97 protein-coding genes and 1 pseudogene (2 of these 98 cut by a window edge) are annotated in these 115,343 nt (G+C 45.9%); 16 read left to right on the top strand and 82 right to left on the bottom strand.

Annotated features, from left to right (window positions below; translation table 11 throughout):
- Both DXA36_RS12405 and DXA36_RS12400 read left to right on the top strand, forming a co-directional pair.
- A protein-coding gene (locus DXA36_RS12405; protein WP_118679594.1) for a cache domain-containing sensor histidine kinase crosses the window boundary here: on the top strand, positions 1-1,044 show its 3' portion. The gene continues 723 nt to the left of window position 1, outside the view; 1,044 of the gene's 1,767 nt are visible here — the last part of the coding sequence; its start codon lies off the left edge, out of view; its stop codon occupies positions 1,042-1,044.
- A gap of 12 nt (positions 1,045-1,056) precedes the next feature.
- Positions 1,057-2,568, top strand: coding sequence for a response regulator transcription factor (locus DXA36_RS12400; protein WP_118679592.1), 1,512 nt, complete (start codon positions 1,057-1,059; stop codon positions 2,566-2,568).
- A gap of 6 nt (positions 2,569-2,574) precedes the next feature.
- Here DXA36_RS12400 and DXA36_RS12395 read toward each other — a convergent pair whose 3' ends face one another.
- The 3 genes from DXA36_RS12395 to DXA36_RS12385 form a co-directional block, all read right to left on the bottom strand.
- Positions 2,575-3,426 carry a hypothetical protein gene (locus DXA36_RS12395; RefSeq protein WP_118679590.1) on the bottom strand — a complete coding sequence of 284 codons (852 nt, stop codon included), beginning with the start codon at positions 3,424-3,426 and terminating at the stop codon, positions 2,575-2,577.
- A 102-nt stretch (positions 3,427-3,528) separates the two neighbouring features.
- Positions 3,529-4,653, bottom strand: coding sequence for a uroporphyrinogen decarboxylase family protein (locus DXA36_RS12390; RefSeq protein ID WP_118679588.1), 1,125 nt, complete (start codon positions 4,651-4,653; stop codon positions 3,529-3,531).
- Between the two features lie 46 nt (positions 4,654-4,699).
- Positions 4,700-5,869, bottom strand: coding sequence for a uroporphyrinogen decarboxylase family protein (locus DXA36_RS12385; protein WP_118679650.1), 1,170 nt, complete (start codon positions 5,867-5,869; stop codon positions 4,700-4,702).
- Between the two features lie 76 nt (positions 5,870-5,945).
- On the opposite strand from DXA36_RS12385, the gene DXA36_RS12380 reads away from it, so the two are divergent.
- On the top strand, positions 5,946-6,929 hold the full coding sequence (locus DXA36_RS12380; RefSeq protein ID WP_118679586.1) for an AraC family transcriptional regulator: 984 nt from the start codon (positions 5,946-5,948) through the stop codon (positions 6,927-6,929).
- On the opposite strand, the gene DXA36_RS12375 is transcribed toward DXA36_RS12380, so the two are convergent.
- Positions 6,902-7,999, bottom strand: a complete 1,098-nt coding sequence (locus DXA36_RS12375; RefSeq protein ID WP_118679584.1) for a glycerol dehydrogenase — start codon at positions 7,997-7,999, stop codon at positions 6,902-6,904. The two genes, DXA36_RS12380 and DXA36_RS12375, sit on opposite strands and share 28 nt — an antisense overlap.
- A 206-nt stretch (positions 8,000-8,205) precedes the next feature.
- Here DXA36_RS12375 and DXA36_RS12370 point away from each other — a divergent pair, with 206 nt between their 5' ends.
- The 5 genes from DXA36_RS12370 to DXA36_RS12350 all read left to right on the top strand — a co-directional run bounded on the left by DXA36_RS12370 (position 8,206) and on the right by DXA36_RS12350 (position 14,639).
- Positions 8,206-9,180, top strand: coding sequence for a LacI family DNA-binding transcriptional regulator (locus DXA36_RS12370; protein ID WP_118679582.1), 975 nt, complete (start codon positions 8,206-8,208; stop codon positions 9,178-9,180).
- Positions 9,181-9,429: 249 nt separating this feature from the next.
- Positions 9,430-10,365 (top strand): ABC transporter permease, encoded by a 936-nt coding sequence (locus tag DXA36_RS12365; protein WP_118679580.1) that lies wholly within the window; start codon positions 9,430-9,432, stop codon positions 10,363-10,365.
- Positions 10,366-10,383: 18 nt separating this feature from the next.
- Positions 10,384-11,316 carry a carbohydrate ABC transporter permease gene (locus tag DXA36_RS12360; protein WP_118679578.1) on the top strand — a complete coding sequence of 311 codons (933 nt, stop codon included), beginning with the start codon at positions 10,384-10,386 and terminating at the stop codon, positions 11,314-11,316.
- 62 nt (positions 11,317-11,378) lie between these two features.
- A complete protein-coding gene (locus tag DXA36_RS12355; RefSeq protein ID WP_118679576.1) occupies positions 11,379-13,193 on the top strand; it encodes an extracellular solute-binding protein in 1,815 nt (604 codons plus the stop codon).
- Positions 13,194-13,235: 42 nt separating this feature from the next.
- Entirely contained in the window at positions 13,236-14,639 is a 1,404-nt protein-coding gene (locus DXA36_RS12350) for a glycoside hydrolase family 32 protein (protein ID WP_118679574.1), read from the top strand.
- 87 nt (positions 14,640-14,726) lie between these two features.
- On the opposite strand, the pseudogene DXA36_RS12345 reads toward DXA36_RS12350, so the two are convergent.
- From DXA36_RS12345 to DXA36_RS12320, 6 genes and pseudogenes are all read right to left on the bottom strand, one after another.
- Positions 14,727-14,909 (bottom strand): annotated as a pseudogene (locus DXA36_RS12345) (UPF0175 family protein); the annotation flags it as partial.
- Between the two features lie 19 nt (positions 14,910-14,928).
- On the bottom strand, positions 14,929-16,176 hold the full coding sequence (locus DXA36_RS12340) for an adenosylhomocysteinase (protein WP_118679648.1): 1,248 nt from the start codon (positions 16,174-16,176) through the stop codon (positions 14,929-14,931).
- A gap of 179 nt (positions 16,177-16,355) precedes the next feature.
- On the bottom strand, positions 16,356-16,988 hold the full coding sequence (locus DXA36_RS12335) for a GNAT family N-acetyltransferase (RefSeq protein ID WP_118679570.1): 633 nt from the start codon (positions 16,986-16,988) through the stop codon (positions 16,356-16,358).
- 3 nt (positions 16,989-16,991) lie between these two features.
- Positions 16,992-17,828 carry a methyltransferase domain-containing protein gene (locus DXA36_RS12330; RefSeq protein WP_118679568.1) on the bottom strand — a complete coding sequence of 279 codons (837 nt, stop codon included), beginning with the start codon at positions 17,826-17,828 and terminating at the stop codon, positions 16,992-16,994.
- Between the two features lie 171 nt (positions 17,829-17,999).
- Positions 18,000-18,974, bottom strand: a complete 975-nt coding sequence (locus DXA36_RS12325; RefSeq protein WP_182479040.1) for an aldo/keto reductase — start codon at positions 18,972-18,974, stop codon at positions 18,000-18,002.
- Positions 18,975-19,246: 272 nt separating this feature from the next.
- Entirely contained in the window at positions 19,247-20,002 is a 756-nt protein-coding gene (locus DXA36_RS12320) for a hypothetical protein (protein WP_118679564.1), read from the bottom strand.
- 384 nt (positions 20,003-20,386) lie between these two features.
- Here DXA36_RS12320 and DXA36_RS12315 point away from each other — a divergent pair, with 384 nt between their 5' ends.
- A complete protein-coding gene (locus DXA36_RS12315) occupies positions 20,387-21,724 on the top strand; it encodes a hypothetical protein (protein WP_118679562.1) in 1,338 nt (445 codons plus the stop codon).
- On the opposite strand, the gene DXA36_RS12310 is transcribed toward DXA36_RS12315, so the two are convergent.
- The 7 genes from DXA36_RS12310 to DXA36_RS12280 all read right to left on the bottom strand — a co-directional run bounded on the left by DXA36_RS12310 (position 21,721) and on the right by DXA36_RS12280 (position 33,214).
- A complete protein-coding gene (locus tag DXA36_RS12310; protein ID WP_118679560.1) occupies positions 21,721-23,985 on the bottom strand; it encodes an alpha-L-rhamnosidase in 2,265 nt (754 codons plus the stop codon). The two genes, DXA36_RS12315 and DXA36_RS12310, sit on opposite strands and share 4 nt — an antisense overlap.
- A gap of 4 nt (positions 23,986-23,989) precedes the next feature.
- Positions 23,990-26,002, bottom strand: coding sequence for a beta-galactosidase (locus DXA36_RS12305; RefSeq protein ID WP_118679558.1), 2,013 nt, complete (start codon positions 26,000-26,002; stop codon positions 23,990-23,992).
- 4 nt (positions 26,003-26,006) lie between these two features.
- Positions 26,007-27,560, bottom strand: coding sequence for a response regulator transcription factor (locus tag DXA36_RS12300; protein ID WP_118679556.1), 1,554 nt, complete (start codon positions 27,558-27,560; stop codon positions 26,007-26,009).
- Positions 27,553-29,409: a sensor histidine kinase gene (locus tag DXA36_RS12295; protein WP_182479039.1), complete on the bottom strand. Its 1,857-nt coding sequence runs from the start codon at positions 29,407-29,409 to the stop codon at positions 27,553-27,555. The genes DXA36_RS12300 and DXA36_RS12295 overlap by 8 nt, the downstream gene beginning before the upstream one ends.
- A 125-nt stretch (positions 29,410-29,534) precedes the next feature.
- On the bottom strand, positions 29,535-31,277 hold the full coding sequence (locus tag DXA36_RS12290) for an extracellular solute-binding protein (RefSeq protein ID WP_118679552.1): 1,743 nt from the start codon (positions 31,275-31,277) through the stop codon (positions 29,535-29,537).
- 85 nt (positions 31,278-31,362) lie between these two features.
- The gene (locus DXA36_RS12285) at positions 31,363-32,247 is read right to left on the bottom strand and encodes a carbohydrate ABC transporter permease (RefSeq protein ID WP_118679550.1); all 885 of its coding nucleotides are present in this window, start codon (positions 32,245-32,247) and stop codon (positions 31,363-31,365) included.
- 34 nt (positions 32,248-32,281) lie between these two features.
- Positions 32,282-33,214, bottom strand: a complete 933-nt coding sequence (locus DXA36_RS12280) for an ABC transporter permease subunit (RefSeq protein ID WP_243114637.1) — start codon at positions 33,212-33,214, stop codon at positions 32,282-32,284.
- Between the two features lie 597 nt (positions 33,215-33,811).
- Here DXA36_RS12280 and rsgA point away from each other — a divergent pair.
- A complete protein-coding gene (gene rsgA / locus DXA36_RS12275; RefSeq protein ID WP_243114641.1) occupies positions 33,812-34,855 on the top strand; it encodes a ribosome small subunit-dependent GTPase A in 1,044 nt (347 codons plus the stop codon).
- Between the two features lie 4 nt (positions 34,856-34,859).
- Here rsgA and DXA36_RS12270 read toward each other — a convergent pair whose 3' ends face one another.
- The 5 genes from DXA36_RS12270 to DXA36_RS12250 form a co-directional block, all read right to left on the bottom strand.
- Positions 34,860-35,819 carry a D-2-hydroxyacid dehydrogenase gene (locus tag DXA36_RS12270; RefSeq protein WP_182479044.1) on the bottom strand — a complete coding sequence of 320 codons (960 nt, stop codon included), beginning with the start codon at positions 35,817-35,819 and terminating at the stop codon, positions 34,860-34,862.
- A 60-nt stretch (positions 35,820-35,879) separates the two neighbouring features.
- Positions 35,880-38,267 carry a glycoside hydrolase family 31 protein gene (locus DXA36_RS12265; RefSeq protein WP_118679542.1) on the bottom strand — a complete coding sequence of 796 codons (2,388 nt, stop codon included), beginning with the start codon at positions 38,265-38,267 and terminating at the stop codon, positions 35,880-35,882.
- 141 nt (positions 38,268-38,408) lie between these two features.
- On the bottom strand, positions 38,409-40,373 hold the full coding sequence (locus DXA36_RS12260) for an ATP-binding response regulator (protein WP_182479038.1): 1,965 nt from the start codon (positions 40,371-40,373) through the stop codon (positions 38,409-38,411).
- 401 nt (positions 40,374-40,774) lie between these two features.
- A complete protein-coding gene (locus DXA36_RS12255) occupies positions 40,775-42,121 on the bottom strand; it encodes a glucose-6-phosphate isomerase (protein ID WP_118679538.1) in 1,347 nt (448 codons plus the stop codon).
- Between the two features lie 137 nt (positions 42,122-42,258).
- The gene (locus tag DXA36_RS12250) at positions 42,259-43,002 is read right to left on the bottom strand and encodes a hypothetical protein (RefSeq protein ID WP_182479037.1); all 744 of its coding nucleotides are present in this window, start codon (positions 43,000-43,002) and stop codon (positions 42,259-42,261) included.
- A 330-nt stretch (positions 43,003-43,332) separates the two neighbouring features.
- Between DXA36_RS12250 and DXA36_RS12245 the strand changes: the two genes are divergently transcribed.
- Together DXA36_RS12245 and DXA36_RS12240 are read left to right on the top strand one after the other, a co-directional pair.
- Positions 43,333-43,581, top strand: coding sequence for a TIGR03905 family TSCPD domain-containing protein (locus DXA36_RS12245; RefSeq protein WP_118679534.1), 249 nt, complete (start codon positions 43,333-43,335; stop codon positions 43,579-43,581).
- Positions 43,582-43,604: 23 nt separating this feature from the next.
- On the top strand, positions 43,605-44,693 hold the full coding sequence (locus DXA36_RS12240; RefSeq protein WP_118679532.1) for an undecaprenyldiphospho-muramoylpentapeptide beta-N-acetylglucosaminyltransferase: 1,089 nt from the start codon (positions 43,605-43,607) through the stop codon (positions 44,691-44,693).
- Between the two features lie 159 nt (positions 44,694-44,852).
- Here the strand turns inward: DXA36_RS12240 and DXA36_RS12235 are convergent, their stop codons facing one another.
- The 20 genes from DXA36_RS12235 to DXA36_RS12140 all read right to left on the bottom strand — a co-directional run bounded on the left by DXA36_RS12235 (position 44,853) and on the right by DXA36_RS12140 (position 66,748).
- Entirely contained in the window at positions 44,853-45,269 is a 417-nt protein-coding gene (locus DXA36_RS12235) for an HIT family protein (protein ID WP_118679646.1), read from the bottom strand.
- A 35-nt stretch (positions 45,270-45,304) separates the two neighbouring features.
- Complete coding sequence (locus DXA36_RS12230) at positions 45,305-45,934, bottom strand: rhomboid family intramembrane serine protease (protein ID WP_182479036.1); 630 nt, start codon at positions 45,932-45,934, stop codon at positions 45,305-45,307.
- A gap of 182 nt (positions 45,935-46,116) precedes the next feature.
- Positions 46,117-47,682, bottom strand: a complete 1,566-nt coding sequence (locus tag DXA36_RS12225) for a DUF6382 domain-containing protein (protein WP_118679528.1) — start codon at positions 47,680-47,682, stop codon at positions 46,117-46,119.
- 35 nt (positions 47,683-47,717) lie between these two features.
- Positions 47,718-48,152, bottom strand: a complete 435-nt coding sequence (locus DXA36_RS12220; RefSeq protein ID WP_147366588.1) for a pilus assembly protein — start codon at positions 48,150-48,152, stop codon at positions 47,718-47,720.
- An 18-nt stretch (positions 48,153-48,170) separates the two neighbouring features.
- Complete coding sequence (locus DXA36_RS12215; RefSeq protein WP_118679524.1) at positions 48,171-48,626, bottom strand: prepilin peptidase; 456 nt, start codon at positions 48,624-48,626, stop codon at positions 48,171-48,173.
- 12 nt (positions 48,627-48,638) lie between these two features.
- A complete protein-coding gene (locus DXA36_RS12210) occupies positions 48,639-49,244 on the bottom strand; it encodes a hypothetical protein (protein WP_147366587.1) in 606 nt (201 codons plus the stop codon).
- A gap of 224 nt (positions 49,245-49,468) precedes the next feature.
- Positions 49,469-50,908 carry a DUF5702 domain-containing protein gene (locus DXA36_RS12205; protein WP_118679520.1) on the bottom strand — a complete coding sequence of 480 codons (1,440 nt, stop codon included), beginning with the start codon at positions 50,906-50,908 and terminating at the stop codon, positions 49,469-49,471.
- A 16-nt stretch (positions 50,909-50,924) separates the two neighbouring features.
- On the bottom strand, positions 50,925-51,137 hold the full coding sequence (locus DXA36_RS33850; protein ID WP_118679644.1) for a Flp1 family type IVb pilin: 213 nt from the start codon (positions 51,135-51,137) through the stop codon (positions 50,925-50,927).
- 46 nt (positions 51,138-51,183) lie between these two features.
- The gene (locus tag DXA36_RS12195) at positions 51,184-52,659 is read right to left on the bottom strand and encodes a type II secretion system F family protein (RefSeq protein ID WP_118679518.1); all 1,476 of its coding nucleotides are present in this window, start codon (positions 52,657-52,659) and stop codon (positions 51,184-51,186) included.
- A gap of 3 nt (positions 52,660-52,662) precedes the next feature.
- Positions 52,663-53,475, bottom strand: coding sequence for a type II secretion system F family protein (locus DXA36_RS12190; RefSeq protein WP_118679516.1), 813 nt, complete (start codon positions 53,473-53,475; stop codon positions 52,663-52,665).
- A complete protein-coding gene (locus tag DXA36_RS12185) occupies positions 53,435-54,670 on the bottom strand; it encodes a CpaF family protein (RefSeq protein ID WP_118679642.1) in 1,236 nt (411 codons plus the stop codon). Before DXA36_RS12185 ends, DXA36_RS12190 begins: the two co-directional genes overlap by 41 nt.
- Before the next feature lie 20 nt (positions 54,671-54,690).
- On the bottom strand, positions 54,691-55,716 hold the full coding sequence (locus tag DXA36_RS12180; RefSeq protein ID WP_118679514.1) for a hypothetical protein: 1,026 nt from the start codon (positions 55,714-55,716) through the stop codon (positions 54,691-54,693).
- A gap of 378 nt (positions 55,717-56,094) precedes the next feature.
- Complete coding sequence (locus DXA36_RS12175; RefSeq protein ID WP_118679512.1) at positions 56,095-57,384, bottom strand: glycoside hydrolase family 125 protein; 1,290 nt, start codon at positions 57,382-57,384, stop codon at positions 56,095-56,097.
- A 90-nt stretch (positions 57,385-57,474) separates the two neighbouring features.
- Complete coding sequence (locus DXA36_RS12170; protein WP_118679510.1) at positions 57,475-58,590, bottom strand: GntR family transcriptional regulator; 1,116 nt, start codon at positions 58,588-58,590, stop codon at positions 57,475-57,477.
- 88 nt (positions 58,591-58,678) lie between these two features.
- Positions 58,679-59,878, bottom strand: coding sequence for a glycoside hydrolase family 76 protein (locus tag DXA36_RS12165; protein ID WP_118679508.1), 1,200 nt, complete (start codon positions 59,876-59,878; stop codon positions 58,679-58,681).
- Between the two features lie 40 nt (positions 59,879-59,918).
- Entirely contained in the window at positions 59,919-62,387 is a 2,469-nt protein-coding gene (locus DXA36_RS12160; protein WP_118679506.1) for a glycoside hydrolase family 38 C-terminal domain-containing protein, read from the bottom strand.
- Between the two features lie 21 nt (positions 62,388-62,408).
- Positions 62,409-63,431, bottom strand: coding sequence for a glycoside hydrolase family 76 protein (locus tag DXA36_RS12155; protein ID WP_243114636.1), 1,023 nt, complete (start codon positions 63,429-63,431; stop codon positions 62,409-62,411).
- Positions 63,432-63,529: 98 nt separating this feature from the next.
- Positions 63,530-64,867: an ABC transporter substrate-binding protein gene (locus DXA36_RS12150; protein ID WP_118679638.1), complete on the bottom strand. Its 1,338-nt coding sequence runs from the start codon at positions 64,865-64,867 to the stop codon at positions 63,530-63,532.
- A 94-nt stretch (positions 64,868-64,961) separates the two neighbouring features.
- A complete protein-coding gene (locus tag DXA36_RS12145; protein WP_118679504.1) occupies positions 64,962-65,837 on the bottom strand; it encodes a carbohydrate ABC transporter permease in 876 nt (291 codons plus the stop codon).
- 14 nt (positions 65,838-65,851) lie between these two features.
- Positions 65,852-66,748 carry a carbohydrate ABC transporter permease gene (locus tag DXA36_RS12140; protein ID WP_118679502.1) on the bottom strand — a complete coding sequence of 299 codons (897 nt, stop codon included), beginning with the start codon at positions 66,746-66,748 and terminating at the stop codon, positions 65,852-65,854.
- A gap of 737 nt (positions 66,749-67,485) precedes the next feature.
- On the opposite strand from DXA36_RS12140, the gene DXA36_RS12135 reads away from it, so the two are divergent.
- The gene (locus DXA36_RS12135) at positions 67,486-68,022 is read left to right on the top strand and encodes a 2'-5' RNA ligase family protein (protein ID WP_118679500.1); all 537 of its coding nucleotides are present in this window, start codon (positions 67,486-67,488) and stop codon (positions 68,020-68,022) included.
- 198 nt (positions 68,023-68,220) lie between these two features.
- On the opposite strand, the gene DXA36_RS32910 is transcribed toward DXA36_RS12135, so the two are convergent.
- From DXA36_RS32910 to DXA36_RS12115, 5 genes are all read right to left on the bottom strand, one after another.
- Positions 68,221-68,373 carry a hypothetical protein gene (locus DXA36_RS32910; protein WP_182479035.1) on the bottom strand — a complete coding sequence of 51 codons (153 nt, stop codon included), beginning with the start codon at positions 68,371-68,373 and terminating at the stop codon, positions 68,221-68,223.
- Positions 68,374-68,498: 125 nt separating this feature from the next.
- The gene (locus tag DXA36_RS12130) at positions 68,499-69,641 is read right to left on the bottom strand and encodes a toxic anion resistance protein (protein WP_118679498.1); all 1,143 of its coding nucleotides are present in this window, start codon (positions 69,639-69,641) and stop codon (positions 68,499-68,501) included.
- 16 nt (positions 69,642-69,657) lie between these two features.
- Positions 69,658-71,343, bottom strand: coding sequence for a vWA domain-containing protein (locus DXA36_RS12125; protein ID WP_118679496.1), 1,686 nt, complete (start codon positions 71,341-71,343; stop codon positions 69,658-69,660).
- Between the two features lie 24 nt (positions 71,344-71,367).
- The gene (locus tag DXA36_RS12120; protein WP_118679494.1) at positions 71,368-72,102 is read right to left on the bottom strand and encodes a hypothetical protein; all 735 of its coding nucleotides are present in this window, start codon (positions 72,100-72,102) and stop codon (positions 71,368-71,370) included.
- Positions 72,103-72,359: 257 nt separating this feature from the next.
- Positions 72,360-72,632: a pro-sigmaK processing inhibitor BofA family protein gene (locus DXA36_RS12115; RefSeq protein ID WP_243114635.1), complete on the bottom strand. Its 273-nt coding sequence runs from the start codon at positions 72,630-72,632 to the stop codon at positions 72,360-72,362.
- Positions 72,633-72,819: 187 nt separating this feature from the next.
- Between DXA36_RS12115 and DXA36_RS12110 the strand changes: the two genes are divergently transcribed.
- Positions 72,820-73,071: a DUF2508 family protein gene (locus DXA36_RS12110; RefSeq protein ID WP_118679492.1), complete on the top strand. Its 252-nt coding sequence runs from the start codon at positions 72,820-72,822 to the stop codon at positions 73,069-73,071.
- A gap of 109 nt (positions 73,072-73,180) precedes the next feature.
- Here the strand turns inward: DXA36_RS12110 and glgB are convergent, their stop codons facing one another.
- The 23 genes from glgB to DXA36_RS11990 form a co-directional block, all read right to left on the bottom strand.
- Positions 73,181-75,103 (bottom strand): 1,4-alpha-glucan branching protein GlgB, encoded by a 1,923-nt coding sequence (gene glgB, locus DXA36_RS12105; protein WP_118679490.1) that lies wholly within the window; start codon positions 75,101-75,103, stop codon positions 73,181-73,183.
- A gap of 41 nt (positions 75,104-75,144) precedes the next feature.
- Positions 75,145-77,883 carry a hypothetical protein gene (locus tag DXA36_RS12100; protein WP_118679488.1) on the bottom strand — a complete coding sequence of 913 codons (2,739 nt, stop codon included), beginning with the start codon at positions 77,881-77,883 and terminating at the stop codon, positions 75,145-75,147.
- A gap of 171 nt (positions 77,884-78,054) precedes the next feature.
- Positions 78,055-79,311 carry an NUDIX hydrolase gene (locus DXA36_RS12095; RefSeq protein WP_118679486.1) on the bottom strand — a complete coding sequence of 419 codons (1,257 nt, stop codon included), beginning with the start codon at positions 79,309-79,311 and terminating at the stop codon, positions 78,055-78,057.
- A 17-nt stretch (positions 79,312-79,328) separates the two neighbouring features.
- Positions 79,329-80,312, bottom strand: a complete 984-nt coding sequence (locus DXA36_RS12090; protein WP_118679484.1) for an ROK family transcriptional regulator — start codon at positions 80,310-80,312, stop codon at positions 79,329-79,331.
- 165 nt (positions 80,313-80,477) lie between these two features.
- Entirely contained in the window at positions 80,478-81,044 is a 567-nt protein-coding gene (locus DXA36_RS12085; RefSeq protein ID WP_243114634.1) for a glycerophosphodiester phosphodiesterase, read from the bottom strand.
- The gene (locus DXA36_RS12080; RefSeq protein WP_330425023.1) at positions 81,041-81,652 is read right to left on the bottom strand and encodes a site-specific DNA-methyltransferase; all 612 of its coding nucleotides are present in this window, start codon (positions 81,650-81,652) and stop codon (positions 81,041-81,043) included. The genes DXA36_RS12085 and DXA36_RS12080 overlap by 4 nt, the downstream gene beginning before the upstream one ends.
- 11 nt (positions 81,653-81,663) lie before the next feature.
- Entirely contained in the window at positions 81,664-84,282 is a 2,619-nt protein-coding gene (gene drmD, locus DXA36_RS12075) for a DISARM system SNF2-like helicase DrmD (RefSeq protein ID WP_118679480.1), read from the bottom strand.
- The gene (locus DXA36_RS12070) at positions 84,272-85,558 is read right to left on the bottom strand and encodes a DNA cytosine methyltransferase (RefSeq protein ID WP_118679478.1); all 1,287 of its coding nucleotides are present in this window, start codon (positions 85,556-85,558) and stop codon (positions 84,272-84,274) included. The genes drmD and DXA36_RS12070 overlap by 11 nt, the downstream gene beginning before the upstream one ends.
- Positions 85,546-85,791 carry a helix-turn-helix domain-containing protein gene (locus DXA36_RS12065; RefSeq protein ID WP_118679476.1) on the bottom strand — a complete coding sequence of 82 codons (246 nt, stop codon included), beginning with the start codon at positions 85,789-85,791 and terminating at the stop codon, positions 85,546-85,548. The genes DXA36_RS12070 and DXA36_RS12065 overlap by 13 nt, the downstream gene beginning before the upstream one ends.
- Positions 85,792-86,416: 625 nt before the next feature.
- The gene (locus DXA36_RS12055; protein WP_147366586.1) at positions 86,417-86,830 is read right to left on the bottom strand and encodes a hypothetical protein; all 414 of its coding nucleotides are present in this window, start codon (positions 86,828-86,830) and stop codon (positions 86,417-86,419) included.
- A 1,655-nt stretch (positions 86,831-88,485) separates the two neighbouring features.
- A complete protein-coding gene (locus DXA36_RS12045) occupies positions 88,486-88,899 on the bottom strand; it encodes a hypothetical protein (RefSeq protein WP_118679468.1) in 414 nt (137 codons plus the stop codon).
- 578 nt (positions 88,900-89,477) lie between these two features.
- On the bottom strand, positions 89,478-89,639 hold the full coding sequence (locus tag DXA36_RS34390) for a hypothetical protein (protein WP_442876272.1): 162 nt from the start codon (positions 89,637-89,639) through the stop codon (positions 89,478-89,480).
- 413 nt (positions 89,640-90,052) lie between these two features.
- Positions 90,053-91,015 carry an HNH endonuclease signature motif containing protein gene (locus DXA36_RS12040; RefSeq protein WP_118679466.1) on the bottom strand — a complete coding sequence of 321 codons (963 nt, stop codon included), beginning with the start codon at positions 91,013-91,015 and terminating at the stop codon, positions 90,053-90,055.
- 251 nt (positions 91,016-91,266) lie between these two features.
- Positions 91,267-92,643 carry a 23S rRNA (uracil(1939)-C(5))-methyltransferase RlmD gene (rlmD, locus tag DXA36_RS12035; RefSeq protein ID WP_118679464.1) on the bottom strand — a complete coding sequence of 459 codons (1,377 nt, stop codon included), beginning with the start codon at positions 92,641-92,643 and terminating at the stop codon, positions 91,267-91,269.
- A gap of 6 nt (positions 92,644-92,649) precedes the next feature.
- Positions 92,650-93,594: a 3'-5' exoribonuclease YhaM family protein gene (locus DXA36_RS12030; protein ID WP_118679462.1), complete on the bottom strand. Its 945-nt coding sequence runs from the start codon at positions 93,592-93,594 to the stop codon at positions 92,650-92,652.
- 29 nt (positions 93,595-93,623) lie between these two features.
- Positions 93,624-95,018 (bottom strand): S1C family serine protease, encoded by a 1,395-nt coding sequence (locus DXA36_RS12025; protein WP_118679460.1) that lies wholly within the window; start codon positions 95,016-95,018, stop codon positions 93,624-93,626.
- Between the two features lie 199 nt (positions 95,019-95,217).
- Positions 95,218-95,784 (bottom strand): GNAT family N-acetyltransferase, encoded by a 567-nt coding sequence (locus DXA36_RS12020; protein WP_118679458.1) that lies wholly within the window; start codon positions 95,782-95,784, stop codon positions 95,218-95,220.
- Between the two features lie 419 nt (positions 95,785-96,203).
- On the bottom strand, positions 96,204-96,656 hold the full coding sequence (locus DXA36_RS12015) for a hypothetical protein (protein WP_147366585.1): 453 nt from the start codon (positions 96,654-96,656) through the stop codon (positions 96,204-96,206).
- 502 nt (positions 96,657-97,158) lie between these two features.
- A complete protein-coding gene (locus DXA36_RS12010; RefSeq protein WP_118679454.1) occupies positions 97,159-97,563 on the bottom strand; it encodes a NifB/NifX family molybdenum-iron cluster-binding protein in 405 nt (134 codons plus the stop codon).
- 482 nt (positions 97,564-98,045) lie between these two features.
- Positions 98,046-99,017, bottom strand: coding sequence for a hypothetical protein (locus DXA36_RS12005; RefSeq protein ID WP_118679452.1), 972 nt, complete (start codon positions 99,015-99,017; stop codon positions 98,046-98,048).
- Positions 99,018-99,305: 288 nt separating this feature from the next.
- Positions 99,306-100,022 carry a LytR/AlgR family response regulator transcription factor gene (locus DXA36_RS12000; RefSeq protein ID WP_118679634.1) on the bottom strand — a complete coding sequence of 239 codons (717 nt, stop codon included), beginning with the start codon at positions 100,020-100,022 and terminating at the stop codon, positions 99,306-99,308.
- Positions 100,023-100,433: 411 nt separating this feature from the next.
- On the bottom strand, positions 100,434-100,892 hold the full coding sequence (locus DXA36_RS11995; RefSeq protein ID WP_118679450.1) for an NUDIX hydrolase: 459 nt from the start codon (positions 100,890-100,892) through the stop codon (positions 100,434-100,436).
- Between the two features lie 46 nt (positions 100,893-100,938).
- Positions 100,939-101,601 carry a class I SAM-dependent methyltransferase gene (locus tag DXA36_RS11990; RefSeq protein ID WP_182479034.1) on the bottom strand — a complete coding sequence of 221 codons (663 nt, stop codon included), beginning with the start codon at positions 101,599-101,601 and terminating at the stop codon, positions 100,939-100,941.
- Between the two features lie 211 nt (positions 101,602-101,812).
- Here DXA36_RS11990 and DXA36_RS11985 point away from each other — a divergent pair, with 211 nt between their 5' ends.
- Together DXA36_RS11985 and DXA36_RS11980 are read left to right on the top strand one after the other, a co-directional pair.
- Positions 101,813-102,601 (top strand): sugar phosphate isomerase/epimerase family protein, encoded by a 789-nt coding sequence (locus DXA36_RS11985; protein WP_118679446.1) that lies wholly within the window; start codon positions 101,813-101,815, stop codon positions 102,599-102,601.
- A 74-nt stretch (positions 102,602-102,675) separates the two neighbouring features.
- Complete coding sequence (locus DXA36_RS11980) at positions 102,676-103,524, top strand: thymidylate kinase (protein WP_118679444.1); 849 nt, start codon at positions 102,676-102,678, stop codon at positions 103,522-103,524.
- Here DXA36_RS11980 and DXA36_RS11975 read toward each other — a convergent pair.
- From DXA36_RS11975 to DXA36_RS11935, 12 genes are all read right to left on the bottom strand, one after another.
- Entirely contained in the window at positions 103,512-104,468 is a 957-nt protein-coding gene (locus tag DXA36_RS11975) for a hypothetical protein (RefSeq protein WP_118679442.1), read from the bottom strand. The genes DXA36_RS11980 and DXA36_RS11975 overlap by 13 nt on opposite strands.
- A 143-nt stretch (positions 104,469-104,611) precedes the next feature.
- A complete protein-coding gene (locus DXA36_RS32705) occupies positions 104,612-105,118 on the bottom strand; it encodes a hypothetical protein (RefSeq protein WP_147366584.1) in 507 nt (168 codons plus the stop codon).
- Positions 105,119-105,627: 509 nt separating this feature from the next.
- Complete coding sequence (locus tag DXA36_RS32905) at positions 105,628-105,789, bottom strand: hypothetical protein (protein WP_182479033.1); 162 nt, start codon at positions 105,787-105,789, stop codon at positions 105,628-105,630.
- A gap of 29 nt (positions 105,790-105,818) precedes the next feature.
- On the bottom strand, positions 105,819-105,950 hold the full coding sequence (locus DXA36_RS33845) for a hypothetical protein (RefSeq protein ID WP_279221546.1): 132 nt from the start codon (positions 105,948-105,950) through the stop codon (positions 105,819-105,821).
- Positions 105,951-106,021: 71 nt separating this feature from the next.
- Positions 106,022-107,665, bottom strand: coding sequence for an ABC transporter ATP-binding protein (locus tag DXA36_RS11970; RefSeq protein WP_118679440.1), 1,644 nt, complete (start codon positions 107,663-107,665; stop codon positions 106,022-106,024).
- Between the two features lie 20 nt (positions 107,666-107,685).
- Entirely contained in the window at positions 107,686-108,819 is a 1,134-nt protein-coding gene (locus DXA36_RS11965; RefSeq protein ID WP_243114633.1) for a DUF3048 domain-containing protein, read from the bottom strand.
- Between the two features lie 15 nt (positions 108,820-108,834).
- Positions 108,835-109,098, bottom strand: a complete 264-nt coding sequence (locus DXA36_RS11960; protein ID WP_182479032.1) for a CXXX repeat peptide modification system protein — start codon at positions 109,096-109,098, stop codon at positions 108,835-108,837.
- A 22-nt stretch (positions 109,099-109,120) separates the two neighbouring features.
- Entirely contained in the window at positions 109,121-111,265 is a 2,145-nt protein-coding gene (locus DXA36_RS11955) for a radical SAM peptide maturase, CXXX-repeat target family (RefSeq protein ID WP_118679436.1), read from the bottom strand.
- Positions 111,266-111,295: 30 nt separating this feature from the next.
- A complete protein-coding gene (locus tag DXA36_RS11950) occupies positions 111,296-112,954 on the bottom strand; it encodes a DUF6311 domain-containing protein (protein ID WP_118679434.1) in 1,659 nt (552 codons plus the stop codon).
- A gap of 564 nt (positions 112,955-113,518) precedes the next feature.
- Positions 113,519-113,662 carry a hypothetical protein gene (locus DXA36_RS32900; protein WP_182479031.1) on the bottom strand — a complete coding sequence of 48 codons (144 nt, stop codon included), beginning with the start codon at positions 113,660-113,662 and terminating at the stop codon, positions 113,519-113,521.
- Between the two features lie 15 nt (positions 113,663-113,677).
- Positions 113,678-114,988 (bottom strand): sensor histidine kinase, encoded by a 1,311-nt coding sequence (locus DXA36_RS11940; protein ID WP_118679430.1) that lies wholly within the window; start codon positions 114,986-114,988, stop codon positions 113,678-113,680.
- Positions 114,985-115,343: the 3' portion of a LytR/AlgR family response regulator transcription factor gene (locus DXA36_RS11935; protein ID WP_243114632.1), read on the bottom strand. It continues 358 nt past the right edge of the window; only the last 359 of its 717 coding nucleotides appear in the window; its start codon lies beyond the right edge, outside the window; the stop codon is at positions 114,985-114,987. The genes DXA36_RS11940 and DXA36_RS11935 overlap by 4 nt, the downstream gene beginning before the upstream one ends.

Here is a 115,343-nt window from a genome sequence, read left to right as displayed (position 1 = left end):
CAGGAAAAATACGGCATTATTTATAACGGCTATCCGGTGGAAGATTATGCGGGCAAAGAAGGGATGTACCTCACCAGCTCCAATTCCGCCTCCGGCTTCCGGGCGGTTTACTATTTTGCCTATGCCAGCTCCCTGGAAAGCATTGATAATCTGAACCGTACCCTCACCATAGGCATACTCATACTATTATTTATAACACTTTCGGCGGGCTTCTCCCTTTCCATAAGCGTAAACAAACGCTTTTCCATTGTACTGGACAAGATCCGGGAGGTCAGCCAGGGAAACCTGAAAATCACCTCCTCCCGCCTTGGGAACGATGAAATCGGCATTTTCGACACCTCTTTCACCAGGATGGTGGGACAGGTAAACCAGCTTATTGACAAAAATTACGTCATGGAAATGAAAAAAAAGGACGCAGAATTCATGGCTCTCCAGGCTCAGATCAATCCCCATTTCCTCTTTAATTCCCTGGAGATCATCAACTCCCTCATCGAAGTGGAGAAATACGATACTGCCTGTGAGGTAAACGCCCGTCTCTCCGCTCTGCTGCGCTACAGTATCAACCATAATTCCTCCGGCATCGTCACCCTTTCCGAGGAAATCAACTACATGAACAACTACGTTTATATCCAGAATATACGGTTCGGCAGCAAATTCACCTTCCATACCGAAATTGATGAAAGCTGCCTGGACAGCCACATTATCAAGCTGGTTTTCCAGCCCTTTATAGAAAACAGCATCAAACACGGATTTAACGGAATTCCTTCCGGCGGCAGGATCCTTTTCTGTGTGAATGCAAGAGAAGAAAATATCCTTATTTCCATTACCGATAACGGAAAGGGCATGGAAGCCTCCGAATTTGCCAAACTTTCCGCCCGGCTGGAAAAAGACGATTTCGATGATTTCCAGGATCAGAATGAAAGCATCGGTATCCTCAACATCCATTACCGGCTGAAATTAAAATTCGGTACCGCCTACCGCCTGACCATCACCACAAAGGAGGGGGAGGGCATGCGTACCGAACTCATCATTCCCAAGATATAAGAGGTGGCATTTATGAGATTATTGATTGCAGACGACGAATCCCTGATACGGGAAGCCATAATGGCCCGCCTGAAAAAAGGGAATTACCAATTCGAAGAAATCTATCAGGCCGGAGACGGCCTGGAAGCATGGGCTATCGCCAAAAGCGAACGCCCCGAAATCATCATAACCGATGTCCGCATGGACGGCATGTCCGGCCTGAGCCTGATCCAAAGCTGCCAGACCGCGGGAATTACCGCCTCCATCATTGTGATCAGCGGCTACGCGGAATTTGAATATGTACAGAATGCCATGTACCATGGAGCCTGCTGCTATCTCCTGAAACCCATCACCCAGGAGACTCTTTTTGACGCCCTGAATAAAGCCATTGAAAAACACGCGGCCCTCACTAAGTTAAATCGGGTACAGGAACAAAATACGCTGCTTCTCTTAAACCAGCTCCTGCAGAAGGTGCGGGACAATTCCCTGAATTCTTCCGAATACTCCCAGCTTCTTTCTCTTCTGGGCGCGGACGAAAACTGGGAATACATCGTGGGATCCGCCCATGTGAGCCGCTACGATCAGAACCGCTATTTCAGCATCGAAAACGTATACAGCACGCTGGACGACAGCCTTTCTCCCAGACTTCCCTCCGCGTTCCGGCTTGTCCCCGGTGCCAATACCTCCGACCGCATCCTCCTTTTTTCCGGCCCCGCCCTGACCGCACAGGAAAAACAGCTTTATGATATCCTGGACTCCCAGATCATGAAGCTGAATGTCCTCGGCGCCGTGGTGACCCTAGGCCTCAGCCCCATATCCCCTTCCATAGCCCCCGAGCTGTTCGGCCAAAGCGAGCAGGCCCTGAAACGCCGCTTTCTCACCGGCAACGGCAAGGTATACCATGGGGACAGCGGCCCTGCGGACACCGGCCAGCTCCCAAGCAACCTGGACTGGAAAAACCTGGAGAACGAACTGCGCTGCAAAAGCCCCGAAGATACTGCGGAAAAGCTCTGTTCCCTGACAGACAGCTTCTACCCCCTGGTACACAATTTTGAATACCTGATCCAGTATATCTACGAATTACTGATCCGCCTTAACTACACTCCCGCCAAAAAGAACTGGGATCATTTTACCGACAACAAATTCTGGGCCTCCCACGAAAACAGGGACGAAATTCTCTCCCTCATAAAAGAAGAAATCACCCTGACCTGCCGCACCAGGCCCGCGGAAGGGAACCAGTCCGTCACCGAGCAGGCAAAAGATTTCCTCCGGGAGCACTACCGCGAGCCCATATCCATGGAAATGCTGGCCGAATACTTCCATCTGAATCCCAGGTACTTTTCCACCGTCTTTAAGAAAAGAGAAGGGATTTCCCCCATCGATTACCTCACCCAGGTACGCATGGAAGCCGCCAAAAGCACCCTGAAAAACACCGATATCCCGGCCTCTGAAATCGCCTCCCTCGTGGGATATGAAGACCCCAGGTATTTTTACAAGGTTTTTAAAAAGTATACCGGCCTGACTCCCACGGAATACCGCACCTGACCTCTGTCATCCTCCAAAAGCATCCTGCTTTGCATTCGGGCTGCTCCTCTTCTCCAGGTTCACCCTCCTGCGTCCCAGGGCCGCCAGGGAAATCTCGATATCTTCCCTGGCTTCCAGTTCGTTAAAGCACCCTACCGTCACCATATCGCAGTCCCGGATGGTGGCCCAGGAAAAATTCAGCCCCACGAAGGGAGTACAGCGGCCTGCCGCCATGGATTTGATCGTCATGACCGGCTTTTTCGCATCATGTATGATCTGGTTTACCGTTTCGATCTCCACCTGCATCATGAATCCCATACAATTGTAAATCTGGATATAGGTCTGCACATCATATTCATTCCAATCGCTGTAAACCACCAGCTCCGGCATATGCGCCGACAGGCCGGGAATCATGCCGGCCTCCCGGATCATGGAGGTATAGTCCCCCAGCCGTTCAATGGTACGTTTTCCCTTATTCACCAGCTGTTCCGCACTGGAGTGATGGATCAGACAGATTTCGGCGCCCAGCTCTTTCCCTTTCCGGATGACCTCCTGCGCTTCTTTTCTGGCCTGAGGGCTGTCGTCCACATTGATAATGGGGGTATCGATCCGGATAAATTTTTTTCCCGTTTTTTCCGACGCTTCTTCCACTGCCCTGCAGATGACCGGAAGCTGGGAAAAGGGTGCCATTATGGTATCCACACCCGCCTCCTGAAAGGTTTCCAGTATGGGGATTACGGATTCCGGACGGGCATGGGCCTTCTTGATCATGTTATCCGCAGACGGGCTTGTGTGGCTCCACCCCGCCAGCCAGTTGGTTCCTATAATCATCCTGGATAACGACAATCCTTCCACCTGTGTTCTCGGCATTTGTTCCATCGCTTACTCCCTTCTGTGCGCCTCGGCGCGCACACAAATCAGGATGCCCGGTACCGTCCGGCGTAAATACGCCGGACGGCATTCCTGTACCAGGGTCCTGTATCAGCGGACTATTTTCTGCATCTGTTCACAATAATACTGAACCAGTTCGAATTTGGCATCCGGCGCTATCCGGTGATCCGGACAGGGGATGTAGCCTCCCAGATCCATGAGAGGCTTCAGACGTTCAATCTCCTTATCCACCGCCTCCCGATCCCTGGCAAATATGGTCTTGTTCATACCTCCCACACCGCGCAGCTGCTTTCCGTATTTCTCCCTCCAGGGGGCGATAGAAGCATTCCAGGTTCCCACCTCGATGGGAAACATGGTATTTACCCCGTTCTCAAGCCAGATAGGGATGAGGGAATCTATCATGCCGTCACAGTCCACCGACACAATTTCTATTCCATAGGAGCTGGTGAGATCCGTTATCTTCTTATACCAGGGGCCTACGAATTCCCGGAATACAGCGGGCGAAATCAAGGGGCCGTTTTTAAAACAGATATCTTCCCAGAAATGGGCATAATCAAACTTCACCCCGCTTTCCAGCACGAGTTTTGCACATTCATATCCCAAACCGCACAACGTATCCACAATTTCCCCATATAAATCCTCGTCATCCACATACAGATAAGAAAGCTGTTCCACACCCAGCATATTCCTCATATTTCCCATAAAGGATCCCAGATGCAGGCCCAGCGGTATTTCCCTGTCCGTTTCCTGCTTCAGCGCTTCCAGCTTCCTGTGGTCGATCCGGTCCGGGCTCATCGTAAGCTTGGGCAGATAAAGCTCCTCCCAGGCCTTTCTGTCCGTCAGGGATGTCCCTATTTCCGCCGGTATGGACACCGTCCCCGGTTTCACCTTGCATATCAGGCCCTGCCCGTCACGGATAATCCGGCTGCCGTCCGGGAATTCCTCCAGTATTTTCTCCTCAAAGGAAGGAAACAGAAGGACTTCCGAAGAAAAGCAGGAATTCCAGTTATAATCAAAGCCCAGCTTTTTCATAATGGACTTATCCCCCCCGGAATTATCACCGGAATCAATATAGTCCCGGGCCTCCTCCCTGCTGATATACCCCTCCTGTGCCCATTTCAATACGGTTTCCGCCCAATATCCAAAGGACACCACGGGTATCCGCGTATAGTCCTGATAGGTCAATACCGCCATGGTATTTTCACGGTTATTCATTGTCACACCCTCCTGTCCGCTGTTACGGACATTTCTCGTATATTTTTCAGATATCCTTACCGGCCTCCTCCATAACCTCTCTCAGCCGTTTACTATAATACCGGTAATTTTCAAAGGAGGAATCCGGCGTAGCCTGATGATCACAGCCCGGCACATAGCCGCCGCTGCGGATCACGGGAAGGATCCGTTCAAATTCCCGGTCAATGGCCTCTTTTCCCGCCTCTATGGTGAGCTTGTTAAAGCCGCCGATAAATTTAAGCCGGGGATACTGCTGCCTGACCTTGACAATATCCATTCCCGCATTTACATCCATGGGAAGAAAACCATCCACGCCTGCTTCCAGGAAATTGGGGATCAGCCGGTTAAAGTCACCGTCCGTATCCACAAAAATGTTCTTAACCCCTTTTTTCTTCAGAAAGGGGAAAAGCTGTTTATAATAATCTCCGACAAATTCGTCAAAAATCTCCGGGGAAATCATAGGTCCGTTACAGCCGCTGAGATCCTCCTCCAGAAGCAATACCTCCGGCTGTATTATATCGAAAACCTTATCCAGGTACCTTTTATAGGTATCCACCGCAAACTGGTTCATATCATGCAGAACCTCGGGCATATCATAAAAAGCATACATCTGCTCTTCTATGCCCATCAGCATCCTGGAAAGCCAGAAAAATCCTGTCAGCCGGAACCGTATGGAATAGTCCCCTGCTTTATGGCCCGGTACGTATTTGCTGTAAACCCCGCGGATATTCTCATCGGTACAGTACAGGGCAAGATGCTCCTTAATCCGTTCCTTCAGTGCATTCCAGTCCTCCTCCCCCGTCACAGGCGCCTTTATTTCTTCCACCAGGCTGCTGTTCCTGTGGTACTTCCGTACCCAGCCGTCCGTATCCAGCCGGACCACATATGTATCCGTCTCCTCCATCACCGTTTCGTCAAAACAAGAAAAAGGAATCCGGAACGCCATCCGTTTTACGCCGTCAAAACCCAGGTACTGCTCATATTCGTATACCGGATCGGTCATCTGGTCACTCAGGTATCTTTGCGTATAGCCATCCGCCGGAGGATACAGCCGGGAGGGAAGGTATTCCTCCGGCAATCCCTCTTTACACCACCTGTTCACGGTTTTGTCCCATGGGAAAAAGGTCTCCAGCACCGATCCCCCTTCCTCTCTTTTTTCAAAGCCTAAAGTCATTATTATCCGTTCTGAATGATTCATATTCACCCCGCCTTTTGCAGTCTTTTTGCCATTGTAGCACAGCTGCTGCCGCATAGCTTGTAAAGGCCGGTGTTATATGTGTAAAATACGGACTTTTTTACTTGTGCTCCCCTCTCCGTCCGCTTATAATAAAGATATGAAAACACAGGAATATTTAATACACAGCAATTTCATCACCACACAGACAAACCTCCCGCTTTTCACGGAAGAATACCGTTATCCGTGCCATCCCAGGGAAGCCGCCCACTCCCATGAGTTTCTGGAAATCGGAATTATCTTATCCGGCCAGGTCATTCATCATACGGCGCAGGAAAGCAGAACGCTCACCGAGGGGTGTGTATATTGTATACCCATAGGGCAGACCCATTCCCTGGAATCAGACAGGGAATTCACCATCCGCAACCTCTATCTTCTCCCAAAGATCCTGCTCACCGAAGCCTCCGGGGAAAATGCCCCTGTGCAGCTCCAGGATTTTCTTTTGTACTATACGGAATACCGGAAAAAACAGATGACCCATAATATCCTTTCCCCGGATCTGCTTTCTTCCGTAAAGATGCTCTTGAAATCCTATGACGATACGCCCCTTGCCCCCGCGCTGCTGGAACCGTTCCGGTATCACTGCCTTTTTAATATCCTTCTGCTTCTTTGCGACAGCTTTTACAGCACCCACGGGATCCATTTCGCCAGGAAAGATGCCCGTATTTATCAGATACTGGGGCTGATAAGGGATAATCTGTCCCTTCCCACCGGCAGCCTGCTTGCGCTGATAGCCGGAGAGCTTTCCCTGAACCCCCAGTATATAAACCGTCTTACAAAAAAGGAGCTGCACACGAACCTTTCCACCTTAATATTGGATACCAAGATCGAGAAAAGCTGTGAGCTGCTCCTGAAAGAATATACCATAACAGAAGTCGCCAATGCCCTGTCCTTCTATGATCACGCCCATTTTTACAAGGCTTTCCAGAAGAAGCTGGGGATAACGCCGTCCCAGTACCAGCAGAAACGCAGCTGTTCGGCGCCCCTTCCTGTTACTTATATTCCCTTAAAATACTTTCCGTAAGCGTCCGCCGCCAAAATCGCAGCGCATACCTTTTCCGGCGTCACCTCAAAAGGCATATTGTGAAGGGTATCGTTTTCTGCGCAGGCCGCCACCGCCACCGCCATGATCTTTTCCTTCGTCACTTCTTCCACTCCCAGTTCCTTCAAGGTTACGGGAAGCCCCACATCGATACAGAAACCGATGATATCCTCCAGCTCGTCCGCCGGCATATTCTCCAGCACCAGCTGCGCGATGGTTCCGAACGCCACCTTTTCCCCGTGATACATAGAATGGCATTCTTCCAGTACGGTAAACCCGTTATGGATCGCATGTGCTCCGGCCAGTCCGCCGCTTTCAAACCCGATTCCGGAAAGCAGGGTATTGGCTTCTATGATCTTTTCCACCGCCGGCGTACATGCTCCCGCTTCCAGTGCCAGCTTCGCTTTCACTCCTTCTTCCATCAGTGTGTCAAAGCACAGTTCAGCCAGGGCGTGGGCCGCCAGGGTCCCGTGTCCGCCCGCACAGGTCAGGCCGTCCTTCGCCAGTACGGCGCGGGCTTCAAAGTAGGTGGCCAGAGCGTCGCCCATACCTGACACAGTAAGTCTTACCGGGGATTTGGAAATCACTTCCGTATCCATAAGAACCATATCCGGATTGGAAGGAAGGAACAGATATTCTTCAAATACGCCGTTTTCCGTGTAAATAACGGACAGGGCGCTGCAGGGGGCATCCGTTGATGCAATGGTGGGACAGATCACCACCGGCGTATGCCTGTAGTATGCCGCCGCTTTAGCCGTATCCAGGATTTTGCCGCCGCCGATACCGATGACCAGATCGCAGCCTTCCTTTTCCATCACCGCAGTCAGGCGGTTAATTTCGCTCTTACAGCATTCCCCGTTAAAATAATCAAATACGGTGCTGCACCCGGTCTTTGCAAAGCCAGCCTCCACGCTGCCGCCTATTCTCTTATAGCCCGACCGGCTGATCAGAACCAGCGCTTTTTTTCCGTAGCCTTCCGCATATTTGCCCAGCTTGGACAGTTCTCCCGCCCCCTGTACATACCTGCCGGGGCTGTTCAGAATATTTGCCATTACTATGTGCCTCCTGTCTATCTTTTGATAAGCCGATTATCTTCGTGTTACAAGGCCATTGTATAATTGCGGTATGACGATGTCAAGCCGGATTCTCCACGGGGATAGCTTTGACAATCGGGAATTATATGCTATCATAAAAAGATGGAACAATATGAAACAGCTATCCTTATACTTGCACAAGTTTAACGGGGGAATTGCAGCATATGTCTAGCATTAGAGATGTGGCCAAAAAGGCGGGGGTCGGCATAGGGACCGTATCCAGGACTTTGAATGGGAGCGGTTATGTGTCCGAAGAGACGAAAAAAAGGATTTATTCAATTATGGAGGAGATGGATTATAATCCGGGAAGTACCACCCGGGTTTCCTCCGGCAGGAAAACAGGGCTGGTTGGGGTAATCGTACCCAGCCTGGAGCATCCGTTCTTTGCCAGGATGATGCGGTGTATTGAATTCGAGCTGTCCAGACATGATTATAAATGCATTGTCTGCAATACGATAGATATCATGAACCGGCAGATTGAATTCATGGAAATGCTGGAAAAAAAGGCAGTGGACGGGCTGATCGCCTGTGTGGATCCCATTCCGGGCTTCGCCGGACGGAATGGGAAAGCGATTGTGAGCATGGATCGGTACTGGTCGGCTGATGTTCCGCTGATCCGCTCCGATCACGAACAGGGAGGCCGCACGGCGGCGGAAGTGTTCCTCCGAGGCGGATGCCGGAAAATCATACAGTTCTACGGCGGTTTCGACAAACACAAAAGCGCCAATATCCGCCATGAGGTTATGGAACAGGTCCTGCGGGAACACGGCTGCGAGGTGATATCCGTAAATATGGAATGGGATGCCATGAGCTATGCCTATAACAAAAATATCATTCTCAAATACTGGGATGTGATCAAAGATATGGACGGATGTATGACAAATGATATAGGTGCCTTGAGCTGCCTGGCTGTGGCGCACAAAATGGGGCTGAAGATCCCGGAGGAATTCCGGATCATCGGCTATGACGGAACGGAAATCACGAATCTGACATATCCGGAGCTGTCCGTTGTGGAACAGGATTGTCCCGCACTGGCGAGGGAATGTGTGGAAGCCGTTCTCCGGCTGATTGATAAAAAAGAACCCGGCAGCCTGCTCCGGATTGTTCCTGTTCATTTGCGTGAACGTGGAACAACTTGACCGTTCCATATGAGCAAGCATAAAAACAAGCCGCTTTGACAAAATAGCAAAGCGGCTATTTTTATGCTTATTTTTATGTTTTCATGAGTTTTGTTCGTTGTTTTAACTAGTTTAATCGATTCATTTTTGTTACTATTAGACGAATCGACGGAAGTATATCAAATTTCAATTGACATTATCGGCAATAGTGATATTATTTATAAATGGAACAGTTCCATACGAATTGGTTAGGTTATAGGAGGATAAGCGATGAACGTGGTAAACAACCGTGAACGATTGAAAACCAATGCCAAGAGAACATTGAAAGCCTGGCAGCTGTATGTACTTCTCATACCCGCGCTGCTCTGGGCAGTTATTTTTGCCTATTATCCCATGTACGGTGTAGTCATTGCCTTTAAGGACTACAAAATCAGGGCCGGCATCCTGGGCAGCCCCTGGGCGGACCCTCTGCTTACATACTTCCAGCAGTTTTTCAGCACAAGCATTGCGCTGAACGCCATCAAAAACACCATTGTAATCAGCCTGGAAAGCCTTGTAATCGCATTCCCCATCCCTATTATTTTTGCACTGCTTCTGAACCAGATCCGGGGCGACAGGGTCAAAAAAACCATCCAGACTATCAGCTATGCCCCCTACTTCATGTCAAATGTTGTTGTTGTCAGCATTATATCCGTCTTTTTCGCAGCAAACGGCGTGGTAAACAATCTGGTAACAAGCGCAGGCGGAAAGGAAACCCTGTTCACCTCCCTGCCCGAATGGTTCCGGACTCTTTTCATCGGGTCCAACATCTGGCAGACAATGGGGTTCAATGCCGTTATTTTCATCGCGGCTTTGACCGCCATCAGCCCGGATTACTATGAAGCAGCCACCATAGACGGCGCTTCCCGGTTCCAGAGAATCCTGTATATTGATATTCCCATGATCCTTCCCACCATCATCCTGATGCTCATCCTGCAAATCGGGAATATCATGAACGTGGGATATGAAAAGGCGTATCTGATGCAAAACGGATCTAACACCATCGTGAGCGAGCTGATTTCCACCTATGTGTACAAGGTCGGGCTGCAGACGGCGCAGTACAGCTTCGCAACGGCAGTGGGACTGTTTAATTCCGTGGTTAACTTCATCATACTAGTCACCGCAAATTTCGTAGCTAAAAAAGTGAGCGATATCAGTATTTTCTAACGAATGGGAGGAATCAGGATGATTGGGCAGAAAACAAAGAACGCGGCAAAGGCCGCAGACCATAAAACAAAAATGAAACTATCCGTTGGCGACAGGATTTTTAACATGGTAAATGCGGTTATCATGATCATTATCTGTCTTGTTATTGTATATCCCATTTACTACGTGGTCATCGCCTCCATAACGGATCCGGTCATAGTCAATTCCGGCAGGCCGTTGTTCTATCCCGTAAAGCTTTACCTGAACGGGTATAAAACCACCTTGAGCTATACCCCTCTCTGGACGGCATACGGAAACACCATTTCCTATACCGTTGTGGGGACGGTTGTCTCCCTGTTTGCCACAATTCCGGCAGGATATGCTCTTTCCAGGAAGGATCTTCCCGGCCGGCGGGGGCTGATATTCCTCTTTACCTTCACCATGTTTTTCAGCGGCGGAATCATCCCCTTGTACCTCACCATCCGGAATCTGGGCATTTACAATTCCATATGGGCTATGGTACTGCCTGTAGCCGTTTCCGCGTATAACCTCATCGTCTGCCGCTCCTTCTTCGAAGCCGGCGTCCCTGATGAACTGCTGGAAGCGTCAAAGGTTGACGGCTGCTCGGATTTCACCTTCTTCTTTAAAATTGCCATCCCGCTCTCTTCCACCATCATCGCCGTCATGTGCCTTTTCTACGCCACCGCGATGTGGAACCAGTTTTTCAATGCGCTGATGTATCTGCAGGATGACAATAAGATGCCTCTGCAGGTGGTGCTGCGTAATCTGGTCCTGATGAACCAGGCCAATCAGATGGGTTCTTCGGGGGACGCCATGGTCACCAAACAGAAACTGGCCGAACAGCTGAAATATTGTATCGTCGTAGTATCCGCAGCGCCTTTGCTTGTGGTATACCCTTTTATCCAGAAGTACTTTGCAAAGGGTGTCACAATCGGGGCGGTTAAAGGATAAATAGTTACGGTTCACTCGGTGAGCAGCAACTATAAATATTCCAAAATCAAGGAGGAACATACATGAAAAAGAAAATCGTCACATTAATGCTTTCCCTGACAATGGCTGCCGGCCTGCTCTCGGGCTGCACAAGCAGTTCCACATCCGGTAATGCCTCAGACACCGGCGCCGCCGTCCAGACCGCTGAAAACATGGAAGAAGCGGTGGCAGCGGCATCCTCGGCAGAGGACAGCGGCCTGACGGCAGAGGAGCAGGAAGCCGTAGATGCCGGCTTAATCAATCTGGACGGCACGCTCCCCATCATCACCGATCCGGAAGCCTTCGAAGCAAAGTACGGTAAAATTTCCGCCCTGATCGTTAACTCCGCCGACCGGGTTGTACCGGTAGAGGATCTGGAAATGTGCAAGGTATGGTTTGAGGATACCGGCATCGAATTTGAATGGCAGGCCATCCCTTCCGAAGGCGCGCAGGAAAAAATCAATCTGATGCTCGCTTCCGGGGAAGAGCTGCCTGATGTATTCTGGAGTTTCGGCGACGGCAAATCCGGAAATATCGTCGTACAGTACGCGGATCAGGATATTTTTATGCCTACTGAAGGGCTTATCAACGAATACATGCCCAACCTGAAAAAAATCCTGGATGACAGCGAAAACTACTGGTCGGAAATCACCGCACCCGACGGCCATACCTACGGCTTCCCTTATATCGAAGAAATGTACGGCCTTGTCCTGACGGGCGGCCCTCTCCTGATCAATAAGACCTGGCTGGATGAGGTTGGCAGGGAAGTTCCCACAACGGTTGATGAATGGGTTGACTGCCTGAAGGCCTTCCGCGACGGCGGCGATTTAAACGGCAACGGCGCGGATGATGAGATTCCCATGGCTACCTGGTTCGGCGCTACCGATACCTTTGGTTCCTATAACATGTTCTACCGGTTTACCGGCGCCTTCGGCTGTGCCGACTCCTACTGCGGCGGCAACGCCTATGCCGATCACCTCAGACTGGTTGACGGAAAGGTTACCTTTACCGCACAGGACGAAGCCTTCCGCAAAACCGCTGCATTCTTTAACATGCTTTATGACGAAGGCTTAATCTGGAACGGATCCTTTGAAGCGGATGAAAGCGCATCCTATAAATCCAGCTTAATCAAAGAGGATGTAGCCAGAATCGGCTGCTTCGGCACCTGGACCGATCAGGAAATCACAAACCTGGATGTACATGATGAATATGTTGCCATTCCCCGTCTGCAGGGGGAAGCGGGAATGACCGGGTTCGAAAATAACTATTCCGAGCTTCAGGATTCCTCCAATACGGCAATAACCACCACCTGCAAATTCCCTCATGTCGTTGCCAAATTCGTGGATTATATGGTAGGCGATCCCGCCATCTCCATCCAGTCCAACTGGGGCGCCGAAGGCTACAATTACGTAAAGGACGAAAACGGCATTTTAAGAACCCCTCTGGACGAGCAGGGCAGATATCAGCCCCAGACCGAATATACCACCTTTGGGGAAGCCCGTGTGAACTCCACGACCACCCGCGGTTCCATGATCGTGCTGAATGAATATTATGAAACCGTTGCAGGCTATGCTTATGACGCCGTACAGCTTCTGGAAAACCAGAAAACAAACGGAAAAGATGAAATCATGGAGGAATACGATACCATCCCCCGCGTTATGATGACCACCACCGAACTGTCAAGGCTCGCCCAGATACAGCCCACCATTTCCGATATCGTTGACAGATATATCAACCAGTGGGTGACCGGCGGCGTCACCGACGACAACTGGAACGCTTACCTGGGTGAACTGCAGTCCGCAGGTGTGGAAGAGCTGGTATCCATCTACCAGTCCGCAGTTGACAGAAGCCGCAAATAAGCGGCATGACTATGATCGGAGAAAAGGAGAGAATCGGAACTCATGCAAACAAAAAATACCTACAGGCCTGCCGTTCATTTTACCCCTCCGGCAAACTGGATGAACGACCCTAACGGCATGGTATATATAAACGGCGAATATCATCTCTTTTACCAGTATTATCCGTCGGCCCCCCACTGGGGGCCGATGCACTGGGGCCACGCGGCCACCCGGGATCTGCTCCATTGGGAGCATCTTCCCACCGCGCTGTATCCCGATGAGCTGGGCTGCATCTTTTCCGGCTCCTGCGTACTGGATAAAGATAACGTATCAGGCTTTGGCAGTACGGATAAGCCGCCGCTGATAGCCGTTTATACCAGCCATCATACAGAAACGCACCAGGAACAGCAAAGCATTGCATATAGTCTGGACTATATCCATTTTGAGAAATACTATGGAAATCCGGTGATCACCGGGGAAGGAAAAACGGATTTCCGCGACCCGAAGGTATTCTGGAACCCGGTTAAAAAATGCTACAGCCTGGTTCTGGCCGCAGGAGAAAACGTGGAATTTTACAGCTCCCCAAATCTGAAGGATTGGGAAAAAACAGGGGAATTCCAGGCCGGAATCCACGGGCTGGGCGGGATCTGTGAATGCCCCGACTGTTTTCCCCTTAAGACGGAGGAAGGGGAAAAATGGGTCCTTATTATCAGCATGATACTGCCCCCGGAAGAAATAGGAAAACACAATAACGCATACGACCGGATGTCCCATATCACACAGTACTATATCGGTACCTTTGACGGAAATACCTTTACGGACACGGAGGAATCCGGCTTCCCTCTCCTGCCAGACTTCGGAACCGATAACTATGCGGCGGTAACGTTTCAGAACCTGGAAGAAAAGGTGATGATCGGCTGGGCCGACAATTGGGATTATGCCGCCAAGGCGCCCACGCAGAATGACGGTTTCCGCGGCAAGATGACCCTCGCCAGGGAAATGAAGCTCGTTAAAACGGACCGGGGATACCGGATCGCCTTTTCCTTTGCCGGCACAAAAGCCCTGGAAGCGGGTGCCTTTCCTTTGACAGAGGGGGATAACCGTCTGCATACGGATTCCTTCGGGCTGAAAGCGGCAGTCAACGGCACCGGCAGCATCACCCTGGCAAACGACGCCGGCGAATCTGTGGAAATCGCAGTTACGGAAGACGAAATCATAGTAGACAGGCGCCGCGCCGGGCAGACTTCCTTCCAGGAGGATTACGGCAAAGAATCCTACGGCCTGAACCGTGCCCCCAGGCTCCTGCATCATACCTCGCAGATGGAACTTATTTTTGACAGATGTGTCCTGGAGGTTCTTGCTGATGACGGGATGACTCCCTTTACCATCAGCCTTTTCCCCACACAGCCTTATGATAACATAAGCGTGGCCGGGGATATCCGGGCAATGCTGTATCACCTTCGCTAATTATCCTTTTTTTGTATCGCTTATCCGGAAGCCCCGGCTTAATATTAAGCCGGGGCTTCCCATGATCTGCCGGGATTATTTTATCTTTAATTCCTCCAGAAATTCTTCCTCTGTCATTCCTGCTATCTGTGCGCAATATCCTATGGAGACGCCGCTCTGGGTATAATATCCAAGAGCCACTGCCCGTCTTGCGAACTGATTGGCTTCCTCTCTGCTCATCTTAGTATCAAAAAGAACTTCGTCCGGTATACTTATAGCGATCTGGCACATAGCCATTCCTCCTGCTTTTCTACACCAGCGATTGATTCAGATATGCCTCCTGATCCGCCGTCAGGGTATCTATTTCCTTGCCCATGAAACGAAGCTTTCTGGCCGCCACATCCTCATCAATTTCCACAGGGACATCAATAAGCATTTGGGTCATCTCTTTTCCATGCTCCACCAGATATTTGGCGGAAAGCGCCTGAATGGCAAAGCTCATATCCATGATTTCCGCCGGATGGCCGTCGCCTGCCGCCAGGTTCACAAGACGTCCCTCCGCCAGGACGAAGATCCACTGTCCCGTGGGCAGCTTATAACCCATAATATTTTTACGCATTTCTCTGGATTCCACAGCCATTTCACGAAGGCCGGCCATATCGATCTCGCAGTCGAAATGTCCTGCGTTGCACAGGATGGCACCTTCCTTCATCACGGCGAAATCCTCCGCATCGATCACCTTGTCGCAGCCTGTAACTGTTACAAAGAAATCGCCGACACCGGCGGCTTCCTTCATGGGCATTACCTCGAATCCGTCCATAACCGCCTCAATAGCCCTGACCGGATTGATTTCGGTTACGATTACTTTGGCACCCAATCCCTTTGCCCTCATGGCAACACCTTTGCCGCACCAGCCGTAACCGGCTACCACAACGTTCTTTCCGGCCACTATCAGGTTGGTGGTACGCATCACGCCGTCCCAAACGGACTGGCCTGTGCCGTATCTGTTATCAAAAAAGTGCTTACACTGTGCATTGTTAACGCGAATCATGGGGAATTTCAAATCCCCCGCCTTATTCATAGCCTCCAAACGGATAATTCCTGTGGTTGTCTCTTCACAGCCGCCCAGGATATTGGGGATCAGCTCCTTCATTTCCGTATGGACCATATGCACCAGATCGCCGCCGTCATCAATAATGATATTGGGACCTGCCGCCAGCACAGCACGGATATGTGAATTGTACTCCTCTTCCGTTGCCCCGTACCAGGCGTGTACCTCCAGCCCGGCCTTTACCAGAGCCGCCGCCACATCATCCTGTGTGGAAAGCGGATTAGAGCCGGTAACATACATTTCAGCACCGCCTGCTGCCAATACCTTACACAAATATGCGGTTTTTGCTTCCAGATGGACGGAAAGAGTGACCTTTTTCCCGGCAAACGGTTTACTCTGGCTGAATTCCTCTTCCAGCATGCGGAGCAGGTCGCAATTCCTTTTGACCCATTCGATCTTCTGCTCGCCGGATTCGGCCAGGTTCATGTCTCTGATTTCGCTACTCATATTAGTTCCTCCTAAAATTTGCAGTTTCCGCCCCGTTAAAGGGACGGCATACATTACATTCACCAGCCGAATTTTTATTATAGTGATGGTCGTCTGTCCTGTCATCACTGGAGTATCCGTTCTTATGGTAGCAAAGATAACGCAAAAATGCAAGACTGTCCTAAGTAATGTGTGTAGAGTTACAATTCACGGCTGCGCTCTGTCCGCTGGCTTCTCCCTGGCCCAGACTCCCATTCCTCCTTTAAAAGCCGGTATTCCACCCGATCCCGCAGCTGTCCGTGCATCCACACTTTCTTTTTCATATCCGCTTCTTTGATCATACCGCTTTTCATCATTACCATCTCGGATCCTTTATTTTCCCGGTCGCATCCCGTCGTTACCCGGCAGACCCCGTCCTCCTCGAATGCAAACCGCAGTACCTCACGGAAGGCTTCCGTCATATATCCTTTTCCCCAGAATTTTTTTCTGCTGAAATAGCCCGCATGAACCAGCTTTCCCACAGGGGTTTCTTCCAGAACCGTATAGCCGGTTTCCCCTATTAACTCTCCCGTCTCCCGCTCTTCCATACGCAGGAAATATTCCTTCCTGGGCCGTGTGCCAACCGCCCCCACGGAGGTCATCAGATCCTGACGGGATTCCTCCAGGCTGTGTGTCATAATATCGGGAAGGTAATACATTACTTCCGGATCGGAAAGCAGGGCATGGTGACTTTCCAAATCCTCAGGACAGTGTTCCCGCAGGATCATCCTTGCCGTCTCAAGACGTATGGGAGCATTCTCCCTTTTCTTTTCCTCTGTTATGATTTCTTTCATTTTTTATTCTCCCTTTCCATCCGGCATTTTCCTGGCAAATACGGTATCCATACAGTGCCTGTGGGGAATGCCGCTGCTGCTGCAGTCAAATATCACTTCCCTGCAGTCCTCGATCCTCCAATCCCTGTAGTAGGTGAACAATTCACCCGACACCCAGTTTTCGGAATTCAGATCCGAATCCGGCGGTTCCGGGATAAACGGCTTATCCACAAATACATTCACCGCATGCATTCCCCCGGGTGCCGTATGAGAGAGGTAATTTCCCATTATTTCCTCCCGCAGGCCGGGCAGGATATGATGGAATACCCCGGAGCTGTAAATAATATCATACTCCTCATCCAGACGGAAATCCCGCAGATCCGCCCGGAAAAAATGAATATCCGCCTGATGGATGTCCGCCAGCCTCCTTGCTTTTTCTATCCCGGACTCCGTCACATCAAATGCCGTAACCTGATAACCGTTCCTGGCAAAAAATACCGCATCCTTGCCTTCTCCGCAGCCCACCTCCAGAAGCCGCAGAGGCCTGGTGGGATAACACCTGTTAAGGACCTCCATGCACATCTTATTGGGCATGGTTCCCCAATAATAGTCCTCGGTATTATACCGCTCCTCATAAGGCGTCACTTTTTTCTTTTTAGGGATATATCCCATCAGTGTGTCAATATCTGTTTCCAGTAATCCGGCCAGAGCCGGAAGCAGAGTAATATCGGGAAGTGACTGGGCATTTTCCCATTTGGATACCGCCTGGGACGAAATACTCAGCTTTTTCGCAAGCTCCTCCTGGGTATAGCCCTTTGATTTACGGAATCTGGCAATGTTATCGGATAATCTTATTTCCATTGTTTGCTCCTATCTTTACGCTTTGCCGGCATTTATTACATTGACACATCCTGTAATCACATGGGACATGCCTGTTTCCCTTACCGCTTCATTGTATCACTTCCCGGCTCCGGCGAAAATAACGGGACAATAGAAAAACCGGCAGAATCCAACTGCCGGTTGTAATAATTCCTACCAATGATAGGACTGCATTCTTTTTAATGCCACCAGGTTGTGCATCATTTCTTCCGGAATATCCTGCTCAATACTCACAAGCGCCTGCTTCAGCTGTTCCTCACTGCTAAAACCGGCTATGGGTATGGAAGGGAATGCCGCCCGTTTCACATAGCTGTACAGAAAATCCGTCACCTGATAGCCTTCACTCACATACAGCTTCAGCTGCCGCAATATGGCCTCATTCGCCTCTGCGTGATACCGCGCCTTCTGTTGGGGAGAAACCGGCTTTCCGGCCATCCTTTTGGAAAAATAACCGCCTGCCATACACATATAAGCCATAAAACTCAGGCCGGTATCCTTCTCATACTGATAATACGCATCATCCAGGATGGTCAGCTGCGGTTCCACCAGCGTCTCCGGAACCACATCAGCCAGGACAAACATCATCTGGTTACAGGCAAATCCCCGCAGCCCGTGCTCTCTGGCATAAGCATCCGCCTCCTTCAGACGATCCAGGCTCCAATTGGAACAGCCGTAATAACGCAGACTGCCCTTTTTCACCTCTTCCTCCAGTGCCTCCAGCAGCTCTCCCACCGGCACCTGGGGGTTATCCCTGTGCAGAAAATATAAATCAATATAATCCGTCTGCAGCTGTGCCAGGCTCTGCTCCACATCCTGATGAAGGTTCTTCACATCCACCCGTGAGCAAAGCATATTATCAATGGGAGGATGACAACCCTTGCTGGATACAACCACCTTATCCCGCTTTCCTTTCAGCCATCCCCCAATGACCTTTTCACTGCGGCCTCTTTCATCACAGGCCCAATCGCCATAAACGTGCGCGGTATCAATAAAATTTCCCCCGCCTTCCATAAAAATGTCCATCTGCCGGAACGCTTCCTCCCGGCTCCTTTTTGTGCCGAAATCTGCGGTACCCAGGCATAGCTGAGAAACCTGCAGATCCGTGTTGGTCAGATTGACTCTGTCCATTGCTAACCCCGCCTTTCCCTTTTCTGTCGGTAAATTATAATATAAGAACATATAGTAACTGTTCAGCAGATCTGCGCACTTGCCGTACAGGCCGCTGGAAAACGTATAGCAAAAACAGGTGAATCTGTCACCGAAGGCGATTTTGCATGGATATTTTCCTGTCCTTGTGAAAATACTGAACAGCTATGATATAACATTCTATCATTGTATGAAGAAAAGAGGAAGGGGCAGAACACTTTTCTCAAGGATGAACAGCGTATATCCGTAACTTATCAGATACCTGTATGATCCATGAATTGGCGGACAGACTCTGCTTTGGCTGCTTCCTTTATCCATTTCTTCAGTACCGGTAAATCGGACTCGGAAAGGATTCTCTGGCGCAGTTCAGGGGGGATCTGCCCCAGTTCCTCCAGAAGTTCCAGTACGGCTTCGGCTTTACCTTCGGCTTTTCCCGCTTCTCTTCCCACCTGAAATTCATCAGCACGGATTTTTTTCATTTCCTCTTCTTCGTTATATTCAAAGATTGACATCGCAATCACCTCCGCCCTCTGCGCGGACAAAAAGTCTGCCAGTATATCATTCCGGACGCATTCCGTCACCGCCCGGTCCACGGCCTCCGCAATTTCCATATCCTCCGCGTATTTTCGGATGCATTCCACAAACCGGGGCACGGGAATTTTCTGCAATTTGCTTGAATACAGGGTTATTCCCCTCGCATACTTCTCCAGCTGTCTGGCAATGTACAAGAGATCCCGCAGCGGCATATTCGGATTGAAGGTAGACTGATGCTCATATAGGTTCATTTCTGAATCAAACAGGAATGAAACATCATTTTTTACGCCCATATAGATTGCGTTTTCCAGTGTACAGATTTCCATCGCACTGGTGTCCTCATAAGCGGTTCCGTTCAGTGCATTATATAATTCCAGCAGTTTTTCCCTGTCTTTATACAACATACGGAACACCGTATCCTTATGGTTTCTCACCACGTGTAGTTCTTTTGCTTCCCTGGAATGCTTTTCTTCCATAGACTGCTCCTTTCTGCAATTGTGAGCAGGAAGCTGTCTGAAAGAATATGCCGTAATCCTCTTCTGTCCAGCAACCCCTGCCTGTATAAATGGATGGTAAGCATAGAGTTTCTGAATAGAAATAGAAATTAAGATGGCCCAGGCCCTGATTCATAGAAAAATATGCTTGTTTTTATCTTAGCATGCCATTCCCATTATTGCAATGATATATTTGCCTCTTGACGTGAATTCCTTCCGCAACCACAATTTGCTTGTAATTTCATTCTAACCCCTTCATAATATGGATGATACCCCAAAACAGACGATTATGCTTTGATAAAGACATCTGCCGACAAATGTATATGCATTGCTTGTACCGCTGTCCGCAGTTAACAGGAGAATCCCATGATATTTCAGAAAGAATACATAACCGCCGTCCTCATGCCCCAAATCAGGGAACTATGGCAGTCTTCCGAAAGCACCTTTCCCGCTTTCCTCCCGGAAGTGTGCCCGGCTGAAAAAAAGGCGAATGAGGATTGGATTACGGAACAGACGGAACACATACAGCTGCACCTGAAATCATTTCCTTCCCGCCGTCCTCTTCCTTTTTCCCATAAAAAAGAAAAGGGACAGCTCACCCTCCGCCAGCAGGCCTGGATGCAGGATATGGAAGGCCTTTTCCACACGCTTCTTCTCACCGAACCGGTGCTGGGTATCCGGAATGCCCTTCCCCCTCATACCCTGGATGCCTTTCAGGATAAAATGAAGCTTTTTCTCCGCAAGGTACGCAGCTTCGCACCGGAAATGAAGCCGGAGGATATGGGGCAGGCCATCCGCAATTACATGGTTTATGCCATATTCCGGGAACAGAACAGCCTTTCCCAGGAATGCCCTTCCTCCATTTTCGGTTACAGTATGCTATATCCCTTTACCGATAATTTTCTGGACGATCCGGCCCATACCGCGGAGGAGAAAAAGCACTATAATCTGCTCATCCACCATAAAATCAGCGGCCAGCCTGTGACGCCCCTTTCTTTGCATGAAGAAAAAACAGCCATGCTCCTGGATGCCATAGCGGAAAGTTATCCCGGGCCGGAAGCCGAAGCCGCTTATGGAGCCGATTCTGATGCGGATATCCGGCAGGGCCTTCTGCTGATGCTGGAGGCACAGGAAATCAGTCAGAAACAGACAGACCCCTCCCTTTTGCTATCAGAAAGAAATATTCTGGATATTTCCATATACAAAGGGGGATTGTCGGTACTCATCGATCGCTATTTCATTAATCACAGGATAACAGAAGAAGATATCCTTTTTTATTTCGGCTTTGGTTTTCTGCTGCAGCTTAGCGATGATCTCCAGGATATCGCCCAGGATCAGGAAAGCGGCAGCCGCACGCTTCTTTCCTGCTGTAAAAACCGGGAGGAGACGGAGGCTGCGGTAAACAGGCTGTTTCACTATACGGACCGGCTGTTCGGCTTCTCTCCTTCTCCCAGGCCGGCTTTCCGGGACTTTCTTCTTTTAAACTGCTATCAGCTGATCCTTTCCTCCGCCGCAGGCAGCGGGAATTTTTTTAATACCGGCTATCTGGAAAAACTGGAACGGGCTTTCCCTGTCTCTTTTTCCTACCTGAACCGGATGAAGGATAAAATCCCCGCATCCTTTACTGCGGGAAAACCGGCGGAAGAGGAACGTATGATGGATATGCTGGATGCATTTTTGTGTAGGGAAGAAGTTATTTTTTAATTCCGATTTGATATAAGCACCCGGCATTCAAAAGTATCTTCTTTTACTTCGTATTCCCTCCGGCCATTTAAAAAGGTATATCCCGCATCCAATTCTAACATCAACATTATATTGTGCGGCTTTCGGATAAAGAAAAAAATCTCATCATTCCGGCGTACCCAATACACATTAAGCTTTCCATGAGGCGTTTCATGACTTGCCTGTGCAAACGTAAGCGCATCAATAAAATGGGGGTGGATGACAGCCTTCGCACCGTCACTTCCTGAAGGATTGTAGCGAATACCCGCAATCTGTTTTATCATCCAATGACTCACGTCTCCAAAAAAGTGATGATTTCTCGATGTGACCACCGCATTCTCCGGCTGAAACTCCTCCCACAATGAGGTGGCCCCCCGGACAATCCAATTACCGTATGATGGGAAGTCTGTACGCGTAATCATGCGGTATGCCAGATTACTGTATCCAAATTCAGACAACACATGAAACAGTACGCGCGCACCCAAAATGCCGGTATCCATATGCTCATCTTCCGCATGAATAAACTTCAGCAGCTGCTGGAAGCCATTTACCGCTTCTGTCTTTGTAAAAACTCCATAGAAAATGGCCATGGCCTGTGATGTCTGACAATTTCCTTTGACACAGAACGCGGAAAAATCAACAAGATGCTTCCGTATACTTTCCCGCAGAGACTTAGCAAGCGCTTCTGCAAAATCACGCTCAAGAGGCATATGTATTACCTCGAGCAAAAAGGCCGCTTTATAAGCCATATCCATACTTAAAATGCTGTCCGTCACCACCTGCGGTGCCTTTGGTGTATTAGCAGGACGCGCCGGTTGGCACCAGTCCCCAAGACCGAAACCAATCAGACCGTTTTGATCCCTTTTTGCGGACAAAAAATGCAGATAACGCAGAATTGCCCCATAATTCTCTTCGATAATCTGTGTATTGCCACGATATATGTAGGTATAATACGGCAGGTTGACAATCACATTATCCCATGCAGGCCCTGCCCAGCCATCGACACCCCAACCGCCTGTAGGCACAATTCCGGGGAAAGCGCCATCCTCTGTCTGGGCTTTACGAATATTTCTCAGCCACTCCTGAAAACTTGTTTCCGGATTTAAGTTGAGCAGCATATGTTCCGCCGATACCGATGCATCACCCGTCCAGCCGTTTTTCTCCCGGTGGGGACAATCTGTAGGAAAATAATAAAAATTGGAAAGTGTGGAAATGCGTGTCATTTCCTGCAATTTATTTAATATTTCACAGGAACAGGAAAAGCTTCCCCGCTCCTGTAAATCAGAGTGCAAAACCAAATATTTCAGTAAGTTCCGCGTTGCCTGCTGTTTTGTAATTCCTTTTACAAATACATATCTGAAACCATGGTAGGTAAAGCTTGGCACATAGTTTTGTTCCCCTTTTCCATTACATATAAAAATATCCTTTTGCACATAACCTTCCGGTACAAACGCAATATTTTTAAGATCCAACCGTCCATTCTCCAGCAGCCGCTCCCCATGTTCCAATGAGATTTCCTGCCCCCGTCTTCCCGTCACCTGCAAAGAGCACAAACCTGCACGGTTGACGCCAAAATCGTATAAGTACCCATCATCTATAGGGGTGATGGACACAGGTTCAAGTATCTGGCTGCATACTATCGGTTCGCACTCACAAATCCGGGCCTCCCCGCGGGGTACTTCCAAAAAGACGGCGGGTTTCCAGGCAGAATCGTCAAATCCTTTTTGCGTCCATCCCCCCTGCTCCTTTGTGGAATCATAATGCTCCCCGCATCGTAATTCATCAAATACTATAGGTGAAGCAGCACAAAGCACACTTTCATCACTTTGCACCCGTATTTCTTCTTTTGTTTCCGTCACCGCTGTCAGGCAAAAGCTCACTCTCGGGGAGCCGCGGAAGGGAGCCTTGTCAAATTCCCAAACCGCCCCGCCGAACGCATTCTGCATACCATTTCCAAGCAAAATACCGATGATATTTTCACCTTCCGTCAGGTACTCTGACACATCATACCGATCAAAATACAGCAAATCATCAGGTGCACTAATATATGGAGCCAGATATCCTTTTGTAATTTCTCTTCCGTTTACAAACAATCTGTAAAATCCTAATCCACAGATTAGCATTTCCGCACTTTTTACAGGCAAAGACAGGGAAAAGCTCTTCCGTAAACAGGGTGCCGGGATATGCCGGGAAAAATCACTGTATTCTGCCGATGACCCAATAAAACGAGCCGGTAATTTCATTTTCTTACCCTTCTTTCCAATCGTATCCCCATCCGCAATCCATAAAAACCGTCTCTCCCTGAACGGCTTTTACAGAAAGCTTGCAGGTATTTCTTTCCATAGGCACTTCCAGATAAATATTGTCTTCCTCTGTCAGCGGCTGCACTTTAATCGTAATACTGCGCGGAAAAAGATCCCGTACGTCGATTACCCATGTGTCCCCATAACAGAACCAATCTGCAATCAATTTACCCTCATGATAAGCCTGGGCCACATTACCAATCGGATCTACGAGCAGGTAGGTTTCGTTCTCATCCCATGTCACCAGAAATTCCCGGGTCTTATCCGTAAGCCCCAGATACCGGAACTGTGTAAACGGAATGCTTTCATGCACGCACTGCAAAGCAAGCTTCCTACCTCTTTCGGGCACAAAACTCCGGGGATGTTCCAGCTTGAGAATGGTATTTCCAGCCAAAACACCCGATTCCGTCAATGCAATTGTTTCCTCTTCAAAATAACACAAAGGCTCATTTCCCTGAATGGGTAAAAAACGCCATATTTCATTCCCGTCCGCCCCCCGCTCCACCGACAACGGCTGTGCCGTTGCATACTTCAGCCGTTTGCCGCCAATGGTCAATCCCACCGGTATAATGCAGCAGCTATCCGACGCCAGATAAAGCTTCTCCAATAAAATTTCTCTGTTCTGCAGCAAAATAGAAAGCGTTATATTTTCATGAGCCGGCATCTTAAAATTCCGCTGTAAATTATTCAGAAAGAGGAAGCCTTCCACACCATCTGTACGCAGGGCGGCACGTAAAGTCTTCGTATCCATACGTTCCCGGGGCACCATATCCGGCAAAAGGCTCTCCATATGGCACAGCCTTTCTCCAAAGCTTTTCACGAACTGATGCAGTAAATTAAGCGCCGTATAGGAAGGACGGATCTGGCCGCACTCTCCAATGGGAGCCTGGAAATCATAGGAACAAACAGGATAATCATTCAAGTAACCGGTTTCCCTGCTCTCCTGTGTAGTAACACCATGCAGAACAGGGTTGCTTCCTCCGTGATACATATAGTAACCCAGAAGATTGCAGCCGCTTCCTAACATGGTAAACGGTATCGTAAAAACATCTTTGGCCGATATCAGAGGCCTGCGGTGATAGGTCACCTGATTCCCGCCGCCGATTTCACAGGTTAAAAACGGTACAGTTCCCTGGCAGTCTCCGCTTTTGCTGCCGTTTTCCTGGTTTTGCCGTGTTACTGATAAGACATCCGTACCAATCATGGCATCATTCCGTTCTTTTGTAAAAAAATTATGCAGGTGGGGAGGCAGTTTCTTTGTATGCTGTTCCCAGGGGGCTTCTGGGTAACCGCCGAACACAGGCAACAATTCCTGAACAGGAAACGGCGCCCCATCCCCCCACGCTGTTGCGGTAAATAAAGGTGCACATAGCCCGCTCTCCAGCAGCAGTTTCTTTATTTCAAGCAAATATGTATGATTCTGCATCATCTCATTTTCTGCCTGGACACCGATAATATTTCTGCAGCCTTTTGTCTGATCTGCAATTTCCCGGAAGAATCGCTTCACATATCCCAAATAAACTTTATCCATGCAGCGCAGCTTACCGTGACAAGCCAAATCCAGCCAATCCGGGAAACCGCCATTTCGGCATTCGCCATGTGCCCAAGGCCCCGGCCGGAGAAAAAAGTACAGGGAGTGTTTCTCACAAAGCTGAATAAACGCACGGAGGCTGTAATTACCCTCCCAGTTAAATTTACCCGGCTCTGTTTCATGATGCAGCCAGAATACATAGGAAGATATGATTTCCACTCCGCCGTCCTTCATTTTCAACAGTTCTTTCTCCCAATCCTTTTGCAGGATGCGCGAATAATGTAGTTCACCCATAACAGGCAGCCAGGCTCTGCCGTCCTTTGTAAGATAATGTGTGGTAACACCGATATCACTTCCCCCGCACCGCATAGTCTGGCGTATTTCTTCACCCACAAGCGGCGTAACTCCTCTCGCATCAAACTGCATTGTATTAACCTCTCTCTTTTATCCTGTAATCTTTAGGATATGCACCAGTCACCTTTTTAAAAACACTGCAGAAATATCCATAAGATGCATAACCGGAAAGCTCTGCTATCTCTGCAACCGTCTTATCTGTAGTTCGCAGCAGTTCTATGGATTTTTTTACCCGCACATTATTCATGTAATCGGTAAATAACATTCCTGTCTCATTCTTAAATAATTGTCCAAGATATACCGGATTGATTTTATATTGCTCCGCAAGACTTTTCAGCGTTACGTTTTCCCCCTGCTCCATTGCGTTTATTGCTCTTACCACATGCAGGCTCATTTCCGTTTCCGCTTTACATATTCTATCTATTTTTTTCATAGCCGATGTAGCCAGAATCTCCAAAAGGCTGTCAATCGTCTGCGCCTGTGTAATTTCATCAAATACTCTTACAAGATCATACTCCTCCTGCGCCGTACCTCCCACCTTTAATTTTGAGATACTATACATCAGTTCCATAACCGGTATTTTAATTGCGTTTGGTGTCTGCGCGCCGCTTTGTGTCAGGATCCTTTTTAAGCTCTCCACAAAAGTTTTCACACCTGCTTCATCCTTCTGCGAAATAGCTTTCAGCAATTCCTGTGAATCCACCTCCATAGGTTTGCTTTTTTCGTTCATAAGGCATGAAACCGCATATTCATCCGCCACGGTCCCGGGGGGCAGTATCAATCCAAATTCTGCCAAGAACATGGCGTCCGAATAGCTTACGCTTAGCTGCATGAAATCTTCCTGCAGCTTTCCCAGAGAAGATATTGCATTGAGACGCATACGGGACAGCGCCTGTCCGGCCCGTATAAGCGCCTGCTTAATCTCCTCCCGGCATAAATCAAGGCTGCCCCACAGAGCTGCCAGAAAATCCCCCCGCTCTCCACGGCACACCGCAAAACGGGCCTGTTTGACACACCCCAGTTCTGTACAGATAACGCGTAATACATTTTTTTCACAGGCAATGGTATCCCTTTGAGTCAGCAACTCATAGTTCCGCACGCGCAGAACACTTACCTGGAAAAATTTTTCCGTCAAATCAATATCCAGCACCCCGGCCCTATGCTGAAATGCATTTATATCAATCTTCCCCGTAATCCAACGATAACAAATAGCATCCCGGAATTCATAAATACTATTCCTGGCCTTGCTTGCATCCTCTTCCAGCTTTGCAATCAAATTTGTAAGGGTAAGAATCAGCTCATTTTCATCCACCGGCTTTAATATATAGTTTTCAATTCCAAGCTGGATTGCCTTTTTGGTATAGCTAAAATCACTGTATCCGGTCAATATGATGCACCTTGTTTCAGGAGAAACCTCATGCAGTGCGGAAATCAGTGCAAGACCGTCCATTTCTTTCATACGGATGTCCGTCACTAGAATATCCACCGGATTTTCACGAATATACTGCAGGGCACTCTCCCCGTCCGTAACCGCAGCCACAAGATTAAGGCCCAGCTCATTCCAGCATATAATTGTTTTTAGCCCCTCTAAAATAGCAGCTTCGTCATCCGCAAGCAATACATTATACATAATCTTCCCCTGTCCCCTTCCCCTTTGCACCGATTGTCAGCTGTACCGTAAGCCCTTCCCCCGGCCTGCTCTTTATATGGATACCATATTGCATACCATAAATCAGCTTCAGCCGTTTATTCACATTCGCAAGCCCTATATGCTTTTCCCTGGAGGTATAATTTTCTATCTGCATATTCAGATCCTCCAGCTGCTTATCCGTAAGCCCTGGTCCGTTATCCTGTATAGTAAATAAAATATCATTGTCCTGTCTATGTGCAGAAATGGAAATAACGGCATTTTCTTCCGCCAATCCATGCACAAGGGCGTTTTCTACTATAGGAAGCAAAATATGGGTGGAAATCCTGCTCTTACGGATTTCAGGACAAATATCCAGCTTTACACGGATGCTGCTTTCTCGGCGTATCTCAAATAAGCGGACATAAAGCATACAGCATTCTATTTCTTCGCTGATGGTTGCAAGGGCCCCGCGCCCTACACTTTCCCTGAAAATATCAGACAATATTTTTACCATAAGCGCAGTATCCATACAACCATCCACCACAGCCTTCATACGGGCCACCTCCAGCATATTATAAAGAAAATGGGGATTTATCTGGGCCTGCAGGGCATAAATTTCCGCGTCCTTCTGACACAAAACGGCTTCATTGCGCTGTCGTTCGGCCTGCTGCTGCAAAGCGGCTTTCTCCCGCAGACTGTTACACATATCGGTCAGGCTATGGGCAATTAAATCCAACTCATCCTCCTTGGGCGTTGTGGGAATACGGGTGTACATATTCCCCTGCTTTATACTGCCGATACCGTCCGTTATAATGGATATACGCCTGGAAATACGTCTGGAAAATAACAGGACAAGAAAACTCACCGCCACAAGCGCTGCTCCCATCATGGAAAATGTAAATACATTCAATGCCCTGATTCTCGAATATAACTGCTTCTTGTCCGTCAGGCATACTACCCGGAACCCAAAGCGTTCATTCTCAGCAATTCCCATTAAATATTGTGCGGACTCGTATATTTTAGCCCCCATACTGTGGTACCGTTCCATTTCCCGGAAATCACTTCTATCACCAACAGGATCCAATCCATAATTCATATCCAGGCTGTACAAAACCTCATCGTTATCTGACAGCACCAATATTCTCCTGCTCTTTTCTCCCGGAACCCCCTTAAGCTCTCCGGATATTTTATTCAGGTCATAATGAAATGCCAGAATAGCGATAATATGGGTCAGATTTCCCGGTTCACGGATAAAATCATACATGGAAATCGTGCCGTTAAGCAAACCGCCATCCTCTCCCCTGTCCAAATAGACAGAATAAAATATCCGGTTCTCTGAAATATTTGTATCTGACTTATTCTTTGCATCGGCAAGCAATTTCTTCATGGCGGCTTCTCTATGATGAAAACCACCTGTCTGCAGCAATTCCGCCTGCTTGCCATACTCCAAACCATACAAACTCACCCCGGACAATGCATGATCTGCATAACCATAGCGGGAATTAAGCATTTCACTGCATTGCTGTATGATAGTAATATCCTCTCCCGGTGTATTGCTGCCGGCAAAAAAGGTCTGCACAGCGTAACGGATATCCGCATCCTGATACATTCCATAATGAAAACGTTTTACCGCATTCATTTTTTCTTCAAAAAAATCATTCATAGTAATCAATGACTGACGGCTGTCCCCGATGGCATCGTCCCTCATCATAATACTCACATAAGCGCTTAGAACTGTTGATAAAAGTATAACCACCGAAAAACTTGTTATCATGCAAAAAAGAATAAGCCGGATAATAAAACTGGATTTTATCCCCAGCCTTTTCTTTCCCTTTCCTTCCTTTTTCATAGTATCTCTCATTTTTCCGCCGGTCTCATCACACATTTGTCCATTCCTTCTTCTTATGTGCCGCTTTTCAGATGGTTCTAAAATCCGCAATGGGCAAATTCACCCATTGCGGTAAAACACACCTCTTATTTTATGTAATCATCTACGGCTTCCTTTGCCTCAGCAAAAGCCGCTTTATACCAGTCAAAGATTTCCTCTACTTTGTATTCCGCTGCCCCATCCATAATTTTCTGCTTTGCCGCTTCAAATTCCGCATCATTTTTTGCATACACACAATTTAAATACTCACGGTAGACAAAGTTACCTAAATCTGTCCTGTTTTTCTTGATATCTTCCGGTGGAGTGGGAAGCATCGTAGAATACTCAGGCCATCTGAACACATAATTCTTCACATCGGGATTGCGGTAAATTTCTCCCATGGAATCCACGCCGTAATAGGCCAATGCATCCTTTTCCGCCTCAGAAAGGTTTTTTTCCTCATATTTTGCCGACATAGTCAGGTCAAAGAAGTTATTGTCCGCAGGGCTTACGACATTGAGCGCATATCCGGTAAACATACCATACTTATATACCGCATACTTTTCATTCAACTCGGCCGCCTGTAGGGCTGCCTTATCCTCCAAATACTTCTGGGTAAATTCCGCCTTGCCATCCACCATTTCCCAAGATTCCCCTTCAATACCAGAATGAGTCAGACGGGATCCTTCGGGCGACCATAAATAATCCAACAACTGAAGTGCTTTTTCAGGATGCTTGCAGGTACTGGAAATAGCATAAGTATAACCTGTCAATTCACCTGACCAGTCCATGACTATATTGCTGTTTTCAAAGGGCTTCAGCGCAACATAAGACAAACCGGATTTTTCTTTAATCGGAGCCGCCTCCCAGCCGGGCCCAACAAGTAAATATCTGCCGGAATACGCTTTTTCCTGCCACTGATCATATTTCTGTGTAACAGAGTCAGGGTCGATCAGTCCTTTCTGGTTCATTTTGTACATGAACTCCACGGATTCCCACCAAGGACCTTCTGCATCTAAAATAGCCGGTTTTTCCCGCAGATCGTTTGTTTCCATATCAAATGTGAACACAAAACAGTCATCAGTTTGATAACCAAATGCATTTTGTAATAAAGAAACCATCCAGTCACCCCAACCAAGCCCTTCGGCAAACCAGCCTCCTACGCCGTATGTTTTCTGTCCGCTTTCTGTTTCGGGATACCGGGCAGCCATCATTTCCACAGCCTCCACCAAATCGTCCAGATTATTTACTTCTGGATAACCGGCCTGCTTATAAATGTCCCATGGCACATACATCCCCACTGTGGGAAAAGATGCCCCGCCGGTACCGCCCCACATCTGCACGCCATACCTGTCGCCTTCAAAATACTGATTGGCAAAGAAATCCTGTCTGTTTTGGGCATCCGGGTTATCCCCCAGCATATTGGGGCAGTTTTCTTTTGTCCATAAATCATTCAGCTTAATTACCTGATTTGCCTCAATAGCTGTTTTTAAAACATTTATATCCGGTACAAAGAATATATCCGGCATATCATTTGATGCCATATAAGCAGCAATTTTATTGGTTTCATCGGCCACGTTTGTATTGCTGTCAATTATATTTAAACGGATCCCCAGATCCTCTTCTATTTTTTTAGCCACAGGATCTGTTTGAATCCCAATTTTGTCAACGGACAGCATATGACCGAAAACCGTAAGTTCTACCAGTTCCTCCTGATCTGTCTGATCGGCCGCCTCACTTTGTGCCGCATCCTGGCCGGAAGATGCATCTTTTGCTCCTCCGCATGCTGTCAGGCCAAATATCATAGTGCATACAATACCCATAGCCAATAATTTTTTCATTTTTTTCATGAATTATTCCCCCTGTTTTTTATTATACGAAACATTAATATTCTTGTCTAACATAACGATTCCGTCCCCGTCGTTTCCGATTCACCTAACCCTTCACTGCTCCCAACATAATACCCTTTACAAAAAAACGCATCATAAACGGATATACTGCAAAAATGGGAATGACTGTTACCACCGCAATACTCATTCTTATAGAAGAAAGCGTCACTGTCCGCTTACTCATACTCGCCGCCGCATCACGCATATTTTCCACGCTGGGGGCTGTGGATTGGAAATATTCATACAAAGTCAGCTGCAATGTTTTTAATTCCGGCGCCTTTACAAGAAAAAAATTATCTGACCAGGAATTCCACTGCCCTACTGCCGCAAATACTGCCACAGCGGCAATAACAGGCAGGCACAGCGGAAGAATCACCTGGAAGAATAATGCAAATATCCCTGCCCCGTCCAGTTCTGCCGATTCTGATAAGGCTGCGGGTAGGCTCTCCATATATGTCTTTATCAAAATCATAAAAAATGCATTCACCGCCGACGGCACAATGTATAAAAGGAACTTATTTTTCAGCCCATAGGCAGACATGGTAACATACCAGGGAATCAGGCCTGAACTAAGGTACATTGTGATAATCACAAATTTATACAGACCTTTACGCATAGGCAAAAGCGGATTGGTAAACAAATACGCCAGAAATGCACTGCACAGCACCGTAATACCTGCACCCAGCACCGTACGGGCCGCAGAAATGAAGAAGGAGTTTATAATATTGCTGTCCTGAAAAATCATAGTGTAATTTGCCAGGGTAGGGTTTTTTGGTAAAAATGCAATGCCTTTTGCTGCTTCCAGGGGATCGCTGATTGAATAAATAAAAATATAATAAAATGGATAGAGGCAGGCTATGCCGATAAGGACCATTAACAAGGTATTTAATGTATCAAATACGATTTGCGAGGGCTTTCTTTTATATTCCATATCTTAATTTCTCCTTTCCCAGGGCCAAAGCATATTAGAAAATACTCTCTCCCCTGATTATTTTTGATAACTTATTTGCACCCAGCAAAAGCCCAATACTAAGCAGTGATTTTAACATACCGGTAGAGGTGGCAAAACCAAAATTATTTTGCTGCAAACCTATTTTGTAAATATAAGTATCCAACACCTCAATTCTGCTCATCACCATAGGATTTTGGAATACATAATACTGTTCAAACCCCGCGCCCGAAAGCATATTTGCTATCGCCAGCAGAAATAAGACAAAAAAGGTTGCTGAGATACACGGCAATGTTATATGTATCACCTTAGCGAAGCGCCCCGCCCCGTCCACCTCAGCCGCATCGTACAGTTCCGGATCAATGCCAGACATTGCAGCAATATACATAATCGCCGAATATCCCATTGTTTTAAATAATCCGATAAACAGCTGCATAGCCCACGCTATTTCTTTGTCTGCCAACAGGTTTGATGTGAAATCCGGTCCGAAAAACTGTCGTAAAATTACGTTTACCGCACCGTCGCTGGGGGCCAGGAGGCAAAAGAAAACCGTATAGAGCAGCACATACGAAATGTAATTGGGTAAAGATGATATAATCTGCACCATTTTAGACAATCTCTTAGAACGCATTTGTGAGAGCAAAATGGCAAATATCAGCGGAACCGGCATAGCCAGCAGATTAATCCCGCTGAGCGCAAGGGTATTTAACAATATTGTCTTAAAATCTCTCCAGGAAGAAAATATTAGTTTAAAATTTTCCAATCCTACAAATTTCTGCGAGAATATGGAAAGTCCGGGCTTATAGTCCAAAAATGCTATAATCCATCCCAAAAGAGGAACATATGAAAATGCAAAAATAAAACCTATAAAGACCATCGTAATAGCTAATATTTTTAATTTCTTTTTTTTGAATGTATTTGTTCCTGCCTGTCTTCCAGATTGCTTCACACAATCCCCCCTATTCTTCTAAAGATTTAAACAGCTTAATTGCGGTCCTTAACTTTGTGTGCACATTTTAGTATAAATCGAGTTTAGCACACAGCCAAACAGTGCAACAATACAACAAACTATAAGTATAGGCACAAACTTTATATAAAATTAACCAAAAATAATATCCACCGCTGTTCTATCGTAACAGTTCAAACGACCCTTTGTGCCCTGCAGCTTCCCCCTGCCCCTCCCATACATTTGTGTAGTTAAAAACAGGTTGCATTTTCCCCGCCCATCCCTTATACTATTACCAAATCCATTCTCTCTTCAGAGAGAAAATGAAAGGAGCGTTGTGTAATGAAAACAAATAATGAGGTGGCATTCCCTTAACTTCATAGGCAGACCGGCAACAACCCTTTTAAATAGCTGATACGGAATCTTATACCCGCAGAAACAGCATGAAAAGGCTTGTTTCTGCGGGATTTTTGCGCCTATTTTTGGCATGCCGCCCATCGCGGAAGGAGGAATTGATTATGATCATGACAAGAAAAGAAAAAGAGGTAACTATGAAAACGTCAATCAAAGCAAACAATTTTGGAGGAATTAATTTTGAACATGATAGAATATGGATATATTCCTGATGGGGAACCATCCCGCGACGGGGAAATCCCTGCCAGGGTAACCGCCGTTTATAAAGACAGATATGAAATTGTCTGCAGCTTCGGCACAGGTCAGGCAACACTGAAAAAAAGCGCATATTTTACAGGGGAAGAACCCTTCCCCACCACCGGTGATTTTGTCATGATAAACTGGGAAGCTGACGGAGACAGCCGGATTGTAAGGACACAGGAAAGAAGAACCTTTTTTGCACGTCTGGATCCTTCCTCATCGGGCCATTGGGAGCAGCTTGTTGCCGCTAACTTCGACTATGTATTTATTATGCAGTCCCTCAACCATGATTTTAATCCAAGACGTCTGGAACGGTATCTCACCCTGGCATGGCAGAGCGGCGCCCAGCCTGTAATTGTACTCACGAAAGCGGATTTATCGGAGGATACACAACGGCTGCTCGCAGAAGCCTCCGCTGTGGCGCTGGGGACGGATGTGATTGCCGTAAGCGCCAAAACCGGATATGGGATGGAGCAGCTGCAAGGTTATCTGAAACCAGGTAAAACCATTGTGTTTCTGGGTTCCTCCGGCGTGGGCAAATCCAGTCTGGTAAACGCCCTTGCCGGCGGGGAACTGATGCCAGTGAACGGGATCCGGGAGGAGGATTCCAAGGGCCGCCATACCACCACCCACCGCCAGCTGCTTCTGCTGCCCTGCGGTGCCATGATAATCGATACTCCCGGCATGCGCGAACTCGGTATGTGGGATGTAACCGAAGGCCTGGGAGAGACTTTCACCGATGTGGAGCAGTTTTTCACCCAATGCCGTTTCTCCGACTGCCGGCATCAAAATGAACCCGGCTGCCGGGTAAAGGCCGCTCTGGAAAACGGGGAGTTGTCACCGGAACGATGGAGCAGTTATTTGAAACTGAAAAAGGAAGCCAGATACTCGGCCTCCCGAATGGTTTACCTGAAGGATCAGCAAAAGAAAGCGAAAAGCCGGGCAAGGACAGAAAAACAAAAAAGAAAAAACAGCGGCTCTTACCGCTGATTTTCTAAGGGTTCAGCACATTCCGCGCTTTTCCCTGCAGAAAGGCTTCGATATTTTTACAGGTTTCCGTCACCACGCGGGTGCGCGCCTCCACACTGGCCCAGGCCATATGGGGCGTGATCAGGAGACGGCTGCTGTCCTGTATTTTCAGAAGAGGATTTTCCGGATTTATGGGCTCCTGGCTTAATACATCAATCCCGGCGCCCATAATCCGATCCTCCTGCAGTGCCCGGCATAAATCGGCCTCGTTCACCACAGCCCCTCTGGCTACATTTACCAGGACTGCCGTTCTTTTCATTTTCACCAGAGCATTGTAATTGATTAGATTCTTCGTTTTCTCATGTAATGGACAATGCAGGGTAAGCACATCGGATTCCTTAAGCAGAGTGTCAAAATCCACCTGCTCATAGTCCCGGCAGCTGTTTTTTCCCGATGTGGAATAATAAATGACACGGCAGCCGAAAGCAGCCGCTATTGCGGCCACCTTCCTGCCGATGTTCCCCAACCCTGCGATGCCCCAGGTTTTTCCCTCCAGTTCATAGTAGGGGAGTCCGAAATGGGAAAAACGGGGCTGGGCGGCATAAGCGCCTTTTTTTACGTAATCATCGTAATAACGCAGCTTTTCCAGGATGTAAAGGACACAGGCAACCGTATGCTGGGCCACGGCGGCTGTGGAATAATTCACCACATTCACCACTGGGATCCCCCGTTTCCGGCAATATTCCAGATCCACATTGTCATAGCCCGTGGCGAACTCGCAGATCAGCTGTAAATGCGCGGCGCCGTCCAGCGTCCGGGCATTCATGGGTGTCTTGTTCACTATGATAATATCCGCATCCTTTACCCGCTCCGCCGCCTCTTCATCCCTTGTAGTCATATGAAAGATAACATTGCCGTATTGCCGCAAAGGCTCCACGGATACATCCTCTCCCACACTGCTTCTGTCCAGCACTACGATATTCAGCAATCGCCTCTCAGCCTCTCTTTCCTTTCAGCAAAAATACCATTCCCAAACGGAACCTTTTTATTTTGCTGTCAAAAATTCAGTTACACATTTCACCAGATCCTCGGACAGCCCCCTACACTGCAGCTCGCCGATGATAATATTTGCAGGCCGTCCGCTGCATACAAGCTGATAAATTCCGGTCTTACTATCAAATTCCATTTCCGCCTGATCCAGGAAATCATAGACCAGCTTTTCCACATGATTTGCAGCAGGTACAAGCCTCCCGCGGAAGCTTACCACGATCTCTTCCGTTACGGCGGCAGAAGGAAGCGTCATGCGCAGGCAGTTACAGCTGCTGTCGTAGCTGGTTTCCACTTCCGTGCAGCTGCCTGCCACACGGCAGTCCGCCCCGCTTTCGTTACAGCCGTACAGCTCTATGGTATAAGTCCTTTCAGCAGGAATCAGGGATAATTCTCCCTGGGCCGGATGGATGGTAAAGGTCTGCCCGTTCTCCCACCTCAGCTCAAACTGTGTGGTCACACAGATATTCTTTTCGTAATCACAGGTCTCATTATCATCCTCATACATCGTAAAGCTGCCGTCCGCACCGGCATAAACCCGCAGCGTAAAGGAGGAGGGATTACTGCTTGTGCTGACCGCATCGATTTCTTCCGTCATCGGGATAATGGCGCCGGCCTTTGCAAATGCAGGAAGCGTATTGATATCCCTGTACATATCCATCATGCGGCCGCCTTCATATATGGTTCCCGTGAAAAAGTCAATATAAGTCCCCTCCGGAAGCCATACCTTCTCCTTTGCCATATTCAGCGAAGGAATACGGGGAGAGGTAACAGGAGCCACAATCAATTCCGATCCGAAATAAAATTCATTGGGTACCTGATACGCCTGTGCCTCTCTGGCATGATGATAATACATGGGCAGAATCAATGGCGTATCCTGGGCATGGGCCCGGTAATTCATGGTGTACAGATAAGGAACCAGCTTATGGCGCAGCCGCAGGAACTCATCCATCATACTGCGGATCTCCTGCTTATAACGCCAGGGCTCTTTTCCGTTAAATTCGTTCTTGGTGCTATGCAGTCTGTTAATAGGTGAAAAAACTCCCAGCTGGAACCAGCGTCCCGCCATTTCATCATCCTTATAGCCCTGCATATGCCCGCCGATATCGTGGCTCCACCAGCCATAACCGATATTGGAGGCCGTGCTGGTAAAGTAAGGCTGGAACTTAAGAGATTCCCAGGTTACCACAGTATCTCCGGAAAAACCTACCGGATACCGGTGGGATCCGGGTCCTGCATAACGGGAGAAGGTCATGGGACGTTTTCCGTTCCTGGCGCTGTCCAGGAAATGGAAATGATTCAGCATCCACAGCGGATCCAGTCCTTCCATTTTGGTGATGCCGCCCTGCTGCCAGTCAATCCACCAGAAATCCACGCCCTTTTCTTCATTAGGATGATGGGCATATTTAAGATAGGCGGACAAAAATGCCGGATTGGTAATCTCAAAAGCAACCGGCTCTTCTCTGGAGATATCCTTTCCCAGTTCTTTTGCCATAGCCTCATACATTTCCTCATGCGCCCGGATGCCATCAGCAGGATGCACATTCAGGGTAATTCGCATTCCTCTCTCATGAAGGCGATCCATAAATCGTTTCGGATCCGGGAAAAACTCGTTATTCCATGTGTAGCCAGTCCAGCCGCTGCCGTATTTGGGATTGATATCCACCAGGTGCCAGTCCATATCAATAACCGCAACGGTAAAAGGGATGCCTTCTGCGTCAAAGCGGTTCATCAGCTCCAGATAGCTTTCTTCCGTATATTCATAATAGCGGCTCCACCAGTTTCCTAACGCATATCTGGGAAGCATGGGAGTTTTTCCGCAAAGATGATAAAAATCCTTCAGGCATTCCAAAAAGTCCAGGCCATATCCCCAGAAATAAATATCCTTTATCCCCTTTTTCCTGGGACTCACCCATCCTTCCTCCGTCAGGAGCAGGGAAGCGGAATCATCCAGAACCGTATAACCTTCTCTGGATACCAGGCCGGATCCCAGCTCGCAGGCGCCGTCTATGGTATCCAGGGTTCTTGCCGTCCCTTTCAGGTCGCGGATAGGATCCCCATAGTGCCACACATCATTCCAGGAATTGGTGTTTGCCGTCACCTGAATCCGAAGGCCTCTGGGATTGAATTCCGTCTTATCATAGGTGAGCCTGAGCCTCCAGGTTACAATTTCCAGTTCTTCCGGCGTTTCCTTTACATGGAAATCCACCGCAGGGAAGTCCCTGTTTATGACGGTCTGTGTGGCCCGATCCTCGAAAATGCCGTCCTCACTGTACTCCAGACGCACCAGGCCTGCCGTAAGCATGGTGATACGGTACTTTTCCCCCTGTACCACATTCCGGCTGTCGGCCTCCGGCCTTACGGCCAGCTTGTACAATTCTTCCATGTTGTAACCCTCCGTTATTCCTATTATAAATTACAATGTTCTTTCGTAACTGCCCCGTACCAACACAGTCACGCTTTTTCTTCATTATATCCAAGGGAAATCGGGAAATCTAGCTCTATCCTATCTCAAACTAACACAATCCTATGATTTATGAAGGATCCATTTCTGCAGGATCTCCGCAAGCTGGCTGGACTTGATCGGTTTTGCAAGATGCTCATTCATTCCTGCCTGGGCGGACATAATCACATCCTCCGCAAACGCATTTGCCGTCATGGCAATAATTGGTATGCTCCCCGCATCCGCCCGTTCCAGATTCCGGATCGCTTTCACGCAGTCATAACCGTTCATAACGGGCATCTGGATATCCATAAAGATCAGCTGGTAATAACCTTCTCCGGCTTCCCGGAACTTATCCAGGGCTTCCTGACCGTTCCGGGCACTGTCCACTGCCGCCCCTGTCATCTGCAGAAGCTCTGCGGCAATTTCCCGGTTAATTTCATTATCCTCCGCCAGCAAAATACGGGCACCGCTGCAGTCCACTTCCCGGATATCAGGCAGGATCTCTTCCTCTGTCTCGTCCATCTGAAGCTTCAGCCCGATTATTACCGTAAAACAGCTCCCCTCTCCCGGACGGCTTTTTACCGTAATTTCTCCGCCCATCATCTGTACCAGGTTCTGTGTGATTACCATACCCAGGCCCGTTCCGCTGATTTTACTGATCCGGGAATCGTTTGCCCTGCTGAAGGGTTCAAAAATATGACAGAGGAAATCCTCACTCATTCCGATCCCCGTATCCCGGAATACAAACCGATATCGTCCCACTTCCTTATTCCCTGAAGGAAGTTCGGATACGGATATATAAATATCACCGCCTTCCGGGGTATACTTACAGGCATTACTCATAATATTCATAAAAATCTGGTTGATCCGTGAATTATCCCCAATTACCTTTACGTGGGTGATCCCTTCTTTATCCAGATGAATCCGCTGTCTGCGCGACTCCGCCTGGGGCATAATAAGCCCGATCAGTTCTTCGATCAGGCAATCCAAATCAAACCTGCCGTCCTGCAGTTCATAATTACCGCTTTCGATCCGGCTCATATCCAGAACCTCATTCACCAGACCCAGGAGCAGCTGACTGGATGATGTGATTTTATCCAGTGCATTGACCAGCTTTTCCCGATCATCCATATGAAGACGTGCCAGCTCCGTCATTCCCAGCACCGCATTCAGCGGAGTCCTGATATCGTGGGACATTTTGGAAAGGAAATCGCTTTTTGCTTCGTTCGCTTTTTGAGCCATCTCATAAGCCTCCTTCAGCGCCCTTTTGCTTTCCTCATCCTTTTTCTTCTGTTCATGCAAATCCTGGAGGGCCAGAAGTGCCCAGTCTTTCTTTCCTCCCAGGTAAACGTTGCAGGATATGATATGATATTCCCCGTCTACCCTGCGGAAACTCTCTACCGAATACCTTTCATTCCCTTCCGCCATCAGCTCCCGGAAATGAGCAATGGACAGCTCTTTCTTTATTTCTTCCAGATAATCGGGATGAAAGGTCTGGCTGGCATAATCCTCCCAGAAGCTCTCATAAGAAAATTCCTTCCGGGGCAGCTTATGTACATCCCCGGGAATCCGGATAGCACAAATGGTGCCCTTTTCCATATCAATCCGGTATACGGCAAAGAAAAGATTATACAGGGAACCGATTATTTCCTGGTTCAGCTCCTCCAGTTTTTCTTTTTCCCTCCGCATGACCGTGGTGTCCGTCACATTTTGATGGTAACCTCGCAGGCGTATCATATGGGCAAAAGACTGATCGGCAACACCGCCGCACCGCACATATATCTTTCCAAGCTCCGGATGATACCAGGGATACTGCACTTCTGCCCGTCCCTTCCTGGTCATTTCCTCCACACAGGCGTTCACTACCGGATAATATTCCTTCTCTATCCTGTTATACCAGTGCTCATAGCATTGCTCCGGCGTTGTTTCCTCCTTCAGTCCGAGGAGTTCCATCATGGTCTGATCGGCAAACATACGCGGCGGTCTGCCGTCCTCCAGCTCGATAATCCATAATCCTGTCATTGACTCATGCAAAACATCATGCATTGTTGATATGTCCTGTATGCTTCCTTTCATATCTTCCGCTACCTCATTTTCGTCTCTCACAGCCGCTTGCGGCTATTCTTCCGCCGATGTCATCTACCCAGATTGTAACTTATTTATGGCTTTCCGGCAACATGATCCTATTGAACCTAATCCGGTTGTCCTATTGCGCCTAATCCGGTTGATGCAACATCAGATATTTCATATGCACTTATTTCTCTTCAGGATATCTTCTGCCCGCGGAAAGAAAGAAAACGGAAGGATCCTGCCATCCTTCCGGCGAAATCCTTCCGTAACTTATTTAGATTCTCTTCTATGGAGGACTGTCAGTAACTATTACCTGACGGTCTCTGTCTGCAGCTGCCTGACTGCCGGTTCTCATTCACCGCCAAATTTGCCGCTGCTTACAGTCTCTTCAATAATTCTTCCCTCTGTGCCTCATAACCCGGTTTTCCAAGCAGCGCGAACATGTTCTTCTTATAGCTTTCCACACCAGGCTGGTTAAACGGATTCACACCCAGCAGATAGCCGCTGACACCGCATGCAAATTCAAAGAAATAGAATAACTGTCCTAAGTAGAATTCATTGACTTCAGGCACGTTGATCACCAGATTGGGTACCTGTCCGTCTGTATGTGCAAGTATGGTTCCGTTCATAGCGCTTTTATTTACGAAATCCACGCTCTTTCCTGCCAGATAATTCAGTCCGTCCAGATCAACGGGTTCTTCATTGATGATGATTTCTTCTCTGGAAGTCTCCACATTAATAACGGTCTCGAACATAATACGGGCGCCGTCCTGGATGAACTGTCCCATGGAGTGAAGATCCGTAGTTAAATCCACGCTTGCCGGGAAAATTCCCTTCTGATCCTTTCCCTCACTCTCACCATACAGCTGCTTCCACCACTCGGAGACATAATGTACACCCGGTTCATAATTAGCCAGGATTTCCACTTCCTTCCCTTTTCTGAGAAGGATATTGCGTACTGCCGCATACTGCAGCGCATCATTTTCCTCAAAGGCTGTATCCAGGGCTTTTTTACGTCCGTCTGCCGCCCCTTCCATAAGCTTGTCGATGTCCGCGCCGCTTACAGCAATAGGAAGCAGCCCAACAGCTGTCAATACGGAGAAACGTCCTCCCACATCATCCGGAACCACAAAGCTTTCATAGCCTTCTTCCGCAGCAAGCCCCTTCAGGGATCCCTTCGCCCGATCGGTAGTAGCATAAATTCTTCCTGCCGCTTCTTTCTTACCGTATTTCTTTTCCAGCATTTCCTTAAATACGCGGAAAGCTATGGCCGGCTCTGTTGTAGTGCCGGATTTGGAAATCATATTAATGGAAAAGTCCCTGTCGCCAATCACATCGATCAGATGTCTGATATAAGTGGAGCTGATGGAATTCCCCACAAAATAAATTTCAGGGGTTTTTCTGATTTCCTTGCTGACACAGTTATAGAAGCTGTGTCTTAAAAATTCAATCGCTGCTCTGGCTCCCAGATAGGAACCGCCGATTCCGATTACCAGAAGCACTTCGGAATCGCTCTGGATTTTAGCCGCCGCTTTTTTAATCCGGCCAAACTCTTCCTTATCATAATCCACAGGCAAATCAATCCACCCCAGAAAATCATTACCCGCTCCGGTTTTGGAAACAAGAAGATCCCTGGCATCCATTGCCTGTTTTTTCATAAAATCTACTTCATGCGCACCCATAAAAGGCGCTGCTTTTGAATAATCAAAAGTTACTTTGCTCATCTGCTTTTCCTCCAATTCTGCTGCCCATGTGCAGCAAACCAATAGATATGACGGGCTTTCATCGCAAAATTCTGCAATTTGGCACATTATCCGTTCTTAGTGTAGCAAAGTTGTTTTTTATTTTCAAGAGTTTTTATCTATGCAAAGAACTCTTTGAGCAGCTCCTCCAGCTCTTTCTCCTGGTTTTTTGTAAAAACCTGCTCCTCCAGGCGTTCCTCGGCCAGGCTTTTCTCCTGTAAAGGCATTCCCTTGACCCGTTCTTTTTTAACAGGCGCAGAAGCCTCCACAACCGCGGCCGTTTTCAGGACAGGCTGTTTCTTCCCCTTTTCTGCCTTCGGTAACGGCGTATCCCCATTTATCAGACTTTCCGTCTCATCCAAAACCGAAAGCCTTACCGCCATATGATTTTCCAGATAGTCCGTCAGGCTGGTTTTCAAAGCCGCCCGTTTACCGTTTAAATCCACCATGCCGGACACGCTGAAATATAAATACAGACCCAGAAAGCTCATCAGGTAAAACGGCAGAATTTCCCCCAGCGTTTTCCCGTCTATAATTCCTTTGCAGGCCCCCGCCCCTGCGAAAAATACCGACAGCATCATAAGCTGCCCCGCAAAATGGGACAGGCCGTCCATGGAAAATTTCCCTATCTGGATACGGTTGATGAACTTGTCCACAAAAACAGGGATATTGGGAACCCCATCATTAAGCTTATAACAGTTTCTGAATTTAATTTTACACTGCTTCAGTACCTTGTTTTCCGTGGCAGACATATTTTCCGCTTCCTTTATCAGGGAATTCAGAAAAATTCCTGTAATAAACTTGCATAATATGCTCAATAATAGCAATATAATTGTCATAGCCACCAGTTCTTTATTTTCCATAAACGAAGTCATATTCTCCTCCAATCTGCTGTTCCCCGTAGTATGCGTTCCCCCGGACCGGGCTTTTCCGGACGGCATTCCCCTGGACAGCGGTTCCTTAACGGTTCCTTTGTGAATAGTATTATAGGAGATCATACCGCCCGCCACAATACGGACAGGCCGGAAATCGGTCGGAGAATTACGCGCCTTTCTCCCATAATCATGGAATTATTGTGAAAATACTGGTAACAAAGGCTGTTTTTTGATATAATTCGTGTATTGCATTTATCAGTAACTCATACTTGGCACATGCGGCGTTTGAGTTAATAAATAATCATTGGAGGCTTTCTTATGAAATACAGAACAAAAGGTACCTGTTCCAGTGCCATCGATATCGAAATGGATGGCAATATTATTAAATCGGTGGTTTTTACCGGAGGCTGCAACGGCAATCTCCAGGGAATCTCCAGACTGGTGGAGGGCATGTCTGCAGAAGACGCCATTACCCGGCTGAAAGGAATCAAATGCGGTTTCAAGCCTACCTCCTGCCCGGATCAGCTGGCAATCGCCCTGGAATCCATCGTAGGAAACGCTAATTAAACAATCCGCTAGGGGGCTCATTCATGTCAAAAAAAATCGTTCTTACCGGCGGCGGCACCGCCGGTCATATTACGCCAAATATCGCCCTGCTGCCCAGGCTGTCTCAGCTGGGCTATGAGATTTCCTACATCGGTTCCTATAACGGAATGGAGAAAAAACTGATAGAGGATTATGATATCCCCTATTATGGAATATCCACCGGTAAATTCCGGCGCTATTTTGATTTAAAGAATTTTACCGATCCTTTCCGTGTTCTGAAGGGTTATGGAGAAGCCCGCAGAATACTGAAGGAGGTACGTCCCGACATTGTTTTTTCCAAAGGAGGATTTGTATCCGTTCCGGTAGTCAGAGCGGCATCCTCTTTGAAAATTCCCTGTGTCATCCATGAATCCGATATGACCCCCGGTCTTGCCAATAAGCTCTGTATCCCGGTTTCCACAAAGGTCTGCTGTAATTTCCCAGAAACCCTGCATTCTCTTCCCACAGAGAAAGCGGTTCTTACCGGCTCACCTATCCGGGATGAGCTTTCCCGGGGAAATAAGCTTGCCGCATTGGAATTATGTCATTTTACCGCAAATAAACCGGTGCTTATGATCATCGGCGGATCCCTGGGCGCCGCCTCCATTAATCAGGCAGTAAGGGAGGCTCTGCCCAGGCTCCTTGCAGATTTCCAGGTCGTACATATCTGCGGCCATGAGAAAATTGATAACCTGCTTTTAAACCAGTCCGGCTATACCCAGTTTGAATATCTCAAAACTGAACTGAAAGATGTATTTGCCATGGCGGACGTAGTGGTATCCAGAGCCGGGGCAAACGCCATCTGTGAGCTTCTCGCATTAAAGAAACCCAATCTGCTCATACCGCTTTCCGCAGGAAGCAGCCGGGGAGATCAGATACTAAATGCCCGCTCCTTTGAAGCCCAGGGCTTCAGCATGGTGATTGATGAAGACTATTTAAGCCCGGATCTCCTGGTGGAGAAGGTACAGGAGCTTTATTTTAACCGCCAGACCTATATTGATGCAATGGGTAAAAGCCAGCAGATGAATGCAACCAAGACGATTGCGGAACTGCTGGATGGAATTGTCCGGGAAAATACGGTTAAAAAGAAGTAACTATTCCGTCAGGCCAGCGCCCGGCGTAAGAAAATGATTCCGGATTGCAAAAAACATATGCCCGGAACGGCTGACAGTGCTGCCGGTATATAACTGTCTGCTGTTCCGGGCATTTTTCCGTACCTATTGGAACTATACTGCCTGCAGGCCGTGCGTTTCTTACGGCTGCCCGCAGATAGTTTTCCGGATTTCCTCCAGTTCTTCCTGCCCGGGTTTTCCCGGAACCCAGTTAATATTCTGGTGGTCATCCTCATAGCGGGGAATCAGATGCAGATGGAAATGCATAACCGTCTGTCCCGCGCATTCCCCATTATTCTGAACCAGATTAAAACCGCTGCAACCCAGCTTACCGGTCATCCGGACAGCCATCTTTTTAGCAAGATGCATTACTTCCCCGCAGGCATCCTCCGGGAGTTCATACAGATTCTTATAATGGTCCTTGGGAAGTATCAGGGCATGCCCTCTTGTTGCCGGTCCCAAATCCAGGATCACACGGTACTTTTCATCTTCATAAAGTGTTTTTGAAGGGATTTCCCCATTTGCTATTCTACAGAAAATACAAGCTTCTTCTTTCACCCTGTCTCCTTCCGCCCGAATAGGGCATGTTTTTATCAATTCCGGTAACGCAGCCTTCCCTCATTCCTTCCGATATGACACAGCAGGAAGGTTATCAGGAATCCGCTGAGCAGCCCGCCCAGATGAGCGGCATTGTTCACCATAACGCTTCGGAATCCGGAATAAAGGGAAAAGGCTATCATCAAAGCCATACGCTGGATAGAGATCCGTGCCGCATAGCCTTTCTTGGTAATCACAAGATAAAGCAGACCTCCCACCAATCCGAATACCGCACCGCTTGCCCCAATGGAGCTGTAATACAGCCCGGTAGAAAGCTCATATATAGCAGACAGCAGGTTGCCGCAAATACCGGAAACAAAAAAGAGCACAAGATATCTGGCGCCGCCGATTGTCTTTTCCACAATTTCTCCGCCAAAATACAGCAATATCATATTATTAACCAGGTGACTGATATCTGCATGAAGAAACATCGCCGTCACCAGCCTATAGTATTCCTGACTCCGGATCAAATAAAAAACTCCGAATTCACCTTTATCATACAGCCAGTCACCTGTAAAATAACTCACCAGAAAAATAATGACATTTGCAGCCGTAAGCACTGCGCTGCACCAGGGAACCTCTTTCATGTTCTGGTTTTGGTACCGATATGTCTGCGGTTTTACCATAGTAACCCCCATTACTGCCCTTTATATGTTATTGTACAACGCTTTACCGGCTGATACAAGTATATTTATTCAATCTTCAATTACTTGCGTAAATTCGACGGAAGTGCCTTATATCCCCGTGGCTAAAGCAAGAGGTTTTACGAAACTATGGATAAACTGCACAAAGGAGAAGCTTTTGCAAACTATGAGAATTCCTCATAATGAAAGACCATGTCCCCAAGCCGGATTTCATCTCCGTGCTCCAGCACCATACTCTCGTTCTGCTCCAGGCGTATGCCATTTATAAAAGTACCGTTCGTGGAATTCAGATCCATCAGTGCCACCCGTCCCTCCTTTTCCACAAATCGGGCATGGATACGGCTGACGGATGCGTCAGACAGCAGCAGCTGGACACGGTTCTTTAATTTACCCGCTATCATAGGCAAGGGCTCCAACCGGTATCGGATTTGCCTGCCGTCCGCATTTCCCGTCAATGCAGGGGCTTTTGTTTGATACCCGCCCTGCTTTACGGGACTTATTCCCTGTGTCCCCATATAAACGGTATTGTCCCCATCCCCGTATTCCGGCAGCCAGTCAAAGGACTCCCAGGCCTCCCCGTATTCCTTAGCCGTGCTTTCTTCCTCCTTTTCAGCCCCCTTCTTAACCAGCAGCCTCCATAAAAATACCAGCAAAATCAGGCCGTCCAAAGCCAGAAGCCCGAACAGGACTGCCTTAACGGTATCTTCCGGCTGAAGATACCAGATAAACATACACAGAATCGCAAAAGCCAGGCATGTGGCCCCAAGCCCTGCAAAATTCATCCTGCGCAGTCTTTCTTCCTGTGTTTCTTCGTCAGCTTTATCTTCCCTTTTTCTATCTTTTTCATATGTTTCTTTTTTATTTCCATCTTTTTTATCCGTCTCTTTTTTTTCCGCTTCTCTTCTTCCCGTACTTTTTTTATCCGGCATACTTTTTCTTTCTGCTGTTTTTTTCCCTGTGATATCCTTTACCGTATAATCTTTTATATACTTTTCTTCAATTGTAGCGATTCCCTGCTTCTCATATCCGGTTCCGCAAGTGTATAAACCTGGCTCCTCATAAAACTGCTCCTGCCAGTCCCCTTCTTCAGCCACCCATTCCGGATAGCCGCCTTCTCCGCTTCCGGAGAGCGTTTTACCGGCATAACATACTGGTTTCGGATCCTCCCGGCCGGTACCCTGGCCCTTTTCCCACATCCCCCGGAAACTATCCAGAGCAAAGCTTTCGGCCTTTGACATCTTATAAAACTGATAGGCGGCGCTCACCGCCATCTCCTCCTTATGATCCACATGCTCCAGAAAAAACTCCGCTACCGGCATATAAATGCTGCCGATCGGATTTTCCATCTCCGCAAAGGGATAATAAAGAAGGCATAGCTGTTCCGTATCCAAATCCAGATACATATACCGGGGATCCAGCAGGAGGTTTTGTTCTTCCAGCAGGAAACCGGACATGCCCTCCAATACGCGGGCAAGCTCCTCCACTATCCCCAGTATTTCCGTGAAAGACATTTTGCCTGCTTCATAAAGCTGATCCAGGGATTGGCGGGAGCTGATATCATAATACAGGCATACCTTCCCATTTATATATCTTTCGCTGCTGCACAGAAGGCCGGGAATTCTGTTTTTCAGGATCATCCGGTATTGGTAATTATCCATTTTTTCCTTAGGAATATCATCCAGAATCAGATAGCTGTGACTTAGCTCACGTTTATATTCAGGCTTTATCATTACATTCTCCCATCGGTAAACTCCGGCGTCAGTCGTTAGTTGCCGGTTTTTCTTGCCAGGCGGATATAGGAAACCGCATTCCTGCCCAGCGCCTTTTTTTCCGCTTTTATTTCCCAGCCCGTCCCTGCAAAAATCCCCATGCCCGGAAAAGGAAGGGACAGCTTTGCTTCAAGGGACACACTCACTGCCAGGGGAGAGGCCCTCACCTGCTTTTCCAGGTTCCGTACCGGCAATATTCTTTCCTCCAGCAGTTTGTCCAGCTCCTCCTCCGCCTTTGCCCGCATGCTGCCGCTGTCAGGTTCATACAGGCTTCCCCGGAATGCAGATATATAAGCAGCCTGGTTGAGGAAAATTACCGTGTAGAGATAAAAAGACAGATACATTAAGGCCGCGATCAAAATGACTGCCAGCGGCATGACAAAACTGGCTTCCAGGGTCATATAGGCATCCTTCCTATTTTTCTTATCCACAATTCTGCTCCTTATCTGTCACTTATCCACAGAGACGCCGAAAACGGCTTCTATTATCCACACCAATACAACCGCTGCCAGGAAAAACGGGGCAAAAGGGATCCGGGTATCCCGGTTTCCTTTTCGGCTGATCAGCAGTCCTGCTGCCAAAAGGAATGTGAGCAGACAGGCTGCCATAATTTCAGCGGTACATCTCTGCCATTGCTGCAGAAGTCCTGCCGGCAGTACCATAAGCCCATCGGCTGTCCCAAGCTTCCCTTCCGTAATATAGCTGTAAAACAGCATCATACAACCGGGCAGAAGCCCTGCCGGCAGGGCGAGCCAGCCGGCCTGTCCGGATACTTTCAGAATTCCCCAGTAGAGGGCACCTAAAAGGATACCTGTATATAAAAGCCAGCCGGGTATTTTTTTCAGTTTCAAGTCATAACAGCTGCAGATTCCAAGGAAACTGCATAGAATGATATTTTCCGCCATAAATCTCCTTTCTTATCCGCATCTGGAGCAGGGCGGCCTGCCGCCTGCTTCCGATAAGGGGATGCTGATAACGGTTCTTTTCAGACCGCTGCATGTGATGGTATTGTGGTATCTGGATCCTTCTCCTGTAACGTATACGAAGCTGCTGCCGTCACCTCCGCATTTTTCACAGGGATAGTATTTTCCTCCCGACTCATTGCGCAGCTGCCCCACCTCATCCCGCCCTGCAAGTTCCACAGAAAGTGTCAGATGGGTACAGTTTCTTTCCCTGTGGTAGACCGTACCGTTTTCCGTAATATATACGATCTCCTCCTGTTCTTCCGTCTCTGTTTTTCTCTCCACATCATAGCCTGTCCATGCCCTCATATAGCAGCAGCTTACAATCGTGGTTCCGGGATAAGCCAAAATAGGAACCACAGGCTTTACCCGGGCCGGACGTACCAGCTGTATCATCTCATCCGGCGCTCCGGTTGTATAAGCCAGCATGGACAGCTGGCGTCCCTGCTGGTGCAGCGTCTCGAGATTCTGTGCAAAGGTATGGAAAAACAGGTTCATGGATAGAATGTTTACCATAAAAAACAGAAAGAGAGGGACGGCCAGGGATGCTTCCACGGTCATGGAACCCGGATAATTCCTGCATAAGCTGCCGTCCTGACAGGGGGCGGGCAGGGACACCCCCTTTGCCGGATGCTTGAGGGGATATGTAAATGTGTGAAGTTTTTTATATGTGTGAGGAAAATGCGTTCGGAAGTACATGACCTTTCTGTTGTATTGTTTATTGTTTCTTTTTACATGGCATCCGTACAAAAGGGGCATCCCTGCTCACCTCCTCTCCCTTCTTATTATTCATAGCCATAGCTTCTTGCAATGCTGTACCGGTAACCATAACCGCTGGATACCTCCGCCTCAGCACGCATCCCGTCTATGCATCCGTCTATGCGGAAACAGATATTTCCTTTTGTCTGTCTGATATCCGCTTCCATAACATCCATTAATCTGCCTGTTATCTTTTCCTGCGTTTCCAAAAACAAAAACGCCTGCAGGTAATCTTCGTAGCCAAGCCCGGACTGCCCTCCCGGATATTCGGACAAATGTCCGCGGAAGGTCAGAAGCTGGCTGAACGGCGTATGCCAGGTGGACCCATCCTTTATGACCGGCACCTTTTCACCGTCAAAGAGCATCCGCATATCCTTCACGCTTTCCGCATACCCCCAGGCGAACAGAATCAGCTGCGTAACCGCTTCTTCCAGTTCCGGCAGTCCCAGCAGTGCGGTAATCAGGAGGGCCGTGCTTCTCGCTTCGCTCTGTTTTCCCCCGTCGCTGTACAGATATGCCATATTGGCTGCTTCCCTTACCAAAAGGAGTTTATTGGCGGTTCCACGCAGATTATCCAGATCATTGTCTTTTCCCTGAAGCAGGTATTCCACCTGATAAGTAAAGGCGGAATCTTCTTTCGGTTCCCTGTAATTCCCGCATTTTTCCATAATGTATCGAATAAAAATACAGGTATCCGCCACACTGGAAGGTGTCTGCACCCCCGGCCTCAATCCGGTACCTTCCAGCGTACCGTTACGATGGGTATACAGGTTGTTGACCGGGAGAGAGGCTGCGGATAAGGAGGCGCTGTTTTCTACGGCAAGACGCAGGATTCCTTCCTGTCTGGCCTGGTTCACCACATCCGAAGGCAGCTCCAGATTCTGCCCCTCCCACCCCTCTTCTTCCTGCTGCTCTTTTCTGCGTATGGCGTCCTTCACCTGTGTTTCCGTTTCCAGACGCCTTTGCTCCACATCACTTTCCAAAAATCCTCCGGACTGGATTATCCCTGCATTCACCGCCGCCTGCTCCAGGAAACTCAGCCCCCATTTATCCTTCATATACGCGATGGCCTGCGCTTTTAATACCGCGCCCTTTTCATCCGATGCCACGGACGCCTGCTGCAGCTGTACGCTTCCGGCGGTTAAGGCGGTCAAATCCTTTCCCACCGGAAGGGTAAAAACCTCAAAGGGGCGGAAATTCATATTCATATAGCTTCTTATGTGTTCTTCCGTATTGGAAAAGGACGGCGCTTTTCCTCCATAGGACATATCAATAAAAAACAGATCATATTGCTCCAGCATTTCCCTGTGGTATTCTGCCAGGGCCGAATCCATGGCCATATCCATGACACATTCCGTCTGGGTACGGATCGTATGCATCCTCACGCCTTCTGTAACCGTCAGCAGCAGGGACAGCAAAATCCCGGTGACCAGGGAAAGATAAACCGTAATATATCCGTTTCGCACCCCATATCTCCTCTTCTTAAATACTGCCGGCCTGGGAGGTTATTTTCCCGAAGATAGAATTTACCAGAGCTGTCAGCTGGTTCTTAAAAATAATAACGAGCCCTATCAGAACGAGAATGATCAGAATCACCTCTACCGTTCCCATACCTTCCTCTCCCTTCAGAATTTCCCTGATACGTTTTTTTACCTTCGCAGCCCCGTTTACCGTCTGCCAATATATATTTTTCATACATTCCTCCATTCTGCCTCCCGGCATGGTTCTAATCTGTTTCTGTTTACATACCTGCAAAGGAAAAGCAGGCCGGCACCATAATAAGTACCATTACCACCACAAGCATCATCATCATGGGGAGAAGCAGTCTGGTACCCGCTTTTTCCCCCGCTTCCCTGGCATTTCTCTTACGTTCCTCAAATGCATGCTCCGACTCCTGCTGCAGGGCATCCAGAAGTCCTGCTGCACCTTTTTTCAGATTCTGGCTAAGCAGCGCGCTGCATTTACGGTACTGTGTCAAACGGCAACGCTGCCCGAAATGTTCATAAGCCTGCGTCTCAGTAATTCCGCTCTCCATTTCCCGGCACACCAGCATTAATTCTTCATATACATAGACCACGCCGCCACCCGCTTTCTTATTTCTGTAATCGGAAGCCATCCGCATAAAAGCGCTTCTGACCGGAAGTCCTGCCCCCATGAGCAGGACCAGCTTGCTGACAAATTCCGGATAGGACAAAAGCAGCTGCTCTTCCCGATCCTTTCTTTTCTTTTTCAAATCCTTGTCCTGGAACCGGTACAGAAAACCTCCTGCAGCGAAAAATAACAGAAACAGCAGCATACTGTTGTCCTTAATCTTTTCCCTCCAAAGGACAGGCCTTTTTTCCACCTGTTTGGGAAGTACAAACCCTTCCTTTGTCCGGGAGGCCTCTTCCTTTTCCGTAACCGCGTCCTTCAAAAGCTTTCGGAACCGTTCTTCCTCCGTCAGCCGGGGCGGGCATACACGAACGGAAAAGGACTCCTCCCACCGTTCTTCATAGCAGGTAAGGACTGCACAAAGCTCCACCACTTCCCCGCTTTCTTCCACATCTTCATTCCGCACCTTTCCATCGCTCTGGATCCTCTCATAATTCTCACATTCCCAGGTTATCTGAAAAGGGTATCCGGGAAGAGAAGAAGGGAAATACAGATCTCCGGTAACCTCATCCAGACTCACGTTCTCTCCGGCAACCTCCTCATACAGGATTTCCTTCAGGCCGGGCAGCATATCTTCCAGCTGTTTCCGGGTATATTCCCTTTCCTGTACATCTATCGTGATTTCTTCCTTCCGTTTATCTTCCTGTGCTTCCAGGGTTACCTGGCGCATACCTCCTCCGTAAGAATTCCGGTACAGGATCCCTGCGTCTGACAGGCTTTTGTCCATTTGGGAAGAAAGGGAAAACGCGGCGGCAAGAAAGGTACCGGCTGTTACAAGAAACAGAAAGGTGCTCACCTTTTCCGCCGTATATATGCGCATCCGCTCCTGTGTATCCCATGGATACAGAATCTCCATGTCCTCCTGGATACGGGGGTTCCCTTCCGGCCATTTCCCTCTCTTCCTTCCTTTTATTTGTTTTTCATAACAAGTACAGAGCCAAACCGCCGGCCGGTAAAAGATACGGACAACAACCGGCGCATCGGCATCCGCATCCGCTTTTGTATGGCGGCCGGCCAGAAATAGCACAAGAATTCCCGCCAGCACTGCCGCATAGATCACCCACATAATTCAAACCTCGATTTCTATCATCTTTTTTGCTATTTGTAAAGCGGCAAGATATACTGCCAGACAGCCGGTCATAATGAGAATGCCGGCAGTATTGAAATAAAGACAGTCGAAAAAACCTCTGGAAGTCAGTTGGAGATAAGCCATAATGAGAAAGGGAACCATGTTCATAATCCGCTGCTCATAACGCCTGGATGAAAGAAGGGTCCGTATCTCTCTCTTTACTTCGATCTTTTCCCCGGTTATAGCAGCGCTGCGGCGTATGATAGCATTCAGATTTCCTCCCGACCGCTTGGCAATGGCAAAAATCTGTGCAAAATCCTCCATGTCCGCCTCGCCGCTTCTTCTTCCCAGATCCGCAAGCAGGATTTCCAGGGGCACATGGTTTTGCAGTCCCTTTTTCAGATAGCGTATTTCTTTTGCCATGAGGCTGTCGGTCCCATACAGCCGCTCCATATCCTTGCCTGCTTCCAGAAAAGCATTTTCAATGGAATAACCTGCCTGAAGCCCCGCCGCCACTGAAAGGATGGCATCCTTGAACTGATCCGCCAGCTCCTGTCGTTGTCTTCGTATCAAATCCTTCTCCGCCTCCCTGAAAGAAAACAGAACGACCGGAGACAGAGGCAGCATAGCCCAGAAGGAATGATAGAAAAACCAGGAAAGAAGTGCCGCGGCACCGATTCCCTTGGCTCCGTACAGCAGAATTTCCTTCCTGCAAAACGGATATCTGCCGTAATCCGGGGCATGCTCCTTTTCCTGTTGGGCCCCTTTCCTGCTATGCCAGGGAAATCCCTGCCATTTTAAGCTTATCTGCATGGCGCAGTTCCTCCTTTCTTATCAGCCTTCCCTTTACCTTATTTCCGGCGGCTCCCCCTTCCTCCTCAAAGGTATATAACGGGGAAAGAGTTATTTCTCCGTCTTCAAAACCGGTAACCTCCGCGATTTCCAATACCTTCCTGGTCTTGTCCCGCAGCCTTCCCAAATGGACAATCACGTCCACCCCGGAAGCGATTTGTCTGCGTATGGCGGGAAGCGGCAGCTCTACTCCCATCAGCATCATGGTTTCCAGACGCATTAGCATATCCCTGGCACTGTTGGCATGCCCTGTGGACATGGAGCCGTCATGCCCGCAGTTTAAGGCGCTCCCAATCAGATCCACCGCCTCCTGGCCCCTCACCTCTCCCACGATAATCCGGTCCGGCCGCATACGTAAGGATGTCTTGATCAGGTCCCTGATGGCAATGGGTTTACAGCCTTCCACATTGGCATTCCTGGTCTCCATACGCACCAGATTGGGGATTCCCCGGATCTGCAGTTCAGCGCTGTCCTCAATGGTAATCAGCCTTTCGTCGGACGGGATAAAACCCGCAAGGGCATTGAGAAACGTGGTTTTCCCGCTTCCTGTCCCTCCGCTGATAAAAATGTTGTACCGGGCTTTAACCAGCTTCTCCAGAAAATGGCAGGCCTCTTTACTGAGGGATCCCATTGCCAGCAGTTCCTTCATTCCTATGGGTTCGTCCGGGAACCGGCGGATAGTGACCACAGGGCCGTTCAGGGCGATAGGCCCCAGCACCACATTAACCCGGGAACCGTTCTCCAGCCTGGCATCCACGATAGGGGAAGTTTCGTTCACCACCCGGTTACAGCCCGCCACGATTTGCTGGATTACATCCTGGAGCTTTTCCCGGGATTCAAATCCACAGGGCCATGGAAACAGCCTTCCTGCCCGCTCCACAAAAATCCCTTCCAGGCCGTTTATCATAATTTCCGTTACCTGGCTGTCGTCAATCAGCTCCTGCAGCACATCCAGGCCGCGTATGGCATAAAAAAGTTCCTTTCCCAGCCTTGCTCTTTCGTATACATTCAGCTTTCCGCCGAATTCCCTGGCACGCAGCCTGTCCGCTATGGCATCCCGGATATCCTCATCCGACATCTCCCGGGAAAAGTCCATATGCTCCAGAAGTTCTCTGCGGATATCCTGCTTGGTCTCCAGATATTTTCCCTGTTCCATAAGCTTCCCTCCTTTTGATTTCACGCATCCTTCCAATCCTCCCGTATTATCTCCTGTACAAGTGCCGCCAGTTCCCCATGGGTGAGGTTTTCCAGGCCCGCCGGCAGCTGCCGGAACAGCGGAAGCCGGAATTTTCTTGTTTTTTCCAGAATCTCCTCGCAGTCCAGACAGCGGAGAAGTTCTTCATATTGTTCCTGTTTGGCAGCTGCAAACCCATCCTCCCTGGTGATGGTATACACTCTGGTACAAAGCCTCAGGATGTCAAACAGTCCCTGGACGGCTTCCGTCAAATCAAGAAGGACATACTCATAGAGGCCGGACATATCCAATTCCTCGAAAAGCCGCAGCCATTCCTCCGCTTCAATGCGCTGCAGATCCATGCAGGAAAACACCGGGGGGATATAGGCTAGGCCGTTTACCCTCTGTACCATGCCCTCCAGCCGGTAAGGAAACCTGTCGTCCCCGTTGTGGAGAAAATAAATCAAATCCGACAGATCCGTACTGAATTCCTGCTGCAGCATACGGGCCAGTCCGGAATAGCTTTCAAAATTCAAATAAAGTACTTTGTGTCTGCGGGCCAGAAGCTGGCCCAAAGTGAAAGAAAATGTGGTTTGAAGACACCGGCTTACCGGCGTATAGATTCCGATAAAGTGAACGTTTCCGCTTTTATCCCCGGATGCTGCGGGGGGAAGGATTCCCGCATCAGCAGCTATTTCCATGATTTTACGTACAATGTTATCCATAGACTGGTATTTATTTATCCGTTCCAGTCCCGGGGGCGCTTCTCCCTCTTCCTCCAGAAGCAGGAGGCGGGCCGTTTTCCAGGAATCCTCCTCCCAGTCCAGCGCCTCCTGATACACCTCCTGTGTCAGCAGAAGGAAGGCAACCCGGTTCTTACCGCAAAATTCTTCTAATGCCCGTGGATTTGTAAATACCTGCACCTCAAAGGGAAAACCGTCTCTGCCCGACAGCTGCCCCAGATAATCCGTGAGATGGCAGGTAAATCCCTGCTCGGTATCGCAAACTGCCAATATATTTTTTTTCAACTACACCTCCCGGCAGAAAACCAAAATCCGTAATGCGCAAGGGATACTCCGGCAACTGCCTGATCAATTAATAATGGGAATTCATAAGTGAAATGCGCTTCTGCCGCATGGGCGGAATGCGAAAAATCAAGAAATGCTGAGGCCTCAGCTAAAAGGAATTGTGAGAATGCAATAACAATACTGCTGTCAGAATGCAGCTGTTTGTGATTGGTAAAATGAAGTATAAATCATGTGTTTTAATTTGTCCAGACCGTTTTGCCAAATAAAATATTTTTGTTGCTTTTACACAAACTGCTCCGGAAAAACTGTGTACAAAAACAGGAAACACCTGGAAAACACTGGTTTTCCAGGTGTCAAACAAACGGTCTCCAGGCTTGCTTATTTAACTTCTCCTTCCCAAAACCCCTGTTCCATCAACGTCACGAGAAGCTCCCCGAAAAGGCTGTTGGCCCAGGCAAACCACGGCCTTGTAAAGTCTTCCGGTTCATCCGGATGAAACGATTCGTGCATGTAATTGGTACCGGCATGGGTATGGGCCAGCATTTCCAGACAGTTCCTGATCTCCGTTTTATCTGTTGATGTCAACGCCTGCATGATAATGCCGATATGCCAGACGTATCCCTCCGGCGTATGGGGGCTTCCCATTCCCGCCGCCCTGCTTCCGGCATAATAATAGGGGTTATCCTCCGAAAGAAGAAAGCGTCTTGTATTCTGATACAGACTGTCTTCCCTGCTGCAGTAACCCAGATAAGGCATGGCAAGAAGGCTGGGTGAATTGGCGTCATCCATCAGGTTATAATTGCCGAAGCCATCCGTTTCATAGGCATATATCCGGCCGTATTTATGATGATCCACCACGCCATAATCCATGATGCCGTCTCTGATTTCTTCCGCCAGCGCCTTACAGCGGTCTGCCAGTTCCCCATCCTCATAAACGTCCCTGCAGATTTCCTCCGCATACCCCAATGCGGCTGCCGCCATCATATTGGACGGAATCAGGTATCCGAATTTACAGCAGTCATCCGACGGACGGAAACCGGACCAGGTCATACCCGTAATATTGACAGGCCTGCCCTTTCCGCCGGCGGGTAGCGTATCTGTTTTCACACAATCATGTCTGGTAAAATAGTATTTTGAACGGCTGTGATCCTGTTCTGTGATAAAGGTTTCCAGAATACAACCTATCATTTTCTTATAAACCGGTGTGAAAATGCTGGTTACCGCCGTCGCTTTCCAATACGCATATCCGAGATACAGCGGCGCGCAAAGGGAATCCACCTCATATTTCCGTTCCCACACCTGGTCATTATTTTCCGTTTCATCCTTATGCCCGGAACCGTCGGCTCTCTCATTAAATGCATTCGCATAAGGATCCAGGCAGACAAATTCCGCCTGTTTTGCAATGACTCCCTCAAGGATTTCCCCAAGCTCCCTGTCCTTTGCCGCATACTTTACATATGGTTTCACCTGGGCCGCCGAATCCCGCAGCCACATAGCGGGAATATCCCCTGTGATTACAAAATAGCTTCCGTCCTCCAGTTGTTTGACCGTGGTTTCTATGGTATTCAGAAAACACCGGGCCGCCAAAGGAGCCAGCGGTTTATAATGGACGTTATAATACTCTTCCAGCTCTTTTGCCTTATTTACAAGTATTGAAGGGATTTTCATAGCACTCCTTATCCGCGCATTTCTTAAGACGGTGTACAGGCCTTCCCTGCCATCGTCCCCTGCCGCGCCTAACGTAATTGTTTATTTATTTCAATCGTACCCGTTTTCCGTAGCCTCAATGATTTGATAGGGTACAAGAACCGTTTTAGGTTCCTTTGCACCGTTCAGGGCATCCGCCAGCAGCCGGACACTGGTGTGTCCAATCGTATCCTCGTCCTGGCGCACATGGGTGAACATGCTTTCCTGAATAATGTTGTCACTGCTGTCAAAACAGACGACCGGACATTTTTTGTGCATTTTCATTTGATACAGACAACGGTATATAATCCGCGCAATGCTGTATTCCACGGCAAAAAAGGCCTCAACCTCCGGATGGCTTTCCACATACTTTGTAATCCGGCGCATATCCCGTTCCAGGTTTTCCTCAGAACGGGTACTTGGCAGGGTAGCCTTTAAATCCGTTATCCATAACGATTCGTCCGCAATCATTCCCTGTTCGCGGAAAGCCATGGTCAGGCCATTCTGGCGGTCCACAAGAGTGGGGGTCTCTCTGGAAGCCGGCATTGCAAAGCATATATTTTTATAGCCTTCATTCAGAAGATAGTTGGCCAGTTCTCTCGCCGCCGCTTCGTTATCCGTGCCTACAAAGGAAAGAGGTATTCCTTTCAGCTGCCTGTCAATGGTTACTATAGGGAACCGTTCCACCACAAGCTGCAATACTTTTGAATTATAATTTTCATCATGGACACACATGATGATAATGCCTTCCACACCGATTTGAAGCAAATCATCAATCGCCCTGGTTTCTTCTTCGATACTTCCATAAGAGCAGCGCAGAACCATACTGAAACCCTGGTTTTTGCATTCCATTTCCAGACTTCCCAGCAAGCGGCAGCCGAAACTCGGCCCGAAGCCATCCAGAATTACTCCAATCAGACGCCCGGGTGTTTTCCCTTTATCCTCTGCCTCCTGTATTTCCTTCGCCAGCACCGCTCCCGATACAAAAGAACCTTTTCCTGCCATCCGGATGATTTTGCCTTCCTCAGCCAGCATATCCAGTGCTTTTTTGCTTGTTATCCTGCTGACACAGTACTTTTCGGACAATTCTTTCTCCGACGGCAGCCTGTCTCCTTTTTTACAGGTTCCGTTAGCAATGCTCTCTGAAATATCCTTGTATATCTGTTCATAAAGCGGTAATTGTTTCATGGGATTCCCTCCTGCTCATTAAATGATATATCATTTAATTCATATTAACATTTGATCATATCATTTTCAATTGCTTTCGGGAATCTTTTTAAGGATTTGCCTGATTTGACGCAGACCCTTCATAATCTGCCGGCGGCAGGCAGTTCCACAGCTGTGAAACCGCGGCGGAGCAGCCCCATGCGGTATAGAAGGTATCCTGCGTTTGATCCGCCCACCTGGTCCACATAATACCGCTGCTGTTTCTGTTCCTCCATGCCGTCTGCGCGTTTTTCTCCATCCATTCAAGATATTGGGTCTGGCCGCCTTCATAGACCAGCTTGCCAAGCCATCTCGCCAGTATTCCCTTAAAGCCCGGCAGATCATTTCCCTCATCCTCCGTATTCATAACGCCGGCTTCATACATGACATCCCTGGTATAATCCGCCGCTTTTACCGAATTATCCAGATATTTTTCTTCCCCCGTTATCTGATACAAATAAAGGCCGGCGCCGATAAAGGTTCCCTGGTTATAGGTAGAGCACCATTGATTGATTCCGTTTTCCAAATCATAGGCGTCATAAACGGCTCCGTCTTCCCCCACCAGGTTTTCACACTGCCACTCGTATATGCTGACCGCTTTTTCCAGATAATCCGGCTCCCCCGTAATCTGGTACAAGAGACATGCGGCTATTGCGGCGGGACCGTTGATACACGAATTTTTTGTTTTATTATCCGTCCTCCAGAACAGGCCTCCTCCTAAATCTTCACTCCATGCTCTCTCATATACCAGATTAAAATGTTTCACTGCCTGTTCTTTATAAACATCCTTTTCATCCGCCTGGTACGCCCTTGCACATGCTATCGTCATCCAGATAATATCATCGTTATATTCATTATCAGACCAGTCTTCCCCGTGATCCTTAACGAATCCCAGATACATCTGCTCTATCAAATCCCTGTATTGCGGACAGGAAGTTTTTTCCCAGGCATCCACAGCGATTTCCATGATTTCCGCCCGCGGCCAGAATTGTTCTCCCACGATAGCGCCGGCACCATCTTCAGACACGACATAAAACTTGGCAAGGAACTGATCCATCGCTGCAACAGCCGTATCCCTTCCAATCTGTTCCCTTCTCACTTCTTCCGGTAATCGTCTTTCCATCTTTTCCGCCATTTCCTCCTTCTGTCTTTTTTCTGACTTTCCAGCCGCGCCGTTCATACCCGCACAGCCGCAGACGGCTGCCGCCGCCAAGAGCAGACAGAAAACAGCAGCCAGCCCATGCAGAACAGAATTAATAATCTTTCTCATATCCGTTCCTCACCTTTATAATACATGACTTGCTTATCGATTAATCCAGCAAATCCGCTTCCGAAACCCTGCCTGTTTTTCCGTCCAGGAATAATGTCTTAATTTCAAAAGGATTGCATTCCAGGGTATATGCGGTTTCCCATGCAGGCAATTTCAGTTCTGCATAGCTCTTTTTTCCTGCCGCTTCGTATACACGGATAATATAGCCGTCCTTTGCCGATGCCTTTTTAAACGCGGACAAAATAACCGCCGGATTATCAATCGTAATAAGCTCCCCCCTCTTGTCTCCATTTCCTGACGGATTAAAGGCAAAGGCATAGGGTGCTTCGTTAAAAATCTGGGCTTTTCTGTCAAGGCTTTCCATAAGCTCCCGGGGTTTTCCCGCCTCTATGCAAAACCGGAAAATCCGTTCCCCCTGCTCCATCCTCACCGTATGCCTTTCCTCCCGCAGCGTGCGTTCAAAATTTCCGTCCGCCGCGCTGTAGCCTGCGCTTCTGAGAAGTGTAAGGCCAATATTACCGGCATGTATGCTGCTGCCGTGGGTTCCGCAATTAATGACTGCTAATGCCTTATCCTCATTTACAAATGCATTCCATTTCTGTGCTGTCACTTCCTGGTTTTCCTGCCGCAGCTTTTCCCTGGCGAACATCACCTGTCCCAGATAATCGCCGGACTCATATGCTGATTGGATATGTAATTTCAGGAAGGTATCCTTTTCATTCCAATATACCCCTGTTTCTATTTCAAACGCGGTACCTTTCTTCGGTAAAATGTAGCGCTGATATGCTTTTGACTCATGCCAGCCAAATAACGACTCCACCACGGTGCGGACAGGACCGTCCTCAATTACTTTTACCGAAGGTACCACCTTATCCGCCAGGCCGGAAAAAGCGCTCCCTTCATGAGGTGTAAGCAATGTCAGATTTCTTTCGCCGCAGCTTTCCGGCGTGCGCAGGCCCCATGAATTATAGGTATCATCATAAGCTGTCAGCTGAAAGCTTCCCGGCTTTATATATTCCTCTCCGTTTACCTGATAAGAATCCATCAGCCCGGTAGCCGTATTGATAACTGCACGCATGGACCCATTGTCAAATACATATTCTTTTTTTCCTGTAATCGGCTGGAATACCGGCCGTTTGGGAATGGTACGGAAACGGATATCGATCCGGTTCATGCAGGCAGGTTTTAATGTTGCCTCAATTACTACTTTCTTGCGCCAGTCTATACAAAAATGGCTGCTTTCCATCTCCCCCTGGGTAGCAACAGGCTCCCCGTTGCAGGAGCATTCCGGATAATAAAAGACATCCTCCCAGTTCTGCTTCGGAAGCCCTGCCTCAAAAGCGAACTGCCCGGTGATTTCATATGGATGGGGATTATAAAGAAAGACACAGGAGGTGCCGTCCGCAATTGCTTCCTCTCCGGCTGTCAGTGCGATCGCCGCCTTCATTTTTTCCCTGGACATAATCTCCAGACCGTGATCCAGCAGCCGCAGGGTATCTTCCTCCACGAGCTGCGTACCGGAACCCGGCAGGGCATCATGGAACTCGGCAAAAAGCAGATCCTTAACCGCCTCATGGACCGCCGTGTCCGGATACGGTTTCCCATACAAAAGAGAGGCCGCAGAAAACATTTTTTCTCCGCTGTAAATTTCATTCTCCAGAAGTCTGTGCTTCTGCTTCACCCGTATCTGGGAGGTATAGCAGCCCTCCGCCACCGGATTCAGCCCTCTCTCCACCAGAGGGAGTTCCTCAACCGATTCCCTGATTTCGCGGAAAAAGCTTTCCGTGTCGGAATGAAGGATGCTATATTCTTCTTTTCTTTCCTGAATCAGCTTCTCCAGGTCTTTCAGATCCTGTGCGGATGCCCCGCCGCCGTGATCTCCCACTCCCCAGAGAAACAGCGACACTTCCTCTTCCCTCGTATCATTCAGGAATTTCTCCAGTTCTTCCGCTGCATGCCCATGAACGGAATTGTAATTTTCATCCGATCTGTGTACGATTACTTCCGAACCGTTGAAGCCTTTCCAGCGGAAATTCTGGCTCTTAAAAGGAAAGTTATCCTTTGCCGGCCGGCAGACCACATAAGAATCATATCCCGCCTGGTTCAGAATCTGCACCAGTCCCCGGGAATGTCCAAAGGAATCAAAGTTTATTGCTGTTGTGGGACGTTTCCCGAATTCCTCCATAAAAAAACGCCTGCCTTCTGCAATATTCCGTATGATCGATTCACCGGACGGCATGTTGCAATCGGGCTGGAGATACCACCCGCCCATTATTTTCCAGCTTCCTTCCTTTTCCTTTTCTTTTATCCGCGCATAGAGATCCGGCTCGTTTTCCTTCACCCACTGATATAAAACAGCTTCATTGTGATTAAAAGTAAATCCAGGGAATTCATCGGTGAATCGTTCCGCCGTACGAAAGGTCGATAATGCCTCCGTACAGCCCTCCTCCCATCTCCACAGCCATACCGGATCCAGATGGGCGTTGCAAATCAAATGTATTTTTTTCATAGGGGTCTCCTTTTACCAGCTTTAACTGTTACCCAGTTTTGCCGCCATTTCCAGTGTCATTACAGCGCTCAGGTGCTGCGCGAGATCTATCGTCCCCCCGGACTTCTGTCTCCAGTCCCCGCCGGCCAGGCCTTCCTCGTTCATACCCTTTTCGGCTATCATCCGGGCATTCTTTTTTATGATGTCTTTCAGATCCTCAAATTCGTCGGACACCTGTGTCAGTTCATACACATATCGGAAAAAGATACCTCTGAACAAGCCGCAGTCATCGGGGCCTTCATAAGGAAAGATGCCGTCCTCATCCGCCAGCTCCGTCACCGCTTGGCGCGCCACTTTTCCCGCAAGCTCCAGATATTCCTTATGATTGGTTATACCTGCGTATTCCACGGCCGCCCCGATGATCACGCCCTGGCAATACGTAAATTTCCAGTCATAGTCCACCGCCCCGTCTCCCAGCCTGTTCATGCCATCCCATATGAAACAGGTGTCAGGATCCATAAGGTGATCCAGGTTCCATTTTAAAATTTTCTCTCCCCATTCCCGATCCTCTTCCCGGTGGAGTCTCTGATAAAGCCGGAAAGCTATTATAGCAGCGGGGGCGTTTGCCGGCGTATTTTTATAATCCGGCTGATCCTTTTTCCAGGCCATCCCTCCGCCGCAGCAGTCATTCCATGCCGTCTTACTATCATTCCATATAGAGACGGCCTGTTCCATATAACGTTTTTCTCCGGTAATATCAAAAGCACGGATGAGGGCAAGCGTCATCCACTCCATATCATCATACCAATTATGCAGGAAGGTTCCCCCATTTTCCCGGAAAACGCCATCATATTCCGCCTTAAAACGTTCCAGATAGTCCTTCTCCTTTGTTCTGGCATACCCATCCAGCAGGGCATCCAGCGCATGGGCATGCCACCAGTAAATCCACGATTCCTCTTCCTTTACCGGGTAATGATTGACAAATACTGCTTTCTCCTGATCCCAGAACTTGTTCCAAAGCGCATATTGTGCACGTTCACACGCCTCTTCTATTCTTTTCATCATACGCCTTCTTTCCTACAGGCTGAATCCTGTCTGTTTAAAACAGGGCCTGCCACAGCTTCAGGCAGACCCTGTACTTGAATCTTATATCGTCAGCAATCTCACTGCTGCGCTGCCTCCGCAAGGATTTCATTTCCCTGCTTTTCCGCATTGCTCAGGGCTTCCTCTGCAGTAATCTCACCCGCCACATATTTCTGAAGCTGGGGAATCAGGGCAAGGCCTTCCAAATCGGAGTATCCGAATACTTTGGATCGGATTCCTGCATAGTCCATCGTTTCCGAAAATACCCGAAGGATATCATCATCCATAAAATAAGGATCCTTTGCGGCTTCTTTATTTGCAGGGAGGTTCCCGCTGATTTTGCAGAATTCCACTCCGTTTTCAGGCTGCATTGTCCACCACTTAATGAATTCCCAGGATGCATCGGGATTTTTAGCCCCATTGGGGATTACCAGACCGAAACCGCCCATCATAGCGGATTTTTCACCATGATACCCCTGAGGCTGGCCAATAACACCGAAGTTAAGTCCTGCTTCTTTATAGGATTCCAGAGTCCAGGGTCCGTTAAATGTGATAGCCACTTTACCCGCTTTAAATCCGTCGCCGCCGAAGCCGTCTTCAAAACCGAGCTGATATACTTTATCCTGATTCAGTAACTGATCCCAGTATTTCAGCACTGTCAGCCCTGCTTCGGTATTAAAAGCGGCTGTAGGGGGATTGGTGCCGTCATCCACCATTTTTCCGCCCGCCTGGCCAATCCAGTTATTGAACAAACCAACATCCTTCAATGAAAAGCCGGACTGGATCAGCTTGTCACCGTCCCATTTTGTCAGTTTAACCGCCGCATCCCGCAAGCTGTCCCAATCGGTAATGGAAGCGGGATCCACACCTGCTTCATCCAGGAGGTCTTTATTGTAAAACAAAACCCTGGAATCAACGGTAAGGGGAATTCCGTACACCACATCTGCGGAAGTCATTTCATCCACAGCGGGTTCATAAAACTGGGACATATCCACATTATCTTTTGCAATGTACTCATCCAGGGGCGCAAGCGCTCCCTTCGGCGCATAAACTCCCGTATTAAACCGATCCCATAATACGATGTCGGGCACCTCATTGCTGGCTATTGCCGTAAGCAGCTTCTGCTCCATGCCGTCCTGTACCATATAGGTCACATGGTAGGTATCCTGGGAATTGTTAAAACCATCCAGCTGTTTTTCCAGCTGTGCCACCTGGTCACCGCTCCAGCTTCCCCACATCGTAAGCTCCACTTTTTCTCCGCTGCCCGATGCGGAAGTATCGGCTTGCTTTCCGCTTCCCGCTTCTGCCGTTCCCTGAGAAGTCCCACCGGTTCCTCCTGTCTGGGTTTTGCCGCATCCCGCAAGCATGGTTGTTGTCATTACTGCCGCAAGCAGCAGCGTTAATGCTTTTCTTTTCATTGTAAACTCCCTTCCGTGCATGTGCACTGTCATTTTTCCTCTTTATACCTGAACAAATGCCTGATGGCACCTGATCTTGCTTAAGTAATTGCCCCTATTCCTTCCCTCCGCTGAAAGCAATACCCTGGATATAATACTTCTGTGCAAAAACAAACACCAGAAGTGTAGGTATCGTGGCAATAACGGTTCCTGCCATCAACGGCCCGTACATCGTATTGTACTGGTACTGGAATGTGGAAAGCCCTACCTGAATCGTCATCATATCCTTGGAATTTAAGACAATCATAGGCCACATAAAGCTGTTCCAGCCTGACTGAAATGTCATGATTCCCAACGTTATCGCCGCTGGCAGAATTAACGGAAGATAAATATTCCAGAAAATACGGAATTCACTGCAGCCGTCCATCCTGGCAGCCTCCGCCAGATCATCCGGCAGTGTCTCGAAAAACTGCTTCATAAAGAAAACCGCATAAGCGCCCACTGCGCCGGGAAGTATAATTGCCGCATAATGATTGATAAAGCCCTGGCCCCCCTGGCCGAAGATATTATTGCCTCCCACAAGGGGGAAGTTTTTTAATACCAGGAACTGCGGAATCATGGTGATGACGCCCGGAATCATCATGGAAGAAAGCAGCAGGGAAAACATGGTCTTTCTCCCCTTGAACTTAAGCTTCGCAAAAGAGTATCCCGCCAGCGCCCCCAAAAAAATATTGGTAAGCACACCCGCCACAGCCAAAAACAAGGAATTCATAAAATATCTGCCGAAAGGTATCGTATCAAATACTTTCGTATAATTGGCAAGCGAGAAATTCTCTGAAAAAAGGGAAAGGGAACTGGAATAAATCTCCGCCTCCGGTTTAAATGATGTGGCAATCATCCACAAAAACGGATATACCGTAATTAAAGATATAAGCAACGCACCTATGTACCAGAAAACACTTTTTATATTTTTAGCTGTTCTTCTGCTCATCCTCTTCCTCCCCCTTAAATATCCGCTTTATTAATTTTGCTGTTTATCACCGTCATCACCAGGATGATTGCAAACAATACCAGTGAAATGCTGGATGCATACCCCATATCCAGATTCTTAAACCCGTTATTATATATGTAATAAACAATAGTAATGGTTGCATTGCCCGGCCCGCCCTTCGTGAGCACAAATGCCTGATCAAACACCTGGAAGGTACCGATAATCAGCATGGTTGATACAAGGAAGGTTGTCTTTGTTATGGAAGGCATTGTAATTCTCGTAAACATCTGCCATTTGCTGGCCCCTTCAATCTTTGCCGCTTCATAATAAATGGGAGGAATCCCTTTCAGCCCCGCCAGGAAAATCATCATATTCCCTCCGAAACCTGCCCATAAACTCATGAGGACAATAGAAAACATCGCCAGCTTGGAATCATACAGCCACGCCTTTCCGCTGATCCCGAATAATTCCAGAATCCCATTCAGCAGACCCAGCTGAGGATTCAGAATCCAGAACCACAACGTTGCCGTAGCAACTGTTGATGAAAGCACCGGCAGATAAAACAACGTCCTAAACAGCCCCACCATTTTCTGATCCGCATTCAGAAACATAGCCGCTCCCAGGGAAAGCAGCAATCCCGCAGGGACATACATCACGGTATACACACACGTATTTTTAAGCGCAATCCAAAAAAATTCATCCCGCAGCAGCTTCTGAAAATTAGCAACCCCCACAAGCCTTGGCGGATTAATCACATCATACTTGGTAAAACTCAATCCAATCGCCATAATCATTGGCAGAAGCGTAAACAAAAGAAATAATATCACCGGAGGTGCTACAAATAACCTCCCCATCCGGTCCTGCTTCCCAATAACCTTCTCTTCCACTACCCTTTTTTCTTTCTTTTTCATGCCCTCACTCCTTCCTGGTGATAATCCGCACTTTCCGCCTATCCATATCATTTATGTTATTTATAACATTTATTTTATATCATCCTCAGCAATCCTTTCCCCAATTTACATTATTTTCTGCCAATTCCGCTAATTATTGTCATTTTCTTCGTTCCCCTTTAAATAATATATATCTGTTTCGTTAATATGTACATATAATATCACTACATATCATAACATGCAAGTATTTTTATTATATTTATATTAAATATATCATTTATAACATTTAATAAAAAACACCAGGATCATTTTATATCCCGGTGTTTACACCACCTGCCGCCAATATCCGCTTATCCATTTTACATATCCTGCTGCCGCAGCAAAGCTTCCGCCATATAATCTATGTAATAAAAAAAGTATTACGATGATAATGGATTAAATGAAGTAAAATGTCGTGAGCCCTTATAAACGCTGTACTTTCATGCCTTTGTGGAGTGTGATAATCTGAATCAATTTAACGAATGCGGATTATTCGCTTCCGTTCTTTTTTTTCATAATTTAGAGGTAAAGAAATTGAAGAGCAAGCATAGGAAGAGGTACCCTCTTCCGAAAAACTGCTTGTTGGGAATTCTCCCAAACCTCTTTGCATTTTCGCAAACATCTATCCAAGGCACGTTCCGAATGAAAAGTAGAAAATTGACAAGGAATAGAATATAATCTAATCAAGTGATAAATTCTAATTTAAAGGAGGATTCCGTATGCAATATGCCATTGAAATGTACTATGATGATCTGACTGAAAAGGCTATTTATGATTTGGCAATTCAAATAGCTGACAGGGGAATTAGCAGTAAGTTTTTAGAGTGGAAAACCCGTCCGCATATTACGCTTGCGTGCTTTAATGATGTAGATGAAGATAAGTGCGAAAAGTTATTAAAGGACTTTGCGGTTAAACATTCTAAAAAGCCGGCATATATTGGTTCCATTGGGATGTTCAATGATTCAAGAACGATATTTCTTTCGCCCATAATGACGAAAGAAATGTATGATTTACAAAGAGATTTGCATGAATGTATGAACCTATTTGACACGACTGGTTGGGAATGGTACTGTCCTGATAGGTGGGTGCCGCATTGTACCGTTGCTTTAACAAAGGAAGACTCGGAAGAGGCATTTTTTGATGCGGCAGATTTTGTTTTGCACGAATTTAAAAAGATACAGGGTATCTTTCAATCGGTTGGCTTAGTTAAAGTTACATTCCCTGTTGAAGAACTTTATACAGTGGAACTAATGTAGTAAATCCCAGTTTGCTCTTGTCAACGATAAATTGAACGGGCTATTTACCCGTCACCCGTACTTATGTAGCAGCCAAGAGTGCAAAAGCAACGAGTGCAATCAATAAAAAATACATTACACAGAATAATATGATACCATTGAACAGCGTAACAATCCCCTTCCCCAAATAGAGAATGCGGATTCACACCCATAGACACACTAAAAAACTACGCCGGAGACTACGATACCATCTTCCTGCGCGAAATATAAGCCCTGCCCCACCATACTAATCTCACACGCTACCTTTTTATTCCCTTCAATCCAATATACATAAAATTTGCCGCCATACCCCAGGATAAAAGGAACCGTCACAGGGCCGGCTCTCCTTCGTCACAGCAGTCCGGGGCGGGATTTTCCTTCCTCCGCGGGCCGGACTGCTGTAACGAAGGAGAGAACGCAGCCCTGTGACGGTTCCTTTATCCGTCCTCCCCCGCAACCTACAATTCTACATTACGGCTCTTCTCCAACTTCTGCAGCTGCTTCTCCCCCTCCACAGCGATCTCCTTAAATTCCTCGATCGTCCGTGCAATCTGAGGCAGCGCCTTGGACTTATACGCACTGATATCATCCAGTGCAGATATGGTATCCGCAAATGCCTGCTTCAGGGTATCCGGAGAAATGCTTGCTTCCACCGCCTCACGCTGAATAGCAACGCCCTGCTCCTTCAGCATCTTGGATGTGGACAGAATCATATTGTTTGTCGTTTCATTCAGCATCTGTACCTTTTCAAGCACGATTTTCTGATTATACAGCGCGCCCGCAACGGTCACCGCAACCCGCAGCGAGGAGATAGTCACCGTTTCCGCACGGTCTACGGCACGGATAAGTTCCAGGTTGTTCTTGCGGATAACTTCCATAGCTATGATTCCCTGCTGATTCACCACCAGCAGCTGCTGGAAATCCATCAGCCTCTGACGCAGCGGAAACAGGATTTCTTCTTCGATGAACTTGATTTTTTCTTCCTCTTCCCCCGCCGCCTTCGCATTCTCCACCGCATTGGACAGATACGTATCCAGCTGGGTCCCCATTTCTATTCTCTGGGCCAGCTGCTTTGTAAGATCCCGCATGTCGGCCTGTTCGATTTCAAGCGTTGTATTATCATTCTTTAACATATTCTTGCCCTTATCCAGGGTTTTCACAATGGATGCAATCTCGGCATCGGCTGTTTTATATCGCTCAAAATAACGGCGGATAGGATTAAATATCTTGCCCAGCAGTCCCGTTTTCGTGAAATCCAGGGCCGAAGGATCCAGATCCCGCATTTTAATCGAAAGGTCTGCCAGCCCCCGTGATATCTCGCCCGTTTCTCCGCCCGCTTTGCTGAAATCCCCCATCCTCTTTTGAAGGATGCTGTTTTTAACGGAAGACTTTTTAATAATATCCGCCCCAAAGGTCTCGATTACCTGCACAAATTCTCTTCTTTCCGAAAGAGAATCCAGATCGACCCCCATAATCATCTCCGCTTTTTCCTTCATGGTATTATCAATGAGCACTTTATCCTCATTTGTAGGCAACAGTTCTTGTTCCACTTCTTTCTTTATTTCTTCGGCCCTGGGTAAATCCAGTGAAAAATCTCCCATATTCCTTCCCCCCTATTTACATATTCGCATTAAACAGATTCTTTAACTGGTACACTACATCGTCTGTGGAGGCATCGATGCTTGCCGCCTCATTTACAGCGCTGATACTCTGCAATGCCGCAAGATCGGCATTATATCCTATGGTATAAACCGGTATTTTCAGGCCGCTCAACACATTCCTGATGTCATTCAGGCTGTAGCCGGAATTAGTCTCCCCGTCACTCAGGACAAAAATCATCGGCTTGGCACCGGGGTTTTCCTCCAACGCCTTGTTGATCATATCCATAGCCACACAGATACCGTCAAAGGTAGCCGTACCGCCCGTAGCATAAAGATTCTCCACCGCTCCCTTAAATAAGGACTGTTGGTTCAGGTCGAACTGTCCTATGGGTAATTCAATAGTCACATCATCCGAATAGCTTACAAGGCCTATGTAGTTGTCGGCATTGATATATTTCATGCTGTTGATCAGAGACTCCTGCAGTGCATTCAGCGGAGCGCCTGCCATACTTCCCGAGGTATCTGTCACAAAAACGCCGATAACAGGTTTTCCGTTATCTTTATTTACTTTATAAAGCTTCTGGGCATCCACCAGCACATCACCGGAAACCGTGTCGTATTCACACACGTAATCCTCCATGCCGTTAAAGCCATACTCGTCTGCCCGCTCCACCGCTTCCTGTGAGGAACAGAATTCAGCAAACTTCTGAAGGATTTCCGTTTTCTCCGGGCTGGTTTCTCCCACGCTCACAAGCGGATTGTCATGCCTGTAGCCAAACGGCGTAAATTTATAGTTTCTGGAAAGCGCCGAATCGTTCTTATAGGACTGGTATTCCAGAATAAACCCATCCAGCGTGCCTCTCTCCGCCGCTTCCCTCATCTGCATCGTAGTCAGCGCCACAAACGGCACATTCTCCTGGAACTTCCGGAATCCGTCCACAGCCGTATCGGAGAGCGGATTGTCCTTATCATACCGTTCAAGGGTACATACAAGAAAATTCAGCCCTGCGCTGCTGGCGAAGGGATTGGTGTATCCCATAGTGAATTCACCGGCTTCCGTCGCCTCTGTTATCGCCTTTAAATCCACGCTTCCATATTTTTCCGTTATTTTCTTATAGGTAGCATCAGAAAGCAGGATCCCCGCAACATTTCCCACCATTCTCTCTGCTATCACATCGGTTTCCACACCTTTGGCATTAAGCATATCCACCCAAAGCATGCTGGAAGGGGAAAAACCGTCGGGCACCGCTTTCCCTGTGGCGATATAATCAAGCGCCTGTCCGCTGTTAACCTTCCTGATCTGAACCGAAACCTCCTGGTCATTTACGGTAAATCCCTGCCTGTTAAAGTCTTCCGCCATCTCACAAAGCCATGCATCCGATCCCGTACCGGCTTTTTCCGGGGAAGAATAAATCTCCGCATATAGGGAAGTAGACGCTGCCGTACCGATTTCACAAGTATCAATATCAGGAAGCTCCGCCGCCTCGTCTTCCACATCATCAAACTCTACCGGCGATTTTACAGGCGTTGCCGTATCAGGGCTGATTTTATTCACCATTTTCTCAAGGCTGCTTTTGGCACTTTCCTCTGAAATCACCTTATCGGATTTCCCAAGATTTCTTGTAAGATAAATCCCTCCAAACACAACTGCACATACCACCACTATGACTGCTGCCAGTATGCCGATTTTTTTCTTTCCCATAGCTCCTCCCATTCCGTGTTTCCACTATTGATAGTATTTTGCATCCTTTGTCAGCTTTTCGATTTCTTCCAGGATTTCGTTGTTCCTATCCTCATTTGCATTAATTTCATAAGAAGAAAGTCCGACAGCCAGCGCATCCAGCTTCAGAAGAATCTTTTCATTCAACGCAAGCGCCGCCTTTGTGGATTCATAATTATCCCGATACAGCTTCAGCTGCTCTTCCTGGATATCGTCAGGAATATCGTCTTCTTTATAAGTTTTAAGACGTTCATATTCTTCTTCATCAAAAATACTCATTCTTCCGGACATGGCTACCACATTTTTTATGGCTGATTCCTCGGCATTTGCAACAATGCTTTGAAACTTATCCCAGCTCATGGAGCCTTCTGTGAATTTACGTCCGATGATCTCATTAATTCTGTTCCTGCATTTCTGTACCCGGTCCAGCTGTCCGGACGCGGTTTTGGCAATACTGCCAAACATCCTGCTGTCCATATGGCTTTTCAGGATTTTCCTTGCCTCGTCCAAATTATAAACCTCATCAGGCACAATATGTATGGGTCTGGGTTCCCGCAGCATCCGGATATTCACATAGAAGAAAATACAGAGAAGCCCCAGCCCTGCCAGAATAGACATCCCGGCCCTGAAAATGCTTTCATCCGTAACCCGCAGCGCCATAAGTCCCGGCGAGTACAGAACAACAACGATTATCGCTAACGCAATATCTATCGCAATTAATTTCACATATTTTTTGTTCACTATCTGTCACCTCTTCTTCCGGCGAAAGTCTCGGCCCGAATCATACTGTTTCCAAATAAACAAAATTATTATACCATACCCCATCCTATAGCTGCAATCAAACTTTACCCCGGCGGAGGTTTCCCCCATGCGGCACGCAGAATTTTTATCAACGCCCTCCCCTCTCAGAAATACGGGCTTTGCCGGAAAACCCGGCAAAGCCCGTATTTTACGCCTTATTTTATTATTCGCGGCAACGCTTTATGCCGCCGCCCCCCTCACAGCATGGAGCAGATGCTGATTCCATACAGAAGGCCTATTCCCGGCAGCCCCAGCAGCCCCGACACCACGATGCTGAAAGGCCCGATCCCCACATGCCAGGAGAACCCCTGAGCGCTCAGGAACATGTTGATAAAATAAATGGACAGGGTTCCCAGCACCGCACGCATAATAAAATTAATCAGCATATCCGTCCTGCTGCGCATGGCCGCAATGAGTAATATCAGGGCGAAGCTGACACCTATCATCAAAATTCCGTTCATATTTTCCATTCGTCCTCCGGTCCCGACTTGTTTCGACAGGCGGCCTTCTTTTTCTGCACATGCCGAACAACCCGGTCTGTCCTTTCTACACAATATGTAAAAAAAGAAAAAATATAACATGCATATTTTCCCTTTTTCCTGTATATACTTATTAAAAAGTATCAATTTGGTAAAATCAGGCAAAGGAGGATGATTCATGAAATTCCATTTTAGCCAGGGCAGCGTGAACAAAGAGGACAAGCCCCTTACTTATCAGGAAAGCCTGTTGTTGGATATCCAAAAGACAAGATGTGAATTAGAAGATGCCTATACAGGCTTTGATTATGTTACTGATCCCGACCTGATTGACTGTTATATATATGAGCAGAATGCAGTCATGAAAAGATACAACTATCTTCTGCAGAAGGCGGCCAGCCTGAGGGCCGCGGAGCAGGCGATTACCGGATAAAAAAGAACTGGCGGCGTTCGTTTTGCATCGTTTTCTCCGGCTCATCAGATTACTCCTTTCAAACAACACGGCTTTCCGATATATCGGAAAGCCGTGTTGTCCGTTCCTATCAATATACAAATACCACCGCGCTGGAAGCAGGCAGGTCAAAGGTTATCCGGTAGGGCTTATAATCACAGGACTCTGCAACCGCCCTGATAGATGCAGGAATTTCCGCCCCGTTCCCCCCGAACTGTTTATCATCGCTGTTCAATATCAGCTTGTAGTTTTTCCGTTTCGGAACACCCACACAATAATCTTTTCTTTCCACCGGTGTCATGTTCAGTACAAAAAGAAGATTGTTTTTCCCATCGGAGGATTTACGGATAAAGCTGTAGGTACTGCGCTCCGCATCATCCGCATTGACCCATTCGAACCCGCTCCAGTCATTGTCGATTTCATGGAGGCAGGGGTATTTATGGCAAAGGTTAAGAAGCGTCTTCACATATTCCAGCATGCCGCTGTTAAGCTCATCCTGGAGCATATACCAGTCCAGCTCCCTTTCTTCGCTCCATTCCCTTTCCTGGGCAAATTCCTGGCCCATGAACAGAAGCTTTTTCCCTTCATGTCCGAACATATATGCATATCCGGCCCTCAGGTTCGCGTATTTATCCGCACGCAGGCCGGGCATTTTATTTACCATAGAGCATTTCAGATGAACCACTTCATCATGGGACAACGGCAGGATATAGTTTTCCGCGCTGTTATAGCTCATGGCAAAGGTCATGGCATAATGGTTGTTTTTACGGAAATAGGGATCCAGCTTCATATATTCACAAAAATCATGCATCCAGCCCATATTCCACTTAAAGCTGAAATCCAGTCCCCCCTTATCAATAGGGCCTGTTACCAGCGGCCATGCAGTGGATTCCTCCGCAATGGTCATAACGCCGGGGAAGGTTCCCCGAATGACGGAATTAAAATGCTTGAAAAATTCAATAGCTTCCAAGTTCTTATTGCCGCCGAATTTATTGGGCACCCACTCTCCGTCTTTTTTGCCGTAATCCAGATACAGCATGGAGGCAACTGCGTCCACACGCAGGCCGTCCACGTGAAACTCCTTAATCCAGAAAAGGGCATTGGCAATCAGGAAGTTTTTCACCTCATTCTTGCCATAGTTAAATATTTTGGTCCCCCAGTCCGGGTGCTCCCCCATCCTGGGATCCGGATATTCAAACAGCGCTTCGCCGTCAAATTCTGCCAGGCCGTGGGCATCCTTGGGGAAATGGGCCGGAACCCAGTCCAGGATCACCCCTATCTTGTTGCGGTGCAGCGTATTCACCAGATACGCGAAATCCTCCGCCGTTCCATAACGGGAGGTAGGGGCGTAATATCCGGTTACCTGATACCCCCAGGAGCCGTCAAAAGGATGCTCCGCTATTCCCATCAGCTCCACATGGGTGAATTTCACTTCCTTCAGATAGGCAGCGAGCCTGTCCGCAAACTCCCTGTAGGTATAGAAGCCGTCCTCCGTTCCGTCAGGATGCTTCATCCAGGAACCGATATGGCATTCATAGATAGCCAGCGGCTCCTTATTCCAATCTTTTCCGTCCCGCTCCTCCATCCAGGCCGAATCGCTCCATTTCAAGCGGGAGATATCCGTGGTAACAGACGCTGTCCCGGGTCTTTTTTCCGCATAATTGGCAAAGGGATCCGCCTTATAAAGCTTTCGTCCGTCAGCAGCGGTAATCAGGAACTTATACATCTCGCCTGTCCCTACTCCCGGAATGAAAAGCTCATAGATTCCGCCCGGCCCCTTTTTTTTCATGGGGTATTGGGTTTCTTCCCATCCGTTAAAAGTTCCGAAAACATGTACCTGTTCGGCATGCGGCGCCCAAACTGCAAAAAACATTCCTTTCTTTCCATTTTCTACAGAAGGATGCGCCCCCAGTTTTTTGTAAATATCATAGTGCGTCCCCTGTGCAAACAGATACTCATCGGCTTCGGAGATAAAGACCTTCTCCGCCTTCTTGTGTTTTGCTACACCTGCCATTTTTACCTCTCTTCCGCCGCCAGAAGCGGCTTAGATTCTATCTATATGAAATCCCCCTCATGCAGAATAATCATATCGTCGTCATCATAACGCTTTGCCAGCAGAACATCCATAAAATGCTTGGGTGTTTTACGGTTGGCGTGGTCGATAGCCTCATCCACAATATCCCTGACATCATTAACCATAACGATATGGTCACTGGTCTGCATATCTTCAATGCGGGTATGAAGGGCAAGCCTGCCCAGCTCATCGATGGCGTATTCCTGCATTTTTGCGTACTGACAGCCATAGGCTACAAGCGTACCGTTATCCAACGCCTCGATGTCAAACCGGGCATTAAAGAAGGACTCCATTTCCGGATTGGCGGAAATCAGCTTCTTGATATTTCTCTTTATATCTATGAGGATCACCAGAATACCTGTCCGTTCCTGGTTCAGCGCATCCAGGAGCCTGTATATGCTTTCGTCATTAATTTCCCCGGCAGCATCAATGATAAGGGCACCCCCCGCCAGCTTATCAATCAGCTCTCCGGGATCCTTCTTATTAAAAGCATCCCCTTCTATTTTGGCAAGCTTTCCGGAGAAATTAGAATCCTTGGATTTCACATCTTTGACTATGTTTTTGGCAAGGCTAAGGGTGTCGGATCCCGGATCTCCCGTAATGATCAGGTTGCCTGTATATGCCGCAAGACTCAGCTTATCCAGCGCACGCACCAGCTTCTTCATGGATCCTCTGGTCGGGACAAAGGACGCGAACAGCTGCTTTTCCGCCCTGCTCATGGCACGGATTTCCTGCTCCAGACGTTCCTCTTCCAGGCGTTCCATCATCTGCTGCGGGTTTTCCGGATTTTCCTCCTGTTCCGGATCCTCCGTCTCCTCCGTTTCCGCGGGTCCCTGTTCCTGCTCGTACCCAACAGCTTCCGGCTGGCTGATATAGGCAGGCTGCCTCTCCGCCGGATCTTCCTCTGGCACCGGACGGGTTTCAAAACCGGCCGGATCCTCATATACGGGTGCGGCTTCTTCATATACGGGTAAAGCCTCCGGTTCCTGCCTTACCGGAACGGGCTGCCCGGCTGCCGGCGCGGAAATCTCCTCCTGCACGGGCGCCGGCGGAGGAACGGTTTCCTGTACCTGTGCCGGCCGCACTGCGGCCGTTTCGGAAACAGCAGGCATGGAGACCGGCTGGGGGATCCCCCTCTCCGGATCCGCCTGCCCGCCCGGGGACTGCGCTTTATGTACAGTCTGCAGAACCGGCCGGGCGGCAGCACCCTCCGATGCGGCTTCTGCCGCAGCTGCCGCAGTTACGGCGCCGGTAATCTCTGCCCGTTTCATGGCATTTTCCACTTCCTCCGCAGCCCAAATCTTGGTATGCGCAGAAATAACACTTGTATCCGATGGACGCCTGCGCTCCACAGGTATCCTTTCTTCCTTTTGCAAACGTTCCAGAACCCCTTTTCTGGCCGTTTTATCAAAATCCCGGAAAAGAGAATCCGTCTGTTCCAAGACGCGCTGCTGCAGCTGCCTGCGGCGCTTCTCTTCATTCTCGTGCTTCATCTTTTCCCATTCTTTCATAATGTCTTCAATGTTCATCTGGCCGGTGATCTGCTTTTCCACCTGGTACCCTTCCGGCACCACCAGACTGATCTGCCCGTCATATTCCTGGGCAAGGTAATTGGTAAGCCCCGGATCCGATGCCGCATAACCCTCCCCGCCCGGTGTTTCCATCACGGCTGCAGCCATATCCTGCGATGCCGTCTCCTCCGCATAACCGCCGGCGGTAGAGTCCGGGGAAACAGGCGCCTCGTCATAAGAATAAGTCTCTTCCCCGTATTGGGCCGGATCATATTCCTGAGGAACCATTTCGCCGGTATCCTCCGCCGCTATATCATAAGGCTGATCCCCATAGGAAGCTTCCTCCTGTGCGTTTCTCTGATCCCGGTATTCCTGCAGGGATACCGGCTCCCCGGCCGGCTGCTGTCCGTTCAGCATCAGCTCTTCCATACTTCTGGCGAGTTCCTTCTGCAGGTTTATGGTATTATACTGCCCCACATCCATGGGCTTGACATGTATCTCATCCTCTTCCCCGGGTGTTCCGCCGGCATTTTTAGCGCGTGAGGAATTCCTGTCCGGCTTTTCCTCCGTCTCCGGTACCCGAAGGCCCTGCTTGCGCATCATATAAGCTTCATACTTCTGCTGCTGTGCAGGGGATAACGGCTGGTGAAGCATCTTAAGCTCCATCGCTTTCATCACGTATTTGCCTTCCCCAAACCAGAGGATCAGTTCGTCACATTCCTCCACACATTTGGTGGCCAGTCCCACCCGATGGTACAAGTAAGCCAGTTCATATGCCCATTTTTCCCGGTAGTCCCTCTTCTTCAGTTCCTCCAGTACCGCGATCCGCTCCTCCAGCCCCACATCCTGGGCCTCGTACAGCTTGTACTGAAGGACATATCTGCCGCTGTCATTGGGCGCTATCTGCGTAAAATCCTTATAATACTCCACTGCCTGTACGACTTCTCCCATCTTTATGGAAAGGTCACACAGGGAATAAACGATCATCCTTCCTGCCGGATGGCGCTCATTAGCCATTTCCAGCAGAAGCTTCGCGTCCTCAAATCTTCTGTTTACCTTATACAAATCACTGACCGTACAAAGCATCATCACGCTTTTTACCCTTGTCCAGTCAATTGTATCCGCTACCTTTGCCGCATCCACATATTTTTTCTGGGAAATCAGTGTCTTGATTTCCTCTGCCCGTATTTTGTACTCATATTTATCCAAGGTGCCACCTCTACCGTAATCCTGATTAGGCATAATTACCCACTTTTTTATCATATAAGTTTACCATAGGTGTATTGTCTTGTCAAAGCCAATTGCCCGTAAATATGAGCTTATTTTATCGCTCCCCTCCTAAAAAGCATATACGTTTATACCATTTATTGCCAATATTTATCAGTCAAACAAAACCTTCCAATCTTTATCTGCGGCAGCTTCAAAACACATGGAAATCTGTTCTTTTGTGGTTTTTTCCTCCGCCAGTACCGGGAGATTCTCCAATGGAAACCAATCCCTCTGGATAGTTTCCGTATTTTTTTCAAATTCCCCTTCCACCGGTTCACACAAAATAAATATCTTGCAGATATTATATGCATAGGCCGGCTTATTATGTCTGTTACGATCCTGGACAGCCACAAGCCGTACCGGCGCCACCGTCATACCCGCTTCTTCTTTTGCCTCTTTTACTGTATTCTCTTTAATGGATTGATCCATATCCACCCAGCCGCCCGGCAGGGACCATCTGCCGTCCATTTCCTGCACCAGCAGGATTTTGCCGTCCCGGATAATCGCCGCCCGGCTGTCCAGCTTGGGCGTCTGGTAGCCTGCTTCCCTGCCGAACAGCCCGTCTACCTGTTCAAAAGTCATCGGTGTGTTGCAGCTGACGATCTCCGCCGCAATTTCCCGTATTCTCCCGAACCGCTCCTGATCAAAGGGATCCCGGGAATAGGTAAGCCCTGCCTGGGCTATAAACTGCAGCTCCATCGCCCATTTCAGCCACTGATGTTCCCTGAGGGGATCCTTTTCCAACAGGAAAGTGGAATATACCTCTTCCGGACATGCCAGATACCAGTCCGCACGGATATGGGCCGGGGATGCGCATCCCCAAAGGGCCAGCGCCCCCTCCACACCGGCATCCGCAGCACAATCCATGTCATAGACCGTATCCCCGATAAATACCGTATCCTGCGCACAGGCATTTTCCCTGCGCAGATATTCCTTTACCGGTTCCCCGTAAGGCTTGTGTATTACTGTGTCATCCGCACAGATTACCGTATCAAAATAACTCTCCAGCCCAAACGGCAGAAAATCCCGTTTATACTCCTCCCGGTTCCTGGATGTCACAATCCCCAGACGGGCTCCTTTTTCCTTAAGCTTTTCCAGCAGCTTCGGGATTCCCGGGAACACTTTTATATATTTCCGGTAACGGGGAGTCAGGTTCCCCCAGAAATCCACAATTTCCGGGATTTCCTCCTCCGGAAAGCCAAATCTCCGCAGAGCCGCTTCGCTGGGGATTCCCAGCGCATACTTCAGCTCCTGCGTTTCCAGCTTTTTTCCCGTTTTCAGATATATGGTCTCCTGAAAAGACAGCAGCACCGCTTCCTCCGAATCCAGCAGCGTGCCGTCCACATCAAACAAGATATGCTTTTTCATAATTTTCCTTCCTTTCTTTATTTATCGTACCGCTGCAGGGAACCGGCAATTACCATAAGCCCCTTTTCATAGTCCTTTTCATAGTCATCGGATATCACCAGCAGTGGCATCGAATGCGCAGGAATCACTTTTTCACATTCCTGGTACAGTTCTTCCAGAACCCCCTCCAGAAAAGGGTTTCGGTAAAGGATAATACGCTGGGGATTCAGGACGGAGGCATATATCTGGATAATTTTCCGGTAGGCCTCCAGCATCCGGGAGGGGGCAAAATCCTTATCCTGTGGACGGAGCTTTCCCGGCATATCGGGCAGGAAACTGAGTTCTCCCGCAAAATCGCTGGCCCCCTGCCACAGCTTTCCATGAACGACCACCCCGGCGCCCATCCCGTTTTTCCCCAGATAGATACAGACACAGCAGCTCTCCTTCTGGCCGTCCGCGCTCCAGCGGCCCGCGGCCACCGCATTCATATCATTGATCACCCGCACCGGAAGGCCGAACCTTTCGGAAAAATAATCCTGCAGATCCATACCCACAAGCTGGCATTCTCCCCCTGACAAAAGAATTTTTCCGCCGGAAACCATACCTGCCGCCCCGATCACAATCCCTTTCAGATTGGGGTAACGCTGCCGGATGCTCTCGATCTTAGCTTCCAGGACGTCCAGCACCTCCTGGTTTCCCTCCGAACTGCCCGATGTCAGGCTGTTTTCTTCCCGATCCTTCAGCGCCCAGTGTACGCTGTCATTCTCGACGGTGAGAAGCAGATACAGCGCATACATAGGGTTCAGCCGGAACAGTGCTGCACACCTGCCGCCGCTGGACATTTCCGTCCCCGCCTCCTCCACTTCCCCGGATTCGCAGAGAAGATCCACCGTTTTACTCACTGTGGGGAAGCTCAGTCCGGTTTTCCGGGCAAGGCTGCTCTTGCTCACAGGCCCCATCCCCTTCATGCAGCTTCTCACAATCTCCTGGTTCATATCCCTGACTGTAATCGTACTTGCCATAAAGCGACCTCCGTTATATTACTTTTTAAAAGTATTTTAATTATAGATCAAAAACAGATTCTGCGCAACTAATAAGTAAAAGAAAAACCTCCTGTTGGCTATATGGCAGGCGGCAGCCTTTTTGGCAGAGCACACACCAAATATCCGGCAGGAAGCTTTCTTCTTTTATGTATGGAGTCCCATTTCCCGCAGAGTTTCCCTGACTTCCTTGGGGTTATCGCAGGTAATCAGCGTGGCGCCGCAGCGGCGGGCCAGCTCCAGCATCTCCCTGTTGTTAAACCGTGTCCCGGCCCAGGTGTCGATTCCTCTTTGTTTCAGGCGGTCAAAAGTTTCCCTTGTAAAATCTTCGCATACACAGGCGCAGTACAGAATGTCATAAGGATCCCTGTTTTGGGATTCCCCCAGAAGGGATTTTGGATAATATCCATGCAGCCTGTAACGCCCGTCATATTTGTCGTGGATATACTGAAGAAGCACGGCGCTGAAAGCATTCAGAACGCATTTATCCCCTAATCCATATTCTTCAATCAGCGCTGTCACACGATCCGCCGTCTCATAAGCCCGCCTTTCATTTCCGGCAACAGGATACTCCTTTAATTCAAAATCATACAGCATGTCCGGATATTCTTTGGTGAGTTCCAGGAATTCCTCAAACAAAGGCACTTTCTCCCCTCTGTATTCCTCATGGAACCTGCAGCCCGCATCCAGGGAACGGATTTCCTTAAGGGTCATTTCCCGGATGGCTCCTGTTCCGTCTGTGGTCTGATCGACAGTGAGGTTATGAATTTTTCAAAACCCACATCATCGTAATCAAAATTTGGAGTTGCACCGAAACCTTTTCGGTATACCAAAACCTGCTCGATTTCCTTGTGAAAATCCATGTCGGACTTCAATGTTTTGTCAGGATATCTCACTCGAACATACAATGTGGTCAAGTAATTAGACCTTCCAAAGATTTCGTCAAGAAGGACCTTAACATAGTGGCTTTCAGAATCGTCAATATGACAACACAAAAATCCCTCATCATTTAAAAGTTCTCTAAGAAGGACGAGACGCTGTTTCATGAGCGAAAGCCAAATGCTATGCTCAAGATTGTCGTCATAATACTCAAAAGCACTTCCTGTGTTATATGGTGGATCAATATATATGCATGTTATTCTTCCTGCATAATCTTGTTGAAGTGCTTGTAATGCAATAAGGTTATCTCCATGAATAAGCATATTTTCACTTGATGGATCGCCATAAGACTTTTCTGTATCTTCCATTAAGATTCTCGGTTCAATGACCTTATCGTCATATTTACCGACCCAAGTTAACTCGAGTTTTGCTGACTTCTGCATAATAATCCCTCCTAAAACTTCAGCACGATGTTAACCAATAGAATAGGGTTAATATCAAACTGTTTTTCAAATTCTGCGATTTCCTGTTCACCCTCAGTCTTAAATCTGGTAACATTCTCATGAAAGGACTCTTGAAGCTTCTCAAGTTCCCTAGACTTCTCAATAATCTTTTTCCGTATGTCTATCTTTTCGTAAAAATTATCCGAGGCTCGTTCCTGTTCTTTCAGTACACCGATCTCCGCATCCATTTCCTGATATGTTGCTATCAGCTGCTCCATTTGAATGCGCTCCCAGTTTTCAATCTTCCTGCGGTTATACGCCTTGATTGGTTCCGACTGTTCCTGATAACGTTTAACCATCTCGATGGCCAAGTTATCATAGACGCGCTGGTATAGTTTTACCTCCGATTCGCTAGGTGTAAAATACCGCACATCCATATCATTGATTTGCTCAAGTTTTGGGACAATGTCCGCCTCATCAAAATCTATGCAGGCGCCTTTTTCATCGCAAATAAGCAATACCGAGAAGAGGAGTTTTGATGAGTCGCAGAAGGCCCCGATAAACAGGTTTCCGTGTAAGCCGAGGACCCGTTCTCCCCAATTATCAACTTTCCAGTAGTGAAGACCTCCGTCCACCTCCTGCTCGTCAAAGGCACTCCAGTATTCCACATCATGCAAATATCTTGCAATGTCCAACTTTGTCGTAACAAGAGCCTGTTCCTTTGCTCCACTACTTTCCGCGAGCAAAAGGGTGCGGAGTTCCCTTGCATTCTTATCCCTCTTTGCGTTCAGCTTCCGATCTAATTTATCAAATGCCATCTTGAATTCCGCCGTGCTGTCGCAGGTCTGATAAATCTGCAATACCATTTTTTCAAAACTGGTACCAGACTCCAATACACCGAGCGCAATGTCTGAAGCTCCGAAAACGCCCTCGAACAATTCAAACTTCTTTGAAAGAATATCGTAGACTCGCTGGTCGGCGGAATTCTGCGTATTCAGTAAATTGATTGCTACAACGTCATGATCCTGGCCATAACGATGGCAACGACCTATGCGCTGCTCAATCTTCATCGGATTCCACGGCAGGTCGTAGTTAATAACCGTATTGCAGAATTGCAAGTTCAAACCTTCGGAACCGGCATCCGTACAGATCAAAATCTTTGCATTGTGCCGGAAGAAATCTACGATGGCATGTTTATATTCCACGCTGCGACCATAGTTTGTCTTGCCGAAATTCTTAACCTGCCACGTTCTAAAAATCGCTTTTGACAAGACATCGTCAAAATCTCCGTTGAAAAGAAGGATATCCTCATCTTCAAATCCCGTCTTACGAAGTTCAGCGGCTATGTACTTCTGAGTACGTTTTGACTCCGTAAAGATTACAATCTTCTGGGGGATATCTTGCTCTCGCTGATAAGCAAACGCTATTTGTATGGCGGTCTTCAACGCATTAACTTTTGCGTTTGTTTTGATACGATTCGCCACATCAATGATAATGTTTACCTCATCGAGTTCCGCCTGTATAAATTGTTTCTGAACAATGGTATCTTCGTCCTCGGTCTTTTCAAAATCAGACTCATCGATTTCATCTTCGACATAGCTCCAGAAAAATTCAAAACCCTCCTGTGCGTTTGCCGACTTGCTGCCTTCATATAACTTTTCAAGTCTCTTCTTCAAAATCTCGAAGGTCTCGATCAACGCGAAACTCGAAGAAGCAAGCAATTTTCTTATGACAAGGATGAGCAGCTCACGGTTCGATGTTGGAATGGAGTACAGCAGTTCCCGCTTTAAAAAGTCGTTTACCCGCTGATATAATTCGATCTCATCCTGCGAGAGAGTAAAATCCACCGTTTTGCAGATTCTCTTTTTGAAGTGCATGTATTTTGCCACATCCTTGCGAAGTGTCCTGTAAATGACCGGTGACAGTTCACGCCTTAAGTCAGAGTAATCTTGTCCTTCGATGTAGCGTTTGTTAAAAACCTTCTCACTGCCAAAAATCCTCTGATCAATAAAGGAAACCAGTCCATGAAGATCTGTCAGCGAATTTTGGAGCGGTGTAGCAGTCAGCAGAATCTTTGGTATGCCTTTTGTTAGTTCATACAGGTTCTTTGCGCGTTTGGTTCCATGAAATACGTTTCTGAGGTTGTGCGCCTCATCGATGATAATGAAATCCCATTTAACCTCCGGGAAGCGTTTCATCAGTTTGGATGAATAATCATAAGAGGTAAGCACGATTCTGACGGATTTGTTATCCGTGAACCTTTTACGCCAATCCGCACTGTCTTTTTCTACCGTGAGTCTGTCAAGAATTACTGACTCCAAGCCAAATTTATCCTCAAGTTCCATTTCCCACTGTTTTCTTAAGGAGGCCGGAAGAGCAATCAATACTCGTTTTGCTCCTGACTCAAGCACATATCTCAGCACAAGTCCAGCTTCAATGGTTTTCCCAAGTCCGACCTCATCAGCCAATACGATGCCGCCCGTTTTTAATGCCTGGATAGCGACACAAAATGCATTAATCTGATGAGGATTCATTTCTATATTTGCATCCAAAAGGAAATGGAACGGAGAAACCTCAAGTTCCAGCTTTTTATATCTGCTGAATTGTTCAAGCAGCAGGTTACCTTCCATCTGAATCTCCTTTGTAAAGTTGCTCAAAAATCCCCATTGCTATCCCTTTAGCCATCATCGGAGGTACAGCGTTTCCTATCTGAACGAACTGTGACGTGCGCGATCCCTCGAAAAAATAGCTGTCCGGGAAAGACTGTATTCTTGCCGCCTCGCGGACTGTAATGGATCGATTTTGTTCAATGTCTGGATGAATGAAATAATGACCATCTTTTGAAAGATGTGCCAGAATGGTATGGCAACACACCTCGTCTCCTTCAACCACCTTAAACCTGTCAGTAAATGAATGTCTATTTTTATGGGTCTTCAATTCAGCCGGAAGGTCATTGTAGTTCAGGCGCTTATGACCATCGTTCCACAGTTCAACTGCTCGCCTGTATATCTTTATGTCACGTTCCAGATTCGGTCGACAATTATGATGCGTCAGCACATCATCTTTTGTCCTGATGCCAGATTCTGTCACATAGCTGCTAGCTTTCTCTTTTGCGTATTTATCAGAACTCTCGCCTGGATACAGCTTCGGCAAATCGAAAAAAAGGTCATTAACAACAGCGTCTGTTTTAATTTCAAGGAAATCAGGATATTTCAGTCCGCTTTTCTTTAACCATCCTACAACTATCATACGTCGTCTGTTTTGAAGAACGCCAAATGTATGAGCATTCTGCTCTCTGCACTCAATTTCATATCCGACACGCTTTAAGTATTTCTGAATGTTCTTCCAAGTTGCTCCACCATTGGCAGATTCTATTCCCGTAACATTCTCAAAAACAAACATACGAGGATGATAGCGTTTTAAGAACCGAGCATACAGCTTATACAAGTAATTGCGCGGGTCTTCCGCCATTGGTACTTCCATATGGCTGCTTTGCGCTCTTCCAACAAGTGAATATGCTTGGCAAGGCGGACCGCCCACAATAACGTCTATCTTTGAGATGCCTCGAATTTTTATTATCCCGTCAATGGTTTTGAAAATTGATGGCAAGGTCTCATCCGACATTGTTACATTTATTATGTTTTTTGTAATTGAAGCCGGAATCTGCTTCATAAAATCGTCACGGGAGATTTTCCCGGACATGTATTTTTTATATAAACCGATATTGTCTGTGCCTTTCAAATAGTAGTAAGCACTTCTCGTTTCAAGCGTTTTAGCCGCAAATTCATTCATCTCGACATGGGCGACAGGCTTAAAACCAGCCTGAAGAAACCCTTCCGAAAGCCCGCCAGCTCCCGCAAAAAGGTCAATGAAATTGTAGCTATATTGCTCATCTATCTTTGGCATATAGTTTCCTCGTCATTCTTTATTAGATAGAGGGTGCTGTGTGTCTCCCTCGCCTGCCTCTTCCGTTTTTCCAGCACCGTATCAGGTATAAATTCTATGATGTTAAAAACATCACATTTCAATTCCTGACATTTTTTTGAAAGAACTTCTGTTGTTACATTTTCGTCTTTGGTGAGCTTTATGAGTAAAGAAGAGCTGATTACTGCTTTCTTTCGCAAATCAGACTTTTTCATCTGCTATCAACCAGTAGCTTCCACAGCTTGTTATAACTCATCTTCATTTTGTTTTATCCCTCCGTATCCCATGACCTTCCATATAATTCGCAGTTATTAGTTGACCGTCTTAATACACAATTATCTTCAAAAATTTTTAAAGTTTCAGGTCTGAAATCTCCTTATTAATCGTAAACGATAAATATTTGCATTTTGGTACTGTTGTAAATACAGATGATGCCTTCCTCGATATCCTTTCCGATATTCTTGAAAAGCAAAGAGTCATGCGCCAGAGACAACAACAGAATGCAAACAATCATTCCTTTGTAATTCAATGCAGTACCGGTATTATCTGGCAATTCAAATTTGTATTTGTTATATGCGTTGAAATTGTACAGACGGCGGCTTCTTTCTTGTAAAGAGCGAATCATTGAATTCGTTCATCTTAAAGTTCAGGGTATCCTCAATGCTGCGCTTCAATATAGCATTGGCATCAGCCTTGGATGCAGTTTATTTTATGTAAGAAATGCTTGATTTTGATTCTTAAGAGCATCGATTTCATCTTTGAGCACCGAACGCCTATCAAGGAATTCCCGTGTTATATTTCCCACACAGCCAAGTTGCTTTATTTGAGCATTGATTCCATCTAACTGTTGCTGTAGCGCAGAAATTTTCCTTCAATCGTAACCTTCTCATCTTCAATCTGCGCATTCAATATTTGGGCAAGTATCTGATGGTAGCGTTCAGCCCCGTATGGCTTTCTCAAATTGACGCCAAGGAATAACTCCTGCCAATCGGTCACAACTGCATCGGAATGGCCTTTTTCAGCCTTTTTCAGCCTCCTCCATCTACATCGCCAGTTTGCAAATTCCAAATTACGGATAATCGCTAGATTCTCCTTATATTTCATTTGCCCGCAAACCAAGTCAAGTGTAAACTGATACCTTCTATCCTCTTTTAAGTTCTTTATTTTCGATATGGTACCAATGATTTCTTTTTCAAGCGGTATACCAGCCAAGAGGCGTATACTTTGCTTATGGTCAGTCTGAATTTTTAACACCAAAAAGCTCTTTATACAGACTCTTATTATCACCAATCGAATATATCGCATGACTCATTGGTCACTAGCCCTGCTACCCGGCGAATAACATCTATAAAGCAGCTAGTTTCTTCGCAATATCGAGTTTTACATATATGCGGAGTGTGTTTTCTTTTGTCAGCTTTGACGATGGTTCCTTTGACGTATCTTAATCATCCTCGGTGGCATCAATAATCATAGCAGCCAAATCCTGATAAAAGCTGGTTACCTCCACACTGTCAGATATTCGAGTTTTTATCAATGAAAAATCTATTAAACCCAATGAATGTTTCTCATTCTCTCTCGGATTTTATACTACGTTTTACCACGGTGTAACAAATCTTCTCCAATGACCCCAATTTTTATAAAAGCATCAGCGTTAGGGATGAATTGATGCCGGGCGCAAAACGCACTGTAAACATTATAGCATATAGGTATCCGTTTCTCGAATTATTTTTCGCATTTCGGACATTTTTTAACTTAGAAAGATTTATTCAAGGCGATAAGAACACCACCAGAGCTAATCCCAGGCTAACCTGTCAATGGCCCGGACGATAAGTGCTAATGGCAAGAAAATTTATAACTGCAGCTGCCTACTAGATAAGGAGACTGAAATACAGGATACTCCTTCAGGGCTGCAGTTAAATATCTATTGCCTTTTTTAGCTAACTAACGAGAAAATTCTAATTTTTTCACAAACGAACAGTAGATTTTTCATAAAATCAAGAATTCTTTATGATAAAACGGTCCAGACTCTTGAACCGGACGTAAAAGCAACAAAAACTACTGTGGGTAAGCCTGTCCCCTGAAGGCAAAGGGCTTTCCAACAGCGAGAAAGAGTTGAAGATTCAGGAGGCGATTGACGTCCTGTACCACTGTCACGTATACAACAACTTGCACACGTTCGACAGACGCCGCAGCAATTCCAAAGCGCAGTTGGCTGCCGATGACGGCGAGGAAGATTCCTATACATCCGAGTCTCAAATGTCCGAGGTTACTAACAACTTTTCCGCAAAGATGAGTTTGATTGTAACGAAGAATATAAAAGCTACAAAGCAATCTACTACTGGGTACGCGAGGTTCTTACAAAAAACAGAATGGACAGGTGCTTTTATTATCGTTTGTATGGGAGAAAAACCTATCCGCATATATGCTGCCCTTATAGGTGTGGACGAGAACAATATTACACAGAAGTTGAGCAGGCTGAGAAGAGACTCAATACGGTATAAGAGGGAAGCAAAAAGTAGCCCGCCCAAAGGTCTGACAACATTTCCCTTATTACACCAAAAGTATAACGCTGTTCTCTTATTACACATACCAAAAACCAGTGTTCAGAACTATTGTCACAGAATTCAAACATGGATTCCAGCAGACTGCCTCAGTAAGGAATATCCCGAACCTCCTTTATTTTTAACCTTTGGCGACTTCTTTATTCATCACTTACTCCATGTCTTAAATTATATACATAATGTTAATCTCATTGATTATTTCTGTTGAATTTCTCTCTATGTCAGCTAATTAATATAACTTTATCAAGACTGATTTATAAGTTTTTAATAACTCATTAAAATCATTATTTTCTTCTTCAAACCAATATATCCATTAAAAATGTTTCAAATTATCAATCAAAATAATTTTTAATATTGAGAGGGCATCTTCATTTTTTTAACAACAAAAACTCCCTTCCATCCTGCATTATACAAGCCTAAAGAGAGTCCTCCACATCTCGCAAAAATATCAATATATTTTTCTTCAATGCTGTCTCTCCTTACAATTACTACAAATTTCAGATATGGATACTGAAATGAACAAACCCAAATTATATCATTACTATTATCATTTGTGATTGCTAAACAAAGATACTCTCCTTCGTTAGAAAAATACAATCTTACTTTAATTTCTTTTAAAAAATCACATGCTTGACAAAATCCGCTCTTAAACCTCTCAAATTCCTCATTTTCAAAAATTATTGTATCTACTACTTTATACTTTTGACATGTATATTTCCCTTCTTTATCATACTCTATATAATACTGCTGGATTTCCTCCACATTCTGCAGACACTTCCTCGTTTGAAAATCCGTAGTGTATCTTATCTACAACAAAGTATCCCCTTTGCACTTCTCCCTGACAAGGATTTTACCAATAACCAAAATGTACCCTTTGTGTGACCGAAAGTCTGACTTAATTTCATAAAATCCCAGTGTCCATTTAATTCTATATCCGCTAATTTCCTCTAAAAAGGCAGAAATTTGGGAAAACCAACTCTGCTTTTTCTAGTACGATTACCAAAATTCCGCCCTTTTCTTACATATTTCCTAAAAAATTACTGTAGTTTACAAATATCATGTCACTTCATAATTTCTTGGCATTGCATTAGCATCAGCACTCTCTGAAATACTGTCTACCCGATTTCCTGTTCATATGGCTTTTACTATTTTAATAAATAGTCTACACTATATTCCTTCCAATTCACTATTAATCTGGTTGCTTTTTTCTATAAAATTAACAGAGCTAATACATCGTCCGATAAGACTTTCTGCAATATAAAGTTCTGCCTTTTAAGTTCCCTCTATTATTTTTCAGTATCTGCGCGTATTGATTTTGCGTTGGGCATCTTACTCCGCTTTTAACACAAACAGTAAAAACTAATATTCATCAAATTACAACATTTCTGTAAAATCAGCCCTTGTTTCCGATACCCACCAGAGATACTCCAATCCTCTATCAACACTACCCCCCCCCCATAAGAACAGGTCAAGAAAGCATGCCTAGATTTTGATTCAACCATCTCTCCACATGCTTTGCATTGAATACAATTCTTTATTATTTTCACAGTACTTTCTCTCGTCCTTTATAGGATTCCTATATTTTGCATAGTTTAACAATTATTTCATAATGCGGTGAAAGGTATCCTTTATACTACATGGCAAAGGTATTTTCATAACATACAGTTGGGGTAAATTTCTTCGTCAATTTTACCCCTTTTACCCCCTTTGAACAGAAATCACCCCTTTAAAGCAGAGTTTACCCCTTTCAATAACCTTCCAGCAAAAATTCAATGCTTTTTACGTTTTTCTTTATCATAATTCTAATACTTGATACCCTCTACAGTACCTACAACAACTCTTCTTCGCTTGGCAGATATAACTTACACATTTTAGTTCTATTGAATTTTATGTAAATTTATTTGATATGTAATAATTAACAATCCTGCTTTGAAATATTACATCTTTTTCTATGCTCTTTTAAAGCCTCACGATCTGGTTCAATATAACCTTTGGATATTGGTAAACCTATAAATTTTGAAATGTATTCCTTAAATATTTGACTATGGTCAATTTTCCTTTCTACAAATACTCTGAAATTGTCATCCAGTGAAAAGTATCCTAATTCAAATGCTTTATCATGAATAGGGCAAAAACATAGTCCATTTGAAGTATTTCCACGCTTCTCGCTGTTATCAGCCCACCTTGCAATATGAGAAGCAACCAAAAACTCTTTGTCAGCGATCTTACATCCCGGAAAACAGCACTGATTGTTATAATTATTTTTCACATTTGTTGCAAAGCGCTCATGCCCTACCCGTACTTTAATTTTTTTTAAGGTTGTAGATGCCGAAACAGACACACCAATGGGCACAGACTCATTATTAAACTTTTCTGTACCATCTAATATTATTTCCAATAAAGCTTCATCAACTTCTGAAAGATATCCACCATTTAAGCATTGCAATCTACCCGATTGTATAGTAAAAAATAAATTCTTAGGTTTGCTTTTTTTCTCGTAGTAATCTTTCAACTCTAATTCTTTATCAAAAAACAACCTGTAAAGATTAATAGAGTTTTCAAATTTCAAATAATCAGTTAGAATTGCTCTATAAAAACTATTGCAATAAGCCCATTCACCAGCAATAGGCGGGCATTCTTCAGTCCTATAGCCATCTGTTTTGGCAATAGAATACCCGACAATTTCTGCCTCTTTTCCTTTACCTCTAAGATGAAGAATAAAGTCACCCGATTTCACCTTATTTACATTATCCCAAAATAGCCACGACTTATTTATGCTTTTACCCTTCTTGTACGTCGGCGCCCATATACATCGAGTAAATCCCCATGCATCGCCACCATGTTCTATATCCCGACTCATCTCAATCCAGACTTTCATATATTTCTCCACTTTCTTCCTAAATTAAAATAAAGTACATATATAGGAAATCACAATAATATTTAACTAATAATCTTGTTTTGCCAAAAAGTATGGGTTTTGCCATATAGTTCATTTTTGCAAAACAACCCCCATCTTTTATACTCATACGGCGTTATCCCCGTCCCCCTATCTGCGGAAACTTATCCATATCACCTTCCACAAAAACACAACTCCATTTTCTCCATATAATCCCCCAAACCCGCCTAGAATCAAGGTTTCCGCACGAGAAGGCAAGCGGTTTCCACATGCCCAGTCCCCGGAAACATATCGTACCCTCTCCACTTCCCAATCTCATACCCCATCCCCCCCAAATACCTCAAATCCCGAGCCAACGTAGCCGAATCACAGCTCACATACACAATCCTCTCCGGCCGCATCCGCACCATCGTTTCCAAACACTTCTCATCGCACCCTTTCCGCGGCGGATCCACCACGATCACATCCGCATAAACCCCTTCTTCCTCATACATCTGAGGCAGCACCTCTTCCGCCTTCCCCACGAAAAATTCCGCATTCGTTATCCCATTCCTGACCGCATTCTCCTTCGCGTCCGCAATAGCCTCCGGTACAATCTCCACCCCATACACCTTTTTAGCCTTCTGCGCCAGAAATAACGAAATCGTCCCAATCCCGCAATACAGATCCCAAACCGTCTCTTCCCCTGTCAGCCCTGCATACTCCAAGGCCTGTCCGTACAGCTTCCGCGTCTGTACCGGGTTCACCTGGTAAAAAGACAGCGGGGATATCCGGAAAACCACGTCCCCGATAGCATCCTCAATCTTCTCTTCTCCTTTAAGAACCCGGACCTTCTTCCCCATAATCACATTCGTCCGCTCTGTATTCACATTCACGGACACGCTTGTCATACCCGGTATTTTCCATAATTCTTCTGCAAGCCATTGCTCTTCCGGCAGCTTTTTCCCATTTAGAATCAGGCAGACCATAATCTGTCCGCTGGCAAAACCCTTCCGGATCAATACATGTCTTACCAGTCCTTTCCCGGTTGTCTCCTCATACGCAGACACAGCATATTTCTTCATATACGCAAGGATAATCTCCAGAATTTCCTTATTTTCCTTCACCCCCAGCGCGCAGTCCGTATTGGGAATAATGGTATGGGTCCGTCCTGCGTAAAAACCGGTCACCACGTTTCCTTCCTTATCATACCCGAAGGGAAACTGGGCCTTATTCCGGTAATGCCAGGGATCCTCCATTCCAATAATCGGCTCCATACAGGCGTCGATTTTTTCCGGATCAAAACCGCCGATCCGCACCAGGTTGTTCCTGATTTTATTCTGTTTGAATTCCAGCTGTTTTTCATAGGAAAGGGACTGCAGCTGGCAGCCGCCGCATTGGCGGTGGAAGGCGCAGGGGGGCTGGACGCGAAAAGGAGAAGGTACAAGTACCTTCTCCAGCTTTGCATAGGCATAGTTTTTCTTCGCTTTCATGACCTTTACCTGTACCGTATCTCCAATGACCGCATCTTTAACAAAGAGAGTAAAGCCCGCAATTTTACCGATGCCTTCTCCTTCCGTTCCGGTATCGGTTATCTGCACTGTGAAAATGTCATTTTTCTTGATATCCATATGTGTTTACTCCATCCGTGTCATCCTGATATTGGATTCAAAGAGGCGGTTATAGCCCAGCCATCCGGCATCTTTGGCATTCTGAAGGGCCTCCATGAAGGTTTCCATCTTGGCATCTGTGTTATCGGCAAAATTCAGGGCCGCAGCTTCTATAATGGCGGGTTTTTTGGGGGATCCGTATTCGTATTCGCCATGGTGTGCCAGAATGCAGTGCTTGAGCTCGGCTTCCAGAACCGGCGGGAAGCCGGGAATGGTACGGGCTTTCTGTCCTATCATTTCGGTTCCCATAACGATATGGCCCAGAAGCTGTCCGTCATCGGTATAGTCATTTTCGGGGAAAAGGGAGATCTCCCTGGTCTTGCCGATATCGTGGCAGATGGCGGCTGTGATGAGGAGGTCCTTTTTCAGTACAGGGTAGGCGGTGCAGTAGTATTCGCAAAGTCTGGTTACGCCTAATGTATGCTCCAAGAGGCCGCCCACAAAGCCGTGGTGTACGGTCTTGGCGGCGGAGGACATGCGGAAGGCTTTGATAAAGGTTTCGTCTTCCACAAAGAAGCTTTCCAGAAGCTTCTTTAAGTACTGGTTTTCGATGCCTCCGATGAAGCCCAGGAGTTGTTTGTACATGTCGTCGATGTTTTTGGTGCTTACGGGGAGGTAGTCGGCAGGGTCGTATTCTCCCTCCTGGCAAAGGCGGATTCTTTTTACGCTGACCTGGAGGGCACCCTGGAAGCTGTTTACGTCGCCGTATACTTCGACGTAGTCCAGGGAATCGAATTCGGCAATGCCGGCGCTGTTGGGATCCCATATTTTGGCGTCAATGGTTCCGGTTTTATCCTGGAGGATTACGTTGTCGTAGGGTTTGCCGTTTTTGGTGACAGCCGACTGTTTATGTTTACAGAGGTAAATGTCAAATACTCTGTCGCCTTCTTTGTAGTCCTTAATGTATTTCATGTTTTCTCCAATCCGCCCGCAGGCTCCTCTTAATGTAAGGTATCCAGGATAACATCCACTGCCATTTCCTGGTATTCGTCCTGTACCTGTCGCATCACGGTGATGGTAATCTGGGAGTCCGGCACAAGGCTCATCATTTCTTTGTTGTATTCCTGGAAGGAGGTGATTTCTTCGGTGCCCATTTTCACAATGACATCTCCGCTCTGTATACCCGCTACCATAGCGGGGGAATCCATCACAATGCCGGTTACGTAGGCGCCGGCGGGTACTCCCTGGGATTCCTGGATTTCCTCCGGTACATCGGTGCCGTATATGCCCAGGGCAGCCATGGCCTGGCCGTTGGACAATTTTTCAATATTGTTTTTTAAATCGCTGATTCCCAGTGCGGAAACAAGGTTCTTGGCGTCGCTGCTGTTGTTGCGCTGGCTGATGATGCCGAGCACCTGTCCGTTCAGGTTTATAATCACGCCGCTGCCGCTGGTGCTTCCGTAGATATCGGTGGTGAGCAGGCGGTAATTGCCGTCGGTCAGGTTCAGTACCGTATCCATGGAGGTAATCATTCCGTAGGCTACGGAATTAACGTTTCCCATGGGGCGGCCGAGGGCGATGACCGGAGTGGCAAGAAGGCCGCTTCCGCTGTTGGAGCTGCCCAGCTTCGCTGCTTTGATGATTTCTTTGGTATCCTCTCCGATATCAGCGAGGTTTACGCTGATAACAGCCAGGCCTGTGGTGGGATCGGCCTGTTTCAGGGCGGCGGTCACCTGGGTGTTGTCACAGAAGGTGACGTGTACCTTTTCTGCCTGTTCCACCGTTTCTTTTTCCGTAAGGATCATGAGTTCCTTTCCGTTATCGGCTACGATCAGGCCTGCGGTCTGGCCTTTATTTTCAAACGTATTGTTAAACCAATCCACATCGGAAACCACGCCGGTTACGGTCACCATGGATTTGGCGGCGTCCTGTACCAGCTTATACAGGTTGCTGTACAGCTTCTGGTAATCGGAAACGCTCATATCTATTTTCTGGACCACGGTGGAGGTGACGGGTGTGCTCTCCTTTTCCTCTTCGCTTTCCGTTTCCAGAACCATATCCTCGGGAAGCATTTCTTCGTTTGCAGCTTCCTCCTGGAGCTGTACGGGGGCGGGATCCTCTTCCGGATACAGCCAGTTGCTGAAAACAGGCTCCAGCACCAGAAATGTAAAGCAAGCGATAAGACCGAAAATTACAGCCATAGACGCGGTGATAATGGTTCGCTTGAGCAGCTTTCTTTTATTGACAGGGCGTTCCTTCACTTTTTCTTTGATGAAGTCAATATCCTTGCTCGGCGCCCCGGAAGCAGTCTCCGGCAGACGGATCTCTTCTCCCGGTTCCGGCGGGGAGGAGGTGCCGGCGGTTTTGTCTTTGCGATCCTGTTCGTTATCTGACATTCTTTTCCTATCCTCTTTTTTGTGTCTGAATCTTTTTCTCTGGGTAAGTTTATGTTCCTTTCTTTATGAAAAGAAGGGAAACTTTGCCGCTTACCTTTAACAGTATATCCGATTGAGGGTGGGTTGTAAAGGTTTGCAGAGGCCGCAGCCGGGCGGAATAATACGGTTTCGTACCAGGGCTTTTCCTGAAAAACCGGTTTTATACCCGCGGGCTGAAATAGTCTTCCGCCAGGATGGCGTGCATACAGCTGTCACAGATTCCCTGATTGTTCCGGTCGGCCTGGCGCAGGATGCCTTCCTGCCTCATGCCGCATTTTTCCATGACTTTCCCGGAATTGGGGTTATTGGAATCATGCCTGGCCTCCACCCGGTTCACACCCACTTCTTCCATAAAAAAGCGGATCAGGGCCTGCAGGGCTTCGGAGGTTATTCCCCTGCGCCACCATCTGCGGCCGATGCAGTAACCGATGTGTACCATTTCTGTGGCTTCCTTCTGTTCTACCGCTCCGATGCTTCCAATGGGCTGATCCCCGTTCTCTTTCAGGACTATGGCCCAATGGTAGTAGTTGTTTTCGGTATACTGAGCGACCCAGCTTGCCAGGATTTCTCTGGTCACTTCCGGGCTTCCGTGAGCGGGCCAGGTCAGGAACCGGGTAACTTCGGAATCGGATGCCCAGTTTTCATACATTGCCTGGGCGTCTTCCACGCGGAAGGGGCGCAGGATAAGGCGATCGGTTTCTATGATTTTGGTACCGGTATGCTTCATCTGAAAATCTCCTTTTTCGTTAGTATGATGTTAAAACGTAACTGTTCAGCAGGTCAGCGCATTTACTGCGCTGACCGTAAGAAAGTGATTCAGGAGTGCAAAAATCCATCGCCGAAGGCGATTTAGGATGGATTTTTGCAGAGTAACTGTGAGGGTACTGAACAGTTACGTTAAAACAATCATTCATGGTATCAAAGTGTGTTTAAGAATTGCTTTCTGCAAGATGTGCGTCACAGTTTGTGGAATTTTGTCCCCTATTCATGAGGCGCAGCGGGCTACGTTGATTGCATTTGGGATGAATTCCACGGTACATGGGACAAACCGATTGCGGGAATAAATTTTAAATACATTCTAGTACTCCGTCCGGCCAGAAACGCAACTGACAGTACTGTCAGTTACGTTTCTGGCCAGATGGAGTACTAGTCTTTTTGAATAGGGAAACCGGCGGAATCGTTATCCCGCACGGCCGCCTGTTCTGCCTTCTGCTTCTTTTTCTCTGCAATGGCAATTCTCGCCTTTTCCACGCTGTATACGTAGGCGGCATCCGGTTTTTCATATAAATACTTCGGAGCAAGAAAAGCGGCGTCATGGAGCATTTCCAGCACATCCTCCTGGATTTTCGTCGGCCGGGCAGGGGCTACCACTCTTGTCTGCCATACCGACATGCATCCGGTATATTCCACCATCCAGAAAAGAGGTTCCATGCTCTTTTCCATCTGCCCGTTAAGGGTTGCGGAATCCTCACCCGCTATCTCAATCAGTCTTCCTATATGGGACGGGAGGGGTTCATCCACTTCCCCGTCAGGATGGATGAGACATTCGCAGTAGTCCTCATCCTCCCTGTGGGCATTGATAAATTCCATTATTTTCATAGGTGCTGCCTTTCCCTGCAGCCGGAAACGCGTCTGCACCTGAGCCTCTCGGGCGGGTTCCGTTCCTGCAGTCAGTCTTATCTTTTGTTTCATACATATGCACACGCCGGCATATCCTTGTCTGTCCACGCTCTGACTGCTGTTCTTCTCCTGCCGCCTCATCCTGCAAAGCTTGTATGGTATCCCCTATGGTAGCAAAAAGACGGGGGTTTTTCAACATGAATTTCGGGGAAACGGCTTTTTAGGAGGCTTTATGGTTACCGGGCATGGGAAAAACAGAAACGATTTATGTATTTGCAGGAATCCGATAAAAACGGACGGCTCTGTTTCGGCCGTCCGTTGGGTTTCTTATCTGTTTTAGTAACGTTCAGTCCCTCCGCAATTCCTGCCAAAATCCATCCTAATTCGCTTTCAGAGAGGGCTTTGACACTTCTGAATCATTTTCTCACGTGCTGTGCAGAAATGTAGCGTACTAAGTAAAAGTTACATGTATACTGCGGTTTCAGTGGTTCCCTGCACATCCATGCTTGTTTTCTCCGCAGGAATGATTTCCGCAGTTATGGCCGTCACCATGGTGATGGCTGCACATGGTATCCGGATTGTAGGAAAGTGTTCCGGCCAGCAGATCCGCCACATTTTTATCCGTATCTCCGGCTGCGCCCGGATAAAGGTCGATTCCGATTACTCCCAAAGCCGTCCTGGCACCTCCGCCGATTCCTCCGCAAATCAGGGTATCCACCCCTTTCTCCTTCAGGAAACCTGCCAGCGCACCATGGCCGCTTCCCACAGCGCTGACTACCTGGGAATCCGTTACTTTTCCGTCTTCCACGGTATAGATTTTGAAATTTTCACAATGGCCGAAATGCTGGAATACTTGTCCGTTTTCATAGGTTACTGCAATTTTCATAATGATTACACCTCCATTTGAATTCCTATCTGTAGTCTACACTTGTTTATGGCATATGTCAATAACTCTGGAAATCGAGGATTCTTAATTATCTGACAATTATATTTTTTATATAATGTTTTTTAATAATATTATTATAATACAATAAATTATCATTTTATTTTTTATATTTATATAATATTCACATTATTCATTTGTCCTGCGCTCCCCTTCCCCCTTCCATTATATGCAGACATTTCAGCGGCATTCCTGAATTGGCATGCTTGTTTTCTGAAATGATATTCTGCGTTGCTTCCTATATTTATACCGGTTATTCCGCCTGAAAGCTGTTTTTGATTACCTGTTTAGCCATAAAAAAACTGTACAAACTGACCGCAGAAATCTGGCAGTTTGTACAATCATTTCTACAGGGCGGTACGCCCGATATAAATAACCGGGCAGGACTTGCATGGAGGAAATTATGGAAATCGGCAATCCATTTCCTATAACTGCATCCGTTCTTTCCATAATTGATAGTGATGTTCCAGTTCCCGGACAAATTCATCATTAACTGCTTTTGCTGCCAGGATACTTTTTTCATAAAGGTTTCCGAACATATCGTCTGCACGCTCTATGACAAAAGGCCTGGCCCATGCCCAAAGCTCACCCGCCTTTTCGCTGTACAGGCAGATAAGCTCCATACAGTCCTCCAGGATATATTCGAAAAGCCTGATATGATAAATTTTCGGCAGATCTCCTTCCCGTATCAGGCGCTGAAAGCAGCTATAGGCCTGTTCCGGTCTTTCGAACCGGATATAGTAATGGATCAGGTTTCTCCAGGCCCCTATGATGTCGGAATTTGTTCCTTTTTTATAGGCTGTATCCACCAGGGCTTTCAGCGGCTCCTCATTTTCCGATTCCCGTTTGCTATCTTTATTAAAAGTAATCAGCCTTTCAAAATTACGTTTGTCCCATTCCACTACACTTTTCTTCCATAATTCCACAAGCCTGGCAGCTGTTTCCGGATATCCCATATCGATTGCGATGGAAATACAGTCATATATATCGCATTCATTTATATCCTCCGACATTTCTATATCAGGATCGTAGCCGCAGGCACAATCAAAATTGGCGGATTTAGCCCGTTCAAAAAGGATGTCGTAATTCCCGTCCTGGTTATATTTCACAAGCAGGCAGGTCAATATCTCCAGTACAGGGCCGATTCCCTGAAAACTGTTTGTTTCCCTGTCTTTTAATTCTTCCAGGAACAGATTTCTTATGATATCCTCACTGTCAATATGTTCATACAGGAGGAAATAGGCCAGCCGCAAACGGTTTGTGTAATTTTTATCATATGTTCCCTGTTCTTCATCCCTTGCCCCGAGATAGCATACGTTGGAATAATCCCCTTTGTTTACCCGTTTGAATAAGGGAGACTGACTCTCAAGAAGTTCTTTTATAATAGCATAATGCATCGATATCACTCCTGCCGGTATTTTTGTAACGGTTCCGATATATCTTAACCTTTACGTATTTTCTTACTTACATTATACGGAAAAAGAAACCATTTTGGGGGTTCGCCCTTAAACGGTACTTTTTTGTACGTAAACGGCCCTTTTCATCTTATCATTTATGATTATGTAAACAATCCGGCTTCCTGTAACTTCTGTGTATATTGTCTGGCTTCTTCCAAATTATTTACATCCAGGGCGGAAGAGAGAATCAGGATATGGCTTTCATATCGCAGGTTGTTTGCAGTCCTCTCATATCCCGTCCTTTCCCAATTGCAGAATTGTCTTTTTCACTTTTTTTACGTAAATACGTCCTATATGAAGGGTGGTACCGTTTCCAAGCGCCAGCTCTTTGTCAACGATCCTTATGATATGTTTCATATTAACCACATATTCCCGATCTATGTACATAAAGCAGTCCGTATCCAGTTCGTCAAATACCTCCCGCAAGGGCTTCCGGATGGATATCTGCCTGTCAGAAAGTACAAAAACAGTGTTTTTCTTATCCTTGTACATATACATAATATCATCATATTCCACACGTTCAAACCAGGAACTGGTATCCATAAGATACACCTTTCCTGCCAGCTTATTCATTTCCGCGAGGAAACACTCCAGGGCGGCATCTATTTTTTCATCCAGCAGATTTTTGGGTATATAGCCAAACGTCTGCAGCTCATACCCCTCCGCCGCATATTCCAAATGAGAAGTGAGGAATACCAGCATAGAATACGGTACCTCCAGCCGGATGAGCTTAGCCAGTTCAAAATCATTCATCTGCGGCATTTCAATAGCAAGGAAATAAATATCGGACTTCCTCCCCTCCTTCAAATCATACCGAAGGGTTTCCGGACTGTTATAAAGCCTCAGCTCATGAAGAGTATTCTTTTTATGAAAAAAGTGCCTGATGTATTTACTGAACATTGCATGGAATTCGACGTCGTCATCCATTAATGCTATTCTGACCAATTTATCATCCCCCTTTTCGTAACGGTCCGGAGCGTACGGCACGGTTACCCTTTTTTCTATATATTAACAGTAAAATGCATCATTGTTGTTAAATCTGTCCCTAAAAAGCGTAACATTTCAGACAGTTCTGAACTGTTACCGCATCCCGCCAATGAAATCGCTGCAAAATGGGAAGGATGCCTGTTTCCGCCACGTTTTCTTACGGTCTGCACAGTAAATGCGCAGACCTGTTGTACCGTTACTGAAAATCATCTTTTGGGGTCTAAATGATCCTTTTACAAAAGGAAAAGCAGACAGAAAATAACGGAAGTCCCGTTAGTTCCTGCCTGCTCTGATGACAGCTGCCGCCTTGCATAAAATCCAGAAATTTACAACCTGTTTTTACCATCTGGGAAAGCAAATGCGCTTCCGTTACGAATTCATTACCTCGCTATAATACTTTGAATCAAAATACATCATTAACGCCTGTTTCCGTATTCCGATAAAATCCCCTGGCAGTTCCCCCACATCAAACCATTGCAGCCCCGTACACTTGTCCGGTTCAGCAATATATGCTTCCCCAGTATATCTTTCTATCACAAAATATATATCATAATATGTACGTGCCCCGTTCAAACCAACCCTGTGGGATAGATGCGCAAATCGGATATCGCTCTGCTTCACTGTTATACCCAGTTCTTCTTTGCATTCCCTGGCGGCGGCCTGCATGGCGGTTTCGTTTTCTTCCACATGCCCGCTTCCGGCAAAATCCCACATTCCATCCATATAGCCGGTATTCTTCCTCCTGAGCAGTAAAACCTGCCTTTTCCCATTTTTTGTCCGCATGATAATCGGAAATACTGCAGACAGACATTTAAAATGTTCCCCCACCTTTCTTCTCCTCCTTTACCTATTATAGCGCTGCCTGTCCCGGCACTTACCTATTTTTTTGCACCACGCAATAAATAACAACCCCATCCTCCTGCCGGTAAATCTCTCCTTCCCGGCAGCACAAAACATGAAATCCCGCCTTATGAGCCAAGTCCATGATTTCTTTCTTTGTAAAAATTTCCCACCAGCAGTCCTTGTATGCCCAAAATTTCTTACCCTCCACATACTGCGGAAAGTTTTTCTCCACAAATTCCTGATCATGGGCAGAAAAACTGAGGACACCTCCTATCTTCAGAACCCTCCTGCATTCCTGAAGCATATGCATTTGGTTTTCATTCCCATACAAAAGCCCGAATGTCTGTGACCATATTATAATGACGTCAAATATCCTGTCCCCAAAGGGCAGATCCAATCCGTTTATCAGGTAAAATTCAATATCCCTTTTTGTCAGGGATGCATATCTGCCTGCCTCTTCCAGGATAGGTGCGGAAATATCCACTCCCGTTATACTAAAACCTAAGTCATATAAAGCAAATGCCTCCCTGCCCACTCCACAACCAATATCCAGAATGTGTGACCCTTTTACAAAATAATTCTCTGCCACACTTTTTTCCCATATTTTTAATCCTTTTTCTACCTCCCGGGGCATATATCCATAGTTTTCCTGCGTATGATACCATCTTCTGACACTCTCCAAATTCTCCTGCATATTTCTCCCCCTTTTCCCTTTTCTTATATAGTACCATTTCTCCCGCTGCTTTACTAACAGAATCAATCCCATACGGTACAATCAATGGAAAAATATATCATACCGCCATACTCCCTGGAATTCCTGTCTGCTGTATGCTAAAATGAAACAAACAAAACACAGCTCAGACTTATGAGGACTGTTACCATTTCCCCGGCAAGAAAGGAATCCCATGAAAGGTTTCGGTATTTTTTCCTGGTTCAGCTACCCGTTACCCCTTAAGGAGCGGCTGGCGCTTATAAAAGATGCAGGCTTTAAAGCCACCTCCCTATGGTGGGGCGATGAATTCGGAGATAAAAACCGCCAGCCGGAGACGGCAAGACGGCTGGGTCTGGATATTGACTACGCGCACGCCCCTTTTAATAACCCCAACGACCTGTGGCTGGATGGCATAAATGGCGACACTTATCTGAATCAGCTGTTTTCCTGCATTGATGACTGCAGCCGGCACGGGATCCCTACGGCAGTCATACATGTCACCCGTCTGTCCACAAGGCCTCCCGTTACTCCCATAGGTATGGATCGTATCCGAAAGCTTGTGGAGCATGCCGAAACCAGGCAGGTTAACCTTGCCCTCGAAAATATGGACAGCATCTGTCATCTTGACCACATATATGAACAGCTGCAATCTGACCGTCTGGGTTTTTGTTATGACAGCGGGCACGAAAATTATAACCATCCCGGGGCCGATTGCCTGTCCCGGTACGGGGACAAATTATTCGCGGTCCATCTTGATGACAACTGGGGAGATGAGGATACCCATCTGCTTCCCTACGATGGGAATATCAACTGGGAAGCACTGGGAAACAAGCTGAAGAAATGCAGGGATATCCCCTATCTCACATTAGAGGTGGATTTTAACCGACAGAATAAAAGAAGCCGGATCTATCAGGATTTATCCGCGGCCGCCTTCTTATCCTCCGCTTACCAAAGATTAGAGAAACTATGTAGTTCACTGTAGTACTGCCATACCCCCATAAAACCGGGAAATCTCCTGATGTCCCGCCTCCCTTTCCAGGGAAAGGATACTGCTGAATGATGAAATCAAAACTGATACTGGTAGAAGGAATCCCCGGTTCCGGGAAATCCACCTTCGCCGAAAGGATCGCCGCTTACTATACCGGACGCGGCCTTACTGCAGACTTATATACGGAAGGCAGGTATCATCCTGCCGATCTTGCCTGGAATGCCTATATTCCGGCAGGGGATCTGGACCGTGTACTCGCCCCTTTCCGCTCATTCCGGGATGAAATAGAAGCAAATACCCGCAGGGAGGACGGCTTTGCCATTCTCTCTTATACGCAGGTTCCTTCCGGCACCCCTGCCTTTTTCAAGGCCATGGAGGAACATGAAATATATGACGGCCGTATCCCTTTTCCCCGCTTCCGGGAAATCCTTTCCAAAAGATGGTATTCCTTCGGCAAAGAGGCGGCAGAAAAGAATGCGGTTACGGTATTTGAATGTGCCTTTCTGCAAAACCAGGTAAACGAACTCATGCTTATCCGGCTTGCGGATATAGAAACAATGAAACGTTATTTCCAGGAACTCCTCCTGACGGTTCTTCCCCTCTCTCCCGTCCTGGTTTATCTCGCCCAGTCCGATGTGAAGGAGACGGTTGCCAGGGCCGCAGCGCAGCGGGTGTCCGGGGACAACTCCTGGATCGACGGCTTTATCTGTTATATGGAAAATACCCCTTATGGAAAAAAGCACGGCATCCGGGGATTTGACGGCGTGATCCGGGTTCTGGAGGAACGGCAGAAGGCGGAACTGGAAATCATCCGTTCCCTGCCTGTGCCCGGGATTGTGCTGGAAAATTCCTGCTATGACTGGGAGGATCTTTGGGAGGAACTGGTATCCAAACTCTTACAGGTTTATTCCGTATAAGTATCGCTCAGAATTCTCTGTGTAAAAAACACACCGCCCTTATATATATCCCCGTCAATTCCCGCTTTTCGGATACAGATAGCCGAAATTTCATGGGGTTTATTATCTTTGCTTATCTTTTTTAAATACTCTTCCAAAGATATCATTATTTCTTTACCCGAATCCAGACTCACAAGATCATATGGATAGCTCTGCGTATTCAGAAGGTTTATCTGTTCAAAATTATCCATAAAAATAATCGCGCTGCTTTCCGTCTCTCCGTCGAGATTTCCTGCTTCTATAAAGTATTCATTTTCGTTAAACTTGTTAATTACTACTCCATTTGTCCGCGCTTCTATCATATCAAATTCCTGGTAAGTAAACTTATTAGTGAAATCTTCCTTACCTCCAACAACAGCCAGACACCTTAACGCGGTACCCCCCGTCTGCAACCGCTCCTCCTCAGTCAATTCCATATAAGTATCCAGGAAAAGCGCAAATACAAGATCATGTTTTCCTTCCTCCAATGAAGATATTGTAATGGGAATATTTATATCTGTATCATTTTTAATATTCACGGTGCACTGCCTCATTGATTTTCCATCCACCTCAAAATCAATCTGCTTATAATTATCAAAAATAACTAAAGTAAAATTAAACTGTTTTCCCATATTATTCGTGAAAGAAAGAAAAGTGTGCAGCATGTTATTTTCCAAATAAACAGTAGTATCATGCATGTACTCTGAGTTCTCTCCCCATAAACCATAACTATAATACGTTTTGCCCTCAAATCCGTCCAATCTTTTTATTTCACCATCATACGATTCCTTAAATTCTGTATATATCTCGGGAACATCCGTTTCTTTATTGCTGTTTGCAGTACTGCTGTCAATCCTTTGTTTTCCACATCCTGATAAAGTCAAAAGTAAAAAAAATAAGAGAATAGATGGAACACTTTTTTTCATAATTATAACCCCTTCCTTCTTTTCCTCTTCTTAATTAAAGGGAGTCTTTCAATCCAATACATACTGTAGCAATTGTTTACAGCTATACTTGATTTAAATGACTCCCTTACTACTATACTCCATAACTATATGTTTATTATTACTCAATTGGGATTGGTGGTTGTATTTATAATATCCACTGTTACATATCCCTGCTTCGAGCAAGTAGTTACTGTTCTTGTGGAATTAACTCTGACTCCGCCATCATCTCCCTCACTCCAGGTAAAGGCAGAACTGCTTGTACTTGAGCCTGTCTTTGTTCCCGATGTTAATGTATACCCATCTTTACGATAAAATGTGGATACAACAGAATAGCTAGCCGATACTTGAGAACCTGATAATGTACTATAACACGTTCCATTTAAAATGCAGTTGGCTACCAAACCATACCTTGGTGATACAGTGGAATAATGCATTATACTTTCTCCCCTGGCAAAGGAATTAGGTTGGGCGATAACACCTTCCGCGGAGGTTACTCCAGGAACATAGATATTATTTGTATCTTGAACTTCAGGTTTTTCGGCTGCAAATACACTTATACCCGACATTGCAGTTAAAAACCCAGATAGTAAAACAGATAAAACAAGTTTTTTATATTTATTTTTTTTCATATAATATCAACCTCTTTCTATATCAAATTAGTTAAGAATATCTTTGAATACATCAATACGTTTTAATACACATCCGTTTAACATAATTAGCCCAATGGAATCACCCCTCTGCCATTACCTATTCACAGTGTCTTATTTGTGACATACTCTATTCATGATAAGGGTGAAGATATCTACTTAGTATCGATTGGCTGCTGGCACCACAATTTGTACACCGTTGTTCTTTCACAACAGTTACCATACAATCACCATTTGCAACCCTCATATGCAAATCTTGTGTGGTATAAACATTATTCATCTTATCACAGCATACTTGCACCCTAGGTTCTGCCGCAAAACACGGAATTGAAAACATAAAGGCTAATGTAAGAATTGTTACGACGATATTTCTTTTTTTCATTTACCAGTATCCTTTCTGGATGAAATACTTCCATTCTTTTCAACATGTACAGGTTATCTTTTATCATTTGCGAATTCATCGCTTCACAACATTCTCACTCACAAGCATATTACCAAAATCCAGAAAAAGAACAAGTGTTTTCACACGCATTCTGGCACCGGGATATACATATCCCCGTACATTGATTTTTACATGCATCCGTTGCACACTGAGTAACATCTTTAGGAATTAAGTCATAAATTTCTAATTCTTCATATTTACTTTCATACATAACTTTGTTCCTCCTTTTTGTAAAACACATTATTTGTTACCACATTCCGACCACCGCACAGTCAGCCTGGCATGAGTATCCGCAGGCTGATTGACATGCCCCTGTGCACAATCCTTTACAAGCTTGTTCAGCACATTGCGGATCTGCTTTGAGGATTTCATCCATTACATGTAGCTCCTGTAATTTGCTTTCGTACATACTATTCCTCCTTTCCTTCAAAATCGGATTGTTTCTACCTTGTATATTTGAAAAGATGTTGATAATCTTCAGAGTTTGCAAGTAAAAATTCATGTCTTCCACTTATTACCATTTTTCCATTATCTACAACAAAAATTTCTGTCCCTTCTTTGGCAGATGCAATTCGATGAGTTGCATGTATAATAATTCTGTTTTTACTCTCTTTTTTTAAAATTAAATTAATGTCTCTCTCCGACTTCCCATCTAAATCTGACGTAATTTCATCAAGTAACAATATATTAGCCCTGCTCAAAATTGCTCTGGCAATACTAATTTTTTGTTTCTGCCCACTTGACAAAGTTATCCCATTTTCACCCAGCACTGTATTATATTTTTCTTGAAGTGACTCAATATACTCGGAAAGCCCGACTGCTCTGTATCCTTTATAGATTTCTTCATCACTTTCTATATCACAAAAAAAACGGATATTATCTAAAAATGAGGCATTTATTATATAAGGTTCTTTAGGAATATATTTAATTGATTTACGTAAAACAGGAATAGATATATTCATAAGATTTTTATGACCAATCCATATATGTCCACTTGTATACTCATAGTATCTAACTAATAATTTTAGAAAAGTACTTTTACCTGATCCATTTTTTCCAACCATGATGTATAAACCATTTTTATTAATTTCTAATGAAAAACCATTTAATACATAATTCTCCTTAACATATGAAAAATAGACATTATCAACAAATAACATTTTTTCATTGGCAGCCTTTATTGTTTCCATATTATCAATAAGATCTATCTCAGAAGGTAAACTTTCTATATCTTTAAGACGTTTAATACAAACCTGAACTTTTTGTGATTCCATATTTAAATTTAGTATTTGCTCTACTTCCCTGTTCAAACAGGATATATATGTCAGAAAAGATATTAAATTACCTAAACTAAATTCATTCTTCCATATCATCATTGCCGAAATAAAAAATAAAAGAAGAGAAGAAAAGTTTATAATTAAACTTCCGCAAATCGTAGAATATGAACGGAAAGAAACAATATTATTCAAAGTATTAATTTGAAATGTATAATATCTATCATAAAAATTACTTTTCTTTGCTTGAAGAGCTCTATATCTTTTTTTGAAATAGAAATTAGCAAAAAAAGATAATGGAATGAATAATAGTGCAATTTTGGCCAAACTACCCGATATTTGAAATATAAATATAAGGGAAATAACCGAATTCATACAAATTGTTATTATGGATGTAATTACACTCATTATATATGTAGTAATGGTTTCTATATCACCATTTAACCGTGATAACAGTTTGCCCTTATCCATTCCTTGTATTACCGCAAATCTTAGTAAAATTATCCTTTTGAATAATATACTTTTCATTTTAGAAGAGATTCGAAAGGATATCCATTCACCATAATAACTTTCCGTTACATGTAATATATTTGAAAGAATTATGACTGTAAAATAAGTAAAAAGAAATAAATTAAAATGGGTTACATTATTAGATGTTACAGTGTCAATTATTTTCCCATATAAAAGTGGTTGTATACTTGATATGGTCAATCCCAGTATTAGTAAAAAAAGAAGTAATACGAATTGTAATCTCAGTCTTAAAATACAAGAGCAAAGAAATCTATAAACTATTTTTTCTTTTTTATAAGCCACTTTATTAATCCTTTACAAGACTAATTAAGGATTACATCATCTGCATATTCCATCCAAATAATGCAAATCCAAGTTTTTCCTGGAGTCAACTTAATATTCTCACCTTTATTATCCACATAAATAGCAGGATCATTATCGCTAAAACGTGACCAAGTACCTTCTATCATTTTTCCATCAGTAAATACCTGCACCGGATATCCATTATCTCCGTGGCAGCTAAATGCAAGATAATCATTTTCATCCCTTACCTCACCATAACAATACTGTAATATTACATTGTCATAACATAATTGATTACCAGTTTCTTCATCAATTTGAGGCCCGCCATATTGATAGCGATAGTACTTACCATCTTTATATTCAAAGTATGCTTGGATCTTTCCATAACCATTTCTCGCATTGACAGACATTCCACCAGGATAAATCTCATTTACTTCTGTCTCATTTTTATAAATATCTTCATCCTTATCATAAATAAAAGTAAATTTGGGTTTAAAATTTTCATGATAAGTTAAAGAATAGCCGAATTTCTCTACATCCATCAAAATATCCGAGCCTGAAGCAATAACATTATGTGGCGCTTTTCTTTCAGCCGTTCTATGAAAGGCGTATTGAGCAGGATGATTAATTCCTGCAACAGCGGCACTTATAGTATCCACTCTTCCGCTATTAAGCAATTCTCCCACATAAAGAGTAGCTTGTCCAAAGTGACAATAAATAGCATTATATTCCATTGCACTATATACAAAGTAATCTCTGCTGCTCCGGATATATCCTATTTTTTTTATACTCTCCCAATCTTCAAATATCCCCATTAAACGAGTTATTCTTGTTTCTATCGGTGCTTCATATATAATAGACGCTTTATCAATTCCATATTGAGGACATCCACTTTCAATATTACTTAACATTACCGCTATAGGCCTTTTATTCCTTTTTTCTTCAGCTATCGGCAATCCGGTAAGATAACTGTACCTATTATTTTCCTCTATTATATCTTGTTGCTCTTCAATTACGGTCTTTTCAGGCTCTGTAACTACATTATCGTCCAAACTTTCAGGTGTAATATGCTGAATTTCATTTCCGCATGCCATTAATAAACTAAGAAAAGTTATTATTAATAAAACAGTCCCGTATTTTTTCTTATGCATCATTTCCCACCATCCTATTTATTCATCCATTACGACCTCTCTCGAATAAAAATCAACAAATAAATGACCTTTTTCCCATCCTTTTTTATCTGATTGCTGATTCCACCATGCATTGTAATCAGCAATCAGCTCTAAATAATCCCTTTCAAGAGTTTGAAATAGCAGCGGATCCTTTTCCATGCTAATTATTTTATGTAAATTCTCCATTGCCTGTTTTTTTTCATATAACTCGAGTATTTCTTCTTTCTCACTTTCAGTTAAAATAGCAATTACTTTTCTCACATCTACTCCTGTCTTATATATTCTAATGAACATAAAAAGAATAAAGAGAACTATCAACTCCGCTTATATTGGAAATAGGATCCAAATACATTGTATCTTTCATTTGTTCACCATTCCACTCGATATCTGATTGATATTTTTGTGTAACATAACGCTCAATATAGCTTTTTCTACACTGATAGGATGGTGACACATTAACTTCCAGCGTTGCTTTTTTGTTACGGTAAACACAGTTCCTGCATTGATATGCATCACATTTTTGACATATTGGATGGTATTTCGTATCATAAAGATACGGATTGCTATGTTTAGTTATCCCTTCACTGATATCTCCAATTGAGGGTTCCAAGTTACTCTCATAAAGCCCAACACAAGTATAAATGTCACCAGAAGGAGCCATTGCAAATGTCTTTTCCCCTGCCTTACAATTATTGAATTCTTTAAGATAATGCCTGTCGGTTATCAAATTCAGTTCTTTTTTTGTATCTTTTACTAACTCTTTTTCAATAGAAAGAAGCTGTTCTTTATAAATATCATATTGAAAACTTGTGCTTAAATGATGTACATTTATGTTAATTCTCTTTGCATTATTTAAAAGTCTAAATACATATTCCGCGAGCTTATCTATCTCTTGCTCAGCAATATTAAATATACAATTATCAATTGTTATTGCTTCAATTGCTTCTAACGTATCTCTTTCAAATACTGGAAGAACATTATTATATTTACCAGCAGCCTCTTTATATACATCTGCCGAAACAATATGCCGCACACTAAATTCATGCATTTTAGGTATATCGATATCTAATACCTTATGATTAGGATGAACCAGCACTGCTTCATAGAAATTACTATAGCAAAAAGATAAACCTTGCTCTAAAACCTCATTAGTCATAAATACTTTCTCTTCCCTATCTACATTAGCATAGCAACAAAAACTAACATAATTATCTGAGAGTAAAAAATATATCTGTCGCCTATCCGGATGCCATTTTCTTTTAACACCATACCTCTCATGAAGTTGAGTAAAGTAATAATCATTTGCCCTGACGCGTGCTTTATGCATATTACAAATATATTTTGCCCTCTGAAAATTAGTATCAGTATCAGCTTCGTCGTAGTTAAAGCCCTGGCAATGATTGCATCCCTGGGCTACAGGACAAGTCAAACATTCAGAATCACTTTGATAGCGATTACTTGCAACCATAAATGGCCTGATTCGTTCCATATCGATTCCGCTATCCACATCTCCTATAACCCACTCTTTTCTTTTATTTAAAGAATATGATTTGTATCGAATACAAGGATAAATATTTCCATCCGGCCCTAAAGCCACCATTTTACCGGCACCGCATGTTGGTCTGTCTAATAGCTGTGGTTTTAAGTATCCACCAATACTTTCGGAAAAGAACGTACAATTGTATTTTCCATATAAATTATTATCCAGAATATAATCACTTAATTGCTTGAGCTGTTCCTCCAAAATAGTATCGTCTCCTTCTTTCCATACATTTTCAAAAACAACATTTGCCGCAACATCGGTGACTCCTATTTCCCATAAATTAACTATACTGTCCTTAAGATATATAAGATCATCACTGGAAAATGTAACTTTTGTACTAGGTGCAAACTCTTTAAGATATAAAGGAATATTCGATAAAACAGTATCATATGAACCGGAACCATCCGGATATACGCGTTGTAAGTCATGTTTTTCTTTGTTTCCATCTATCGTCAATCCTACAGATACCTTGTCCTTATTCTTTTCTAAATACTTCTGTACCTTTTCACTTCCGAAATTTATGCCGTTGGTAGAAAAGCTAAATCGATAATTCCAAAACCATGGGTGTTTCTTTTTATATGCCTGTATTTTAAAATAATCACAAATTCTATCAATTAAAGCAACCTCAAGAAATGGTTCGCCACCAATAAAATCAAGTATAACCGCTGGACCGCAATGGACTTTTCCACTTAAAATATAATCGATAAATTTTTGGGCGACCTCAAAACTCATTCTCTTATCGGTTGACTTATGCGTTATATAGCAATACTTACATCTTAAATTACAATCCTCTGTGACAACAAAAGTAATTGACTGAGCAGAGCCATCCCGCCATGAAGATATTCCTTTTCCCATCTTGTAATCAACTGTATATAATTTATCCATATTATTTATACTCTTCTCTGAAATTCTTGATTATTTAACAGTACCGATAATAAACCCATCTATACTTTTGTAATCCATACGTGTATCATTACATTGCATCTTGTCTGACTCTTTATATATATACAAAGTATCCTTCCGTACATCAGCTAAAGCCTTGCTTAATTCTTTTGCCGTGATAGTCCGTATTGTTTGGCATGATGATTTGAAACAATCTACTGTTAACTCATTTTGGGCCGCGTAAATACTCAGGCTATATACTAACTGTTCATCATTTAAGATATTAGATGCAAAAACTATATGCTCTATCTCATCACTGCCCGCCCATTCCCTCCACACTTCATCCTCCAAACGTTTCTCACAGCGATAATCCGTTCCAAACTGCACCTTTCTCTGTATCAACTGCCATTTTTCATCAATAATTTGTGCCAAAGCTAATATAACCAACATTATTACTGCCACGTTCTTCCAAGGTATCTTTTTCTCCAGCCATACAATACTTCCTAATATAGCCAAGTAAACAACCGGCCAAATAAAACGTCCGCAATTACCTATCCGCAGCCAAATAGAATGCAGCCAATCAGGAATTCCGAGTTTTAAAAGTAGTTTATTTCCCAAAGCTACCCACGGGGAAACAGCAATTAAAAAAGATGCCACTATTAAAATAAAAAAAGCCAGTCTGTTATTACCGGTATTACCTTCATGTAATTGATAACACTTATCTTTATGCATAAATGTTTGGCAGATATTATGTGATAGCCAAAATGCAGTTCCTAATATAAATGTCAATAAAATTCCTGTTCCCGGATATGCCAGCCCTTCAAAAGGATTTTCACCATATACTGTAAAACTGGGTATTATACTGGACCAACCCTGCGGATTCAACAGGCCGTTCAGATTATAACTGCCCTGCCCTAATAAAGTAGTTTTAGGTAAATGAAAATGAGAAAAGCCTCCCAGAAATGCTACAGTCGTTATAGCCATACATAAATAAACCAGAAACATCAACAGAGTATGAATTACTTTTTCCCTTTTTATAATATCCGCTCCGAAAAAGCCCCAAAAAACAATACCACAAATAGGTATAAAATAGAGTTGGATACTTCCTGCAAGAAAACCAACAAATCCCCATGTTATTATACTTTTTTTGAAATTCATCGACTCCCTTTTAATTCCTACATACAGGGAAAAAAGTATTAACCATTGGGCGCCCAAGGCAAAATTTAATGACATATGAACCAAAATAACCGGAGCTATCACAAAAAATATACTGCCTACTACAGCTACCGCTTTTTTCTTAACGAAATGATAGACAAGAAGGGCTCCAAAGGCACCTTGAAGCCCCATACATAACATGTTCCATATTCCAAAATACTGGAATTCATCCGGTAAAATCTGTTTAAACAGCTTAAAAAAAACAGCAAGTAATGGTATGGAATCCGTATATATTACAGATACAGTATTCGGATATGATATATTATCCATCAGCCCAATAGGAAAAAACCAATTACTATTTCTAAAAAAACACCAGCCCAGGTAATTCTCTGTAATATTACCGCCGCCCAAAAGCCAGTCTGTATATGTAGTATTTAACACTTGGGCACCAAATACAAAGACGAAAGTTATGCTTCCTATTATCATACCAAGAATCCACACATCATTTTTTTTCCAATAATCTTTAATTCTCTGCACAGTGCCCCTTTAACCTCCAACAGTTTTTTTGTACTAATGAGGAGCATGGGAATATCCACCCGCGATGGATTTAGTCACCGCACCACAATTGGTACAAACCGTGTCTTTCCAAATAATTACTTCGCACGCAGTTCCGCTAAGGTTATTACAATGTGATTCATACGTGGAAGATACATTATTCATCTTATCACAACACACTTGTATCCTTGCTTGTGCAGCAGAACAGGGAAACGAAAAAAGTAATGCTAATAACAAAGTTGGCAAAATAATTCTCTTTTTCATACACTTTTCCTTTCTGGTAGACGTATATAAATACTTTATCTACCAATACAAATTATTTATTGTTAGCAATCTTCATGTGCAGGAATTAATTTATATATCTCTGTACTCCTTATGCCCTGATTATAACAAGCTTAATTTGTTTTTGTTAAATATGGCCTGAACTGTCAGAAAAATGAGTGCGAATGGATCAAAATTGTATTTGCATGCATTAAACGCACGTATCAGATTATACGAAAAGGCGGGCAGCTCTGTTTCCGCTGCCCGCCCTTTGTTCCGATTTTATCAACAACAAAAAATAGAAAGAATAGAAGTATTGGTAGTAACCGCCCATTCTTCTAAAACAGTATCCATACCAACTTTCACAGTCTCCAGTTCAAAATCCAAATCCCCAGCCATAACCATAAAGCTATCCCTATTTTCTCTCATCACCTCACCACCTTTCTACGGAAGCAAAACAATAGTAACCCTAAATATATGCTCCATAAAGCTATACTCCATTGTCCCGTTATTTTTATCCACCGCATATTTCACGCTTTCCAGTCCTATGCCATGCAATAGCTTATCCTCCTTTAAGGTACGCAGCTTACCATCCATAAGCTTCAAGGTACCGCAATATGGATTAGATATATTCAGAATAATCATTTCATTTTTCTGGACAAGGCTAAAATCAATCTTTCGTTCTTCTACAGGAACTTTCTCACACGCTTCTATCGCATTATCCAGTAAATTTGCCAATATAGCGCACCAGTCTATATCCTCTATCGCTGTCATAAAATCCCCAATTACCTTTATGTTCAAAGAAACACCATACAAAGTTGCCTTTTTATCCTTGTCATTTATGATGCTATTAATAATACGGTTTTCTGTATATCGCCTTTGATCCAACGCTTTAATAGGTTCCTGTATTTTCTTAATATACTGCCTTGCCTTATTAAATTCTTCTTCATCCATCAATGAGGAAAGTATCACCAAATGATTTTTTATATCATGGAAAATAACACTACGCTGTTGATAAAGCATTACCATGTCCTGATAATTTCTTTCCATCATGTCACTTCTGATATGGATAGCGGTTATCTCATCCTTTTTTTCAAAATATAATATTAAATTTACTATCCATACTATACCAAACAAAAGTAATAATGGAAAAAAGACAAAATATATATTTATAACTCTGTTATCAACAATATTAAAAAGAAATAACTGATCACAATAGAGCAGTCCGATATACTCCAACAAAACAAATACAATAAATAACTTTCTATATTTTATAAATACGCTACGACCCACCGTCTTGCAATTTACTATCCAAATCACCATTCCTATAAGGATGGCCCTGCTGATTAACATAATAACAACCCGTTCCGCACTCGTTTGTAATTGAATATACTCAACTGTCCCCATTTCTTTCACAGCAAGCGCCCAGAGATAAACAATTAATACATCAAAAAAAGACAGTGTTTCGAAATATAATGCTGTTATTAAAAAGCATTTCCATAATGCCAATTTTAAAAACGAAAAGGCTAAAATAGAAACAAAACTGATACATATCAACATAAAATAACGCGAATACAAACCGCTTGTAATCCTCTGACAAATCAGCAGCCCACATACCCCCGCCACAAGAAGGTACAGCAGGCCGTCCTTCCACTTCCTGGTATCCCTCTTCTCTGAAAACATGAAAAGCAAATAAAAAATGCCAACTATTTCCGCTATGGAAAGTATCCCTTCCCCAATCCTCAGCACCGTCATATTCTGTCCTTCCAAAAATGAAGGATCGCTTTCTTAACCTTCATTTCATAAGTCCTGCCAATAGGAACTTCCTTTCCATTACTCACTATAAGTCCTTTCTTCACAAGCCTGACAATATGTTCAATATTTACCACATACCCTCTTTCCGTAAACATAAACTCCTCCGATGCCAATTCATCAAAAACATCCTTCAGGGATTTTCTGATATGGACTTCCCTGTCCTTTAACACAAATACCGTATTGTTTTTCTCCTTGTAAAAGTAAATGATGTCATCGTAGTCCAATCGTTCAAACCTTGTATCAGTTATTATTGGGTACACTTTACAATAGGTGTCTTGATATTCCGCCCAAAACC

Source organism: Eisenbergiella sp. OF01-20 (assembly GCF_003478085.1).
Classification (GTDB): domain Bacteria; phylum Bacillota; class Clostridia; order Lachnospirales; family Lachnospiraceae; genus Eisenbergiella.
This window is presented reverse-complemented; position numbering and strand designations above follow the sequence as displayed.

Excerpts from the sequence above, each read along its gene's own strand:
- DXA36_RS11955 (WP_118679436.1), bottom strand. The coding sequence starts at position 111,265 with ATGGATAAATTATATACAGTTGATTACAAGATGGGAAAAGGAATATCT.
- DXA36_RS12255 (WP_118679538.1), bottom strand. The coding sequence starts at position 42,121 with ATGAGCAAAGTAACTTTTGATTATTCAAAAGCAGCGCCTTTTATGGGT.
- DXA36_RS12125 (WP_118679496.1), bottom strand. The coding sequence starts at position 71,343 with ATGGGAAAGAAAAAAATCGGCATACTGGCAGCAGTCATAGTGGTGGTA.
- DXA36_RS12110 (WP_118679492.1), top strand. The coding sequence starts at position 72,820 with ATGAAATTCCATTTTAGCCAGGGCAGCGTGAACAAAGAGGACAAGCCC.
- DXA36_RS12185 (WP_118679642.1), bottom strand. The coding sequence starts at position 54,670 with ATGGAACAGGGAAAATATCTGGAGACCAAGCAGGATATCCGCAGAGAA.
- DXA36_RS12365 (WP_118679580.1), top strand. The coding sequence starts at position 9,430 with ATGAACGTGGTAAACAACCGTGAACGATTGAAAACCAATGCCAAGAGA.
- DXA36_RS32705 (WP_147366584.1), bottom strand. The coding sequence starts at position 105,118 with ATGAAAAAAAATAAATATAAAAAACTTGTTTTATCTGTTTTACTATCT.
- DXA36_RS12070 (WP_118679478.1), bottom strand. The coding sequence starts at position 85,558 with ATGCCAAAGATAGATGAGCAATATAGCTACAATTTCATTGACCTTTTT.
- DXA36_RS12165 (WP_118679508.1), bottom strand. The coding sequence starts at position 59,878 with ATGAGAAAGATTATTAATTCTGTTCTGCATGGGCTGGCTGCTGTTTTC.
- DXA36_RS12230 (WP_182479036.1), bottom strand. The coding sequence starts at position 45,934 with ATGGTAAAACCGCAGACATATCGGTACCAAAACCAGAACATGAAAGAG.
- DXA36_RS12350 (WP_118679574.1), top strand. The coding sequence starts at position 13,236 with ATGCAAACAAAAAATACCTACAGGCCTGCCGTTCATTTTACCCCTCCG.
- DXA36_RS12380 (WP_118679586.1), top strand. The coding sequence starts at position 5,946 with ATGTGTAAAATACGGACTTTTTTACTTGTGCTCCCCTCTCCGTCCGCT.
- DXA36_RS12135 (WP_118679500.1), top strand. The coding sequence starts at position 67,486 with ATGCAATATGCCATTGAAATGTACTATGATGATCTGACTGAAAAGGCT.
- DXA36_RS12080 (WP_330425023.1), bottom strand. The coding sequence starts at position 81,652 with ATGCAGAAGTCAGCAAAACTCGAGTTAACTTGGGTCGGTAAATATGAC.
- DXA36_RS12065 (WP_118679476.1), bottom strand. The coding sequence starts at position 85,791 with ATGAAAAAGTCTGATTTGCGAAAGAAAGCAGTAATCAGCTCTTCTTTA.
- DXA36_RS12145 (WP_118679504.1), bottom strand. The coding sequence starts at position 65,837 with ATGAGCAGAAGAACAGCTAAAAATATAAAAAGTGTTTTCTGGTACATA.
- DXA36_RS12295 (WP_182479039.1), bottom strand. The coding sequence starts at position 29,409 with ATGAAAAAGGAAGGAAAGGGAAAGAAAAGGCTGGGGATAAAATCCAGT.
- DXA36_RS12030 (WP_118679462.1), bottom strand. The coding sequence starts at position 93,594 with ATGAAATACATTAAGGACTACAAAGAAGGCGACAGAGTATTTGACATT.
- DXA36_RS12385 (WP_118679650.1), bottom strand. The coding sequence starts at position 5,869 with ATGAATCATTCAGAACGGATAATAATGACTTTAGGCTTTGAAAAAAGA.
- DXA36_RS11940 (WP_118679430.1), bottom strand. The coding sequence starts at position 114,988 with ATGACGGTGCTGAGGATTGGGGAAGGGATACTTTCCATAGCGGAAATA.
- DXA36_RS12115 (WP_243114635.1), bottom strand. The coding sequence starts at position 72,632 with ATGGAAAATATGAACGGAATTTTGATGATAGGTGTCAGCTTCGCCCTG.
- DXA36_RS33850 (WP_118679644.1), bottom strand. The coding sequence starts at position 51,137 with ATGAAAAATATATATTGGCAGACGGTAAACGGGGCTGCGAAGGTAAAA.
- DXA36_RS12090 (WP_118679484.1), bottom strand. The coding sequence starts at position 80,312 with ATGGCAAGTACGATTACAGTCAGGGATATGAACCAGGAGATTGTGAGA.
- rsgA (WP_243114641.1), top strand. The coding sequence starts at position 33,812 with ATGATAGAATATGGATATATTCCTGATGGGGAACCATCCCGCGACGGG.
- DXA36_RS12160 (WP_118679506.1), bottom strand. The coding sequence starts at position 62,387 with ATGAAAAAAATACATTTGATTTGCAACGCCCATCTGGATCCGGTATGG.
- DXA36_RS12225 (WP_118679528.1), bottom strand. The coding sequence starts at position 47,682 with ATGATAAAGCCTGAATATAAACGTGAGCTAAGTCACAGCTATCTGATT.
- DXA36_RS11975 (WP_118679442.1), bottom strand. The coding sequence starts at position 104,468 with ATGAAAAAAAGTGTTCCATCTATTCTCTTATTTTTTTTACTTTTGACT.
- DXA36_RS12335 (WP_118679570.1), bottom strand. The coding sequence starts at position 16,988 with ATGAAAGAAATCATAACAGAGGAAAAGAAAAGGGAGAATGCTCCCATA.
- DXA36_RS12025 (WP_118679460.1), bottom strand. The coding sequence starts at position 95,018 with ATGTCAGATAACGAACAGGATCGCAAAGACAAAACCGCCGGCACCTCC.
- DXA36_RS12375 (WP_118679584.1), bottom strand. The coding sequence starts at position 7,999 with ATGGCAAATATTCTGAACAGCCCCGGCAGGTATGTACAGGGGGCGGGA.
- DXA36_RS12140 (WP_118679502.1), bottom strand. The coding sequence starts at position 66,748 with ATGAAAAAGAAAGAAAAAAGGGTAGTGGAAGAGAAGGTTATTGGGAAG.
- DXA36_RS12340 (WP_118679648.1), bottom strand. The coding sequence starts at position 16,176 with ATGAGTAGCGAAATCAGAGACATGAACCTGGCCGAATCCGGCGAGCAG.
- DXA36_RS12245 (WP_118679534.1), top strand. The coding sequence starts at position 43,333 with ATGAAATACAGAACAAAAGGTACCTGTTCCAGTGCCATCGATATCGAA.
- DXA36_RS12190 (WP_118679516.1), bottom strand. The coding sequence starts at position 53,475 with ATGCAGATAAGCTTAAAATGGCAGGGATTTCCCTGGCATAGCAGGAAA.
- DXA36_RS12005 (WP_118679452.1), bottom strand. The coding sequence starts at position 99,017 with ATGCATTATGCTATTATAAAAGAACTTCTTGAGAGTCAGTCTCCCTTA.
- DXA36_RS12300 (WP_118679556.1), bottom strand. The coding sequence starts at position 27,560 with ATGTATAATGTATTGCTTGCGGATGACGAAGCTGCTATTTTAGAGGGG.
- DXA36_RS11980 (WP_118679444.1), top strand. The coding sequence starts at position 102,676 with ATGATGAAATCAAAACTGATACTGGTAGAAGGAATCCCCGGTTCCGGG.
- DXA36_RS12170 (WP_118679510.1), bottom strand. The coding sequence starts at position 58,590 with ATGAAACAATTACCGCTTTATGAACAGATATACAAGGATATTTCAGAG.
- DXA36_RS12290 (WP_118679552.1), bottom strand. The coding sequence starts at position 31,277 with ATGAAAAAAATGAAAAAATTATTGGCTATGGGTATTGTATGCACTATG.
- DXA36_RS12285 (WP_118679550.1), bottom strand. The coding sequence starts at position 32,247 with ATGGAATATAAAAGAAAGCCCTCGCAAATCGTATTTGATACATTAAAT.
- DXA36_RS12095 (WP_118679486.1), bottom strand. The coding sequence starts at position 79,311 with ATGAAAAAGCATATCTTGTTTGATGTGGACGGCACGCTGCTGGATTCG.
- DXA36_RS12215 (WP_118679524.1), bottom strand. The coding sequence starts at position 48,626 with ATGGCGGAAAATATCATTCTATGCAGTTTCCTTGGAATCTGCAGCTGT.
- DXA36_RS12240 (WP_118679532.1), top strand. The coding sequence starts at position 43,605 with ATGTCAAAAAAAATCGTTCTTACCGGCGGCGGCACCGCCGGTCATATT.
- DXA36_RS12400 (WP_118679592.1), top strand. The coding sequence starts at position 1,057 with ATGAGATTATTGATTGCAGACGACGAATCCCTGATACGGGAAGCCATA.
- DXA36_RS33845 (WP_279221546.1), bottom strand. The coding sequence starts at position 105,950 with ATGAAATCCTCAAAGCAGATCCGCAATGTGCTGAACAAGCTTGTAAAG.
- DXA36_RS12310 (WP_118679560.1), bottom strand. The coding sequence starts at position 23,985 with ATGAAATTACCGGCTCGTTTTATTGGGTCATCGGCAGAATACAGTGAT.
- DXA36_RS12260 (WP_182479038.1), bottom strand. The coding sequence starts at position 40,373 with ATGCATGATGTTTTGCATGAGTCAATGACAGGATTATGGATTATCGAG.
- DXA36_RS12395 (WP_118679590.1), bottom strand. The coding sequence starts at position 3,426 with ATGGAACAAATGCCGAGAACACAGGTGGAAGGATTGTCGTTATCCAGG.
- DXA36_RS12315 (WP_118679562.1), top strand. The coding sequence starts at position 20,387 with ATGATATTTCAGAAAGAATACATAACCGCCGTCCTCATGCCCCAAATC.
- DXA36_RS12355 (WP_118679576.1), top strand. The coding sequence starts at position 11,379 with ATGAAAAAGAAAATCGTCACATTAATGCTTTCCCTGACAATGGCTGCC.
- DXA36_RS11985 (WP_118679446.1), top strand. The coding sequence starts at position 101,813 with ATGAAAGGTTTCGGTATTTTTTCCTGGTTCAGCTACCCGTTACCCCTT.
- glgB (WP_118679490.1), bottom strand. The coding sequence starts at position 75,103 with ATGGCAGGTGTAGCAAAACACAAGAAGGCGGAGAAGGTCTTTATCTCC.
- DXA36_RS12325 (WP_182479040.1), bottom strand. The coding sequence starts at position 18,974 with ATGGACAGAGTCAATCTGACCAACACGGATCTGCAGGTTTCTCAGCTA.
- DXA36_RS12250 (WP_182479037.1), bottom strand. The coding sequence starts at position 43,002 with ATGGAAAATAAAGAACTGGTGGCTATGACAATTATATTGCTATTATTG.
- DXA36_RS12390 (WP_118679588.1), bottom strand. The coding sequence starts at position 4,653 with ATGAATAACCGTGAAAATACCATGGCGGTATTGACCTATCAGGACTAT.
- drmD (WP_118679480.1), bottom strand. The coding sequence starts at position 84,282 with ATGGAAGGTAACCTGCTGCTTGAACAATTCAGCAGATATAAAAAGCTG.
- DXA36_RS11990 (WP_182479034.1), bottom strand. The coding sequence starts at position 101,601 with ATGCAGGAGAATTTGGAGAGTGTCAGAAGATGGTATCATACGCAGGAA.
- DXA36_RS12195 (WP_118679518.1), bottom strand. The coding sequence starts at position 52,659 with ATGTGGGTGATCTATGCGGCAGTGCTGGCGGGAATTCTTGTGCTATTT.
- DXA36_RS11965 (WP_243114633.1), bottom strand. The coding sequence starts at position 108,819 with ATGATGCATAAGAAAAAATACGGGACTGTTTTATTAATAATAACTTTT.
- DXA36_RS12040 (WP_118679466.1), bottom strand. The coding sequence starts at position 91,015 with ATGAAAGTCTGGATTGAGATGAGTCGGGATATAGAACATGGTGGCGAT.
- rlmD (WP_118679464.1), bottom strand. The coding sequence starts at position 92,643 with ATGGATATCAAGAAAAATGACATTTTCACAGTGCAGATAACCGATACC.
- DXA36_RS12370 (WP_118679582.1), top strand. The coding sequence starts at position 8,206 with ATGTCTAGCATTAGAGATGTGGCCAAAAAGGCGGGGGTCGGCATAGGG.
- DXA36_RS12010 (WP_118679454.1), bottom strand. The coding sequence starts at position 97,563 with ATGAAAATTGCAGTAACCTATGAAAACGGACAAGTATTCCAGCATTTC.
- DXA36_RS12210 (WP_147366587.1), bottom strand. The coding sequence starts at position 49,244 with ATGACCGTGGAAGCATCCCTGGCCGTCCCTCTCTTTCTGTTTTTTATG.
- DXA36_RS12150 (WP_118679638.1), bottom strand. The coding sequence starts at position 64,867 with ATGAAAAGAAAAGCATTAACGCTGCTGCTTGCGGCAGTAATGACAACA.
- DXA36_RS12155 (WP_243114636.1), bottom strand. The coding sequence starts at position 63,431 with ATGATGAAAAGAATAGAAGAGGCGTGTGAACGTGCACAATATGCGCTT.
- DXA36_RS12320 (WP_118679564.1), bottom strand. The coding sequence starts at position 20,002 with ATGGAAGAAAAGCATTCCAGGGAAGCAAAAGAACTACACGTGGTGAGA.
- DXA36_RS32900 (WP_182479031.1), bottom strand. The coding sequence starts at position 113,662 with ATGAGAGAAAATAGGGATAGCTTTATGGTTATGGCTGGGGATTTGGAT.
- DXA36_RS12330 (WP_118679568.1), bottom strand. The coding sequence starts at position 17,828 with ATGGAAATAAGATTATCCGATAACATTGCCAGATTCCGTAAATCAAAG.
- DXA36_RS12265 (WP_118679542.1), bottom strand. The coding sequence starts at position 38,267 with ATGGAAGAATTGTACAAGCTGGCCGTAAGGCCGGAGGCCGACAGCCGG.
- DXA36_RS32905 (WP_182479033.1), bottom strand. The coding sequence starts at position 105,789 with ATGTATGAAAGTAAATATGAAGAATTAGAAATTTATGACTTAATTCCT.
- DXA36_RS12020 (WP_118679458.1), bottom strand. The coding sequence starts at position 95,784 with ATGAAGCATACCGGTACCAAAATCATAGAAACCGATCGCCTTATCCTG.
- DXA36_RS12085 (WP_243114634.1), bottom strand. The coding sequence starts at position 81,044 with ATGACCCTTAAGGAAATCCGTTCCCTGGATGCGGGCTGCAGGTTCCAT.
- DXA36_RS12015 (WP_147366585.1), bottom strand. The coding sequence starts at position 96,656 with ATGAAAATAATGGAATTTATCAATGCCCACAGGGAGGATGAGGACTAC.
- DXA36_RS12360 (WP_118679578.1), top strand. The coding sequence starts at position 10,384 with ATGATTGGGCAGAAAACAAAGAACGCGGCAAAGGCCGCAGACCATAAA.
- DXA36_RS34390 (WP_442876272.1), bottom strand. The coding sequence starts at position 89,639 with ATGGTTGAATCAAAATCTAGGCATGCTTTCTTGACCTGTTCTTATGGG.
- DXA36_RS12175 (WP_118679512.1), bottom strand. The coding sequence starts at position 57,384 with ATGAAAATCCCTTCAATACTTGTAAATAAGGCAAAAGAGCTGGAAGAG.
- DXA36_RS12305 (WP_118679558.1), bottom strand. The coding sequence starts at position 26,002 with ATGCAGTTTGATGCGAGAGGAGTTACGCCGCTTGTGGGTGAAGAAATA.
- DXA36_RS12130 (WP_118679498.1), bottom strand. The coding sequence starts at position 69,641 with ATGGGAGATTTTTCACTGGATTTACCCAGGGCCGAAGAAATAAAGAAA.